This is a genomic window from Brevibacterium sp. CS2 (assembly GCF_005280295.1).
Lineage (GTDB): Bacteria > Actinomycetota > Actinomycetes > Actinomycetales > Brevibacteriaceae > Brevibacterium > Brevibacterium pityocampae.
The window spans coordinates 572731-688073 of record NZ_CP040020.1 but is presented as its reverse complement, the minus strand read 5'-3'; the positions used below and the strand labels follow the sequence as shown (position 1 = coordinate 688073).

Annotated in this window: 96 protein-coding genes, 5 pseudogenes, 1 riboswitch and 2 other annotated features (2 of these 104 only partly in view); of the genes and pseudogenes, 51 read left to right on the top strand and 50 right to left on the bottom strand. The window is 71.1% G+C overall.

Annotated elements, in window-relative coordinates:
• The 3 genes and pseudogenes from FDF13_RS03000 to FDF13_RS02990 form a co-directional block, all read right to left on the bottom strand.
• Positions 1 to 116: the 5' portion of a TlpA disulfide reductase family protein gene (locus FDF13_RS03000; RefSeq protein ID WP_247619151.1), read on the bottom strand. 496 nt of this gene lie to the left of the window's left edge; only the first 116 of its 612 coding nucleotides appear in the window; it begins with the start codon at positions 114 to 116; its stop codon lies beyond the left edge, outside the window.
• Positions 117 to 206: 90 nt separating this feature from the next.
• Complete coding sequence (locus FDF13_RS02995; RefSeq protein ID WP_137318393.1) at positions 207 to 593, bottom strand: metalloregulator ArsR/SmtB family transcription factor; 387 nt, start codon at positions 591 to 593, stop codon at positions 207 to 209.
• Between the two features lie 126 nt (positions 594 to 719).
• Positions 720 to 2117 (bottom strand): annotated as a pseudogene (locus tag FDF13_RS02990) (heavy metal translocating P-type ATPase); the annotation flags it as partial.
• Positions 2118 to 2170: 53 nt separating this feature from the next.
• Here FDF13_RS02990 and FDF13_RS02985 point away from each other — a divergent pair.
• Both FDF13_RS02985 and FDF13_RS02980 read left to right on the top strand, forming a co-directional pair.
• Complete coding sequence (locus tag FDF13_RS02985) at positions 2171 to 2482, top strand: transposase (protein WP_137318392.1); 312 nt, start codon at positions 2171 to 2173, stop codon at positions 2480 to 2482.
• Positions 2443 to 2559: a sequence feature (AL1L pseudoknot), on the top strand. Its footprint overlaps the gene before it by 40 nt.
• Positions 2479 to 3402, top strand: a complete 924-nt coding sequence (locus FDF13_RS02980; RefSeq protein ID WP_175406830.1) for an IS3 family transposase — start codon at positions 2479 to 2481, stop codon at positions 3400 to 3402. Its footprint overlaps the feature before it by 81 nt. The genes FDF13_RS02985 and FDF13_RS02980 overlap by 4 nt, the downstream gene beginning before the upstream one ends.
• A 102-nt stretch (positions 3403 to 3504) precedes the next feature.
• Here the strand turns inward: FDF13_RS02980 and FDF13_RS02975 are convergent.
• A protein-coding gene (locus tag FDF13_RS02975; RefSeq protein WP_137318390.1) for an IS3 family transposase occupies positions 3505 to 4733 on the bottom strand; the annotation gives its coding sequence in 2 pieces (ribosomal slippage) (positions 3505 to 4451 and positions 4451 to 4733; 1230 coding nt in all).
• Positions 4330 to 4464, bottom strand: a sequence feature (AL1L pseudoknot). (Overlaps the previous gene by 135 nt.)
• Before the next feature lie 126 nt (positions 4734 to 4859).
• Between FDF13_RS02975 and FDF13_RS02970 the strand changes: the two genes are divergently transcribed.
• Positions 4860 to 6050 (top strand): phenylacetate--CoA ligase family protein, encoded by a 1191-nt coding sequence (locus FDF13_RS02970; protein WP_254668877.1) that lies wholly within the window; start codon positions 4860 to 4862, stop codon positions 6048 to 6050.
• A 24-nt stretch (positions 6051 to 6074) separates the two neighbouring features.
• Here the strand turns inward: FDF13_RS02970 and FDF13_RS15105 are convergent.
• The 3 genes and pseudogenes from FDF13_RS15105 to FDF13_RS02960 form a co-directional block, all read right to left on the bottom strand.
• Positions 6075 to 6225 (bottom strand): annotated as a pseudogene (locus FDF13_RS15105) (recombinase family protein); the annotation flags it as partial.
• An 80-nt stretch (positions 6226 to 6305) separates the two neighbouring features.
• Positions 6306 to 6905, bottom strand: coding sequence for a cadmium resistance transporter (locus tag FDF13_RS02965; protein ID WP_137318388.1), 600 nt, complete (start codon positions 6903 to 6905; stop codon positions 6306 to 6308).
• Positions 6902 to 7261 carry a helix-turn-helix transcriptional regulator gene (locus tag FDF13_RS02960; RefSeq protein ID WP_137318387.1) on the bottom strand — a complete coding sequence of 120 codons (360 nt, stop codon included), beginning with the start codon at positions 7259 to 7261 and terminating at the stop codon, positions 6902 to 6904. Before FDF13_RS02960 ends, FDF13_RS02965 begins: the two co-directional genes overlap by 4 nt.
• A 198-nt stretch (positions 7262 to 7459) precedes the next feature.
• Here FDF13_RS02960 and FDF13_RS02955 point away from each other — a divergent pair, with 198 nt between their 5' ends.
• Positions 7460 to 8092, top strand: coding sequence for a class I SAM-dependent methyltransferase (locus FDF13_RS02955; RefSeq protein WP_247619144.1), 633 nt, complete (start codon positions 7460 to 7462; stop codon positions 8090 to 8092).
• A gap of 343 nt (positions 8093 to 8435) precedes the next feature.
• Here FDF13_RS02955 and lspA read toward each other — a convergent pair whose 3' ends face one another.
• On the bottom strand, positions 8436 to 8900 hold the full coding sequence (gene lspA / locus FDF13_RS02950) for a signal peptidase II (RefSeq protein WP_247619156.1): 465 nt from the start codon (positions 8898 to 8900) through the stop codon (positions 8436 to 8438).
• Positions 8901 to 9213: 313 nt separating this feature from the next.
• Here lspA and FDF13_RS14630 point away from each other — a divergent pair.
• Positions 9214 to 9749: pseudogene (locus tag FDF13_RS14630) on the top strand (hypothetical protein); the annotation flags it as partial.
• Here the strand turns inward: FDF13_RS14630 and FDF13_RS02935 are convergent.
• Positions 9712 to 10609 (bottom strand): IS5 family transposase gene (locus tag FDF13_RS02935; RefSeq protein WP_175406828.1). Its coding sequence is split into 2 segments (ribosomal slippage): positions 9712 to 10251 and positions 10253 to 10609, totalling 897 coding nucleotides; the frame shifts between segments, so codons are not numbered across the junction. The pseudogene FDF13_RS14630 and the gene FDF13_RS02935 sit on opposite strands and share 38 nt — an antisense overlap.
• Between FDF13_RS02935 and FDF13_RS02930 the strand changes: the two genes are divergently transcribed.
• Complete coding sequence (locus FDF13_RS02930; protein WP_137318384.1) at positions 10587 to 11177, top strand: helix-turn-helix domain-containing protein; 591 nt, start codon at positions 10587 to 10589, stop codon at positions 11175 to 11177. The genes FDF13_RS02935 and FDF13_RS02930 overlap by 23 nt on opposite strands.
• 26 nt (positions 11178 to 11203) lie before the next feature.
• Here the strand turns inward: FDF13_RS02930 and FDF13_RS02925 are convergent, their stop codons facing one another.
• The 3 genes from FDF13_RS02925 to FDF13_RS02915 form a co-directional block, all read right to left on the bottom strand.
• Positions 11204 to 14764: a DEAD/DEAH box helicase gene (locus tag FDF13_RS02925; protein ID WP_137318383.1), complete on the bottom strand. Its 3561-nt coding sequence runs from the start codon at positions 14762 to 14764 to the stop codon at positions 11204 to 11206.
• A 45-nt stretch (positions 14765 to 14809) separates the two neighbouring features.
• On the bottom strand, positions 14810 to 15511 hold the full coding sequence (locus FDF13_RS02920) for a Panacea domain-containing protein (RefSeq protein WP_175406827.1): 702 nt from the start codon (positions 15509 to 15511) through the stop codon (positions 14810 to 14812).
• A gap of 82 nt (positions 15512 to 15593) precedes the next feature.
• Positions 15594 to 16919 (bottom strand): short-chain fatty acid transporter, encoded by a 1326-nt coding sequence (locus FDF13_RS02915; protein WP_137318381.1) that lies wholly within the window; start codon positions 16917 to 16919, stop codon positions 15594 to 15596.
• A 271-nt stretch (positions 16920 to 17190) separates the two neighbouring features.
• Between FDF13_RS02915 and FDF13_RS02910 the strand changes: the two genes are divergently transcribed.
• The gene (locus tag FDF13_RS02910) at positions 17191 to 18741 is read left to right on the top strand and encodes an acetolactate synthase large subunit (protein ID WP_175406826.1); all 1551 of its coding nucleotides are present in this window, start codon (positions 17191 to 17193) and stop codon (positions 18739 to 18741) included.
• A gap of 63 nt (positions 18742 to 18804) precedes the next feature.
• Here FDF13_RS02910 and FDF13_RS02905 read toward each other — a convergent pair whose 3' ends face one another.
• From FDF13_RS02905 to moaA, 4 genes are all read right to left on the bottom strand, one after another.
• The gene (locus tag FDF13_RS02905) at positions 18805 to 20124 is read right to left on the bottom strand and encodes a molybdopterin molybdotransferase MoeA (protein WP_137318379.1); all 1320 of its coding nucleotides are present in this window, start codon (positions 20122 to 20124) and stop codon (positions 18805 to 18807) included.
• Positions 20121 to 21023, bottom strand: a complete 903-nt coding sequence (locus FDF13_RS02900) for a molybdenum cofactor guanylyltransferase (RefSeq protein ID WP_254668876.1) — start codon at positions 21021 to 21023, stop codon at positions 20121 to 20123. Before FDF13_RS02900 ends, FDF13_RS02905 begins: the two co-directional genes overlap by 4 nt.
• Before the next feature lie 148 nt (positions 21024 to 21171).
• Positions 21172 to 21450, bottom strand: a complete 279-nt coding sequence (locus tag FDF13_RS02895; protein WP_368074050.1) for a MoaD/ThiS family protein — start codon at positions 21448 to 21450, stop codon at positions 21172 to 21174.
• Positions 21451 to 21463: 13 nt separating this feature from the next.
• The gene (moaA, locus tag FDF13_RS02890) at positions 21464 to 22594 is read right to left on the bottom strand and encodes a GTP 3',8-cyclase MoaA (protein WP_137318377.1); all 1131 of its coding nucleotides are present in this window, start codon (positions 22592 to 22594) and stop codon (positions 21464 to 21466) included.
• A 170-nt stretch (positions 22595 to 22764) separates the two neighbouring features.
• Between moaA and glp the strand changes: the two genes are divergently transcribed.
• The 5 genes from glp to poxB all read left to right on the top strand — a co-directional run bounded on the left by glp (position 22765) and on the right by poxB (position 28185).
• Positions 22765 to 24009, top strand: a complete 1245-nt coding sequence (gene glp, locus FDF13_RS02885; protein ID WP_137318376.1) for a gephyrin-like molybdotransferase Glp — start codon at positions 22765 to 22767, stop codon at positions 24007 to 24009.
• 45 nt (positions 24010 to 24054) lie between these two features.
• Positions 24055 to 24588 (top strand): MogA/MoaB family molybdenum cofactor biosynthesis protein, encoded by a 534-nt coding sequence (locus FDF13_RS02880; protein ID WP_137318375.1) that lies wholly within the window; start codon positions 24055 to 24057, stop codon positions 24586 to 24588.
• Positions 24585 to 25085: a molybdenum cofactor biosynthesis protein MoaE gene (locus FDF13_RS02875; RefSeq protein WP_137318374.1), complete on the top strand. Its 501-nt coding sequence runs from the start codon at positions 24585 to 24587 to the stop codon at positions 25083 to 25085. The genes FDF13_RS02880 and FDF13_RS02875 overlap by 4 nt, the downstream gene beginning before the upstream one ends.
• The gene (locus FDF13_RS02870) at positions 25082 to 26227 is read left to right on the top strand and encodes a ThiF family adenylyltransferase (protein ID WP_137318373.1); all 1146 of its coding nucleotides are present in this window, start codon (positions 25082 to 25084) and stop codon (positions 26225 to 26227) included. Before FDF13_RS02875 ends, FDF13_RS02870 begins: the two co-directional genes overlap by 4 nt.
• A 242-nt stretch (positions 26228 to 26469) precedes the next feature.
• Positions 26470 to 28185 (top strand): ubiquinone-dependent pyruvate dehydrogenase, encoded by a 1716-nt coding sequence (gene poxB, locus FDF13_RS02865; protein WP_137318372.1) that lies wholly within the window; start codon positions 26470 to 26472, stop codon positions 28183 to 28185.
• Positions 28186 to 28443: 258 nt separating this feature from the next.
• On the opposite strand, the gene FDF13_RS02860 is transcribed toward poxB, so the two are convergent.
• From FDF13_RS02860 to FDF13_RS02830, 7 genes are all read right to left on the bottom strand, one after another.
• Positions 28444 to 29832, bottom strand: coding sequence for a PLP-dependent aminotransferase family protein (locus FDF13_RS02860; protein ID WP_137318371.1), 1389 nt, complete (start codon positions 29830 to 29832; stop codon positions 28444 to 28446).
• A 7-nt stretch (positions 29833 to 29839) separates the two neighbouring features.
• Positions 29840 to 30496, bottom strand: a complete 657-nt coding sequence (locus tag FDF13_RS02855) for a methionine ABC transporter permease (RefSeq protein ID WP_247618380.1) — start codon at positions 30494 to 30496, stop codon at positions 29840 to 29842.
• Positions 30493 to 31623 carry a methionine ABC transporter ATP-binding protein gene (locus tag FDF13_RS02850; protein ID WP_137318369.1) on the bottom strand — a complete coding sequence of 377 codons (1131 nt, stop codon included), beginning with the start codon at positions 31621 to 31623 and terminating at the stop codon, positions 30493 to 30495. Before FDF13_RS02850 ends, FDF13_RS02855 begins: the two co-directional genes overlap by 4 nt.
• Positions 31620 to 32516, bottom strand: a complete 897-nt coding sequence (locus tag FDF13_RS02845; RefSeq protein ID WP_137318368.1) for a MetQ/NlpA family ABC transporter substrate-binding protein — start codon at positions 32514 to 32516, stop codon at positions 31620 to 31622. The genes FDF13_RS02850 and FDF13_RS02845 overlap by 4 nt, the downstream gene beginning before the upstream one ends.
• A 555-nt stretch (positions 32517 to 33071) precedes the next feature.
• The gene (locus tag FDF13_RS02840; RefSeq protein ID WP_137318367.1) at positions 33072 to 33980 is read right to left on the bottom strand and encodes an HdeD family acid-resistance protein; all 909 of its coding nucleotides are present in this window, start codon (positions 33978 to 33980) and stop codon (positions 33072 to 33074) included.
• Positions 33977 to 34792 (bottom strand): glutamate racemase, encoded by an 816-nt coding sequence (locus FDF13_RS02835; RefSeq protein WP_137318366.1) that lies wholly within the window; start codon positions 34790 to 34792, stop codon positions 33977 to 33979. Before FDF13_RS02835 ends, FDF13_RS02840 begins: the two co-directional genes overlap by 4 nt.
• Before the next feature lie 3 nt (positions 34793 to 34795).
• Positions 34796 to 35497 carry an HAD domain-containing protein gene (locus FDF13_RS02830; protein ID WP_175406824.1) on the bottom strand — a complete coding sequence of 234 codons (702 nt, stop codon included), beginning with the start codon at positions 35495 to 35497 and terminating at the stop codon, positions 34796 to 34798.
• 226 nt (positions 35498 to 35723) lie between these two features.
• Here FDF13_RS02830 and FDF13_RS02825 point away from each other — a divergent pair, with 226 nt between their 5' ends.
• Positions 35724 to 37151 carry an amidase gene (locus tag FDF13_RS02825; protein WP_137318365.1) on the top strand — a complete coding sequence of 476 codons (1428 nt, stop codon included), beginning with the start codon at positions 35724 to 35726 and terminating at the stop codon, positions 37149 to 37151.
• Positions 37152 to 37200: 49 nt separating this feature from the next.
• Here the strand turns inward: FDF13_RS02825 and FDF13_RS02820 are convergent, their stop codons facing one another.
• Both FDF13_RS02820 and FDF13_RS02815 read right to left on the bottom strand, forming a co-directional pair.
• Entirely contained in the window at positions 37201 to 37833 is a 633-nt protein-coding gene (locus FDF13_RS02820; RefSeq protein ID WP_137318364.1) for a bifunctional 2-polyprenyl-6-hydroxyphenol methylase/3-demethylubiquinol 3-O-methyltransferase UbiG, read from the bottom strand.
• Between the two features lie 165 nt (positions 37834 to 37998).
• Entirely contained in the window at positions 37999 to 38403 is a 405-nt protein-coding gene (locus FDF13_RS02815; protein WP_175406823.1) for a thioesterase family protein, read from the bottom strand.
• 237 nt (positions 38404 to 38640) lie between these two features.
• On the opposite strand from FDF13_RS02815, the gene FDF13_RS02810 reads away from it, so the two are divergent.
• Together FDF13_RS02810 and FDF13_RS02805 are read left to right on the top strand one after the other, a co-directional pair.
• Positions 38641 to 39921 (top strand): CaiB/BaiF CoA-transferase family protein, encoded by a 1281-nt coding sequence (locus tag FDF13_RS02810; RefSeq protein WP_254668875.1) that lies wholly within the window; start codon positions 38641 to 38643, stop codon positions 39919 to 39921.
• A gap of 113 nt (positions 39922 to 40034) precedes the next feature.
• Positions 40035 to 41453, top strand: a complete 1419-nt coding sequence (locus FDF13_RS02805) for an MFS transporter (RefSeq protein ID WP_137318361.1) — start codon at positions 40035 to 40037, stop codon at positions 41451 to 41453.
• 152 nt (positions 41454 to 41605) lie between these two features.
• Here the strand turns inward: FDF13_RS02805 and FDF13_RS02800 are convergent, their stop codons facing one another.
• Entirely contained in the window at positions 41606 to 42400 is a 795-nt protein-coding gene (locus FDF13_RS02800; protein WP_175406822.1) for a nitroreductase, read from the bottom strand.
• Positions 42397 to 43764, bottom strand: coding sequence for an APC family permease (locus FDF13_RS02795; protein WP_254668953.1), 1368 nt, complete (start codon positions 43762 to 43764; stop codon positions 42397 to 42399). The genes FDF13_RS02800 and FDF13_RS02795 overlap by 4 nt, the downstream gene beginning before the upstream one ends.
• Positions 43765 to 44050: 286 nt before the next feature.
• On the opposite strand from FDF13_RS02795, the gene FDF13_RS02790 reads away from it, so the two are divergent.
• The 4 genes from FDF13_RS02790 to FDF13_RS02775 all read left to right on the top strand — a co-directional run bounded on the left by FDF13_RS02790 (position 44051) and on the right by FDF13_RS02775 (position 47949).
• Positions 44051 to 45388, top strand: coding sequence for a TrkH family potassium uptake protein (locus FDF13_RS02790; protein ID WP_254668874.1), 1338 nt, complete (start codon positions 44051 to 44053; stop codon positions 45386 to 45388).
• A 96-nt stretch (positions 45389 to 45484) separates the two neighbouring features.
• Complete coding sequence (locus FDF13_RS02785) at positions 45485 to 46204, top strand: TrkA family potassium uptake protein (protein ID WP_137318358.1); 720 nt, start codon at positions 45485 to 45487, stop codon at positions 46202 to 46204.
• A gap of 114 nt (positions 46205 to 46318) precedes the next feature.
• Positions 46319 to 46639 (top strand): hypothetical protein, encoded by a 321-nt coding sequence (locus tag FDF13_RS02780; RefSeq protein WP_137318357.1) that lies wholly within the window; start codon positions 46319 to 46321, stop codon positions 46637 to 46639.
• An 8-nt stretch (positions 46640 to 46647) separates the two neighbouring features.
• The gene (locus tag FDF13_RS02775; protein WP_247618392.1) at positions 46648 to 47949 is read left to right on the top strand and encodes a DUF2079 domain-containing protein; all 1302 of its coding nucleotides are present in this window, start codon (positions 46648 to 46650) and stop codon (positions 47947 to 47949) included.
• A gap of 165 nt (positions 47950 to 48114) precedes the next feature.
• On the opposite strand, the gene FDF13_RS02770 is transcribed toward FDF13_RS02775, so the two are convergent.
• The gene (locus FDF13_RS02770) at positions 48115 to 49464 is read right to left on the bottom strand and encodes a site-specific DNA-methyltransferase (RefSeq protein WP_137318356.1); all 1350 of its coding nucleotides are present in this window, start codon (positions 49462 to 49464) and stop codon (positions 48115 to 48117) included.
• Between the two features lie 119 nt (positions 49465 to 49583).
• Here FDF13_RS02770 and lhgO point away from each other — a divergent pair, with 119 nt between their 5' ends.
• From lhgO to FDF13_RS02755, 3 genes are all read left to right on the top strand, one after another.
• Entirely contained in the window at positions 49584 to 50825 is a 1242-nt protein-coding gene (lhgO, locus tag FDF13_RS02765) for an L-2-hydroxyglutarate oxidase (protein ID WP_137318355.1), read from the top strand.
• Between the two features lie 110 nt (positions 50826 to 50935).
• Entirely contained in the window at positions 50936 to 52408 is a 1473-nt protein-coding gene (locus FDF13_RS02760; protein ID WP_137320333.1) for a cytosine permease, read from the top strand.
• Positions 52409 to 52441: 33 nt separating this feature from the next.
• Entirely contained in the window at positions 52442 to 53086 is a 645-nt protein-coding gene (locus FDF13_RS02755) for a cysteine hydrolase family protein (RefSeq protein WP_368074049.1), read from the top strand.
• A gap of 222 nt (positions 53087 to 53308) precedes the next feature.
• Here FDF13_RS02755 and FDF13_RS02750 read toward each other — a convergent pair whose 3' ends face one another.
• From FDF13_RS02750 to FDF13_RS15530, 4 genes and pseudogenes are all read right to left on the bottom strand, one after another.
• Positions 53309 to 53893, bottom strand: a complete 585-nt coding sequence (locus FDF13_RS02750; protein ID WP_137318354.1) for a hypothetical protein — start codon at positions 53891 to 53893, stop codon at positions 53309 to 53311.
• Positions 53894 to 54080: 187 nt separating this feature from the next.
• Complete coding sequence (locus FDF13_RS02745; protein WP_137318353.1) at positions 54081 to 54380, bottom strand: hypothetical protein; 300 nt, start codon at positions 54378 to 54380, stop codon at positions 54081 to 54083.
• Positions 54377 to 54919 carry a hypothetical protein gene (locus FDF13_RS15100; protein WP_254668873.1) on the bottom strand — a complete coding sequence of 181 codons (543 nt, stop codon included), beginning with the start codon at positions 54917 to 54919 and terminating at the stop codon, positions 54377 to 54379. The genes FDF13_RS02745 and FDF13_RS15100 overlap by 4 nt, the downstream gene beginning before the upstream one ends.
• Before the next feature lie 145 nt (positions 54920 to 55064).
• A pseudogene (locus FDF13_RS15530) lies at positions 55065 to 55322 on the bottom strand (SDR family NAD(P)-dependent oxidoreductase); the annotation flags it as partial.
• Between FDF13_RS15530 and FDF13_RS15450 the strand changes: the two are divergent.
• A complete protein-coding gene (locus FDF13_RS15450) occupies positions 55309 to 55443 on the top strand; it encodes a hypothetical protein (protein ID WP_302630564.1) in 135 nt (44 codons plus the stop codon). The pseudogene FDF13_RS15530 and the gene FDF13_RS15450 sit on opposite strands and share 14 nt — an antisense overlap.
• Positions 55444 to 55586: 143 nt before the next feature.
• Here the strand turns inward: FDF13_RS15450 and FDF13_RS02730 are convergent, their stop codons facing one another.
• Positions 55587 to 57128 carry an XRE family transcriptional regulator gene (locus FDF13_RS02730; RefSeq protein WP_137318350.1) on the bottom strand — a complete coding sequence of 514 codons (1542 nt, stop codon included), beginning with the start codon at positions 57126 to 57128 and terminating at the stop codon, positions 55587 to 55589.
• A 239-nt stretch (positions 57129 to 57367) separates the two neighbouring features.
• On the opposite strand from FDF13_RS02730, the gene aceA reads away from it, so the two are divergent.
• The 3 genes from aceA to FDF13_RS02715 all read left to right on the top strand — a co-directional run bounded on the left by aceA (position 57368) and on the right by FDF13_RS02715 (position 61109).
• A complete protein-coding gene (aceA, locus tag FDF13_RS02725; protein WP_137318349.1) occupies positions 57368 to 58648 on the top strand; it encodes an isocitrate lyase in 1281 nt (426 codons plus the stop codon).
• Between the two features lie 149 nt (positions 58649 to 58797).
• The gene (aceB, locus tag FDF13_RS02720; RefSeq protein WP_368074048.1) at positions 58798 to 60432 is read left to right on the top strand and encodes a malate synthase A; all 1635 of its coding nucleotides are present in this window, start codon (positions 58798 to 58800) and stop codon (positions 60430 to 60432) included.
• Between the two features lie 287 nt (positions 60433 to 60719).
• Positions 60720 to 61109, top strand: coding sequence for a universal stress protein (locus FDF13_RS02715; RefSeq protein WP_137318347.1), 390 nt, complete (start codon positions 60720 to 60722; stop codon positions 61107 to 61109).
• Positions 61110 to 61303: 194 nt separating this feature from the next.
• Here FDF13_RS02715 and FDF13_RS02710 read toward each other — a convergent pair whose 3' ends face one another.
• Together FDF13_RS02710 and FDF13_RS02705 are read right to left on the bottom strand one after the other, a co-directional pair.
• Complete coding sequence (locus FDF13_RS02710) at positions 61304 to 62155, bottom strand: potassium channel family protein (protein ID WP_137318346.1); 852 nt, start codon at positions 62153 to 62155, stop codon at positions 61304 to 61306.
• A gap of 108 nt (positions 62156 to 62263) precedes the next feature.
• Positions 62264 to 65275: an FAD-binding and (Fe-S)-binding domain-containing protein gene (locus tag FDF13_RS02705; RefSeq protein ID WP_137318345.1), complete on the bottom strand. Its 3012-nt coding sequence runs from the start codon at positions 65273 to 65275 to the stop codon at positions 62264 to 62266.
• A 480-nt stretch (positions 65276 to 65755) separates the two neighbouring features.
• Here FDF13_RS02705 and FDF13_RS02700 point away from each other — a divergent pair, with 480 nt between their 5' ends.
• From FDF13_RS02700 to FDF13_RS02675, 6 genes are all read left to right on the top strand, one after another.
• Positions 65756 to 66082 carry a hypothetical protein gene (locus FDF13_RS02700; protein WP_137318344.1) on the top strand — a complete coding sequence of 109 codons (327 nt, stop codon included), beginning with the start codon at positions 65756 to 65758 and terminating at the stop codon, positions 66080 to 66082.
• A 22-nt stretch (positions 66083 to 66104) separates the two neighbouring features.
• Entirely contained in the window at positions 66105 to 67220 is a 1116-nt protein-coding gene (locus FDF13_RS15445) for an inositol monophosphatase family protein (protein WP_302630563.1), read from the top strand.
• 278 nt (positions 67221 to 67498) lie between these two features.
• Complete coding sequence (locus tag FDF13_RS02690; RefSeq protein WP_137318343.1) at positions 67499 to 68461, top strand: siderophore ABC transporter substrate-binding protein; 963 nt, start codon at positions 67499 to 67501, stop codon at positions 68459 to 68461.
• A 90-nt stretch (positions 68462 to 68551) separates the two neighbouring features.
• A complete protein-coding gene (locus FDF13_RS02685; RefSeq protein WP_254668872.1) occupies positions 68552 to 69478 on the top strand; it encodes an ABC transporter permease in 927 nt (308 codons plus the stop codon).
• A complete protein-coding gene (locus FDF13_RS02680) occupies positions 69468 to 70487 on the top strand; it encodes an iron chelate uptake ABC transporter family permease subunit (protein WP_247618404.1) in 1020 nt (339 codons plus the stop codon). Before FDF13_RS02685 ends, FDF13_RS02680 begins: the two co-directional genes overlap by 11 nt.
• Positions 70484 to 71239, top strand: a complete 756-nt coding sequence (locus FDF13_RS02675; RefSeq protein WP_137318341.1) for an ABC transporter ATP-binding protein — start codon at positions 70484 to 70486, stop codon at positions 71237 to 71239. Before FDF13_RS02680 ends, FDF13_RS02675 begins: the two co-directional genes overlap by 4 nt.
• A 220-nt stretch (positions 71240 to 71459) precedes the next feature.
• Here FDF13_RS02675 and FDF13_RS02670 read toward each other — a convergent pair whose 3' ends face one another.
• Positions 71460 to 72629 carry a Ku protein gene (locus FDF13_RS02670; protein WP_137318340.1) on the bottom strand — a complete coding sequence of 390 codons (1170 nt, stop codon included), beginning with the start codon at positions 72627 to 72629 and terminating at the stop codon, positions 71460 to 71462.
• Positions 72630 to 72764: 135 nt separating this feature from the next.
• Between FDF13_RS02670 and FDF13_RS02665 the strand changes: the two genes are divergently transcribed.
• Complete coding sequence (locus FDF13_RS02665; protein WP_137318339.1) at positions 72765 to 75209, top strand: ATP-dependent DNA ligase; 2445 nt, start codon at positions 72765 to 72767, stop codon at positions 75207 to 75209.
• A 77-nt stretch (positions 75210 to 75286) separates the two neighbouring features.
• Here FDF13_RS02665 and FDF13_RS02660 read toward each other — a convergent pair whose 3' ends face one another.
• On the bottom strand, positions 75287 to 75814 hold the full coding sequence (locus FDF13_RS02660; protein ID WP_254668871.1) for a hypothetical protein: 528 nt from the start codon (positions 75812 to 75814) through the stop codon (positions 75287 to 75289).
• A 123-nt stretch (positions 75815 to 75937) separates the two neighbouring features.
• On the opposite strand from FDF13_RS02660, the gene FDF13_RS02655 reads away from it, so the two are divergent.
• The 5 genes and pseudogenes from FDF13_RS02655 (at position 75938) to FDF13_RS02635 (ending at position 84502) form a co-directional block, all read left to right on the top strand.
• Positions 75938 to 77602 carry an amidohydrolase gene (locus FDF13_RS02655; protein WP_137318338.1) on the top strand — a complete coding sequence of 555 codons (1665 nt, stop codon included), beginning with the start codon at positions 75938 to 75940 and terminating at the stop codon, positions 77600 to 77602.
• A 230-nt stretch (positions 77603 to 77832) separates the two neighbouring features.
• Positions 77833 to 77980, top strand: a riboswitch (glycine riboswitch).
• Between the two features lie 128 nt (positions 77981 to 78108).
• Entirely contained in the window at positions 78109 to 81240 is a 3132-nt protein-coding gene (gene gcvP, locus FDF13_RS02650) for an aminomethyl-transferring glycine dehydrogenase (RefSeq protein ID WP_137318337.1), read from the top strand.
• Positions 81237 to 82426, top strand: a pseudogene (gene gcvT / locus FDF13_RS02645) (glycine cleavage system aminomethyltransferase GcvT). Before gcvP ends, gcvT begins: the two are co-directional and overlap by 4 nt.
• 136 nt (positions 82427 to 82562) lie before the next feature.
• A complete protein-coding gene (gene gcvH / locus FDF13_RS02640; protein ID WP_217494887.1) occupies positions 82563 to 82958 on the top strand; it encodes a glycine cleavage system protein GcvH in 396 nt (131 codons plus the stop codon).
• 14 nt (positions 82959 to 82972) lie between these two features.
• Positions 82973 to 84502, top strand: a complete 1530-nt coding sequence (locus tag FDF13_RS02635; RefSeq protein WP_137318336.1) for an L-serine ammonia-lyase — start codon at positions 82973 to 82975, stop codon at positions 84500 to 84502.
• Between the two features lie 142 nt (positions 84503 to 84644).
• On the opposite strand, the gene FDF13_RS02630 is transcribed toward FDF13_RS02635, so the two are convergent.
• On the bottom strand, positions 84645 to 85562 hold the full coding sequence (locus FDF13_RS02630) for a siderophore-interacting protein (protein WP_137318335.1): 918 nt from the start codon (positions 85560 to 85562) through the stop codon (positions 84645 to 84647).
• A 93-nt stretch (positions 85563 to 85655) separates the two neighbouring features.
• Between FDF13_RS02630 and FDF13_RS02625 the strand changes: the two genes are divergently transcribed.
• On the top strand, positions 85656 to 87008 hold the full coding sequence (locus FDF13_RS02625) for an MFS transporter (RefSeq protein ID WP_137318334.1): 1353 nt from the start codon (positions 85656 to 85658) through the stop codon (positions 87006 to 87008).
• Between the two features lie 194 nt (positions 87009 to 87202).
• Here the strand turns inward: FDF13_RS02625 and FDF13_RS02620 are convergent, their stop codons facing one another.
• Complete coding sequence (locus FDF13_RS02620; RefSeq protein WP_254668870.1) at positions 87203 to 88234, bottom strand: proline racemase family protein; 1032 nt, start codon at positions 88232 to 88234, stop codon at positions 87203 to 87205.
• A 180-nt stretch (positions 88235 to 88414) separates the two neighbouring features.
• Between FDF13_RS02620 and FDF13_RS02615 the strand changes: the two genes are divergently transcribed.
• Positions 88415 to 90625, top strand: a complete 2211-nt coding sequence (locus tag FDF13_RS02615) for a heavy metal translocating P-type ATPase (RefSeq protein ID WP_137318333.1) — start codon at positions 88415 to 88417, stop codon at positions 90623 to 90625.
• Between the two features lie 66 nt (positions 90626 to 90691).
• Here the strand turns inward: FDF13_RS02615 and FDF13_RS02610 are convergent, their stop codons facing one another.
• On the bottom strand, positions 90692 to 91735 hold the full coding sequence (locus tag FDF13_RS02610; RefSeq protein ID WP_137318332.1) for an NAD(P)-dependent alcohol dehydrogenase: 1044 nt from the start codon (positions 91733 to 91735) through the stop codon (positions 90692 to 90694).
• 192 nt (positions 91736 to 91927) lie between these two features.
• On the opposite strand from FDF13_RS02610, the gene FDF13_RS02605 reads away from it, so the two are divergent.
• The gene (locus FDF13_RS02605; RefSeq protein WP_137318331.1) at positions 91928 to 93367 is read left to right on the top strand and encodes an APC family permease; all 1440 of its coding nucleotides are present in this window, start codon (positions 91928 to 91930) and stop codon (positions 93365 to 93367) included.
• Positions 93364 to 95163, top strand: coding sequence for a serine hydrolase (locus FDF13_RS02600; RefSeq protein ID WP_137318330.1), 1800 nt, complete (start codon positions 93364 to 93366; stop codon positions 95161 to 95163). The genes FDF13_RS02605 and FDF13_RS02600 overlap by 4 nt, the downstream gene beginning before the upstream one ends.
• A 197-nt stretch (positions 95164 to 95360) precedes the next feature.
• On the opposite strand, the gene FDF13_RS02595 is transcribed toward FDF13_RS02600, so the two are convergent.
• The 3 genes from FDF13_RS02595 to FDF13_RS02585 form a co-directional block, all read right to left on the bottom strand.
• On the bottom strand, positions 95361 to 96032 hold the full coding sequence (locus FDF13_RS02595) for a CDP-alcohol phosphatidyltransferase family protein (protein ID WP_175406821.1): 672 nt from the start codon (positions 96030 to 96032) through the stop codon (positions 95361 to 95363).
• Positions 96025 to 97212: a PLP-dependent aminotransferase family protein gene (locus FDF13_RS02590; RefSeq protein ID WP_137318328.1), complete on the bottom strand. Its 1188-nt coding sequence runs from the start codon at positions 97210 to 97212 to the stop codon at positions 96025 to 96027. The genes FDF13_RS02595 and FDF13_RS02590 overlap by 8 nt, the downstream gene beginning before the upstream one ends.
• 177 nt (positions 97213 to 97389) lie before the next feature.
• The gene (locus FDF13_RS02585) at positions 97390 to 97863 is read right to left on the bottom strand and encodes a MarR family winged helix-turn-helix transcriptional regulator (protein WP_137318327.1); all 474 of its coding nucleotides are present in this window, start codon (positions 97861 to 97863) and stop codon (positions 97390 to 97392) included.
• Positions 97864 to 98001: 138 nt separating this feature from the next.
• Between FDF13_RS02585 and FDF13_RS02580 the strand changes: the two genes are divergently transcribed.
• The 4 genes from FDF13_RS02580 to FDF13_RS02565 all read left to right on the top strand — a co-directional run bounded on the left by FDF13_RS02580 (position 98002) and on the right by FDF13_RS02565 (position 99984).
• Complete coding sequence (locus tag FDF13_RS02580) at positions 98002 to 98541, top strand: general stress protein (RefSeq protein ID WP_254668869.1); 540 nt, start codon at positions 98002 to 98004, stop codon at positions 98539 to 98541.
• Between the two features lie 29 nt (positions 98542 to 98570).
• On the top strand, positions 98571 to 99002 hold the full coding sequence (locus tag FDF13_RS02575) for a hypothetical protein (protein ID WP_137318326.1): 432 nt from the start codon (positions 98571 to 98573) through the stop codon (positions 99000 to 99002).
• A 167-nt stretch (positions 99003 to 99169) separates the two neighbouring features.
• Positions 99170 to 99601 (top strand): hypothetical protein, encoded by a 432-nt coding sequence (locus FDF13_RS02570; RefSeq protein WP_137318325.1) that lies wholly within the window; start codon positions 99170 to 99172, stop codon positions 99599 to 99601.
• A gap of 56 nt (positions 99602 to 99657) precedes the next feature.
• Positions 99658 to 99984 (top strand): hypothetical protein, encoded by a 327-nt coding sequence (locus tag FDF13_RS02565; protein ID WP_137318324.1) that lies wholly within the window; start codon positions 99658 to 99660, stop codon positions 99982 to 99984.
• Positions 99985 to 100104: 120 nt separating this feature from the next.
• Here the strand turns inward: FDF13_RS02565 and FDF13_RS02560 are convergent, their stop codons facing one another.
• A complete protein-coding gene (locus FDF13_RS02560; RefSeq protein WP_137318323.1) occupies positions 100105 to 101586 on the bottom strand; it encodes a M18 family aminopeptidase in 1482 nt (493 codons plus the stop codon).
• Positions 101587 to 101606: 20 nt separating this feature from the next.
• Here FDF13_RS02560 and FDF13_RS02555 point away from each other — a divergent pair, with 20 nt between their 5' ends.
• Complete coding sequence (locus FDF13_RS02555; protein WP_137318322.1) at positions 101607 to 103016, top strand: MFS transporter; 1410 nt, start codon at positions 101607 to 101609, stop codon at positions 103014 to 103016.
• Positions 102943 to 104382, top strand: a complete 1440-nt coding sequence (locus FDF13_RS02550; RefSeq protein WP_137318321.1) for a DUF1684 domain-containing protein — start codon at positions 102943 to 102945, stop codon at positions 104380 to 104382. The genes FDF13_RS02555 and FDF13_RS02550 overlap by 74 nt, the downstream gene beginning before the upstream one ends.
• A gap of 193 nt (positions 104383 to 104575) precedes the next feature.
• Here FDF13_RS02550 and FDF13_RS02545 read toward each other — a convergent pair whose 3' ends face one another.
• Positions 104576 to 106531: a M13 family metallopeptidase gene (locus tag FDF13_RS02545; protein WP_137318320.1), complete on the bottom strand. Its 1956-nt coding sequence runs from the start codon at positions 106529 to 106531 to the stop codon at positions 104576 to 104578.
• Positions 106532 to 106638: 107 nt separating this feature from the next.
• Between FDF13_RS02545 and FDF13_RS02540 the strand changes: the two genes are divergently transcribed.
• Positions 106639 to 107208, top strand: a complete 570-nt coding sequence (locus tag FDF13_RS02540) for a low molecular weight protein-tyrosine-phosphatase (RefSeq protein ID WP_368074047.1) — start codon at positions 106639 to 106641, stop codon at positions 107206 to 107208.
• 86 nt (positions 107209 to 107294) lie between these two features.
• Positions 107295 to 107954 carry a copper resistance CopC family protein gene (locus tag FDF13_RS02535; RefSeq protein ID WP_247618427.1) on the top strand — a complete coding sequence of 220 codons (660 nt, stop codon included), beginning with the start codon at positions 107295 to 107297 and terminating at the stop codon, positions 107952 to 107954.
• 194 nt (positions 107955 to 108148) lie between these two features.
• On the opposite strand, the gene FDF13_RS02530 is transcribed toward FDF13_RS02535, so the two are convergent.
• The 5 genes from FDF13_RS02530 to FDF13_RS02510 all read right to left on the bottom strand — a co-directional run bounded on the left by FDF13_RS02530 (position 108149) and on the right by FDF13_RS02510 (position 114728).
• Entirely contained in the window at positions 108149 to 109288 is a 1140-nt protein-coding gene (locus FDF13_RS02530) for a glycerate kinase (RefSeq protein WP_137318318.1), read from the bottom strand.
• A 278-nt stretch (positions 109289 to 109566) separates the two neighbouring features.
• Entirely contained in the window at positions 109567 to 110799 is a 1233-nt protein-coding gene (locus FDF13_RS02525; RefSeq protein WP_137318317.1) for an MFS transporter, read from the bottom strand.
• A 65-nt stretch (positions 110800 to 110864) separates the two neighbouring features.
• Positions 110865 to 112508, bottom strand: coding sequence for a phosphoglucomutase (alpha-D-glucose-1,6-bisphosphate-dependent) (pgm, locus tag FDF13_RS02520; RefSeq protein WP_137318316.1), 1644 nt, complete (start codon positions 112506 to 112508; stop codon positions 110865 to 110867).
• A 120-nt stretch (positions 112509 to 112628) separates the two neighbouring features.
• Positions 112629 to 112955, bottom strand: a complete 327-nt coding sequence (locus tag FDF13_RS02515; protein ID WP_137318315.1) for a rhodanese-like domain-containing protein — start codon at positions 112953 to 112955, stop codon at positions 112629 to 112631.
• A 78-nt stretch (positions 112956 to 113033) separates the two neighbouring features.
• A complete protein-coding gene (locus FDF13_RS02510) occupies positions 113034 to 114728 on the bottom strand; it encodes a class I adenylate-forming enzyme family protein (RefSeq protein WP_217494886.1) in 1695 nt (564 codons plus the stop codon).
• A 296-nt stretch (positions 114729 to 115024) separates the two neighbouring features.
• Between FDF13_RS02510 and dctP the strand changes: the two genes are divergently transcribed.
• Positions 115025 to 115343 carry the start of a TRAP transporter substrate-binding protein DctP gene (dctP, locus tag FDF13_RS02505; protein ID WP_137318314.1) on the top strand. Its footprint extends 971 nt past the window's final position, so 319 of the gene's 1290 nt are visible here — the first part of the coding sequence; its start codon is at positions 115025 to 115027; the stop codon falls past the right edge of the window.

Here is a 115343-nt window from a genome sequence, read left to right as displayed (position 1 = left end):
TGCCCGGCCAGCTCATCATCGGCGCCACCGCACCCGGCCAGCCCGAGAGCGATGATGGCGGTGAGAGCACCGGACCGGCGGATCAACGATCGGCGCGACACATGCGGGGACAACACTCTTTCTCAAACTCCTGACGATGGGGCAGCTCGACTGTTGACGGCTTTCACGCCGATGGGACGGGTTCCCAAGTCTCGGGGCAACGGACGTCACGCATCGCAGCCTCCCGGAAGGGACTGCTGCTTGGCGTCGCGCACGTAGGTGCAGCACACGCTGTCCGACTTGCCAGTGACAGCCAGCAGCGCCTCGGCCTGAGCGAGCAGCTCGAGCACCTCGGGCCGGCTCAGCGAGTAGTACACGCTGCGCCCCTGCGCCCTGCCGGCAACCAGACCGCAGTCGCGCAAGCAGGCCATGTGTGCAGACACCGTCGATTGGGCCAGCGCCAGCTCGCTCACCAGATCGGATACGCGCGCCTCCTCCACCGCCAGCCGCTTGACGATGGCCAGCCGCGTCGGGTCGCTGAACGAATGGAACACGGCCGCGACAGGGGCAAGCCCCCCGGCACGGTCCGACCGCGCCTCACTGATAATCGTCACGCGCCGATGATATCGGGAATCCTGATCTTCCCCGCACCGGGGCCTCCACACACGAAGGCGAGAGGAGTCGAAGGTGGAAATCCGCTCCGGCGACTCCGAAGCCCGCGAAGGGGCGGGCTGATTCGTTTACTGCGCTCCGGCTGGTTGCCTCACCGCATCCACGGTGGGGTGTGGTTGGTGTGCGAGGACGCGGCGGGTGCGGGCGGCGCGGAGTCCGTTGGCGATCACGATCACCTCGGCGACCTCGTGGACCAGCACGACCGCGGCCAGCCCGAGCACGCCGGTGATCGCCAACGGCAGCAGCACGATGATGATCGCCAACGACAGCGCGATGTTCTGGTTGATGATCCTCCGACCGCGCCGCGCGTGGCGCAACGCCGGTGGGATCAGGCTCAGGTCGTGGCCGGTGAAGGCGACGTCGGCGGATTCGATCGCCGCATCGGACCCGGTCGCGCCCATCGCGATCCCCACCGTCGCTCCCGCGAGGGCGGGGGCGTCGTTGATGCCATCGCCGATCATCGCCGTCGGTCGGTGCTGGGCTAATCCCGCGACGATGCGCGCCTTGTCCTTCGGGCGCAGCTCGGCGTGCACGTCGGTGATCCCGGCGATCTGTGCCAGCGCGGTTGCGGTGCGGGCGTTGTCGCCGGTGAGCATGCTGACCTCAACGCCCTGGTGGTTGAGGGTGCGGATGACCTCGGGCACCTCGGGGCGCAGCTCGTCGCGGACCGCGATGGCGCCGGCGACGGTGCCGTCGACGGTGACCAGCACGCAGGTCTGCCCCTCGGCCTCCAGGGCCGCGACCCGAGCCTGGAGCGATCCGGGGTCGATCCAGCGGGGGCTGCCCACCGTCACCCGCTGCCCCTCAACAATCCCGGAGATGCCGTGCCCGGCCTCCTCGGACACGTCCTGGGCCACCGGCGCCCCGGCCGCGGCATTGGTGATGGCCGCCGCCAGGGGGTGGGTGCTGTGCTGCTCGACGGCGGCGGCGTAGGCCAGCACCTGGTCCGCGTCCCTGCCGCCGGCCGGGATCACCGTGGTCACGGTCGGCTGGTTCCGGGTCAGGGTGCCGGTCTTGTCCACTGCCAGATGCCGGATCCCGCCGAGACGTTCGAACGCGGCACCGCTCTTGATGATGACGCCGAACTTGCTCGCCGCGCCGATCGCCGAGACCACCGTGACCGGCACCGCGATCGCCAACGCACACGGGCTGGCCGCGACCAGCACCACCAGGGCCCGGGTGATCCACAGCTGCGGGTCACCCAGCAGCGACCCGATCACGCCGACGAGGACGGCCAGGATCATGACCCCGGGCACCAGCGGGCGAGCGATCCGGTCGGCGATGCGCGCCCGGTCGCCCTTCTCGGCCTGGGCCTGCTCGACCAGCTCGACGATCGTGGTCAGCGAGTTGTCTGTGCCCGCGGCGGTCGTCTCGACCTCCAGCACGCCGGCGATGTTGATCGCCCCGGCCGAGACCTCATCACCGGATTCGACCTCGACGGGGATCGATTCGCCCGTGATCGCAGTGAATCGCCCCGGGGATAATAGAGGCAGGGAGATTGGAAGAAGGAGTTTCTCTCATGCCAGTGAAGTACACCGACGAGCTCAGGGCTCGTGCAGTAGAGCTCGTCATTCACGCTCAGGCCGATCCCGCGACTGCCAACGGCTCGATTACTCGGGTCGCGAAAGAGCTCGGGTTGAGTAAGGAGACCTTGCGCGTGTGGGTGCGGAAGCACAAGGAATCCGGCAGGATCACACCGTCGGAGTCTGTGGATCTGGAATCGGAGAACCGACGCTTGCGGGCGGAGCTGGCCGAAGCCAGGCGAGCGAACGAGATCCTGCGCAGAGCATCGGCTTTCTTCGCGGCGGAGCTCGACCGCCCATCAAGGTGATCGTCGACTTCATCGACGAGAATCGTGACGAGTTCGGAGTCGAGCCGATCGTGCGGGTCCTGCGCGGGACTGCTGCACGGATCGCTGTGAGCTCGTACTACGCGTACAAACTGCGCCGGCCCTCGGCCCGGGCTATTCGGGACTGCGATCTCATGGTCGTCATCCGGGACATCTACGAAGCGAACTACTCCTGCTATGGAGTGCGCAAGATGTGGAAAGCGATCAACCGTGATCACGCCGACCGGTTCGGGCCGGTGGCCCGCTGCACGGTCGAGCGCTTGATGCGCCAACTGGGCATCGATGGGGTGCGGCGCAAACGCAAACGTCCCAAGACGGCATCGGCCAGAGCCGAGGAGTGCCCGGAGGACCTCGCCTGGCGGGAGTTCACCGCGCCTGCACCGAACTGCTTATGGGTGGCCGATATCACCTATGTGCCGACGCGCTCGGGGTGGGTGTACACGACGTTCATCCTCGATGTGTTCCATCGCGAGATCGTCGGCTGGCAGGTGACGAACCATATGCGTGAATCCCTGGCCCGGGACGCGCTCACGATGGCTCTGGCGGCGAAGTACCGGGCCGGGCACGATGTATCCGGGCTCGTTCACCACTCGGATCGCGGAGTCCAGTTCCGCTCGATTCGCTATGGCGAGACGCTGGCTGAGTCTGCGATCGTGGCATCGGTGGGTTCGCGGGGCGATTCCTTCGATAACGCGATGGCCGAGGCGCTGAACTCGGTGTACAAGGCCGAACTGATCGACCGGCGGGAGTGGTCGGGAGTGATCGAAGTGATGGCCGAGACGTCGAAGTGGGTGGCTTGGTACAACCACGTCCGACTGCATTCGGCGCTGCACTACCGGCCGCCGATCGAGGCGCATTCTGATTGGATCAAACAGCAGACCACTACAGGCGTGGCCGCATAGGAAACCAAGAAAAGAAGCCTCTACCAAACCCAGGGCTTGACAATGGTCACCTACGCGCTGTCAAATCCCGGGTTTAGTTGAGGCTGAACGGTTGTTCTGTATTCAGGCTGCGTTGCCGATGGTCTGGTTCTCGGCGAAATGTGTGGCCTCGATCTCGGCAGGGGTCTGGTAGTCGAGCATGGAATGGAGCCGTTCGGTGTTGAACCAGTGGACCCAGTCCGCGGTCGCGGCCTCGACGTCCTCCCGGCCGGCCCAGGGCCCGTCGAGGTGGATCAACTCTGCCTTGTAGAGCGAGTTCAGCGCTTCGGCCATGGCATTGTCGAACGAGTCGCCCTTGGACCCCACGGAGGCCACGGCATCGACCTCCTCCAGGGCCTGGGTGTACCGCAGGGCCCTGTACTGCACTCCTCGATCACTGTGGTGCTTGAGTCCGGAGACGTTCTGACCTGCACGTTTACGGGTCCAGAGGCCCATGTTCAGTGCGTCCAGGGCCAGATCGGTGTACATCCGGGTCGAGGTCTGCCAGCCCACGATCATCCTGGCGAACACGTCCAGGATGAAAGCGACGTAGACCCACCCGGACTCGGTCCGGACGTAGGTCAGATCGGCCACCCAGAGCCTGTTCGGAGCGGTGGCGGTGAAGTCGCGTCTGACCAGGTCACCGGGTCGATTCGTCTCCGGCGACGGCTTCGTGGTGCGCGGATAGCGGCCCCTGACGGTGCCGCGGACCCCGAGTTCACGGCAGAGCCGCTCGACGGTGCAGCGGGCCACAGGGACCCCGTTGCGGTTGAGCTCGGCGTGGATTTTCCGGATCCCGTAGACCCGCATACGCCGGTGGGCGTGGATGGCCATGATGTGCTCCTTGAGCTCGGCGTCCCGGACGGACCGGGCGCTGGGCGGTCGGTTCTTGAAGGCGTAGTAGGTTCCCGGGGCGATCTTCATCCCGTGGTCCTGGGTCAGGACACGGCAGATCGGTTCGATCCCCCAGCGGTGCTTGTTCTCGTCGACGAAGGCGACGATCACCTCTGTGGGCGGTCGAACTCCGCCTTGGCGAAAAACGCTGTCGCTGAGCGCAGGATCTCGTTCGAACGCCGCAGCTCGCGGTTCTCAGCCTCGAGCTGTCGGATTCGGGCTTCGGTGTCGACCGGCTCCACGGGCAGGTCGGCGTCCTCGGCCTTGCGGACCCAGTTGCGCAGGGTCTCCTTGCCGATGCCGGTCTGCTCGGCGACCCGCGCGATCGCACCAGAGCGGGTCGCCGGATCATGACGGGCCTCTACGGCCAACCGGGTCGCCCGGTCACGGAGTTCTTGGGGGTATTTCGACGGGGCCATCAGAGAATCGATGTCCTTTCAGGATGTTTGGCTTACCCTCAATCAAACCAAGGACGATTCACGCGCGCCCGGTCACCCTTCTACCGCCGGTTGTATCAGCACCTGCCCGAGCACGTCACGGACCCGATGATGCTGCCCGTCACGAGCAAGGCCCAACTGATGTCCCACTTCGATGACTGGGTGACCGACCGGGAGGTCACCCTGTCCGCCGCGCGGGCATTCGTCGAGGATCCCGCCCTGGTGGGCGAGAAGTTCCGCGGCCGCTACACGGTGGGGACCACCTCCGGAACCACCGGCACCCGGGGCATCTTCCTGCTGGACGAGCGGTCCCTCGCGGTGACCACCGCCCTGCTGGCGCGGCTGCTCAGTGCTTGGCTCACCCCTGCCGATCTGCTCCGCATCATTGCCCGCGGCGGGCGCGTCGCCATGATCACCGCCACCGGGGGCCACTACGCCTCCCTCGCCGCGGCTGCCGCGTTGCGCAGGAACCGGTTAGTCCGCAGCCGGATCGGGGTGTTCGGCGTGCATACACCCATGGCGCAGCTGGTCTCTGGGCTCAACCGCTTCCGTCCGGCCATTCTTGCTCCGTACGCCACGATGGCCGCGCTGCTGGCCGCTGAGCAGCGCGCCGGTCGCCTGCACATCGACCCGGCGTTGGTGGTCTTGTCCGCCGAGGGCCTTCCCGCAGGGGAGTACGACAGGATCTCCGCCGCGCTCGGCGCCAAGGTCCGCCAGGGCTACGCCGCCACCGAGTGCCCCTTCCTCACCTACAGCTGCCAGTACGGGTGGCTCCACGTCAACAGCGACTGGGTTCTCCTCGAGCCGGTCGACGCCGATTACCGTCCGGTCCCCCCGGGTCAGGCGTCGCACACCACCTTGCTCAGCAACCTCGCGAACAGGGTCCAGCCGATCCTGCGTTACGACCTCCGCGACGTCGTCTTCGTCCGGCCTGATCCCTGCCCGTGCGGCGACCCGCTGCCCGCCATCCGGGTGCAGGGCCGCACCGCTGACCTGCTCGCTTTTCACACCCCCGCCGGCGAGCCGGTGACGCTCCCGTCGCTGGCCATCACTGCGCTGCTCGACCGCGTTCCCGGCGTGGAGCTGGTCCAGCTCGTGCACACCGCTCCTGCCCACCTCGATGTCCGTCTGCAGTCCGCCGCCGGGACCGACGCGGAGCACGTCCGGCAGGCGGTGCACGCAGAGATTCGGCGCCTGCTGGGGGACCACGGACTCGGCCACGTCATCGTGGCCCGCGGCGAGGGACCACCCCAGCCAACTCCGGGGGGCAAGTTCCGCTCGGTCATCCCGCTGCGCTGACCGGCTACTAGAGACTTGAGGTGGGGCGGCCAGTTGCGGCCGGTTGTCCTTCTGCCCTGAGGCCCAGTCCTCAATACAGCCGCTCCGACGCGATCCCCCCGGCGAGCAGGGCGTCGCGTTGCAGGTCCGTGGTCTGGGGCCCGTCGGCCTTCGAGTCCCGCGCATAACCTGTGACTGTTGGCGAGAAGGGGCGGCGAGCCGCAGTTTTCCTTGGCGGCCCCGAGCATCTTGATCCTGTCCATGAAGTGCCGGGAGTCAGAGCCCGAACGCGCCGCCCTCGACGAGGATGAACACCCCAAGACCGATCAAGACGATCGGGAACAGCACGTGCTCCCAGCGTTCGAGCACCTCGGCGATCGGCCGGCGAGTCGCGACGAACTTGGCCATCACGACGAGGACCGCGACGAGCGCGAGGAACACGATGCAGTAGGCGATGACGGCGGCCGGCCCCACGCTGAGGAAGACCGGAACATACACGCCGATGTTATCCCCGCCGTTGGCGAAGGTGACAGCGGCGACGGTCAGTACGGCGACGTTCTTACCACTGACCTTCGCCTCATCATCATCGTCGTCGTCTCCGCGCCACGCTTGCCATGCCGCCCACAGGCCGAGGAACAACGGGATGAGCCCGAAGTAGGTAATGGCTTGCGGGGGCAGGAATGCATCCGCTCCCAACGTGACGAGCACGGCGGCGGCCAGGATGCCGCCGAACCCGAGATACTGACCGGCCAAAATCCGGGCCGTGGTGCCCCGCTGGCCCGCACCGCGGGCGAAGAACAGTGAGAGCACGATGATGTCGTCGATGTTGGTGACAATGAACAGGCCGATCGCCTGCAGCACGGATGACAGGATCATGCGCCTGCCTCCATCTTGCAGCGCGTTGGAACGGAACATGCAGGGTCAATGCAGCTGGCCCCCTGGTCAACCGCCAAGGTCGTCTCCAGCAACGCAGTCAGCGCGCGGGTCAGGTGCGGATCAGCGATCTCGTACCGGGTTTTCCTGCCTTCCGGCTCGGCCACCACGATGCCGCAGTCCCGCAGGCACGCCAGATGGTTGGAAACATTCGACCGCGACAGGCCCAGCTCCCGGCTTATCACCGCCGGATGGTTCGGCCCCTCAAGCAGCATCAGCAGGATGCGGGAGCGCGTCGGGTCAGCCATGGCGCGGCCTAGGCGGTTCATCACGTCAAGATGATTGGTAATGGTCAGCATTCGATGAACTGTACATTGTTCGCTGAATAAGGGGCAACTTGCCCGCTCAGTGGAGAACTGCTGCCCGCCGAGGTCTTGTACCCAGTACTCGGGTGCAGGTTTACGCTTGATGCTGACCAACAAATAGTTCATTCGCGCTCGTAGGACTAATCTCGGCTTCGACCACGCGGGTGCGCCAAGAGAAGGGTCATGCCGAGGATGTCCGCCCTGGAAGCCTCATTCTGTCGCAGCCGGCCGTGGCGCCTTCTGGCCCGGCGAATGGTTCCCTGGGCGATTCAGGGCTTGCCTCTCGCCGGCAACGTGCTCGAGATCGGTGGGGGTAGCGGAGCGATGGCCGGAGCAATCGCTCGGGCCCACCCCCAGGTGCACCTCACCACGACCGACGCCGATCCCGCGATGGTCAAGGCTGCGCAGCGGCTCCTCACCCGACTCCCCACTGCTCAAGCGCGCCAAGCCGATGCCACCCGGCTACCTTTCAATGACCAGTCGTTCGACATTGTGCTGAGCTTCCTCATGCTCCATCACGTGATCGAGTGGGAACGCGCGGTGACCGAGGCGGCGCGGGTCCTACGACCCGGCGGGTCCTTCGTGGGATACGACCTGCTGGCCTCACGGATGGCCTCCCTGGTGCACGTGGCCGACCGCTCTGCGCACCGACTCATCGAACCCGCCACCTTCGAACCGGTCCTGGAACAGGCTGGCCTCGGCCCGCTCCGCATCCGGGTCTCCTTCGGCGGTCGGGTCCTGCGCTTCATCGCTCGGAAGCCGGACACAGTCCAGGACGATCCTGGCAACGACAAGCACGCGCCCGCGTGGAAAAACCATGGGTAACACCGTGACTGCGAGGGACGGCACCGAGCAGACGTGGGTGGGCACGAAATAAGGTCCATCAAGCCCGACTGTACCGGGCGGGTGCGCCCCCGGACACCACGATCGCCGAAGGGGCCAGCCGTCATGAGGGCTATTACCGGTGCCCCGGAAAGCGGAACCGCTCAGCGCTGTGCGTCTGCTGCTACCACGACCAGCAGGATGCGCCTTAGGATCTGTCGGCTCAATCACCTCCGAGCAATCCCTCGCAACTGCTTCGTCATTGTGTGCTGGTGAACCGTGCATCCCGTCGACGCCGGCCAGGTGAACCTATGCAAAGCGCTGAGCTGGTGGCGGCCGATCTAGTTCAGGCCGTGTCCCCGTCCCTCATACCGGACGCAGGCTCCCGCAGCATCCCGAGGACCAGTCCCGCCACCCCGACGGTGACGAAGACGTCGGCTGCGTTGAAGGTGGGAAACCAGCCGGTGTGCAGATAATCCACCACGCCGGCCCCGCCCAGTCGATCTACAAAGTTCCCCAAGGCCCCGCCCAGCAGCAGAACGGCTCCGCCTCGGGCCACTGTGCCCATAGCACGGACGTTCGCCAGCAGATACCACACCAATCCGGCGAGGACCAGCCCGGTCCCGGCGATCACCATCCAGGCAGGCAAGGACGCCCCGAGGCTGAAAGCCACCCCCGGATTGTAAAAGACGCGCAAGCTGATCCAGCCCAGATCGACTACCTGCCCAGCGGGTAAAGCGGTCTGAGCCAGGACCTTGAGCCCCAGATCCACCAGTGCCAGGATCCCCGCCCCGCCCAACAGCCCAACCACCTCGCGAGGCCGGGGCCGCTGTACAGACGTAGCGCTCACCGGCTGACCACGGGTGTCGACACCAGACGGTGGGGGCACCAACCCGTGGCCGGCCGACGCCTCGGCACCCGCACCCTGCAGCGGCGAGGCTGCCGCAACGGCCAACGCAGGCCCAAACCTGTCCCATCATTTCTTATCGTCACCCTCAGATGCTACCGGTTCAGGCTATTGCCTCTCGGGGAGGAACAGGCCGGACTTCTTCGTGGGCCCCACCGTGATACGACCACCTCCGAACGACCCGCCTGGTGCGCCCTGCTGGCTCTGATCCCGTCGAGTGCCACCGTCCTCACGGCCGGCGGCACGACCCGCACCGTCCCCGTCGAGCGCCTCGTCCCCGGGGACATGCTCCGGCTTGTCGCCGGTGAGCGCTTGGCCACCGACGGCATCGTGCGCTCCGGGGACAGCAGCCTGGACGTCTCGGCGATCACCGGCGAATCCATTCCCGTCGAGGTCAGCCGCCGACATCGGCATCGCCATGGGAGCCACGGGCTCGGACGCGGCGGTCGAATCGGCGGACGTGGCTTCACCTGCGATGATCTGCGCCTGATTCCTCGCACCGTCGATCATGCGCGCCGGGGGCGGCGCATTATCAACCAGAACATCGTCCTGTCGCTGGCGATCATCACCGTGCTGCTGCCGCTGGCCATCACCGGAGTCCTCGGCCTGGCTGCCGTCGTCCTCGTCCACGAGATCGCCGAAATCATCGTCGTCCTCAATGGACTGCGTGCCGCCCGCAGATCTCGGCAAACCACTGTGGATCGATCCATGGGCTCTAGGGCGTGTCCGATAAATGGTGTAGCCACGCAATAGCCGCGTTGAGTACGACTGCTGCGCGGTAGACGATGGCGAGTTTGTCGTAGCGGGTGGCCAGGGCCCGCCACTGCTTCAGGCGGCTGTAGCCGCGCTCGATGACGTTCCTGCCCCGGTACTTCTCGGCGTCGAACTTCGGCGGCCTGCCGCCCTTGGAGCCGCGGCGCTTGCGGTGGCCCTGTTGATCTTTCGGCTCGGGGATGACTGCTTCAATCCGGCGGCTGCGCAGGTAGGCACGATTGGCCCGCGAGGAGTACGCCTTGTCGCCCAGCAGTGCTGTCGGCCGGGTGCGGGCGCTACCGAGTCCGGGGCGCTGGACCCGCAGCTGATCCATGAGCGGGATGAGCATCGGGCAGTCGCCGTCCTGGCCGGCGGTGCACACGGTGACCAACGGCAGTCCGTGGCCGTCGACGAGCTGATGGGTCTTCGTCGACAGCCCACCCCGGGACCGGCCCAGCGCGTGGTCAGGCGGCTCGACGTCCGGATTCGTGTAGTTCGACGAATCCCTTTTTTAGGCGCGTGATGTTCGTTGCGTGTTGATGAGCACGCGCGATCGTGGAGTCCACCGACAGCGACCAGTCGAGCTCGCCGGCAGCGTCAGCGTGAGCGGTCAAGCGGGCCAGCGCGGTGTCCCAGGTGCCGTCGCCGGCCATCCGGCGATGCCAGGTCCATACCGTCTGCCACTTGCCGAACGTCTCGGGCAGGTCCCGCCAGGCGATCCCGCATCGGTAGCGGTAGATGATGCCCTCGACCATCTGGCGGGCATCAGCGAAGGGCCGGCCCCTGCGGCCGGTCGGAGCAGGCAGCAAGTCAGCGATCAGCGACCATTGAGCATCCGTGAGCAGTTGGAATCTCGACATGCTCCCAGGCTCTCAGCCAGCGAACCACATCATTGTCAGACACGCCCTAGTGGTCGAGACAGGCCGTTCCCGCCTGCGCACCGAGTACACCGTGCTGGTCCCGGCAGATACCGCAGCGGAGCGATTCATCGTCGATGGGGGCAGTGCCGAGATCGGTGTGTCCGAGCCGTTCGTGGTGCTGAGCCGGATTCCCGAGCTGTTGCGGTCGGCGGATGTCGCTCGCAGCATCGCGGCAGCCGATGGCAGCGGTATCCGTATCGTCCGCGTCGACGAACTCAAGCCGCATCAATGGGCGGCGGCCCGACTCAACACCCAGTACGACCACTCGGTGATCTCCCGCTTCCGGGATCGACTCGCCGCGGATCCAGCGGCGTGGGAGACTCTCGTCGCCTACATCGAGGAGGGCGCGCATGTTCCACGGGCCGCGGCTCGGCTCATGGTGCACGAGAACACCGTGCGGTATCGCTTGAACAAGCTCGAGCCGATTCTCGGTACGCCGCTCACCGACCCGCTGACCATCGCCGACATCGTCCTGGCCCTCGGGGCGGGGACGTCACCGACCCGGTGACCATGCCCCGCACGACCCGCCCGGCCTCACCCGTCGAGCAGGTCGCGGACGTCGTCGGCGGTGAGCGCCTCGCTGAAGGCCGAACCGTTGTCCATGAGCGCGGTGAAGAGCTCGGCCTTCTTGCGCTGCAGGGCGAGCACCTTCTCCTCGATGGTGTTCTCCGAGACCATCCGGTACACCATGACGTTCTTCGTTTGTCCGATCCGGTGCGTGCGGTCGATTGCCTGGGCCTCCGCGGCCGGATTCCACCAGGGGTCGAGGAGGAACACGTAGTCGGCCTCGGTGAGGGTGAGCCCGAAGCCGCCGGCCTTGAGACTGATGAGGAACACCGGCGCTGATCCCTCCTTGAAGCCGGAGATCGCTCCGTCGCGGTCCCGGGTCGCGCCGTCGAGGTAGGCGTGGTCGATCCCGGCTTCGTCGAGGCGCGCCGCGACGCGGGCGAGGAACGAGGTGAACTGGCTGAACACGATGACCCGGTGGCCCTCCGCTACGACCTCGCCGAGGCTGTCGAGCAGGCCGTCGAGCTTGCTCGAGGGGATGTCGCCGTACTCCTCGGCATCGACGATCGCCGGGTCGAGCGCGAGCATGCGCAGCAGCGTGAGCGAGCGGAACACGATGAAGCGGTTGCGGTCCATGTCCTTGATGAGGCCGAGGAGCTTCTTGCGCTCGCGCTGGAGCACGGTGTCGTAGAGCTTCCGATGCTTGGGGGCGAGCTCGACGACGGTGGTGTGCTCCTGCTTCTCCGGCAGATCGGAGGCGACGAGCTCCTTGGTCCGGCGCAGCATGAACGGCCGGATCCGCTTGCGCAGCTGCACCATCCGCCCGGGCGCATTGCCGGAATCGATCGGTTTGATGTACTCCGCGTTGAAGCGCGCGAAGGACGGGAACAGACCGGGGGCGGCGATCGCGAGCAGCGACCACAGGTCCGCCAGCGAGTTCTCCATCGGGGTGCCGGTGATCGCGAGCCGGAACGGCGCCGGGACGTTCTTCGCCGCCTGGTGCACCCGCGAGGATCGGTTCTTGACGAACTGCGCCTCGTCGAGGATCAGGCCCGCCCACGGCAGCTCGGCGAACTCCTGTCCGTCGATCCGCAGGATCGCGTACGAAGTGATGACGAGGTCCGCGCCGCCGACCTCCTGCGCGATCGTCGTCTTCCGCTTCTTCGACGTCGCGCGGAGCACCCGGACATCGAGGTCGGGGACGAACCGTTCCGCCTCCGCCTTCCACGTCGACACCACCGAGGTGGGCGCGACGACGAGGAACGGTGCATCGCCGACGAGTTCCCCGCTCAGTGCGGTCTCGCTCAGCGCCGACCCGTCCAGCGCTGTCCCGCCCGACGCGCCTGCCTGCCGCCCGCCGGGGAGGACGATCTCCCCGGAGAGCGCGTCGTCGTCCGGCTCGTGGGATGCGTCAGCGGACCTGGCGAGGAGCTCTGCTCCGTCCGATCCCCCGGCCGAGCCCCCGTCCGATCCTCCGGCCGGCAGGGCGCTCAGGTGCGCGTCGCCGCCGAATCCGCGAGCGTGGGCGATGAAGGCGAGGGTCTGCAGGGTCTTGCCCAGGCCCATGTCGTCGGCGAGGATCCCGCCCAGGCGATGCCGGTGGAGGAACGCGAGCCAGCGGAATCCGGTCACCTGGTAGGCCCGGAGCTCGGCGTGGACGGCGGCGGGGACGGGCACCTCGGGCACGGTGTCCACGTCCATGAGACCGGTGACGGCATCCCGCCACGCCATCGCCGCATCGACCTCGTCGGCGATGTCCTCGAACTCCGCGTACAGACCCGCCTGGTAGCGGGTGATGCGCGGCTGCTCCGGATCCCATTCCGGCAGGGCGTCGGCCTGGGCGAGCACCTCGCGCAGGGGATCGAACTCCGGCCGGTCGAGGGAGAAGAAGGAGCCGTCGGGCAGCAGCAGCGTCTTCGCGCCGCCGGCGAGCGCCTCGAACAGCCGACCGAAAGGGATCTGCTTGCCGTCGATGGTGACGAGGATGCCGAGGTCGAACCAGTCCGTGCGCGTGGATTCCGCAGTGGTGATCCGCACGTGCGGGGCGCCGGTGAGCTCGGTGTAGTCCGGGCGGTCGCCGGAGACCTCGACGCGGACGGTCTCGAGCTCCTCGATGCGGGGCAGGATCTGCTCGCTGAACTGTGCGGTGTCGATGCCGGTGAGCTCGGTCGAGCTCCAGCGCGCGGCATCCGGCCAGACCTCCCGCACCTGGCGCAGGGTCGCGGCCTCGAACTCCCGGTCGCGGCGACCGGTGCGCGCACCGCGGGAGCTGAACTCGTAGAAGTCGATGAGATCGATGGTGCGGTCGGGGTCGTGGTACTCCCAGTCCCAGCTGAGGACCACCCGGTCGCCGGCCTCGAACTCGGCATGGAGGTGGAGCTGGGGCGGCCGGTAGCGGGGCACCTCGATCGAGTCGTCGGCGGCGTCGATGGGGATCACCGAGCGGACGACGGGGACGGTCTGCTCATAGAACTCCGCGATGTCCTCCGGCGGCACGACGAGCGGATCCTGGCGTCCGAACAGCTCCCGGACGGGCGGGGCGAGGGGCTTGTCCGTCGGGGCGAGTGCGATGTCGACGTGCGGCAGGCGGCCCGAGGTGTCGAGGGAGGTGAGCGCGAAGCCGACGTTGCCGACCGGCAGCGGGGGGTGCGTGTCGGTGACCGGGACCGTGCGACCGTCGACGGCGACCGTGGGCACGACGTGGAGGTCGCCTGAGTCCTTGGCGAGGGTGAGCGTCACCGTCGCGCGCTCGCCGATGCGCACCTGGCCGACGATGCCCTGGCCGACGAACTCGATCCCGAGCTCCTGTGCCCGCGAGAACAGGTGCCACAGGAACGTGCTCGAGAAGCTCTTGAGCCGGATGTCCGGGCCGCCGGTGTCGAAGCCGATGCTGCGGGCGGTGAATTGCGTGTGGAACTGCGCCATGAGGTCGGCCTGCTGGGCGTCGTAGTTCTTCTGCACCATCGGCTGGCCGAGCGTGCGCCATTGCAGGCCGCCCTTGATCCACGTGCCCCGCTTGCCCTTGGTGAGCGGGCGCATGACGAGCAGCAGGCGGGACCCGTCCTGGTAGTCGGCGAGCGTGGCCTGGCGCAGCTCCCGCGGGGCGTACCAGGACTGGGGCTCGTCGACGAGGAGGTCGAAACCGATCCCGAGCGGCAGGACGGGAGCCTGTTCGACGGCGGAGTAGTGGAACCGCTCGAGGACGGTCTTCCACTCCGGCACCTTCGGGCCGACCGGCATCGAGATCGCCGACGCCGCCATCTGCAGCGCGATCTGCGAGAGCGTGTACAGCAGCGCCGCACCGTGCTTGCAGGCGATGCCGACCGGGCAGGTGCAGCGCGAGGCGACCGGGCGGTAGTGGGTGATGCGGCGGTCGCGGTCGATCTCCCGCAGGTGGATGAGGACCTCGTACGGCAGGTCGGAGTTCCCGTGCACGGACCCGACGACCGTGTCCTCCTCTGGCCCCCAGTCCGCGTCCTCCACCCGGTTCTGGAGGGAGTACTCCTTGCCCCGCGCTGCGGTGTCCGTGCCGAAGAGCGCGACGATGTCGGCCGGATGCACGTGGGGAGGGACGGGGGGCGAGTTCACGCTCTCATCGTTGCACGAGCCGCGGACACGGCCGGCCGGATTTCATCATCCCTGGTCAGGCCTGTGGATAACTGAGATGTGCGCATCGGATCCACCGGGCGGCTCAGGTGGGCCGGGTGCCTCTGACCTGCTGCGGGCAGCGGACGCGCCATGGGGATCGGAAGCACCAGATGCACCGGGATCACCGGGAGAGGAGGGACGCAGCGGCAGCCCGGTCTCGAATCGCGCGGTGAGCTGCTCCCGCAGGGCGCGGGCCCGGCGCTTCTCCTCCTCGGCTGCGGCCGCCTCGGGCCCGGGTCGCTGCGGCGAATCGGCATCGGTGATGCGCGCGGCGTGGAAGTCGCGGATGGCGGCGAGGGGGATCTCCGGACCCGAGGCGAACGCCGGCGCCCCGGTGGCCGCCGCCTCGGCCCACGGGGACTCGGATTTCGCGAGCGCGACGAGCGCGCTGGCCGTCATGTCGCCGTAATGGGCGACGACGGCCTCGATCTCGCGTCGCCGGTCCTCGGCATCCGGCCCGGTGAGCCTGATCCTCCGCGGCAGGGTGGTGGAGAAGGCATGGTGCGCGGCGGGCACGGCGGGACCGTGCTCCCAGGCCTCGACCGGCTCGTCGAACAGGGATTCCCCGCGCCAGGCCAGGGCCCATGCCTGGGCGTAGTGGACGAGGAGGACCGCTCTCGTCTTGTCGATGCCCGGGTGCACGGACTTGATGTGGGCGAGGACGGCCGGGGCAGTGGTGATGGACACGCCGCCGAGCGTACCGCAGCGCGGAACGGGCCTCAGCGGTCCTCCGGAATTCAGCGGACCCGGTCGCGCGAGACGCCGCGGGTCAGAGCGACACGAGCAGGAGCGCCGCCGTGAGGACCACGCCGGAGCCCAGCAGCGTCACCGTGGTGTAGCCGATGATGTCGCGCATCTTGAGGCCGGCGATCGCGAGGACCGGGAGCGCCCAGAACGGCTGGATCATGTTCGTCCACTGGTCGCCGTAGGACACCGCCATGATCGCGATCGCGGGATCGACCTGGAGCTGGGCCGCGGCGTCGAGCATGATCGGCCCCTGCACGGCGAACTGACCGCCGCCGGAGGGGACGAAGAAGTTGACGAGGCCGGCGGCGAAGAAGGCGAGCATGCCGAAGGTCGTCGGATTCGCGATCTGCACGAGCGCGGTGGAGAACACCTCGATGAGACCGGAGGCGGTCATGATGCCGAGGATCCCGGCGTAGAGCGGGAACTGGAGGAGGATCTCGCCGACGTTCGCCGCCGCCTGCTTGGTCAGGTGGATGATCTCGAACGGGTTGCGGACGAGCAGGAGGATGAGGGCGAGGAACGACCAATTGACGATGTCGAGGGTGAGCGAGCCGCCCTGGGTGAAGTGGACTGCGAGGTAGGCGACGAGCGCCAGGCCCACCACCAGGGTGAGGATCCGGGAGTTGTCGATCCGGTCCGCCGGGGTGACGACCTCCTCCTCGGCGGGGTCGAACTCCTCGGAGCCCACGTGCTCCGGCAGACCGACGACCGGCGCGTCCTTCTTGGGTGCGATGAGTGCGAACAGGGCGCCGCACACCACGATGACGGCGAGTGCGGCGAGCATGTTCCAGGTGGAGAAGATCGTCTCCGAGACCGGGATCAGCTGCCCGCCGAGCGACTCGGCGAGGAAGGAGTCCTCGGTGGCCGCGGTGAGCGGGCCGGACCCCGAGTAGCCCATGTGCCAGACGACCATGCCGGAGTATCCGGCGGCGACGAGGAGCGGGAAGTGCACGCGCAGCCCCCGGGTCCGGGCCTGCACCGCGATCTCGCGGGCGAGGAGCGCGCCGACGACGAGCCCGAGACCCCAGGTGATGAGGCTCGCGAGGGACGCGATGGCGAACACGAAGACGTAGGCGAAGACCGCTGAGCGCGGCACGCGGGCCAGCGCGACGAGCAGCTTCCGCACCGGTCCGGTGTTCGCGAGCATGTGGCCGAAGAGCAGGATGAGCGACATCTGCGTCATGAACGCGAGCAGCCCGGCCAGCCCCTCGCCCCAGCCGGTGATGACGTCGACGGGTCCGGAATCGGTGAGGAGGAAGGCGAGGAGTGCGACGACGAGGGTGAGGATGATCGCGAAGACGAGCGCGGACGGGACCCAGCGTTCGAGGAAGTTGTTGAACGGGCGCATGAGGCCGCCGCTGCGGTTGCCGCCGCCGGTGTCATCCGGGCCTCGGCGGTTCGGGTCGGCGGTGCCCGCGGTGCCGGCGGGTCGGGCGGAGTCGGGGGAATGCTGCGAGTCGCTCATCGGTGCGTCCTTCGTCCTTGAAGAGTGCAGTCATGCCGGGGTTTCCGGTTTCGGCGTCCACCCTAATGGATGCAGGCATGCCCCGTGTCCGTTCCCCGGCATAGAGTGGGGGCAGATCGAGGACAGTTCGCCACAACGACGTGAGGAGGCATCCGTGAACGGAGCCGAAAGCCTGCTGCAGACGCTCGAGCACAACGGGGTGGAGGTGTGCTTCGCCAACCCTGGGACCTCGGAGATGCACTTCGTCGCAGCGCTCGACCGCAACCCCGGGGTCCGCGGGATCCTGGGTCTGTTCGAGGGCGCCGTCACCGGCGCGGCCGACGGCTACGGCCGGATGACCGACCGGCCCGCCGCCACCCTGCTCCACCTCGGCCCCGGCATGGCCAACGGCCTGTCGAGCATCCACAACGCCCGCCGCGCCCGCACTCCGATGGTCAACATCATCGGCGACCACGCCACCTACCACCGTGAGCTCAACGCGCCGCTGACCTCGGACATCGAGGGCACCGCCCGCCCGTTCAGCGACTGGGTCCGCACCTCGCCGTCGCCGAACACCATCGCCCAGGACGCCGCGGACGCGATCGGCGCGAGCCTGTCCGGCCGCATCGCCTCGCTCATCCTGCCGGCGGACACCGCCTGGAACGAGGCGGACCGCTACACCTCTCCTCCCACCGCCGTGCGCCTGCCGGAGGTCGAGCAGCAGCCCGGCGTCATCGACGCCGCCGCCCGAACGCTCAAGGAGAACGGTAAGCGCACCGCATTCCTGTTCGGCGGTCGCTCCGCCCGGGCAGACCGGTTCGCCGTGGCTGCGCGGATCGCCGAGGCGACCGGGGCCACGCTGCTCGTCGACACCTTCTCCCCGCGCACCGAGCGCGGGGCCGGGCGGCACGCAGCCATCCGCATCCCCTACCCCGTCGAGCCGGCGCAGGCGCTGCTCAAGGACTTCGACGCGATCATCCTCATCGACACCCAGCCGCCGGTCGCGTTCTTCGCCTACCCGGACAAGGCGAGCGTCCTCACCGCCCCGGGCACCACCTTCCACCAGGTGGCCAAGCCGGAATCCGACTCCCTCGCCGCGCTCGAGGCGCTCCGCTCCGCGGTCATCGGCGACGCCCCGGCGCCGGCCCCGGCCGTCGAGCTCGATCTGCCCGGGCTGCCGTCGGGCTCCATCACCCTCGAGAAGCTCGCCGCCTGGCTGGGCCAGGCGATCCCGGAGAACGGCATCGTCCTCGACGAGTCGATCACCACCGGCCGGGACTTCTACCGGCAGACCACCGGTTCGCGTCCGCACGACTACTTCTCGCCCACCGGCGGTGCCATCGGCTGGTCCCTGCCGGTGTCGCTGGGCGCGGCCGTCGCCTGCCCGGACCGCAAGGTCATCGCGCTCGAGTCCGACGGCTCGGCGATGTACATGCCGCAGGCCCTGTGGACGATGGCGCGCGAAGGCCTCGACATCGTCACGGTCGTCTTCGCCAACCGGAAGTACCAGATCCTCCGCGACGAGATGCACAACGTCGGCGTCCACGACTTCGGCGTCAAGGCGAGCTCGCTGCTCGACCTCCACGACCCGGTCATCGACTTCGTCGCGCTCTCGCAGAGCATGGGTGTGCCGGCCACGCGCGTGGAGTCGATCGAGGACCTCGCCCGCACCTTCGACGGCGCACTCGCCGCCGACGGACCTCACCTCATCGAGGTCGTCCTCTGACCTGACAGCGGGGCATGACCGAGTCGAGCGGGAGTGCGAGCGGCCGCCCGGCGCGAACTCGGATCAGCTCCGCGCCGTCCACGGCAGTTCGAGGCAGTCGACCTGCCGGCCGGGCTCCACCGCCCGAGGCGGCAGGACGACGAGGCCGTCGGACTGCGACAGCCCGCGGAGCATGTTCGACCCGGTCCGGTCGCACAGCTTCCACTGCTGCTCCGCACCGTCGGTGCGCGCCTCCGCTGCCCCCGCCCCTGCGGTGATCCGGCGGGCCGGGGTCAGGCGCTCGACCGTCGCCGCCGGTGCCCCTGCGGCCAGCTGCACCCGGGCCACGGGAGCCGGTGGCAGACCGAGGGCAGCGCGGAGGAACGGCTCGACGACGACGCGCATCGCCACCATCGCGGCGAGCGGATTGCCGGGCAGGCCGACGTGCCAGGTCGCCGCGCCGGGCAGCCGGGTGCACATCGTCGGGTGGCCCGGGCGCATGTCGAGCTCCTCGAACACGACCTCCTGGGCCATGTCCTCGACGACGCGTCGCACATGATCTGCCGCCGAACGGCCGGTGGCGCCGGTGGTGAGCACGAGGTCCGCGGCCGGTGCGACTTCCTCGGCATCTGCGTCGTCGTCGGCTCCCGCGCCCGGTCCGCCGAGCGCCGATTCGAGGGCGCGCCGCGTCTCCGCCGGATCGTCGCCGATCCGCACCTGGGATACGACGTCCGCACCGAGCAGGTGGAGGTAGGCCGGCAGCTGGGGGCCGAAGGCATCGCGCACCTCGCCGACGGCCGGCAGCCCGGTGGCGCGCACCTCGTCCCCGGTCTGGATGAGCGCGACCCGCGGCCGGCGGCGCACCGGCAGGACGTCGAGGCCGGCGACCGCCGCGTAGGCGATATGGGCCGGCGAGAGCACGGTGCCGCCGGGCACGAGCACCTCCCCGGCGGCCGATTCCCGGCCCGCGCGGCGGATGTGCCGACCGGGCTCGAGCTCGGAGACCGGGCTGCCGGGCGCGAGGTCGAGGCGGGTGTGCCCCGCCCCGGACGCCGGAGGACCGTCGTGCGTCACCGCGGAGTACTCCCGGCGGATGATGCCCGAGGCGCCCGCGGGCACCGGGGATCCGGTGAAGACGCGCTGCGCCCAGCCTGGCAGCAACGTCGCGCCGGCCGACCCGGCGAGCGCGGGGCACCCGTCCTCGAGGACCCACGGTGGGGGGCCGGCGACAGCGAAGCCGTCCATCGCCGAGGAGTCGAAGTGCGGGATCTGCATCGGGGCATGGACATCATGGGCGAGCACGGCGCCCGCGCAGTCGGCGAGCGGCCGGTCGGCGGCGGGCATGAGCGGAGCGATCCCGGCGGCCAGGCGCATCGCCTCGTCCCAGCGCGGAGCGGCGGTCATCGGCGTTCCTCCCCGGCTGGTTCCCCCGCGGCGTCCTGGGGCTCTGCGGAGATTCGCTGCACTGCGGGAGCGCGGTGCCCTGCAGAGGCACAGCTCTCGGCCGACGAGTGGGGAACCGCATCCTCCCCGTGTGCCGGGGGAGCGTCCAGTCCGAACCGCCGGGCATCGTCCCAGGTGTCGACGTCGTCGGCGCTCCCGGCCGGCAGGTCGATACGGGCGATCTCGAGTCCGGAGAGGAGCCGGCGGACGGACATGCCGGCGGTGTCCTGAGCGGCCAGGGCCGCGCGGAGCGGTCCAACGCGATGGAGGGCGAGGAGGTGCTGCACCTGATCGTCGCCGCCGTCCGCGGCGCCACGACTCACCCCCACCCAGGCGTCGGGCGAGTGGGCGTCGTCCCGCGAAGAACGGGCACCGGCCGGGGTGGAATGGGTGCCGCCCGGCGAGGACGAGGCCCCGCCCCGCAGGCGGCTGCCCTCGCCGCTGTCAGCGTGCACAGAGCTGTCCTCGCCCGCGCTCGCCGCGTCCATGAGCGCACGGATGCCCGCCCCCACGCCCGGCATGTCGCAGGCGAGAGTGAGCACGAGACCGGCGGGCGCAGCATCCTCGGCCCGCGCCGCGTCCCCGGCGAGCGCCTCGACGCCGGCGGCGATCCCGGCGACCGGCCCTGCGAACGGCGGGTCCTCGCGGACAACGCGGATTCCAGAGTCCTCGCACCCGGAACCGGCGAGCACGTCCGCGGGGCCCACGACGACGATCCGCCGGGCTTCTACCCCGGCGTCGAGCAGAGCCGCGATCGTCACTCCGAGCAGCGTCGTCGATGTCGGCAGCGCCGTCGCCGGTCCGCAGGGCGCGGGGGCGGCCGCAGCCGGATCCCTTACCCGCAGTTGCGTCTTGGGCACCCCGCCCAGCCGGCTCGACCGACCGCCGGCGAGCACCACGGCGCCCACCTCACCGGGGGAGCGGGGCGCGCGAGAGTGTGCGGACCGCGTCGCATGCGGAGCGACCGCGTCTGCCCGCACCCGGCTCACGGCTCCGCCCACCGCGGTGTCACCCGCCGGAGAACGGCGGGAGCACATCCACGGTGTCGCCGGCGCCCACGGTGTGGCCCGGGCGCATCGCGACCCCGCCGACGAGCAGGCTGCTCTGGGCGAGTACACCGGCGAGCGCCGGCTCACCGTCCGGCGGGGTGGGATGGCGCTCGGCGAGCACGCGGACGAACGAGTCCCGGTCGAGCGGCACGGCGGCGGGCAGCTCCTCGAGAGCGAGCTCCTCCTGCGTGCAGGCGGCGGCCGCACGGGCCGCGGCGAAGTAGCGGACGGTGATCATCTCAGCAGTCATCTCAGCCCCCGATCTCGCTCATCGAGCGCTCGGGCTGGACGTATTCGGGGCTGTCGAGGCCGGCGTGGTCCATGCCGTGGGCGCGGGGCTTGAGCCACATCGCCTGCCGCCAGGCGCGGCCGATCTCCGCATCCGTCCGGCCTGCGCGCAGCAGGGAGCGCAGATCGAACTCCTCGTGCGAGAACAGGCAGGAGCGGATGGTGCCCTCCGCGGTGATCCGGGTGCGGGTGCACGCCCCGCAGAACGGCTCCGTGACCGAGGCGATGATCCCCACCCGGCCCAGCCGCTCGCCGTCCGGTGCGCGCACGACGAACCGTTCGGCCGGAGCACCGCCGCGCGGCTCCTCGTCGGGTTCGAGTCGGTACCGGGCGGCCAGGGCGGCGCGCACCTCGGCGGCGGTGACCATCGCCTCCCGCGTCCACCCGTGGTCGCCGTCGAGCGGCATCTGCTCGATGAAGCGGAGCTCGAGGTCGTGGGCGAGCGCGAAGTCGAGGAGGTCGCCGGCCTGGCCGTCGTTGACCCCGCGCATGAGGACGGCGTTGATCTTCACCGGGGTGAGGCCGGCGGCGACGGCCGCGGAGATCCCGTCGAGGACCTGCTGCAGGCGGTCGCGGCGGGCGAGCTGCCGGTAGGTCTCCGCGTCGATCGTGTCGAGCGAGACGTTGATGCGGCGCAGCCCGGCGGCGGCGAGGCCTGCCGCGCGTTCGGCCAGGCCGATCCCGTTCGTCGTGATCGACACCGGGAGCGCGGGGTGGCGGGCGTGGACGAGCCCGATGATGTCCTCGAGATCGCGGCGGATGAGCGGTTCCCCGCCGGTGAGGCGCAGCTCGCGGACGCCGAGGTCGCGGACGCCGATCGTCACGAGCCGGACGATCTCCTCGGGGGAGAGGAGGGCGGACTGCGGCATCCACTGCATGCCCTCGGCCGGCATGCAGTACGTGCAACGCAGATTGCACTTGTCGGTGAGCGAGATCCGCAGGTCCTCGCCCGAGCGCCCGAAGCTGTCGCGCAGCGGACCGGATTCTGGGGCGGCTCCGGCGCGCCGGGCGAGCTGCTCGGAGACCAGGCGCGCGGCATGCTCAGGACTCTCGTCCCGAGTGCGCAGACGTGGAGTTCCCAGCCGAACCGACATGTCAGCGAGTCTACAGAGGGCGAGGCGGAAGCGCAGGGGGCCTCGGGCCATGGCACCGAGGCGACCGCCGGCATCCGAGCTCCCGCCGGCATCCCCCGCCGCCAGCGTGCGGACCCGGTGTGTCGTCCGAGGACCTCGTCCCGTTCGCCATCACCACTAGTCTGGACGGCATGCAGCAGACGCCCCCGGAGAGTGCACACGATCCGAACGACGCCTGGGACTCCCCTCGCGGTCTCACCGCCCACTGCGAGGCAGTCCGCGCCGCGCTCGCCGCCCGCACCCCGCGCACGGAGACAGTGCCGCTCACGGCCGCCCTGCACCGCAGCCTGGCCCGGGACGCGGTCGCAAGCATCGCCCTGCCGCCCTTCGACAACTCCCAGATGGACGGGTTCGCCGCCGCCTCCGCAGACACCCCGGGCCGCCTCCCGGTCGCCGCGACGATCGCCGCGGGCCACGTCCCCGCGCCGCTCGCCCCCGGCACCGCCGCGCCGATCATGACCGGGGCACCGGTGCCGGCCGGGGCGGACACCGTCGTCCCCGTCGAGGACACCCGGGACGGCCGCTTCGACGTCGCCGAGGTCGTGCTGCCCGCCTCGGCGCCGGGCCGGTTCGTCCGCCCGGCGGGCAGCGACGTCGCCGTCGGGGACACCGTGCTCACCGCCGGCACCCGGCTGGGCCCCGCGGCGCTCGGCCTCCTCGCCGCGCTCGGCCGCACCGACGTCACCGTCCGCGCCCGGCCGCAGGTCCTCGTGTGCACCGGCGGCGACGAGGTCGTCCTGCCCGGGCAGCCGCTGCCGGAGGGCCGGATCTACGACGCGAACACCGCGCTACTCCACGCCGTCCTCACCGGGTGCGGCGCGGAGGTCTGCGCCACCCGCCTCGTCGCGGACTCACCGGACGACTTCGCCGACTCCCTGCACGCCGACATCGCCGCCCACGACCCCGATCTCGTCGTCACCTCCGGCGGGATCAGCGCCGGCCGGTTCGAGGTGGTGCGCAGCGCGCTCGCCGCGGAGCCGGCCGTGCGGTTCGGGTCCGTCGCCATGCAGCCGGGCGGGCCGCAGGGCCTCGGCGTGCTGCGCGGCGGCATTCCGATCGTGTGCCTGCCCGGCAACCCGGTGAGCACCTGGGTGAGCGCCGTGCTGCTCCTCGGACCCGCCCTCGCCGAGGTGTGGGGCACCACCGGGTCGACCGCCCGGCAGGCCCGGCTGGAGACCACGGTGACCCCGCTCGCGGCCAAGACGCAGATCCGCCGCGGCATCCGCGTGCCTGCGGCGCCGGACCGCGTCGACGTGCTGCCCGGCACGAGCTCCCACCTGCTCGCCGAGGCCGCCCGCGCCGAGGTGCTCGTCCTCGTCCCGCCCGGTCCCGAGCCGCTGCCCGCCGGCACCGCGGTCGAGGTCGTCGACCTGTGATGGCGCCTACGATGGGGATCATGAGCACATCGAACAGGAGTACGGGTGCACACCTCGACTGATCCGCGCTTCGGGGCGGGGCGCTCGGCGGCCGTCGTCGTCGCCTCGACGTCCGCCGCCGCGGGGCAGGCAGAGGACCGGACCGGCCCGCTCCTCGTCGACTGGCTGACCGGACGCGGCTACGACTGCCCAGCACCGCTCGTCGTCGCCGACGGGGAACCCGTGGCCGAGGCGCTCCGCACCCTCCTCGAGGACCGCCCGCCCGTCGACCTCCCGCGCGTCCTCGTCACCACCGGCGGCACCGGGATCAACCCGAGCGACCGGACCCCGGAGCTCGTCGAGCCGTTCCTCGATCGCCCGATGCCCGGCATCATGCACGCCCTGTGGAGCGCCGGGATGGAGAGCGTGCCGACGGCCGTGCTCAGCCGCGGTGTCGCCGGGGTGCGGGGCCGGACCTTCATCGTCACCCTCCCCGGATCCCCGGGCGCAGTCCGCGACGGCATCGCCGTGCTCGACGGGCTGCTGTCCCACCTCCAGGCCCAGCTCGAGGGCCTCCGCGACCACGGGGACCGGCCGTGACCGGCCGGCCGGGCTCGCCCGACGAGCAGACGCACCCCAGCAGGTCCGGTGCGCGGCAGTGCGAGAACACCCCGGCCCCGTACGTCGCCGCCCGCATCACCACCGATCCCCTCGACCCGCGTGCGGCGCAAGCTGCGGTGACGACAGTGGAGACGGGTGCCGCCGTCGTGTTCTCCGGTGTCATCCGCAACCACGACGAGGGCCGCACCGACGTCGTCGCCCTCGACTACACAGCCCATCCGGACGCCGCAGCGATCATCGCCGAGGTCGTCGCCCGGGTCGCGGCGGAGCATCCCGGGGTGCGCGTCGACGCCGCACACCGGATCGGTCCGTTGCGCGTCGGTGAGGACGCGCTCGTCGTCGCCGTGGCCTCGGCGCACCGGACGGAGGCCTTCGCGTGCTGCGCCGCCCTCGTCGACGCGATCAAGGCCGAGGTGCCGATCTGGAAGCGCCAGGACTACGCCGGCGGCGACCACTCGTGGGTCGGCCTCGCATGACCGACCCCGGGTCAGCGGCCGGCCCGCACGAGCACCCGAGCCCCGGCCCAGCAGCCGGCCCCGGGCGCTACGACCGGCAGATCACCGTCCCCGGCGTCGGGCCCGATGGCCAGGAGCGCCTGAGGGCCGCCCGCGTCCTGTGCATCGGGGCGGGCGGCCTCGGCGCCCCGGCGGCCCTCTACCTCGCCGGCGCCGGGATCGGCACGCTCGGCATCGTCGACGACGACACCGTCGACCTGAGCAACCTCCACCGGCAGATCATCCACTGCACCGCCGACATCGGCCGGCCCAAGGTCGACTCCGCCGCCCGTGCGCTCACCGCTCTCAACCCCGAGATCACCGTCGCCACCCACCGTGAGCGCCTGAGCCGGGACACCGTGCTCGCCCTGCTGGGCGACTACGACATCGTGCTCGACGGCTCCGACAACTTCGAGACCCGCTACCTCGTGTCCGACGCCTCCACCGTCCTCGGGATCCCGCACGTGTGGGGCGCGGTGCTCGGCGCCGGCGGGCAGCTCAGCGTGTTCGACGCCCGACGCGGCCCCGTCTACCGCGACCTCTACCCCGACGTCCCCGCACCGGGCAGCGTGCCGTCCTGCGCGGAGGGCGGCGTGCTCGGCGTGGTGCCCGGCGTCCTCGGCGTCGCGATGGCCGCCGAGGTGATCAAGCTCGTCCTCGGCTACGGCACGCCGCTCATCGGCACCGTCCTCGTCCACGACATGCGCACCGGAACCTGGGAGTCCGTGCCGCTCGCCGCGAACCCCGACGTCCACCGGCCCGCCGCCGCGGCCGAGGTCGGCGCCGGGATCCGCTCCCTCGTCACCGTCGAGCAGCTCGCCGCAGCACTCGGGGAGCGGGATGCCGGGGCCCGCGAGTTCGCGCTCCTCGACGTGCGCGAACCGGGCGAGCACGCGGCGGCCGCGATCCCTGGCGCGCGCCTCGTGCCGCTCGACCGGATCCTCGCCGGGGAGGACCTGCCGACGCCCGCCGGGGCCGAGGTGTTCGTCCACTGCCGCTCCGGTGCCCGGTCCGCGCGCGCCGCCGCCGCGCTCAGCGCGCGCGGGTACCGCGTCCACGACGTCGCCGGCGGTATCGAGGCCTGGGCGCGACGCATCGACCCCGGACTGCGCATCGGTCCCTGAGTCCGAGGCCACCTCAGTGCGGTGGCACGCTTTCCACGGCTGTTCCAGTGCGGATATCGAGAAGTAACCGCACTGGATCGACTCCGAACACCGCCCCGGACCTCGCGCGCACCGCACCCACCCGGCCCCAGCGCCTGGATCCGGGGCCGGCCACCGGGCATAGACTCGATCATGCACGATCACACCCGACACCGCACCGCCCGGCGGTCAGCCGCCTCCGCGGTGCACGGAAGGATTGCGTCATGGCCACCGTGTCCGAGAACATCGTCAAAACCCTGTCCGAGAGCGGCGTGGAACGCGTCTACGGCCTCCCCGGGGACTCCCTCAACGCCTTCACCGATGCCCTGCGCACCCACTCCCGCCTCGGCTGGGTCCACGTCAGGCACGAGGAGGCGGCCGCCTTCGCCGCCTCGTCCGAGGCGCAGATGACCGGCGGGCTCGCGGTGTGCGCGGGCAGCTGCGGGCCGGGCAACCTCCACCTCATCAACGGCCTGTTCGACGCCCAGCGCTCGCGCGTGCCGGTCCTCGCGATCGCCGCGCACATCCCGAGCTCCGAGATCGGCACCGGATACTTCCAGGAGACCCACCCGCAGGACCTGTTCCGCGAGTGCAGCGTCTACGCCGAGCACGTCACCCGGGCCGATCAGATGCCCCGGCTGCTGCGCATCGCCATGCGCGAGGCGCTCGAGAAGCGCGGCGTCGCCGTGCTCGTGGTCTCCGGGGACGTGCTGCAGGCGCAGCTCGACGCCGGACCCGAGGTGATCACCGCGCACCCCTCCCGCGTCATCCCTGCCGAGTCGCAGCTCGACTTCGCCGCCGAGGCGCTCAACACGTGCTCGCGCGTGACGATCCTCGCCGGAGCCGGCACCGCCGGGGCGCACGCAGAGCTGCTGGCGATCGCAGAGACCCTGCAGGCACCGATCGTCCACGCCCTGCGCGGCAAGGAGCACGTCGAGTACGACAACCACTTCGACGTGGGGATGACCGGGCTGCTCGGCTTCGCCTCAGGCTACCGCGCGATGATGGAGGCGGAGACGCTGCTGGTCCTCGGCTCCGACCTGCCCTACCCGCAGTTCTATCCGGGCGACGCCACGGTCGTGCAGGTCGACATCCGCGGGGAGCAGATCGGGCGGCGCACCCCGGTCGACATCCCGCTCGTCGGCGGGGTCTCCGAGACCATCGAGGCCCTGCTGCCCCGGCTCACGGCCAAGACGAGCAGCAAGCACCTCGACACGATGACCAAGCACTACGCGAAGACCCGGAAGAAGCTCGACGAGCTCGCCGGCCCGACCAAACGCACCATCCACCCGCAGTACCTCACCCGGCTCATCGACGAGGCGGCCGCAGACGATGCGGTGTTCCTCCCCGACGTCGGCTCCCCGGTGATGTGGGCGGCCCGCTATCTCACGATGAACGGGCGCCGCCGGCTCATCGGGTCGTTCACCCACGGGTCGATGGCGAACGCGGTGTCGCAGGCCGTCGGCGTCCAGGCCACCGACCGGGACCGGCAGGTCATCGCGCTCGCCGGCGACGGGGGACTCGCGATGCTCCTCGGCGAGCTCATCACCCTGACCCAGAACGAGCTGCCGGTGAAGACCGTGGTGTACAACAACTCCTCGCTCAACTTCGTCGAGCTCGAGATGAAGGCCGCCGGCTACGTCAACTTCGGCACGGACCTGAAGAACCCGGACTTCGCCCGTGTCGCCGAGGCGGTCGGGATCCGCGGGATCCGCGTCGAGTCGGCGCAGGACCTGCCGGCAGCCGTCGAGGAGTTTCTCGCCCACGACGGACCCGCCCTGCTCGACGTCGTCACCGAGCAGCAGGAGCTGTCGATGCCGCCGAGCGTGACGGCGGAGCAGGCCAAGGGCTTCGCGCTCTACGCGATCCGCACCGTGATGAGCGGCCGCGGCGACGAGCTCATCGACCTCGCCAAGGCGAACCTCCGCCAGCTGTTCTGAGGGCGCTTGCCCGGCTCTCTGCCGCTGGGGTACGGGAAGCCGGCGCTCCCGGTGCACCCCAGTGCGGTCTGCTGGTTCCCGGGGCGATCCAGTGCGGTCTGCCGGTTCCCGGTGCACCTCAGTGCGGATACTCGTCCGTAACCGCACTGGGGTGACTGCGGAACGACGCTCTCGCACGGAATCGGCCTCGGAAGGACCGGCACCCGAACCGGCCCCGAGCCGGCCCCGGAAGGGCCGGCCGCGCTGCCGCGTGCGTCCTCAGCCGTGGATGCGTCGCCAGGCGCGACCGAGGCGGGCGGCGCCCTCCTCGAGCGAGGGGACGTCGAGCTGGGCGAAGGTCAGGCGCACGGCCCCACGAGTGCGCGAGGGGTCGCCGCCGATGCTCTGGCCCGCCGCGCCTGCAGCGTCGCCGACAGGACCCGCAGCATTCGCGGCGCCTACAGCGTCGCCCGCCGCGCCCGCCGCGCTGGCGGCACCCGCCGCACTCGCCGCACCTGAAGCGCCGCCCGCACCACCCGTCGGGGTGACCCCGAACCATTCGCCGCGCTGATAGACGAGCCCCTCGTCCTGGGCGGCGTCGAACAGGGCCGCGAAGTCGGCCTCCTGGTCGCGGAACCGCGCCCACAGGAAGAACCCGCCCTGCGGCTCGATGATGTCGAGCTCGCCCGGCAGCTCGCGGTGCAGCGCACCGTGGAGTGCCCGGGCCTTCTGCGCGTACACCGCACCCGCGGCGGCATTGGCCTGCGCGTACTCCGGTCGTCCCACGATCCGCTCGACGATGTCCTGGAGCACCCCGCTCGCCTGCCCGTCGAGCCGGTTGCGGAGCTTGACGTACTGCTCCGCGAGCGCCGACGGGACGACGTTGTAGCCCAGCCGCAGCGCCGGCCCCAGGGTCTTCGAGAAGGTGTTGACCCCGATCACGTGCTCGCTGTCTCGGACCCACGCAGCCGCGGGCACCTCGGCCCCGGGGAAGGCGAGCTCACGGTACGGGTCGTCGGCGAACACGGTGAACCCCCAGCGCTCGGCGAGCTCGGTGAGCCGCTGCGCCTTCTGGGCGGACAGCACCGCGCCGCCCGGATTGTGGAAGGTCGGCACCGTGAACACCGCCTGCGGACGCACCCCGGCGGCGAGGTGCGACTCGAGCTCGTCGACGTCGAGACCGTCGGCCTGCACCCCGACGGGCACGACCCGCACGCCCGGCACGAGGTCGAGGACGCGGAGGAACAGCGGGAAGATCGGATCGTCGACGACGATCGTGTCCCCTGGATCGAGGGTGCCGAGCACCGCGAGGGCGAGGCCGTTGATGCCGCCGCTGGTGACGATGATCCGCTCGGGTGAGACGCCTTCGCGCTCGGCGAGGAGCGCGCGGAACGACGGTGTTCCCGCCGCCGGCACGTAGCCCAGCCGCGCGCCGTAGCCGGGGGAGTCCATGAGCTCGTGGACGGCCTCGCGGTAGAGGTCGACCGGGAGGAGGGACCTGTCCGGATTGCCGCCGCCGAGGTCGATGCTGCCGGTGCCGACCCGGATCAGGCTGGCGTCCCCGAACCCCTGCCGACCGGGCAGGCCGGAGAGCAGGGAGCTCCCGCCGGGCAGCCGGGTGCGCGCGGGATCGGTGCCGGTGGGTGCGGTGCTGTCGAGGTGGGTCATGGGTCTCCTAGTCGATGAATCTCTTCGCGATCCAGTTCCCGAGGAACTGGACGCACTGCACGAGCACGATGAGCACGATGATGATGAGCGCCATCACCGCCCAGTCGAACCGCTGGTAGCCGTAGGTGAGCGCGAGGTTGCCCAGGCCGCCCCCGCCCACCGCGCCGGCGACCGCGGTGGCGTCGATGAGTGAGATCGAGATGAAGGTCAGCGACAGGAGCAGCGGGCCGAACGCCTCGCGCACGACGAACCCGAAGAGGATGTGGAGCGGTCGGGCGCCCATCGCCTCGGCGGCCTCGACCACGCCGGGGTCGACGGCGACGAGGTTGGACTCCGCGACCCGGGCGATGCCCATCGCGCCTGCGATCGCGAGCGGCGGGATCGCCGCGCTCGGGCCGATGCTCGTGCCGATGATCGCCCGCGTCACCGGGGTGAGCGCGACGAGCAGGATGATGAACGGGATCGGGCGGAAGATGTTGACGACGAAGTTGAGGACGAAGTGGACCGCCCGGTTCCCGAGGATCTGGCCCGGCCGGGTGGCGAACAGGAAGATGCCGAGCGAGAGCCCGACGACGGCGGCGATGAGGAACGCCGCGGTGACCATGTAGAGCGTCTCGAAGAGCGCGTCGGCGACCTTGGGGACGACGGTTCCGAAGTCGATCACCAGCGGATCACCTCCGCCTGCGCACCGAGCTCGGCGACGAACGCCTCGACCGCCCGGTCCTCGCCGTAGAGGGCGAGGCTGAGCTGGCCGTAGGGGTGGTTCTTCACGCGCGCCACCCCGCCCTGGATGATCGAGAAGTCCACCGCGTGCGCGCGGGCGAGCCGCGACAGCACCGGGGTGCCGACGAGGGTGTCGTCGACGGTCACGGAGACCCGGTGGTCGGTGAACTCGCCGCGCAGCTGGGTCTTCTCCGCCTCGGTGAGCGCGGTCCGCGTGTAGGACTCGACGAGCCCGGCGGTCACCGGGTGCGCCGGCCGGGACAGGATCTGCTGGATCTCCCCGGTCTCCACGACCCGCCCGGCCGACAGGATCGCCACCCGGTCCGCGAGCCGGCTGACGACGTCCATCTCATGGGTGACGACGACGATGGTGATGCCGAACTCCTCGTTGACCGAGCGCAGCAGGGCGACGATGTCGCCGGTGGTCTGCGGGTCGAGCGCGCTCGTCGCCTCGTCGGACAGGAGGATCGAGGGCCGGTTGGCGATCGCGCGGGCGATCCCGACCCGCTGCTTCTGCCCGCCGGACAGCTGCCGGGGCTTGACGAACGCCTTGTCGCCGAGGCCCACGAAGTCGAGCAGCTCGCTCACGCGGGCGGAGATCTGCGCCTCCTTCATCCCCGCGAGCTGCAGGGGTACGGCGATGTTGCCGTACACCGTGCGCGAGTTCATGAGGTTGAACTGCTGGAACACCATGCCGATGCCGTGGCGCAGCCGCCGCAGCCGGTCCCCGGTGACCCCGGCGAGGTCGACGCCGTCGACCTCGACCGTGCCCGAGGTGGGCCGCTCGAGCGCGTTGATCATCCGCAGCAGCGTCGACTTGCCCGCGCCCGAACGGCCGATGAGCCCGAAGATCTCCCCGGCCCCGACCGACAGGTTGACGTCGTCGAGCGCGGCGGTGGTGGCACCCTGCTTCGTGGTGAAGGTCTTCGACACCCCCGACAGGACGATCCGGTCGGTGCCCGGGGTGGCCGGGGTGCCCGGCGTCGTGGCGGAGGCGCCGGCCGGCCCGGTCTGCTCGTGAGCGGCCGAGGAGGCGGCCGCGGCCGAGGCGCTGCTCCGGTCGCTCATGTTTCGCGGGCCTTGTCGAGCTCCTCGAGCGCATCGAGGAGCTCGCTGCGCGGGCGGTCGACGTAGGAGGCCTGGCCGTTCTTCTCCTCGTTGAAGGCGTCGACGACCCGCTGGTCGCGGTAGGTCTCCTCGAGCTGCTCCCACACCGGGTCCTCGGCGCGGTCGGGCATCGTGGCGACGATGATCGTGTACGGCACGGAGGAGGGCGCCTCGGGATCCTCGGCCTGGAGGGCGTCGTCGACGGTGATGCCGAGCGCCGGGTCGAAGTCGTCGGTGCCGACGACGACGCCGTCGACGGACGGGTCCTCGTAGGCCGTCTGCACGGATTCGTGGGCGAGCCGGGCGAACTCGATGTTCTTCGGGTTCGCGGTGATCTGCTCCTCGGTCGGGTAGAAGCCCTCCTCGTCGCTGATCTCGAGCAGGCCGGCGCTCTGCAGGATGAACAGGGCGCGGGAGAAGTTCGAGGGGTCGTCCGGCATCGCGATGCGGGCGCCGTCGGGCAGCTCGGCGAGGTCGGTGACGGTCGAGGAGTAGAGGCCCCACTGGGAGATGTTCGTCGAGAACAGCGGGGTGATGTCGGAGTCGTTCTCACCGTTGAACGCGCTGAGCCAGGCGATGTGCTGGAAGGAGTTCGCGTCGACCTCGCCCTCGAGCAGCGCGGTGTTCGGCAGGTACGGGTCGTCGAAGTTGACGAACTCGAGGTCGAGGCCGTTCTCCCGGCCCACCTCGATGATCGCGTCCTGGTAGTCGCTCTGCGCGGTGTCGGCGATGCGCAGCGCGGTGAGCTCGCCGGCGGCCCCTCCGGCACCGCCCTCACCGCCGGAGCGCTGGGTGAGCGCGACGATGCCGACGGCGACGAGTGCGAGCACGGCGAGGATCGCGGCGACGATCATCCCCGCCGCGGGGGCCGGCCCGACGGCGGTCGAGGTGCTCCTGGACGGAGGCGTGCGTGGAGCCGGAGCCGGGTGCGGAATCAGCGGCGGAGGGATTCGTGGAGTCCGGGCGGTCGGCGGGTGGGCGGGGTGAGGTGGTCATGGCTGGTCCTTGGTGACGAGGGCCCGGTGGGCCGGAAGATGCGGTGGAGTGCCCGGGGGTGGAGATGACGCGGTGAAGTGCCCGGGGGCGGGGAGGCGCGGCTGTGTGCGCACACAGCAGGACGCGGGGCATCACGGTGCGGTCAGTCGGTTCCCGGGGCGAACCAGTGCGGATACTGACGGGTAACCGCACTGCAGCGGCAGTTGAAAGGTGCATTCGCACTGACATGCCGGGGGAACCTGCAGAGTGGTCCCCGGCGTTCGTCGGTGAATGCTGTTCAGCGAGGGTGCAGGGAGGACATCAACAGATGACGGTGGTGACGCGCATGAGGTCGATGTGGAGGCGCCGCCAGCACAGCGGGCTCAGAGGATGCGTGGTCACCCCAGAATTGAACGCCACCGGGAGTCGAACGGTCAAATACCGTCTCGCGATCCGGAGCCCCCGCGGCGACGGTCGTCGTCGTCCTCGTCGTGCGGGGCGCCGTCCCTGCCCGTGGTGCCCGCGTCCTCGTCATCGGCGAGCTCGCCGGTGATCCAGCCGGGCGGGGCGGGATCCTCGGAGCCACGCGCGGAACCGGTCGGCCCGGAGTGCGCCGGCCCGCCGGATCCACCGGGCCCACCGAAACCGGGCCCGCCGGATCCACCGGGCCCACCGAAACCGGGCCCGCCGAAACCGGGCCCGCCGAACACCACCGGCCCGCCGGCACCGGTCCGCCCACCGAGCCCACCGAGGCCGCCGAGGCCGTTCTGCTCTGCCGCGGCACGTCCGAGCGCGCGCCCCAACCGGACGCCGAGGAGGATTGCGGCGACACCCTGGAGGACGAGGAAGGCGGCGACGAGCCACAGCACCGCACCGATGCCGGCCGCCGGGTCGAGCAGCAGCACGGCGCCGAGCACCAGCCCGAACCCGCCGAGCAGCAGCAGGCCCCACCACAGGGATCCGCCCAGCCGGCGCAGGGCGAGTGCGCCGAGCACCGCCAGCCCGCCGAGCAGGAACGCCCACAGTCCGGCGATGACGGCGATGACCGCCGCGGACTCGCCTGGCAGCAGGAGCACGAGGACACCGAGTCCGATCGCCAGGAGTCCGCGCGCCAGCGGCCAGCCGGAGCGGGAGCCGGAGCGCCGGGAGGCCAGACGCAGCAGCGCGAGGACGCCGTCGGCCAGGAGCCACGCCGCGCACAGGACGACGATGACGAGGAGCGCGAAGTCCGGGAACACCGCCATGAGAAGGCCGGCGAGCACGGACAGCACACCCTGCACGATCACGGTGGTGCGCATCCGAGCGAGGGCGCTGACGGGGTCGAAGGGCGTGAAGGCGGTCATCCGTGAGCCTCGATCCTGCGCAGCCGCAGCCCGGCCGGGTACGCGTCGAGCGTGTCGGGCAGGGCCGAGCGGCGCCCCGACATGTACGTGGCGAGCACCCGCCCGCCGGTGCCCGCACCGTGGCCGGCGGCGAGCGCCGGGTCGTCCGGGTCGAGGCCGAGGCGCCGCGCTGTCTGCCGGGCCACGGCGTGCGGGGAGTCGTGGAGATTGCGGGTGGCCGGTCGGCGGGCGCGGATCCGGTCCTCGACGAGGCCGTAGTGGGTGCAGCCGAGCACGATCGTCTCCACATGCTCGGGGGTGGCGGCGATGGCCGCGTCGATCGCGGTGTCGACGGCGGCGAGCTCGGCGCTGTCGATCGCCTCGGCGAGCCCGGCGCACGCCACCGGGTGCACCTCGGCCTCGGCGGCGAACTCCTCGATGAGTCCGCGCTGGTAGTCGCTGACGGTGGTGGCGCGGGTGGCCCACACGGCGAACGGCTCACCAGCGTCGGCGGCGGTCTTGATCGCCGGCACGGTGCCGATCACCGGGGTGCCCGGCTCGAGCTGCGCGCGCAGCGGGGCCAGCCCGTGGACCGAGCCGGTGTTGCACGCGATGACGACGGCATCGGGCTCCCACGGGGAGAACACCTGGGCCGAGGCGATGATGCGCTCGGCGACCACCTCGGCATCGAGCGCCCCGTAGGGCATCCAGTCGGGGTCCATGGAGAGGAGGAGGTCGGCGTGCGGGACGCGGCGGTGGAACGCGTCGGCGAAGTCGACGAGGCCGAGGCCGGAGTCGATGAACCCGACCAGCGGCGTGCGGGGGCGAGACATGTCTCAGTCCTTTCCGTGGACCCGGCGGCCGAGGCCTTCGGGGGCGACGAGTGCGTTCTCGGATCGGTCGGCCGGCGCGGTGCCGGGAGCTGCGGGCGCCTCGGCGGCGGTGCGCCGTCTGCGTCTGAGCAGGCGGGTGGTCGCGGCGGTGGGCTGCGGCCTGGGGTGGGTGAAGGCGCTGATGCGGCGGAAGTGCTCGGCGGTGAGCCCTCGGCTGAACTCGGGGGCGATGAGGAGGAGCCGGCCGGGGTAGGTCTCGGAGAAGTAGGAGTAGGTGGCGGGGGCCGCGAGGTCGTCGTCGATCCAGATCGCGCGCTCGTCGGGGTGGTCGGCGAGCCAGGCCTCGACAGCATGGGCCTTCCACCAGCTCTGCGGATCGCCGGCGAAGCGGTTGTAGGAGTCGTCGGGCATGGGGATGACGGGGTAGGTGCCGCGGAAGCCGAGCGTGGGCTCGAGCTCGGTCGTGCACCGGTCGGACCAGGTCGAGAGCCACACGAGGTCGACCAGGCGCTGCTCGACGAGCCGCTCGAGGCGGCGCACGACCGCCGGGCGGAAGTGGAGCTCGTAGTTCCAGGCGTGGACGCGGCGGCGCCGTTCGCGGTAGAAGCGCATGCCGGTCACCGGGTAGGAGTTGAGCACGCCGTCGACGTCGAGGAACAGGGTCACCTGTCGCGCACGTCGGCGTGCGGAGTCCTCAGATGTCATCGTGTGCGTGTCGGCCGGTTCGTCGTCGCGCCCGCGCACCGCAGGGTCGCCCCCCGGTGCGGCGCCGTGCCGCCTCCCTCGTGGTCCCAAGAATATCGGCTCCGCCTGAGCGCGCGACTCAGCGTCCGCGCAGGGCCGCTCACCGCGGGGTACGCCGGATCGGCCCGTGTGTACGGAGTGCGAGACCGCCCGGGCGGGAGCCGGGGAAGAATGGCACACTGGCCCCATGAGTGAACTGCACCACATGAGCGTCCTCGACGTGATCGCCGCCTTCCGCTCCCGCGAGCTCTCCCCCGTGGAGTATCTGACCCATCTGACCAGCAGGATCGCCGCGCATGACGGGGAGATCAACGCGGTCATGGACGTCATGGACGAGCCGGCCCGGCAGGCCGCGCAGGCCGCCGCCGAGGTGTACGCCCGCGCAGATGCCGACACCCCGCTGCCGGCCCTGCTCGGGGTGCCGCTGCTCGTCAAGGAGCAGCACAACGTCGCCGGCTGCTCCGCGACCCGCGGGTCGCGGGTGCTCGCCGGGCAGACCGCGCCGGCGGACCATCCGATCGTCGCGCGGCTGCGGGAGGCGGGTGCGGTCCCCTTCGCCCGCACCACCACACCGGAGTTCTCCTGCGCGACCTTCACGCAGACCGCGGCCTGGGGCACCACCCGCAACCCCTTCAACCCGGACTGCACCCCCGGCGGCTCCTCGGGCGGCTCCGGTGCCGCGGTCGCCGCCGGCTACGGGCCGCTCGCCACCGCCTCGGACATCGCCGGCTCGACCCGGATCCCCGCCGCGTTCGGCGGACTGCCGGGCTTCAAGACGCCCTACGGCCGGACACCCGGCGTGGTGCCGCTCAACACCGACTGGTACCGCGGCGACCACGTCCTCGCCCGCACCGTCGCCGACACCGCCTACGCGACGAACATCATCGTCGGTCCGCACGCCGGCGACCACGCGACGATCGCGCCCGCACACGTCCTGCCCACCGCGTTCGCCGGGGCGGCCGGCGTGGCCGGGATGCGGATCGCGGTCTCCCGGGACCTCGGCTGCTACGACGTCGACCCCGAGGTGGCCGCCGGCCTCGACACCGTGGTGGCGGCGCTGCGCGGGGCCGGGGCGGAGCTCGTCGAGATCGACCTCGCGCTCTCGCTCGCCGACGTCACCGACGCCTCGAGCGCCCATTACGGTCACCTCATCGCGCAGAACATGACGCGCATGTGCGGCGGCGACCTCGACCTCCTCGAGCCGTACTCCAAGCGGTTCGTCGAGTACACCCGCGACTTCGCCGAGCGGATCAGCCTCCTCGAGGCCGCCGATCTCGAGACGACGGTGCAGGCGCAGATCGCGGACGCGATGGCCGGATTCGATGCGCTCCTCACCCCGACCTCGGCGATCGGCGCGCTCGAGGCGGACAATGCCTACCTCGAGGCACTCGAGCGGCCGGCCGGCCCGCTCGACTTCTACTGGCAGGCGCACATGACGATCCCGTTCAACATCGCCAACCGGTGCCCCGTCATGGCGGTGCCGAGCGGCATCGGGCCCACCGGCGTGCCGACGAGCGTGCAGATCGTCGGCCATCCGTTCGCCGACGACTCGGTGTTTACCATCGCCGCCGCGGTCGAGGAGCTCCTCCCGTTCCCCCGCAGCCCCCTCATGTGAGGCGGGCGCCGGGCCGCTCATGTGAGGCGGGCGGGCAGGTCGCGGCGGGTCAGCCGCGGCGGGCGAGGAGCACGATGTCGACGGTGTGCGTGCCCCGGCCCGTCCGGTCGAGGCGCTCCACGGTGATCCCGGGGACGCGCGCGGCTTCCGCTCGCACGGCGTCGACGTCCGGGCGGGGGACGTGCGGCGGCGGGCCGTGCGGCGACTCCGGCGCGTGCGTCGTCCACAGCAGCCGGCCGCCGGGGCGCAGCAGACGGAGCGCTCCCTCGAGTGCGCCGTCGACTCCGTGGAGGTACGCGCCGACGACGAGGTCGTAGTGCTCGGCGGTCGACTCCATCCATTCCATGAGGTCGCCGGTGATGCCGAGCAGTCCGCGATCCCACCCCTCGGCGAGCGCCCGCTTCCACAGCGCGGCGATCGCCGTCGGTGAGAAGTCCACGGCGGTGGTGCGCAGACCGGCCTCGACGAGGGCACGGGTGTTGCGTCCGGTGCCGGAGCCGAGGTCCACCGCCGTCCGCGCGGCGGCTCCCCGCACGGCGGGCCCGGCGTCGGAAGGGGCGTCCTGCCGGGTGATCTCCGTGAGGAGGGCGAGGAGCTCGCGATCCGGCTCCGCCCCCTCGACCGAGGTCTCCGGGGCCTGCGCGTACCGGGCTTCCCAGTTCATCCGTTCATCGGTGTCCATAGGACGTGTATACCGCCTCGCGCGAGACCGCACACATCGTCACATGCACATGCACATTCCGGTCCTGTGGGTCGTCCGCGTGGGCGTGCCGGTCCCCGGGGGCGGGCGTGGGCGCGCCGGTGCCGGCCCCCGGGGTGCGGAGCAGCGCTGCCCGGGGGCCGGTGATCAGCCCTCGTCGTCCATGTAGGTGCGCAGGTAGGCCTTGTCCTTCTCGCTGATCGGGCGCGGCCGCTTGGTCTCCGGGTCGACGGTGACCATGACGTTGAGCGCCTCGAACACGACCTCGTCCTCCTGGATGCCGGTCGTGCGGATGGTGAACGAGCTGTTCCCCACACGCGCGATCCGCAGCTCGAGGACGAGCTCGGGGCCGTACATCACCGGCTTCCGGTAGTCGAGCTCGAGGCGCACCGCGAGCTTCGGGGCGCTGATCGAATCGCGCCCGCGCATCCCGACGAGCCAATTGATCCGCCCCTCCTCGATGAGGGTGACGATCCGGCCGTTGTTCACGTGCCCGAGGATGTCCTGGTCGGACCAGCGGATCTGCGGACGGTGGATGAAGACTTCGGACACGGAGGTTCCTCTCGGCGGATCGGGTATCGGATCGGGTTCGGGATCGGCAGTGCGATCGCAGGGGTGGACATGCGTTCCCGGACCATCATTGCGGACCGGGCACCGGCCCTCTAATCTTAAGCTAATCAATCATTCGGTAACTGTTTTGAACGCGGGTCGTGCATCGTGGCGCGCCCGGGTTCGCACAGGATGGGCGACCCTCGTCCGACCGCCGCCACCAGCCCCGGAGGACGCACCGTGACCAGCTCAGACCACACCTCGCCCGCCCCGCAGGGATCACCCACCGCCGCCGGCCCCGCCGGGACGTCCGGATCTCCGGCCGCGCTCAAGCCGCTCGAGGGCTTCCGCATCATCGACCTCGGCGGCATCGGTCCCGGTCCCTTCGCCGCGCTCGTGCTCGCTGACCTCGGCGCCGAGGTCATCCGCCTCCAGCGCCCGAGCGAGCAGGGCGTGCCGAACAGCCCGGTGCTCGATCGCGGCAAGAAGTCGATCGTCGTCGACCTCAAGCAGCCCGAGGGCGTCGCGGTGGTCCGCCGCCTCGTCGCCGGGGCCGACGCCTGCCTCGAGGGCTTCCGGCCGGGGGTCGCCGAGCGCCTCGGCCTCGGCCCGGCCGAGCTCATGGCGGAGAACCCGGCACTCGTCTACGGCCGCATCACCGGCTACGGGCAGACCGGGCCGCGCGCGCAGGTCGCCGGGCACGACATGAACTACATCGCCTCGGCCGGCGTCCTCCACCAGCTCGGCCGCGCCGGCGAGGGCCCGCAGTTCCCCGCCAACCTCATCGGCGACTTCGGCGGCGGCGGCATGGTGCTCGCCGTCGGCATGCTCGCCGCGCTCGTGCGCGCGCGGACCAGCGGTCAGGGTGCGGTCATCGACGCGGCGATGATCGACGGCGCCAACCTCCTGTGGGCGATGATGCACGGATTCGCCGCCCAGGGCCTGTGGAGAGAGGGGCGCGGTACGAACATCCTCGACTCCGGTGCGCCGTTCTACGACCGCTACGAGACGAAGGACGGGCAGTGGGTGTCCGTCGGCTGCATCGAGCCGCAGTTCTTCAAGGTCGTCATCGACGGCCTGGACATCGAGGACCGGATGCCCGGGAAGTTCGGCACCTTCGACTATCGCAAGCAGGAGACCTGGCCGCAGATCCGTGCCGCCTTCACCGAGGCGATCGCCGCCCGCACCCGGGACGAGCTCGTCGAGATCTTCGACGGCACCGACGGCTGCGTGTTCCCGATCCTCTCCTTCGACGAGGCCGAGGCGGACGTCCACAACTCCGCGCGCGCCGTGTTCTACCGCGACGCCGACGGCGTCCGGCAGCCCGGGCTGGCGCCGCGGTTCGCCCCGGCCGGCGGAGCCACCTGGGCCGGCGGCGACTCCGACGGCGCGCCTTTCGAACACCCCGCACCTGCCCCGCGGACCGGTGCCCACACCGCCGAGGTGCTCCGCGCCGCAGGCTTCGACGCGGCGGAGATCGACCGGCTCACCGCGGCAGGGGTGGTCTCCGGCACGGAGTGATCGGGGCCTGCGGCGGCCGGACTGCGGTGGCCGGCGCGCGGCGGTAGGCTCGGTCCGCGACCCCGACCCGGAGCCGCTGCACCGCCGGATCCGAACGAATGGGCTGTGACCCGATGACCCCTGCCGCCTCGCGCCCCGCCTCGACCGGGACCGCCGCGACCGCCACCGCATCCTCGTCGGCGACAGCCGCCGTGCCCGGTCGCGCCTCGTGGTGGCCTGCGATCCTGTGCTGGGTCGTCGTCATGCTCGAGGGCTTCGAGCTCGTCGTGCTCGGCGCGGTCATCCCCACCCTGCTCTCCACCGGGCACCTCGGCTTCACGGCTGAAGCGGCGACCGCGGTGGCGACGCTCAGCCTCGTGGGGGTGGGCCTCGGAGCCGCCGGCGTCGGCTTCCTCGCCGATCACGTGGGGCGCCGGGCGGCGATCCTGGCCTGCGTCGTCGTCTTCAGCATCTTCACCGTGCTCGTCCCCTTCGCGCCGAGCGTGCTGTGGTTCGCGGTGTTCCGGCTGATCGCCGGGATGGGGCTCGGCGCGGTCCTTCCGACCGCGCTCACCTACGTGGGCGAGTACTCCGGTGCCGGGAGCACGGCGCGGGCGACGACCCTGACGATGACCGGCTACCACACGGGTGCGGTGCTCGCGGCGCTGCTCGCCGTGCTCGCCGGAGCGGACTGGCAGCTCCTGTTCCTCGGCGGCGGGATCGCCGGCTTCCTCCTCCTGCCCGTCCTCTGGCTGCGGCTGCCGGAGTCCCCGGCCTTCCTCGCTGCGCGCCGTGCCCGGGCCGCGGGGCACGGTGCCGGGGCCCCGGGGCACGGTGCCGGTGGATCCGCGGCAGGGCCGTCGGCAGGAACGGCGGCGGCCGCGGCAGCGGGAGGCCCGGCAAGCGCCTCAGCGGGTGACCCGGTGAGCGCCTCGGCGGGTGACCCGGCGGATCCGGCTTCTGCAACCGGGCGCGGGGGCCTGTTCTCCGGCGGGTTCGCGCGGGTGACGATCGGGGTGTGGGTGGCGAGCTTCATGGGCCTGCTCCTCGTCTATGGCCTCAACACCTGGCTGCCGTCGATCATGGAGGAGGCCGGGTACCGGCTGTCCGCCTCGCTCGTCATGCTCCTCGTCCTCAACCTCGGCGCGGTGGTGGGGCTCGTGGTCGCCGGCCGGACCGCGGACCGGTACGGCACCCGGCCGATGGTGCTCCTGTGGTTCGGTGCGGCCGCGGTGCTCCTCGCCCTGCTCAGCGTGCGGATGGAGAACCCGGTGGTGCTCCACCTCGCGGTCTTCGCCACGGGCGCGTTCGTATTCTCCGCGCAGGTCCTCGTCTATGCGTACGTGTCGTCGGTGTACCCGGCCGCGGTGCGCGGCACGGCGCTCGGGCTCGCCGCCGGGGTGGGGCGGCTCGGGGCGATCGTCGGGCCGTTCCTCACGGGAGCGCTCGTCGCCGCGGGGATCGCCTACCCCTGGGGCTTCCACCTGTTCGCCGTCGTCGCCGTCCTCGGTGTGATCGCGATGGCACTCGTCCCGCGGACGGTCCGCGGGTAGTGCGCCGCGAGCGGCCGGCGGCTCCGTCAACTGTCCGGTCCTCGAAGATCCCGCGATTCCTGCAAGCGCCCCCACAACCTGTTCAGGTCGGGTGGGCGCTTGCAGTTTTCGCGGGACAGTCGTGCAGCGGCAGGCCCATGCGCGTGCGGATTTCAGTCGTTGAGGGTCTCGACGCGGTGGACGACCTCGGACAGGGGAGCCCGTTCGGTGCGGTAGGTGTTGCCGGGAGCGGCGTGATCTGGGTGCCCGAGCGCCATCCCGGCGATGACGTCGACGTCATCGGCGAGTCCCAGGTAGCGGTGGATGAGATCGGCGTGCATGCCGATCGAGCCGAGCGCGCACGCGCCCAGGCCCGCCTCCCACGCCGCGTACTGGAGCGTGCCGGTGTAGGCGCCGGTGTCCACCCAGCCGTAGGGGCCGACCTCCCGGGTCGAGGTGATGACGAGACCGACCGGCGCTCCGAAGAACTCGAAGTTCGCCAGCGAGGCCTCGAACCGGCCCACCATGTCCTTCCGGTCGATCCCGAGCGACTCGTAGCGCCCGTAGCCGGTCACCCGCTTGCGGTGCATCTGCTCCTCGGTGAACCGGCCGGGCAGCGCGAGGTCGGACACGACCGTCTTCTGCTGGGTCCGGGCCGTCACCTCGGCGCGCAGGCGCCGGCCGATCTCGCGGAGCACCTCGTCGGTGAGCACGTGCACCTGCCAGGCCTGGGTGTTCGACCACGACGGGGTGCGCTGCGCGGTCTCGAGGACGGCGGTGAGCTGCTCCTCGGTGACCGGCTCCCCGGTGAAGTGGCGGACGCTGTAGCGCTCCGCGAGAAGGGTGCGGAAGGACCCGCCCCGGCCGTCCGCGCCCGGGCGAGCGGGCGCCTCGGGCACGGCGGAGGAGGCGTCGGCCGGGGCGGCTGCCGAAGCGCCGCCGCCGGTCGAGCAGTCGGTGCTCGTCACTTCCGGCGCTTCCTCTCGTTGATCTGCGTGAGGAGCTCGTGCTCGGCGTCGGGGCCGGGCTTGATGCCCCCGGGCAGGCGGAACATCAGCAGGATGCCGGCGAGCATCCACAGCCCGAACATCAGGTACGACTGCCATGCGAGGGTGACCGAGATCGGGGTGAGCTCCGGGATGTACATGATGAACAGGATGGCGCAGAGCACCGCGGCGATGATGCCGATGGCGATGCCGGCGCCGCCCTTGCCGCCCACGCGCAGCGGGCGATCCATGCCCGGCTCCTTCTTGCGCAGGATGACGAACGCGACCGCGACGAGGCCGTAGGCGAAGACGATCATCGGCGAGCCGGAGTCGACGACCCAGCCGAGCATCGCGGTGCCGGCGAACGGGGCGAAGGCCGACAGGATGCCGATGAACAGGAGGGCGTTGACCGGGGTGCGGTACTTGGGGTGGAGCTTGCCGAACCAGGCCGGGATCATCCCGGAGTTCGCCATCGCCCACATGAGGCGCGAGGCGCCCATGAGGAAGGCGATCCACGATGTGATGATGCCGGCGAGACCGCCGGCGATGACGACGTCGCCCCAGACCGGGTGGCCCATGAGGTCGGCGAGCGCATCCGCGGTGACGAGGTCGAAGGAGGCGAGCTGGGACGCGGGCAGCGCGAGCGAGGTCGAGAAGATGATGACGAGGTAGAACACCACCGCCATGACCACCGACATGACGACGAGGCGGCCGATCTGCTTCGGCGGGACCTTGATCTCCTCCGCCGACTGCGGGATGACGTCGAAGCCGACGAAGAGGAACGGCACCGCGCCGAGCACCGCGACGAAGCCGATCGCCCCGCCGTTGAACAGCGGCTGGGTGTTCGACAGCTCGCCGCCGACGACTCCGCCTGCGAGCAGGAGGAACGCCATGATGACGAGGAAGCTCACGACGAAGGTCTGGACGAGACCGGCGACCTTGACCCCCCGGATGTTGATCCACATGACGATGAGCGAACCGATCGTCCCGGCGAGCGCCCAGGTCAGGTGCACGTCGAAGTCGGCGATCGTCCACAGGTGGATCTGCTGGAAGTTCGGGAAGAGGTATTCGATCGTCCGCGGGAACGCCACCGCCTCGAACATCACCACGCTGATGTACCCGCCGGTGATCGCCCACGAGCCGAGCAGCGACAGACGCGGGCCCATGCCGCGGATGAGGTAGTTGTGCTCACCGCCGGCGTGGGGCATCGCGGCGACGAGCTCGGAGTAGACGACGCCGACGAAGCCCATGATGATGCCGCCGACGACGAACGCGAGGAGCGCGCCGAGGGTGCCGGCGCTCTCGAGCCAGCCGCCGGTGAGAGTGATCCAGCCGAAGCCGATCATCGCGCCGAAGCCGATGAACAGCGCGTCGACGTTGCCGAGGACCCGGACGAAGCCGTGACCGCGATCGACGTGGCCGAGCTCGTCCACGGACGCGCTGGAGGTGGATCGGGCCCCGCTGGAATCGGGCGTCGGCGGATGAGTGCTCATAGCAGCTCCTTCAGCAGCTCGGTGAGGATGGTCACACTATAGGAGATCGCGGGACCCGTGATGCGCACGACATCGACCGCAGTCGAATCGTGACCCGAACGGTTCCGGAGCCGGGTCCGTGCGGTGCTACGGTGTAGCCGTGCCCCGCGTACGCATTCCGCGCCCGGTGACCGTGATCCTGGCCGGGTTCTCGGTCGCGCTCGCCACCGGCACCGGACTCCTCATGCTCCCCTTCGCCACCGTCGACGACGGGTCGATCGGGGTGCTCCCCGCACTCTTCACCGCGACGTCGGCGCTCAGCGTGACCGGGCTCGTCGTCCTCGACACGGGCGGGGACTTCACACTGTTCGGGCAGCTCGTCATCCTCGGCCTCATCCAGGTGGGCGGCCTCGGCATCATGGTCTTCACGATGCTGCTCGGCATGCTCGTCGCGCGGCGCGCCGGTCTGCGGTTCCGGAGAGCGGTGGCCCACGAGACGCGCTCGTCCGGATTCGGCGGGATCCGCCCGGTGATCGTGCGGATCATCGGGTTAACCCTCGTGGTCGAGGCGGTGACCGCCGCGATCCTGGTGCCGCGCTTCCGGTTCGGCTACGACATGGACTGGGCGCAGGCCATCCTGTTCGGGGTCTTCCACGCGATCTCCGCGTTCAACAACGCCGGTTTCGGCCTCCACGCGGACAGCGTCGTGCGGTACGCGACCGACCCCCTCGTCATCCTGCCGCTCGCGCTCGCGGTGATCATCGGCGGGATGGGGTTCCCCGTCCTCGTCGAGCTCGTCCGCCGCTACCGCTTCCCGCTCTCCTGGTCGCTCACCACGCGGATCGTCGTCGTCCTCACCCCTCTGCTCCTGCTGGCGGGGACGGTGTTCATCGCGGTGCAGGAATGGCGCAATCCCGGCACCCTGGGTGCCCACGGGACCGGCGGCCGGATCCTCGCCGCCTTCTTCCAGTCGACCATCGCCCGCACCGCGGGGTTCAATTCCATCGACATCGCCCAGATGCACCCGGTGAGCTGGTTCGGGCTCGACATCCTCATGTTCATCGGCGGCGGACCGGCCGGGACCGCAGGCGGCGTCAAGGTCACCACCGTCGCCGTGCTCGCAGCGATGACCGTGTCCGAGGTGACCGGCGGTCGCGCGGTGAATCTCCTCGGGCGCCGGATCGACACCGCGGTCCATCGGCAGGCGTCGACGGTGATCGTCCTCGCGCTCGCTCTCGTCCTCGGCGCCACGATGCTCATCATGCTCGACGAGCCGCAGTGGGGCCTCGATCGGATCCTGTTCGAGGCGATCTCCGCATTCGCGACCGTGGGCCTGTCGACCGGCATCACCGCGGAGCTGCCCGCCTTCTCGCAGGTCGTCCTCATCGTCCTCATGGCGGTCGGACGGATCGGGCCGGTGACCCTCGCCTCGGCCCTCGCGCTGCGACGCAGGCACGCGAGCTACGCACTGCCCGAGGAGCGGCCGCTCATCGGCTGAGACCGGGTCTTCCGCGCGGCGCGGACGCGATCGATCCCGGCACCACCCCGCGCCGCAGGCACATCGGACCAGCGCAGAAGCACAGGAGGAGACGCAGTGAACACATCGAGATGGCTGGCGAAGCCGGCCGCATTCCTCACCGGCGACCCGGGCCGGCTCGCCGGCGCCGGGGCGATCGCAGTGATCGGCCTCGGCAGATTCGGTGCAGCGGTGGCCACCGAGCTCACCGCACTCGGCGCGGAGGTCATCGGCATCGACATCCGCCGCGACGTCGTCGACGACCTCCGTGACCGCCTCGCCTTCGTCGCGACCGCTGATTCCACCGATGAGCAGGCGCTGCGGCAGCTCGGGATCGCCGAGGTGCCAGCGGTCGTCGTGGGGATCGGCTCGGACATCGAGGCGAGCATCCTCACCACCTCCCGCCTCCTCAAGCTCGGGGTCCCTGCGATCTGGGCGAAGGCGATCGGCGAGCCGCACGCCGAGATCCTCGGGCAGCTCGGGGTCGAGCACGTCATCCGGCCCGAGAACGACATGGGCCGTCGCCTCGCGCACCTCATCAGCTCCCGGCTCCACGATTTCGCGGCCATCGACGAGGACTTCGCCGTGGTGCGGATCTCCCCGCCGGGGTCGATCGTCGACCGTCCGCTGGGGCCTCAGCACCTCGAGCGGCACCACGGCGTGGCGGTGGTGGGCGTCAAGCGCGGCGGCGGGTGGCACTTCGTCGAACCCGAGACCGTGGTCTACCCGGAGGACGAGATCCTCGTCGCAGGGCATCCGCGGGCACTCGAATCCTTCAGCACTCTGACCTCGGACTGAGCCCGGGGCTGCTCGCGACCGCCGATCGTCGACGGCCGCCCGGGCGCGCGACCACGACGGATCCGCCCGGGGCGGATCGAGGAGCGATCGGTGCGCGCGGCTAGACTCCGGAGCATGGCAGACATCAAGGACGCACTCGACGTGCAGACCGCCCCGATCGTCGCGCTCGGCCTCCTCGGAGGCTATGTCACCGCGCGGGAATCCGGCATCCGGCCCCTCGGCGGAGCCGTGCTCGCCGCCGCCGGGATCTACGCCGGCCGGACCTGGCTGGCCAAGCGCGGCCCGGCCACGGCCGCGGCCCTCGGCGCCGCCTACGTGCTCGGCTTCGGGCTCTCGCACCCGCTGGCCAAGAAGATCGGCGCCTGGCCCTCGGTGCTCACCGTCACCGCCGCCGTCGCCGGGGCATCGGCCGTCGCGGTCGACCTCCAGGACTGACACCGCCCGTGCCGCCGAAGCTCCCCGGCCTCACCCGGTACGCCCCGGCGATCGCCTCGTGCGCAGCGCTCGTCCTCTACGCGACGCTGGCGATCATCATGTGGCGGATCTTCTACTCGCCGTCCTGGGACCTCGGGATCTTCACCCAGCTCCTCACCCGGTACGCCGCCCTCGAGGCGCCGGTCGTCGACATCAAGGGACCGGGATTCAACCTCTGGGGCGACCACTTCCACCCGATCCTCATCCTGCTCACCCCGCTGTTCTGGCTCTTCCCCTCCGGGCTCACGCTCATGCTCGCGCAGGCCGTGCTGTTCGCCGCCTCGGTGTGGCCGGTCGTGTCGCTCGCCGTCGAGCGCCTCACGCCCCGCGGCGCCTGGCTCCTCGCGGCCTCCTACGTCGGCTCATGGGGTCTGCTCAACGCCGTCACCGCGCAGTTCCACGAGATCGCCTTCGCCGTCCCGCTGCTGGCATTCGGACTCGTCGGGTGGATGCGCGGGCAGAAGCTCGGCGCGGCGGTGGCGATCGCGCTGCTCGTGTTCGTCAAGGAGGACCTCGGGCTCACGGTCGCGGTGTTCGGCCTCGCCGTGTGGCTGCGCAGCCGCGCCGACCTCAAGTACGGGCTGTTCCTCGCCGGCTGGGGCATCGCCTGGACGATCTACGCGGTGCTGATCTTCATCCCCGCCTTCAACGTCAGCGGCGGCTACGACTACTCCGACAACGTCACGCTGGCCGAGACGCTCACCGCGGGGCTCACGACGAAGATCGGCACTGTCGGGTTCCTCGCGCTCGCCGCCGGGGTGATCGGCCTGCGCTCGCCGTTCATCCTCCTCATGCTCCCCACGCTCGGCTGGCGGTTCCTCGGCAACGTCGAGGGCTACTGGGACACGAGCTTCCACTACTCCGCCGTCCTCATCCCGATCGCCGCCATCAGCCTGCTCGACGGGGCCGGCCGGCCGCACCGGACGCTCGCCCCGGCGGTGGCGGCCGTCGCCTCCTTCGCGCTGCTGAGCCAGACGAGCATCCACCTGCTGTGGGAGGCGGACCGGTACCGCGTCGACGGCAGCGGCGCTCTCGAGGCCGCCGTCGAGTACGACTCCGTGGTCACCGACGTCCGGCTGCTCGCCTACCTCGCCCCGCACACCGACGTCTACTGGTACGGCAGCTCCGAGGAGTTCGTGCCCGAGGCGATCGCACTGCGGCCCGACGACCACGAGGGCTCGATCGAGGCCTGGGCCGAGGAGCGCTACGGCGGCGACTGGACCCTCGTCCACGAGAGCGGCGGCTACCAGGTGGTGACGAACGCCGGGTAGTTGCGGCGGAGGCGATCGGCGGCGGCGGGCGGAGGTGCAGTCGGGTCGGTCCGACCGCGCGGTATCCGGAACCGAGCGCGCAATTGCGCGGCTGGAATCGGATACCGCGCAGTAGGACGGCGCGGCAGCGCCTCAGTCGGGCGGATCGGGCAGGCGGGCAGCGCCTCAGTCGGGCGGATCGGGCAGGCGGATGTCGAGGAAATCGACGTCGAGGCCCGGGGACTGCTCGAGCAGTGCCGCCCCCGCCCGGCGCAGACGCTCGCGCATGAGGGCGCTGATCGTGGTGAGCGGCTCGCCGGGCTCCCCGCCCGGTCCCGTGCCTGCCCCAGCGGCGGGCTCCCTGCCCGTGCCCGTGCCTGCCGCGGCACCGGCGACGGACCGTGCCCCGGCGGCCCCCGCCTCGGCGCCGGTGCGGGCCCCGGCCACGGGCCGCAGCGCCTCGGGCTGCTGCACAAGGACGAATCGACGCGAACCGCCGTCGGCGGCGTTGAGCTCGAGCACCGCCTGTCCGGTGGTGCCGGAGCCGGCGAAGAAGTCGAGGACGATCGCCTCGCGGTCGAACATCGTCTGCGAGCGCACGAGCGTGCGGATGAGCTCGAGCGGCTTCGGATAGCCGAACAGCCCGCCGAGCCCGAGCGCCTCGAGATCGGCCCGCCCGCCCTCGTTGAGCGCCTTGATGATCGAGTACATCTTCGAGCTCGCGCGGTCAGCCGGGGTCAGCCGGAGCACCGCGTGCTTGCGCACACCCCGTTCGTCCGGCTCGCCCCATGCGCGCAGCCGCAGGGTCCCGGCGGCCAGCCCGGCGTCGACCTCGGCCTTCTTCGCCTCCCCGCGGACGGCGGCGATGTCCTCGTACATGAGCCGGCGCTCTGCACCGCGGGTGTACTTGCCGAAGCTCACCCGCAGCCAGTCGTCGTCCACGAGGTACCGCGTGCCGTCGATCGTCTCGTACCGGGCCGGCGGGCGCTTCTCGGTGAGGAACGGACCCACTGCCCGGGCGTCCTTCGCCCAGACGAGGACGAAATCGTGGCCGCGCACGAACGACCGCGCGTTCCCGCCGCCCTTGGCCCGCTGCTGGATGAAGGAGCCCAGGTAGTTCTCCTCGCCGAACACCTCGTGCCCGAGGAGCTGGAGGTGCGCGTTCTCCCGGTCGTCGATGGAGACGAACACGACACCGTCCGCGCGCAGGAGCGCGCGGGTGAGCAGCAGGCGGGGGAGCATCATCGACAGCCAGCCGCGGTGCCCGGCCGCCCCGAAGGTGTCGCGGTAGGGCAGGGCGTTGCCGGTGTTGTACGGCGGGTCGATGCAGACGACCTTGACCTGTGCGGCGTGGGAGCGGCGGAGAATTCGAAGGGCGGCGAGGTTCTCGCCCTCGATCGCGAGGTGCCGGTCGAGCGGGAGGAGCGGTCCGTCGGGGAGGAGCGGTCCGGTGCCGTCGGGGCCGGAGGGATCCTCGGCGGCGAGGGCGGCAGCGGCGGCCTTGCCGGGCCAGTCGAGGGTCAACGGCGACTCCATGCGGGCCCCTCTCCTGTCGACGGCGCCCACCGGGCCGGGCGGGCGTCTCGGATCCCGGCCCGCGCCTCGGACGCGGCCGAGCCCTGTCGGCGGGTGGGCGGTTCTGCCAAGATAGCACCATGACAATCTCACGCATCGCCGTCGTCGGCGGAGGCATCATCGGCACCGCCGTCGCCCGCGAGCTCGCCCTCCGCGAACCCGAGGCCACCGTCACCGTCTTCGAGAAGGAATCCCACCTCGCCGCCCACCAGACCGGCCACAACTCCGGCGTCGTGCACGCCGGCCTCTACTACGAGCCGGGCAGCCTCAAGGCGCAGCTGTGCCGGCGGGGTGTGGAGATGCTCGTCCAGTACGCCGCCGTCAACGGCATCCCCTACGACGAGTGCGGCAAGCTCGTCGTCGCCCACACCACGCTCGAGGTCGACCGGCTGGAGAAGATCCACGAGCGTGCGCGCGCCAACGGCGTGCCGCACGTCGCGCTCCTCGATCGGCACGAGATGCGCGAGATCGAGCCGAACGTCCGCGGTGTCCTCGCCCTCCACTCCCCGCACACCGCGATCGTCGATTTTGTCGCCCTGACCGAGGCGTTCGGCAACGACGTGCTCGCCGCCGGCGGGCGCATCGAGTACAACTCCGAGGTCGCCCGGCTCGACACCATGGGCAACGAGGTGCGGGTCGCGCTCGCGATGCCCGGGGTCGAGTCGAAGATGACCCAGGACGCCGGCTCCTTCGACCTCGTCGTCACCTGCGCCGGCCTGCAGGCGGACCGCCTGGCACGCGCCTCGGGCCTCGAGGCGGAGCCGCGGATCGTGCCGTTCTCCGGCGACTACTTCCTCATCGAGCAGCCCGCCGCGGACGTGGTCAAGGGTCTGATCTATCCGGTCCCGGATCCGGCGTACCCGTTCCTCGGCGTCCACCTCACCCGCCGGATCGACGGCGCGCTCATGCTCGGCCCCAACGCCTTCCTGTCGATGGGGCGGGAGAAGTACACGCGCGGGTACTCGAAGGGCGGGTTCGACCTCGGCGACATCGGCTCCACCCTGGGGTACAAGGGGTTCTGGAAGTTCGCCAAGGACAACGTCAAGGCCGCCGCCCGCGAGGCCCGCACCGCGGTGTCGCCCAAGGCGTTCATCGCCGAGGCGCAGCGCTTCGTCCCCGACCTCGACCCGCTGACCGTCAAGCCCGGTCCGCGCGGCGTGCGGGCGCAGGCGATGAACGCCGACGGCTCGCTCGTCGACGACTTCGTCATCACCACCCGCGGCCGACTCACCCAGGTGCGCAATGCGCCATCCCCGGGGGCGACGAGCTCGATGGCGATCGCCGAGCACATCGTCGACAAGGCGCTCGGCTCGCTGCGGTGAGGTGAGCCCGGATGCGCTTAATTGCGTATCTGTGATAAAGGCGTGATGATGGGCCTCGACCCTGCAGCCCAGTGACGGGAACCGCCGTGGAACGAACCCCGCTCGTCGAGATGACCGGCATCGAGATCGTCGACGACGCCCAGCGCACCGCGAAGCCCTCCGACCTGTTCTGGCCGTGGTTCGCCGCGAACGTCTCCGTGTTCGGCATGAGCTACGGCTCGTGGGTGCTCGGCTTCGGGATCTCATTCCTCCAGGCGACCGTCGTCACGGTGATCGGCGTCGTCGTCTCGTTCTTCCTGTGCGGGCTCATCGCGATCGCCGGCAAGCGCGGCAGCGCCCCGACGATGGTGCTCTCCCGCGCGGCCTTCGGCGTGCACGGGCAGAAGGTGCCGGGCATCGTGTCCTGGCTGACCTCGATCGGCTGGGAGACCTTCCTCGCGATCACCGCCGTCCTCGCCACCGCCACGGTGTTCGAGGCGCTCGGCTGGGCGAGCGGCACCGGGGTGCGGGTGATCGCCGCGCTCGTCGTCGCCGGCGTCATCGTCACCGCCTCGGTGCTCGGCTACCACATGATCATGCGGCTCCAGTCGATCCTCACCTGGCTCACCGGGGCGATCACCGTCCTCTACGTCGTCCTCGTCATCCCGCACATCGACTTCGCCGCCGTGATGGCGCTCCCGCACGGCAGCCCGCAGCAGATGATCGGGGCGCTCGTCATGGTGATGACCGGGTTCGGCCTCGGCTGGATCAACATCGCCGCCGACTGGTCGCGCTACCAGAGGCGCTCCGCCTCGGACTCCTCGATCGTCGTGTGGAACACGATCGGCGGCTCGGCCGCGCCGGTCATCCTCGTCACCGTCGGCCTGCTGCTCGCCGGCTCCGACCCCGCCCTCATGGACGCCGTCGCCGTCGACCCGGTGGGCGCGCTCGCCACCCTGCTGCCGGTGTGGGCGCTCATCCCGTTCTGGATCACCGCGCTGCTCGCGCTCGTGTCCGGCGCGGTGCTCGGCATCTACTCCTCCGGCCTCACCCTGCTCAGCCTGGGGATCCGGATCCCGCGCCCGGTCGCGGCCGGCATCGACGGGCTCATCCTCACGATCGGCACGATCTGGGTGGTGTTCTTCGCACAGGACTTCCTGGGGCCGTTCCAGAGCTTCCTCATCACGCTCGGCGTGCCGCTCGCCGCATGGGCCGGCATCCTCATCGCCGACATCCTCACCCGCCGCGCCGACTACCACGAGCCCTCGCTGTTCGACGCCCGTGGCGTCTACGGGGCGTTCGACTGGACGAGCCTGGTGACGATGGCCGTGGCCTCCGTGCTCGGCTGGGGCCTCGTCATCAACCAGTTCGCCGCCGAGGCGGCCTGGAACAACTGGCAGGGGTACCTGCTCGGCCCGCTCGGCGGGAAGGAGGGCACCTGGGCGTACGCGAACCTCGGGGTGCTCCTCGCCCTCGTGCTGTCGTTCCTCGTCACCCTGCTGCTGCGCCGCCGGACGATCCGCCGGCAGGAGGCAGCGGCAGCCGAGCTCGCCGTGGCGGGGCTCGACAACGCGCCCGGCCCGCTCGACGGGGGCCGGGGATGACGGCGAAGCCGGTGGGTGCCTCGGGAGCGGTGGGTGCCGCGGAGCCGGCTGGGCTCCTCGGATCCGGCGGCTGCCGGGGTCGAGGGGCGGGCCGAGGGGCAGCCTGCGTTCCGGGCCTACCGCACCCGGGTGCCCCACCTCGTCGTCATCGACCCGCAGGCGATCTTCGCCGAACCGGGCTCGGACTGGTCATCGCCGGATTTCGCTAAGGCGTTCGCGCGGATCCGGGAGATCGCGCCGCTGTTCGAGGGCCGGGTGAGCGTGACCCGCTGGCTGCCGACCGCGGACCGGTCGACGGCCTGGGGCGACTACTTCCGGCAGTGGCCGTTCGCCGATGTCAGTGCCGCGGACCCGCTGTACGCCCTCGTCGACGGGGCCGCGGAGCTGTCCGCGCGGCCGCCGGTCGACGCGCCGACCTTCGGCAAATGGGGCGCGGAGCTCGCGGCACGGGCGGGAGCGGATGCGCACCTCGTGCTCACCGGGGTGTCGACGGACTGCTGCGTGATCTCCACCGCGCTCGCCGCCGCCGACGCCGGTATGCAGGTGAGCATCGTCACCGATGCGTGCGCGGCTTCGAGCGCGGAGAACGGCCGGGCGGCGCTCCATGTCATGGGCCTCTACGCCCCGCAGATCGAGCTCGTGAGCGCGGCCGACGTGCGGGAGATGCTCGCCGGCTGAGCCGGCGTGCGCCGAGCCGCAGGGTGCCTCGGACCGGGTGGGTTCCCGGGTGCGCGGCACCTCGGGCACGGCCTGCCCGTGCGGCCCGCGCACGCGACTGTGGGGCGAACGGGGGAGTGCGGGGCCGTTGATGGCCCTGCTCCCACTCGTTCGCCCCACAGTTCACGGTGCTCCGGAGTTGCGGTGCCGCGGAGCTGCGGCTCGGATCAGAAGCGGCTCGGATCAGAAGTGGACGCCGGGGAACTCGAGCTTGTACTCGACGTTCCCGCCGGAGATCGAGGTGACCTTGACGAGCGGGAAGTACTTGTCCCCGTTCGGCATCTCCATGTCGCAGGTGGTCGAGGCGCCGACGGCGTAGGCGTTGAGGTCGCGGCAGGTGACGTCGATGCCGGTGACGCCGGACTCCTCCTCCGCGGCCTCCTTGACCGATACCGCGAGCTCGCTGCCCGGGATCGTGACGTCGGAGCCGTCGCCGGAACCGGAGGTGTACTCGTCCTCGGACGACCTGCCGCTGCCCGAACCGGAGTCGCTGCCGGAACCGGTGCCGGTGTCCTCGGTGGGGTCCTGGTCGGGGATGTCGCGCTCCTCGGTGCCCGAGTCGTCGCGAGAGCCGCCGCCGTTCGTGTCCTCGGCGCCGGTCCCCTCGTCGCCGTTGCGGTCGCGCTCGGTGGTCTCCTCCGTCTGCTCCTCGTCGTTGCCTTCGCTGCCGGGGCCGACGGAGAACTCGAAGCTGCAGGCGGACAGGGTGAGGGCAGTGGCGAGCCCGGCGACGACCGTCGCGGACTTGGTGATGAGTGCTCGTCGCATGGTGTCTCTCCTGGGGATCGCGGTTCCCGCTCCTGCGGCGAACCTCTTGATCCCAACCTATGAACGGTGCGTGTGGCACCTGTTGCGACGGCAGTGGCCTTCCGGCCATTCGTGTTCCGGCCTCGACACATCGTGCGCGGGTGGGGGCTGGGCGGCGGCTCGGGACCGCGGGTCCGCAGCCCGCCGGTCACAGCCACCGAGGTGCGCTGATCTCGCCGTAGGCTGACAGGTGTTCGCGCACGCCGCCGGAGCACTGCTGCACGTGCAGCGTGAGGAGCTCGGCGAGCGAGACCGCATAATGCCGAGCGCAGTAGGTGGAGGCGTGCGGCCCGGAGGCATCCTCGTCATGGTCCGGGACGACGATCGTGTGGGTCGGGGTGTCGGTGCAGACCGACTCGTTCCAGTCGCAGCCGCGCGGCCGCTGCCCCTCGGCCGGGAGGTCGATGTCGATGTCGCCGTGGTCGAGCGTGATCTTCGTGCTCATCATGCGTCGCTGTCCTCACTGTCGTCGGTCGTCTCCTCGGCAAGGAGTTCGAGCACCATCTCCTCGGCGCGAGCGATGCCACGCCGGATCTGATCGGGGCCGAGTGCTGCGTCCGGGTCGAGCCACGGGCCCCACCGGCGGGCGAAGCGATCCCGCTGCTTGTCGCGTTCGGCTTTTGCTCGGCGGGGTTCGACATGGATGTGCACCGTGGCGCCGTCATCGTCGGTCTCGACGGTGACGAGATGGTGCTCCCGGGAGACGAGCAGACCGGTTCTCGTGTTGGGATCCTCGATGACCCACCACGGGGAATCCTCGTCCTCCGCTGCTCGAGTGAAGTGTTCGAGCTGCTCGGTGTCGAGAGCATGATCGACCCGGGCATCGCGGAGGATCCCTCCCTCCGAATGCAGGACGAGGGTGGGCTGCAGAGGGGCGAGGCCGTCTTCGCCGTCGACCCATGACCGGATGCTCTCCGTCGACTGGTCGTTCGCCAGCCAGGGCTTGATGGGGAAGTCGACGGATCGATCCGTCGAATCGATCCTCACCCGCCGCAGGATGAAGGCCTTTTCTTGTGGAAGATCGACCGGGAGAAGAGCGGACTTCACCACCGGTGCTGCGACGTGGATCCCCTGCAGAGCTGAGGTTGATGTCGAGGACCTCCTGCCACACCCGCTCGAACTCCTCGTCCTCCTGGGCGACGGAGTTCCGCCGCGACACCCCGGCGTTGTTGACGAGCAGGTCGATCCCGCCGAACTGCTCGACCGCGGTGTCGACGAGCGTGCTGAGGTCCTCCGGGCGACTCACATCGCAGGGGACGGCGAGCGCCCGGGCGCTCGGGGCGAGCTCCTCGATCTCGTCGATCACCTCGGCGAGAGGGTCGAGCTCGCGATCGGCGAGGACGACGTGGGCTCCCTCGAGTGCGAACAGTGCGGCGGTGGCGCGACCCATCCCGCTCGCCGCTCCGGTGACGATCGCGGTGGCACCGGCGATCGAACGGGAGGCGAACTCGAGGAGCGGGAGCGCGGAGGTCGTCGCGGCGTCCGCGGCGGACGATGCCGGGGCGGGGTGAGGATCGGTGGGCACGGGGACTCCTTCGTCCGGGGCGGCAGGCCACTTCAGCCTAGCGTGCACCGAGATCACCGGACCGAGCTCTCCGGGCCGATAGCACTGCGACCGCCCCGAGCGCCGGGCCGGCCACGTCGAGATGGATCCCTACCCTGAGTGCCGTTCGAGGAACTGGTACACCTCGGTCGTGTCGACGCCGGGGAACACGCCGGGCGGCACCGCGGCGAGCAGCGAGGCGTGGGTGCGGGCGGCCGGCCAGGAGGTCTCGGCCCACTTGTCCTCGAGCTGCTCCGGCGCCCGCCGGCAGCACGTGGGGTCCGGGCAGCGCGACTCGGAGCGCTTGGCCGTCTCCCGGCCATCGAACCACTTGACGTGCGCGAACGGCACGCCGACGCTCACCGAGAAGTCGCCGGCGCCGGGCAGCACGCGGGCCGTGCACCAGAACGTGCCGGAGGGGGTGTCGGTGTACTGGAAGTAGGGGCTGAACCGGTCGGATACCCGGTAGACCGTGCGCGAGGTGAAGCGCTTGCACGCGTACTGGCCCTCGATCGCGCCGAGCGGATCGGTGGGGAACGGCAGGCCGTCGTTCGAGTACGCTTTGTGCACGGTGCCGGAGATGTGGACCTTCATGAAGTGCACGGGCAGCCCGAAATGCTCGGTCGCGAGATTGGTGAACCGGTGGGCGGCGGTCTCGTAGCTCACTCCGAAGAAATCGCGCAGCTCCTCGATGGAGATCCGGCGGTCCTTCTTCGCCTCCGCCAGGAACGGCACCGCGGCCTTCTCCGGCAGGAGCAGCGCGGCGGCCAGATAGTTCGCCTCGACGCGCTGGGACAGGAACTCGCCGTAGTCCGAGGGCGGCGTGTGCCCGAGCAGGTGCGCCGCCAGCGCGGTGAGCAAGTGCGAGCGGGGGTCGTGGCCGGAGGCGTCCTCGTTCGACAGGTAGAGGCGCCGGTTGCGGGTGTCGGAGACCGAGCGGGTGGACTTCGGCAGATCGGATACGTAGTGGAGCGAGAACCCCAGCCGCTCGGCGATCCGCGCGGCCTGCCGCTGGCTCAGCGGGCCGTCCTCGTAACCGATCGCTTCGAGCACCTCGGCGGCCTGCGCCTCGAGCTCGGCGAAGTGGTTGTTGCGCGCACGCATGGTCTCGCGCAGGCGCTTGTTGGCCCGCCTGGCCTCCTCCGGGGTCGCGGCGCGGTTGCGCACGACCTGCCTCAGCTGCCGCTGGAGGCCGACGATCGCCTCGAGCGCGTCCTGCGGCAGCGACTTCACCCGCACCTGCGGGAGATCGAGCGAGGAATAGAGCGGGGAATTCTGTGCGCGCTCCGCCTCGAGCTCGAGCGCCTGCCGGGCGTCGAGCGGGTGCGGGTCGAGCAGCTCCTCGGTCGAGGTGCCGAGCGCCTCGGCGAGGGCGGAGAGTATGGTGAGCGAGGGCTCGCGCTTGCCGTTCTCGATCGAGGAGATCTGGGAGGCCGCCCGGCCCACCGCCTCGCCGAGCTGCCCCAGGGTGAGATCGCACCGCGTGCGGAAGTGGCGCACCTTGCGACCGATGCTCAGCGCATCGGTGACGGGTGCCTCGTCCGCGGTGCGGCGCTCGGTGAGCCGCTCCGAGGTGCGCTGAGCCGGGTGCTCCGAGGCGTGGACGGGGGTGCTCGCGGCGGTGCGAGCAGGGGTGCGGGATCCGGTGGCCATGCCTCCAGTGTCCCATCCTGTGCGATTTCCCGCCACAGAACCGGCTGAATTCTATACAGCGGAAATATCGCCAGATTTCTAACGAGAAACCTCTGTGCACGCCTCGCAGATCCGCCCAGACTGGTGAACACCACCAAAGAACCGGAACGATTCGATCGGACCGGGACGGAGGCGGCTTGACCAGCACCACCGCACGACCCGCACAGCAACGCCAAACCCTTGACTCAGGAGTGATCTTCATGACGCAGAACGATCTGCACAACGCCGCAGCCATCCAGCAGGACTGGGACACCAACCCCCGCTGGGCCGGCATCACCCGCGACTACAGCGCCGAGGACGTCGTCAAGCTGCGCGGCTCGCTCATCGAGGAGCACACGCTCGCCCGCCACGGCGCGGAGACCCTGTGGAACCTCATCCACACCGAGGACTTCGTCAACGCGCTCGGCGCGCTCACCGGCAACCAGGCCGTGCAGCAGGTCAAGGCCGGCCTCAAGGCGATCTACCTCTCCGGCTGGCAGGTCGCCGCCGACGCCAACCTCGCCTCGCAGACCTACCCGGACCAGTCGATCTACCCCGCGAACTCCGTGCCGGCCGTCGTCCGCCGCATCAACAACGCCCTCATGCGCGCCGACCAGATCGAGATGTCCGAGGGCCAGAAGCAGATCGAGAACTGGCTGGCCCCGATCGTGGCCGACGCCGAGGCCGGCTTCGGCGGCGTCCTCAACGTCTACGAGCTCATGCGCGGCATGATCAACGCCGGCGCGGCGGGCGTCCACTTCGAGGACCAGCTCGGCTCCGAGAAGAAGTGCGGCCACCTCGGCGGCAAGGTCCTCGTGCCCACCGCTCAGCACATCCGCACCCTGAGCGCGGCCCGTCTGGCCGCCGACGTCGAGAACGTCCCGACCCTCGTCATCGCCCGTACCGACGCCGAGGCTGCGACCCTCATGACCTCCGACATCGACGAGCGCGATCAGAAGTACGTCACCGGTGAGCGCACCGCCGAGGGCTACTACAAGATCACCAACGGCATCGAGCCCTGCATCGACCGCGGTCTGGCCTTCGCCCCGTACTCCGATCTGCTGTGGATGGAGACCTCCACCCCGGACCTCGAGGTCGCCAAGCGCTTCGCCGAAGCCATCAAGTCGGAGTACCCGGACCAGCTGCTGAGCTACAACTGCTCGCCGTCGTTCAACTGGAAGAAGCACCTCGACGACTCGACGATCGCGAAGTTCCAGCGCGAGCTCGGGGCGATGGGCTACAAGTTCCAGTTCATCACCCTGGCCGGATTCCACGCGCTCAACTACTCGATGTTCGACCTCGCCCACGGCTACGCCCGCGAGCAGATGAAGGCCTACGTCGAGCTGCAGGAGCGCGAGTTCGGTGCCGAGGACCGCGGCTACACCGCGACCAAGCACCAGCGCGAGGCCGGCACCGGGTACTTCGATCTCGTGTCGACCGCGATCAACCCGGAGTCGTCGACCACCGCGCTCGCCGACTCGACCGAGGCCGCCCAGTTCTGAGCGACCGGGGCCTCACCCATAGCGTGCCATCCGGGCCCGAGGGCTTTTCAGGGGTTTAGCCCCCGGCCCCGGTTGGCCACGACACGCGGTGCCCGGTACCTGAGCCGGTACCGGGCACCGCACCCCTTCTTCACCAGGAGATGACACCGATGTCCCGCATGATCATCACCGGCCCCATGACGACCGGTTACGAGCAGATCCTCACCGCCGAGGCCCTCGACTTCGTTGCCGCGCTGCACGAGGAGTTCGTCGGCCGCCGCCGCGAGATCCTCTCCGCGCGCGAGGTGCGCCGGGCGAACATCGACCACGGCCGGTTCCCCACCTTCAAGGCCGAGACCCGCAGCATCCGTGAGGACGCTGACTGGCAGGTCGCCGGCCACCGCGGCGCCCCCGGTCTCGAGGACCGCCGAGTCGAGATCACCGGGCCGGTGTCGGCCCGCATGGCGGTCAACGCCCTCAACTCCGCCGCCCGCGTCTGGCTCGCCGACCTCGAAGACGCCACGTCCCCCACCTGGGACAACATCGTGACCGGGATCGGGAACCTCACCCGCGCGGTGCGCGGGGAGCTCGAGTTCACTGCGGCGGACACCGGGAAGCAGTACCGTGTGACCAACCCGACGCCGCCCACCATCGTCGTCCGCCCGCGCGGCTGGCACCTGCCGGAGAAGCACCTGCGTTTCGTCGACGACAACGGCTCGGAGTTCGCCGCCTCGGCCTCCCTCGTCGACTTCGGCCTCTACCTCTTCCACAACGCCGCCGAGCTCATCGCCCGCGGCCGCGGACCGTACTTCTACATCGCGAAGCTCGAGGCCGCCCGCGAGGCGAAGCTGTGGAACGACGTGTTCGTGTTCGCGCAGGATTGGCTCGGCATCCCGCAGGGCACCATCCGTGCGACCGTGCTCATCGAGACGATCACCGCGGCCTTCCAGATGGAGGAGATCCTGTGGGAGATGCGCGAGCACATCGCCGGGCTCAACGCCGGCCGCTGGGACTACATCTTCTCCCTCATCAAGAACTTCCGGAACCACCGCGACTTCCTGCTGCCGGACCGCTCCGAGGTCACCATGACGGTGCCCTTCATGCGGGCCTACACCGAGCTGCTCGTGCAGACCTGCCACAAGCGTGGGGCGCACGCGATCGGCGGGATGAGCGCCTTCATCCCCAACCGCCGCGAGCCGGAGACCACCGCGCACGCCTTCGAGCAGGTGCGGGCCGACAAGCAGCGTGAGGCCGGCGACGGCTTCGACGGCTCGTGGGTCGCCCACCCGGACCTCATCCCGGTGGCGCAGGAGGCCTTCGACGCGGTGCTCGGCGACCGCCCGCACCAGCTGGACCGGCTGCGCGAGGACGTGGCGGTGTCCGCCGAGGACCTCATCGACATGTCCGGGATGGACGGCACCCCGACCGAGGCGGGTGTACGCGCGAACATCCGCGTGGGCCTCGGCTACCTCAACGCCTGGCTCGGCGGCACCGGGGCGGTGGCGCTGAACAACCTCATGGAGGACGCCGCGACCGCGGAGATCGCCCGCGGCCAGATCTGGCAGTGGGTGCAGCACGGCGCGCAGCTCGAGGACGGGCGCACCGTCACCCGCTCGCTCGTCGACCGGTTCCTCGCCGAGGAGCTCGCGACGATCCCGCGGCACCCGGCCGACCACTACTGCGATGCGGTGGAGATCTTCCGCCAGACCGCACTGCGCGAGGAGTTCCCCGACTTCCTCACGACCCCGGCGTACACGCAGTACCTCGTCGACCGCCGGGCCCGCGAGCTCTCCTTCGTCGCCTGATCCCACCCACCCCTGAGGGTGCAATTTCTGAAGGTTCCTGAGAACGGAATCGCCGGATTTTGCACCCTCAGTCGTGTCCCGGGCCGGTGGAAGGATGGTGGCTGACCTGCGGTGATGCTGCGGTGCGGGTGAGGTGCCGGAGCGACTGCGCCTCGGTTGCGGGCTTTCTGTGGTCGGCGCCGGGCCGGCGGGCGCCTCGGCGGGGGACCCCCCCGTGGTCGGCGCCTGGCCGGTGGGTGCCTCCGCGGCGGACTGGCGCGGATCGCGTCGGGTGCCATACTGATGCCATGACGGTTCTCATCGGTTACCTCCCGGCGCCCGAGGGTGAGGCGGCGCTCGAACTCGGATTCACCGAGGCGAAGCTGCGCGGCGCTCGAGCCGTCGTGGTGAACTCGCCTCGCAAGGGCGCGGTCGACAGCGTGACCACGATCCAGCAGCAGGACGCTGCGCGCATCGTCGAGCTCGGCACGGAGGCCGGGGTCGAGGTCGAGGTCATCCAGCCGACCCACGAGGACGACCTCGTCGGCACGCTCAACGATCTCGCCGAGGAGCACAACGCGCAGATCATCGTCATCGGCTTGCGCAAGCGCAGCGCGATCGGGAAGTTCATCCTCGGATCGCAGGCCCAGCGCATCCTCCTCGACGCAGCCGTCCCGGTCCTCACTGCCAAGGCCTGATCGGCCGGGCCTGGTGGAACCAGGCGCGATGCGCGCGACCCGGGGCACTGACTCCGTGAGCCCTGCGGCACCGAACTGCGCGGTATCCGGAAAGAGCTGCGCAATTGCGCGCCGGGAACGGGATACTCCGCAGTTCGCGGACCGGTGCCCCGAACCGACGGCGCCCGTCCGTGTCCATCCGCGTCCGTCCGCGGCTACTCGGTCAGCCGCCGACCGCAGACCGCGCAGGCGCAGACGTGGTCCGCAGGCGCATCCGCATCTGCACCCCGACCTGCATCCGGGCCCGCGCTCATATCCCTGCCCGCTCCGGCACGCGCCTCGACACCGGCACGCGCCTCGGCGACTGCGTCCGCCTCAGCCTCGGCCCGGCGGGTGCGGTCCTGCTCGACCGCGGCCACGAGCCACGCCGCCATGCTCGCCGTCACAGCACCGAGGAGCGCGATCCCGAGGATCATGAGCCCGACGGCCACCGCCCGCCCGGCCGCGGTGACGGGGTACAGGTCGCCGTAACCCACCGTCGTCGAGGTGACCACCGCCCACCAGAGCGCGTCGCCGAAGCTCGTGATCTGCGAATCCGGGGCCTCCTGCTCGACGTCGAGCACCGCGAGACTGCCGAAGAAGATGCAGAAGACCGAGGCGACGACGACGTAGGCACCCGTGCGGCCGATGAGCCGCTGCTGGAACACGCGGTTGAGGATGCGCAGGGTGCCGAGGATCCGGAGCAGCCGGAGTGCGCGGAACATCGGCAGCGCGACAAGGAACACGTCGTACCAGTGCTGGAGGATGTAGCGCAGGCGGTGCTCGGCGAGAGCGATCCTGATCACGAAGTCGACCGCGAACGCGAACCACGTGGTCCACGAGACCGCGACGAGGAAGCTCTCGAGCGTCGGCGACAGAGTCGGATCGATGACCGTCCACGCATAGGCGCCGACGAACGCGAAGGACAGGAGGAGCATCGGGACCTCGGCCCGCCGCTCCCACCGCTCGACGCGCGTGAGCTCCGCGGTCGAGCCGGTGCTCGGGTGGAGGGTCGTCGAACCTGCCATGCATCACCTCGGTCCTCGTGGTCCACGGAAGTGGATCGGTAGGAAGAAGAGTACCGAGTGACGCGCCCGCGCGGCCCGCTGACCTTGCGATGGATCGCGGATCCGCTCTCAGGAACCTTCGGAAATCGAGTTCTCAGGGGAGGGGGCTGGGAGGCGCCAGGCGAGGAGCTCGGCGAGGTGGACACCCTTCCGATCGCTGAGATCCGCGAGCTGCGTGCGGCACGAGTAGCCGTCGGCGAGCACGATCGCCTCCGCCGGGGCCTCGCGCACGGCCGGCAGCAGCGCGAGCTCGCCGACCGCCTCCGAGGTCTCGTAGTGGCCCTCGACCACCCCGAAGTTCCCCGCCAGTCCGCAGCACCCGCCGAGCACTCGGGTGGTGATCCCGGTCCGCGCGAGCAGCTCCCGGTCCGCGGCGAACCCCATGACTGCCGAATGGTGGCAGTGCGGCTGCACGACCGCGGTGAGATCGGACAGGTCGGGCACCGGGTACCCGATGTCGAGCAGGTACTCCGCGAGCGTGCGGGTGCGGGCGGCCACGCGCGCTGCCGCCGAGGTGCCCAGCAGCTTCCCCGTCTCGTCCCGCAGGGTCGCCGTGCAGGACGGCTCGATGCCGATGATCGGCACGTCGCAGGTGGCATCGAGCGCCTCGACCGCGGACCCCATGACCTGCTTGGCCAGGTCGAGCTGGCCGGTCGAGATCCACGTCAGGCCGCAGCACTCGGTGCTCGGGATGACGCGGACGTCGACGCCGGCATCGAGGAGCACCCGGACCGCGGCGGCGAGCACCCGCGGGGCGAAGAAGTTCGACCAGGTGTCGGCGAACAGGACGACCTCGCGGGTCCGCTGCGTGACCCCGGCCGCACCGCTGCCGTCCGTCGCCCTGGCGGCGGCCCCGGTGCCGCCGAACCGAGGCGAACCACCGGCGGCCAGCCGCCCCGCATCGTCCGAGCGCCTGCCGAACCAGCGGGTGAAGGTCGTGCGCGTGAAGGCCGGGATGCGGCGGCGGGCATCGATCCCCGCGACCTTCTTCGCCAGCCTGCCGAGCACCGGCAGCCGCTCGGTCAGGTTGGCGAGCGGCGCGAGCGGCGCTCCCACCCGCGAGAGCCACGGCAGCCAGCCGAGCACGTAGTGGTCCATCGGCCGCAGCCGGCCCTTGTACGCCTGGTGGAGCACCTCCGCCTTGTACGCGGCCATGTCGGTACCGGTCGGGCACTCGGAGTCGCACGCCTTGCAGCTCAGGCACAGGTCGAGCGCCTCGTGCACCTCGGGCGCCCGCCAGTCGGTGTCGACGAGGTCCCCGGACACCATCTCCTGGAGCACCCGGGCGCGGCCGCGCGTCGAATGGAGCTCGTCACGAGTCGCCTGGTAGGACGGGCACATCACCCCGCCCGTCGCCGCGGAGTCCGCCCGGCACTTGCCCACCCCGGTGCAGCGGTGGACCGCGGTGGTGAAGTCGCCCTGGTCGTGGGCGAAGCCGTAGCCGAGCCCGGCCGGGCGCACCGGCAGCAGATCGCCGGGGCGGGCGAGCGCCACGCGGATCCCGGCATCGAGCGGGTCCGGGTCGACCATGATCCCGGGGTTGAGGAGGTTCCGCGGGTCGAACAGGTGCTTGACCGCGGCGAACAGGGCGATCGCGGCGGGGGAGTACATGCGCGGCAGGAGCTCGCCGCGGGCCCGGCCGTCCCCGTGCTCGCCGGACACCGAGCCGCCGTAGCGGGCGACGAGGTCCGCCGCGGCGAACATGAAGTCGCGCATGGCCTGTCTGCCGCCGTCCTCGCCGAGCGGGAAGTCGACCCGCATGTGGAGGCAGCCGTCGCCGAAGTGCCCGTAGGGCAGCGCCCACAGCCCGTGCTCCTCGAGGAGCGCCATGAGCTCGCGCAGGTAGTCGCCGAGGCGCTCCGGCGGGACCGCGGAGTCCTCCCACCCGGCATGGGCGTCCCGGCCGTCGGGGGTGCGGGAGACGAGGCCGGCACCATCGGCCCGGATCTTCCAGATCGGTTCCGCGTCCCCGAGTCCGAGGATCATCGAGTCCCCGGCCGCGGCGGCCGCGACGAGCTCCTCGGCCTGCGCTGCGAGCGCGGCGGCGTCGTCGGAGGCGAGCTCGACGATCATCCAGCCGTCCCCCGCGGGCATGGGCGGCACCGCATCGGGACCCTTCGTGTCGATGAGCCGGTCGACCATCCGCCGGTCCATGCCCTCGCAGGCGGTGACGGGGAAGCGGCGGAGCACCGGCACGTCGTCGGCCGCGCTCGGCATGTCCGGGTAGCCCAGCACCACCGTGGTGACGTGGGCGGGGTCGGCGACGAGGCGCATCTTCGCGGCGAGGATCACGCCCCACGTGCCCTCGGAGCCGACGAACGCCTTCCGCAGGTCGAAGCCGTGCTCGGGCAGGAGGTTCTCCAGCGCGTACCCCGACACCTGCCGGGAGAAATGGCCGAGCTCGGTCCGGATGGTGCCCAGGTTCTCGCCAACGAGCGCGTGGAGGCGGGGGAAGAGATCCGCATCGGCGGCCCCATCGAGGTCGACGATCGTGCCGTCGAGGAGCATGACCCGCAGTGCGAGCACGTTGTCGACGGTCCGGCCGTAGCCCATGGCCCGCGGTCCGCAGGCGTTGTTGCCGATCATCCCACCGATCGTGCAGCGGGTGTGCGTCGAGGGGTCCGGGCCGAACCGCAGGCCGTGGGCGCGGGCCCGGGCCTGCAGCTCGGCGTGGACGACGCCGGGCTCCACCCACGCGGCACGCTCCTCCGGGAGGATCTCGCGGACGGCCTTCATGTGCCGGGAGAAGTCGAGGACGATGCCCGGCCCGATGGCGTTGCCGGCGAGCGTGGTGCCGGCCCCGCGCGAGGTGATCGGCACCTCGAGTACGCGGGCCACGGACAGGACGGCGGCGACCTCGGCCTCGTCGGCGGGGAACACGACGGCGGTGGGGACGATTCGGAAGAGCGAGCCGTCGGAGGAGTAGGCGGCGCGCTGGGCGGTGTCGGCGGTGAAGTCGCGCAGGCCGGCCGCGGCGAGCGCCTCCGCGACCTCCGCCACGCGCTCCGGCGCGGGAGCAGGATAATCCGGCGCGGCAACGGGGTGACCGGGGGCGGGGCGAGCGACGGTATCCGAAGTCATGGACCCATTGTGTCCCGCGGGCCGAGCGACCGCCACGGCTGTTCGCGGAGCGGTCGAGATGTGGCGGCGCAGCGGTATCGGTGCGGCCGGCCTGCACGGACGGGAGGAATGGGCGGGAGGAACGGGCGGGGGCGTCGGCACGAGTGGGACAGCGCGCCGTGCCGTGCGGGGCCGCGCGACCGCCGACAGCCCGGACCGTGCGCCCAGCCTGCAAGCTCCCTTGTCGGCTCCGTGCGGCGGATGATACTATAGGGTGACAAGACAACTTGACAAAATGAAAACCGGATCAAGTCACGATAGAATAACATCTATCCTGGCGGTGCGGGTTGTTGCCGCCTGGTCTTTGAGTTTGGTTAGAGAATCCTGCTGTAATGCACTCGGTGGCATGCAGTCGGTCTTGACCGTGGCACCTGTGCACGTCTTTCAGTTGTGTGACTCGATGACCACACGCCGAATCGAGTGGGTCTGAGGTAGAAGTACATGTCACGTCGCGCACGACAGCTGACTGCAGAGCAGAAGGTGCTCGTCAACGCTGTCCGACGCATCGCCCGGCAGCGGAGCCGGGTGAATGCGAACTATGTCGCCGCCATCCTTCGTGCGCGTGAGGAAGAGGTCACGTATTCCGCGATCGCCGACGCCGCGGGGACCTCCTCGCAGGCAGTGCAGGAGATCGTCCGCCGCCACCGCGAGTCCAACGAGAACCGCTCCGGCAGCTTCGGGGTGGCCGGGGACATCGCCGCCATCAGCTCCCAGTCCGCGCCCTCGGCCTCCGCCCCCGAACAGGGCCCCTCCGGCGCCGTCACCTGACCCCGGCCGCTAGGCTCGAAGGGTGAATACGGAGACGTTCCTCGCCGACCCGCTCCTCGTTGCCGCGCGCGATGCCGCGCTCATCGCGACGAGCCGCATGACGCACTGGCGGCAGCGGCTCGACACCGCCCTCGTCGAGGCGAAGGGCGACCCCAACGACCTCGTCACCGTCGCCGATGCGGAGATCGAATCCCTCGTCGCCGGCTACCTCCGCGCCGCCCGCCCGCAGGACACCATGGTGGGCGAGGAGGGGGCTGCGGCCCGCACCCTCGCCGAGGTGCCCGACGGCGATCGCATCACCGCCCGCCTCCTCGCCGGGCCGGATGGGTCGGAGCCGGCGCCCGGCGCTGATCCCGCGTCCACTGCCGGCTCCGCGCCCGCCGACCCCGGCTCCGACCTCGGGCCCCGCGACTCCGACCTCGCGCCCGGCGGGGCTGCTGCCGCCGAGCATGCGTCCGGCGCCGACCGGCTGATCGAATGGCACGTCGACCCCATCGACGGCACGGTCAACTACGTCCGCGGGATCGAACAGCACTGCTTCTCGGTCGGCGGCCGCGACCCCGAGACCGGCCGGTGGGTGATCGGCCTCGTCGCCGCTCCCGCCCTGCGCACCGTGTGGTTCGCCCGCGCCGGCGGCGGCGCCTGGAAGACCGTGGGCCTCCCGGGGCCGGCGGAGGCGAGCGCGAGCACCGCCGACCCGGACGCGCCCGCGAACCCGGCGACCGCCTCGGGCCCGGCGACCCCGGCGACCGCGAACCCGCTCCTCGTCCCCGGCGAGCTCGAGTACACGCGCCTGTCCGGCACCCCGCGCGGGCGCCGCGGCCGCGTGCTCGCGACCGGCTTCAGCTACTCGCCGGAGCGGCGCACCCTCCAGCTCGCGGCGCTCGGCCGGATCATGGAGGAGTTCGACGACATCCGCCGCGCCGGCTCCGCCGCCGTCGACCTCTGCTACGCCGCGGAGGGCCGCGTCAACGCCTACTGCGAGTACGGCATCAACGTCTACGACTGGGCCGCCGGAGCGATCATCGCCGAGGAGGCCGGGCTCACCGTGCTGCGCCCGGCGGGGGAGTCGAAGCTGTGCATCGCCGCGGACACCCCGGAGCGATTCGCCTTCCTCCGCGAGCACTTCTACGCGTGAAACCCAGCATCATCGCAGGTCAGAAGCCTTTTCGAAGTGCTTGATCAATTAGGCCACACTTCGCTTGTCATATTGAAAGTAGTAAGGGTAGGCTTACCTCGGTAGGCACAGAAGAATCTTGCGTAATTCCCGCAGCGTCGCACTCGACGCGGCGCTGCGGGAACCGTCGAGGCGCGGATCATCGGTGCTGATCCATCGGGCCCGAGGCCGCGATCCCGCACGGGACGTCCGCCCCGGCCCGCCAGTATCCACCGTGTTCCGACCGATAAAAGGACATCATGCTCTCCACTCGATACGGCGTGCTCGGCGCACTCGCCGCCGCTTCCCTCGTCATGGCCGGCTGCGGCTCCTCCCAGACGACCGCCGCCGGTGGGTCCGAAGGAGGCTCCGCAGGAGCCGAGATCACCGTCACCCATCCGGCCGGTGAGACCACCGTGACCCAGGACCCGCAGAAGGTCGTCGTCCTCGACATGGCCGCGCTCGACGCGATCGACGCCCTCGACGCCGGCGATGCCGTCGCCGGCGTCGCGAAGGGCAAGGTGCCGGAGGACCTCGCCGACTACCAGGACGGCGACATCCCGCAGGTCGGCTCCCTCAAGGAGCCCGACTTCGATGCGATCAGCGAGATCGGCCCCGACCTCATCGTCGCCGGCGGCCGCACCGCCGAGGTCATCCCCGAGCTCGAGAAGATCGCCCCGACCATCCAGGTCATGGCCGATCCGACCGAGGACCCCGTCGAGGAGCTCGAGCGCAACCTCGGCATGCTCGGCGAGATCTTCCAGGCCGAGGACGCCGCGACCGAGGAGGTCGAGGAGGTCAAGGCCGACATCGAGGAGGCGAAGGGCGCGGCCGGTGATGCCGGCTCCACCCTCGTCCTGTCCTCCGGCGGCGGCAAGATCAGCGCCTTCGGCCCGGGCTCGCGGTTCGGCATCATCCACACGACCTTCGGCTTCACCCCGGCGGACGAGAACATCGAGGAATCCACCCACGGCCAGACCGTGAGCTTCGAGTTCGTGTCCGAGGCCGACCCGGAGACGATCTTCGTCGTCGACACCGACGCCGCCAAGGGCACCGAGGGCGCCCAGCCGGCCGAGCAGGTCCTCGACAACGACCTGGTCAAGCAGACGAAGGCTGCGCAGAACGACCGGATCATCTACCTCGATCCGATGACCTGGTACATCATCGGCGTGACCGGACCGCAGGCGCTGTCCGACATGGCCGAAGAAGTGCAGGCAGCCTGATCAGTGCGTAGCGCCGAGCCTCTTTTCTGCGAGACGCAGAAGCGAGGGCGGGCACTCTCCACCATCACGCTCATCGGAGCGGTGCTGGGAGTGCTCGCCCTCGCGGCGGTGTCCCTGTTCATCGGCGTCGCGGAGTTCTCCCTCACCGACCTGCTCAGCGGACAGGACAAGGCCGCTGAGGTGTTCGCCATCTCCCGCATCCCGCGCACCGTCTCCCTCATCCTCGCCGGCACCGCGCTCGCCGTCGCCGGCCTCATCATGCAGATGATGGCGCGCAACAAGTTCGTCGAACCCTCGACCGCGGGCACCGTCGAGTCCGCCAGCCTCGGACTCCTCCTCATCACCCTCGCGGTCCCGAACGCCTCGATCTTCCTCAAGATGAGCGCCGGATCCGTGATGGCGCTGCTCGGCACCGGGCTGTTCCTCCTCATCCTCACCCGGCTGCCGCTGCGCAACACCCTCTTCGTCCCCCTCATCGGGCTCATGCTCGGCGGCGTCATCGCCTCGATCTCGACCTTCATCGCCTACGGCTCGAACCTCCTGCAGACCCTCAACGCCTGGACCACCGGCGACTTCTCCGCCGTCCTCAAGGGCCGCTACGAGCTGCTGTGGATCGTCGGCATCCTCACGCTCATCGCCTACATCGCCGCCGACCGCTTCACCGTCGTCGGCCTCGGCCAGGACTTCACCACGAGCCTCGGCATGAGCTACGGGAAGATCATGGCGATCGGGCTGACGATCGTCGCCCTCGTCACCGCGGTCGTCGTCGTCACCGTCGGTGCGATCCCCTTCCTCGGGCTCATCGTGCCGAACCTCGTCACGCTGCTGTTCGGCGACAACGTCCGGCGCGGCGTGCCCTGGGTCGCGGTGCTCGGCGCCGGCCTCGTGCTCCTGTGCGACGTCGTCGGGCGCATCATCATCTTCCCCGCCGAGATCCCGATCGGCCTGACCATGGGCGTCCTCGGCTCGGGCCTGTTCCTGTTCCTGCTCCTCTGGGGGTCGAAGCGTGAGTACTGAACCCGCAGCCCTGGGCGTCATCGAGACCCCCGAGCCCGAGCGGCGCACCCGGCAGTCGATGCCCGCCGGCATGCGCCTGGCCGTCGTCCTCATCGTCGCCGCCGTGCTGTGCTTCGCGTTCGTGTTCTGGGACATCCGCGGCGCCTTCGAGTACATCGTCGAACGGCGCACCACGGCGGTCATCGGCATGGTCATCGTGGGGGCCGCCGTCGGCACCGCCTCGGTCGCCTTCCAGACGGTCACCGGCAACCGGATCCTCACCCCGTCGATCATGGGCTTCGACGCGCTGTTCATGCTCATCCAGACCGCGCTGACCTTTGCCGTCGGCTCGACCGCACTGGCTCTGTGGAACGTCACCGGACGCTTCTTCGCGGAGATGATCGCGATGGTCATCGTCTGCATGCTGCTCTACACCTGGCTGCTCGTCGGCGCCCGGCGGTCCCTGCAGGTCGTGCTCCTCGTCGGAATCGTGCTCTCGACCCTGTTCCGGTCGATCTCCCTCTTCCTCCAGCGCATCATGGACCCCAACGAGTACCAGGTGCTCCAGGACACCTTCTTCGCGAGCTTCAACTCCATCCAGGCCGAGATCGTGCCGGTGGCCGGGATCATCGTCGCCGTGGCGTGCGCCGGTCTGTGGCTGCTGCGCAACCCGCTCGACGTCATGGGCCTGGGTCGCGACACCGCGATCAACCTCGGCGTGCGCCACCAGCGGGTCACCGTCTGGGTGCTGTTCCTCGTCTCCGTGCTCATCGCCGCCTCGACCGCGCTCGTCGGGCCCTCGACGTTCCTCGGCCTCATCGTCGCGCACCTCGCGTACCAGCTCGCCGGGTCGTACCGGCACGCGGTGCTGCTGCCGTTCGTCATCGGCGTCACCGTCATCACGCTCGTCGGCGGCCAGTTCGTCATGGAGCACCTGCTCGGATTCTCCACCGCGCTCAGCGTCATCATCGAGTTCGTCGGCGGCCTGCTGTTCATCGGCCTGCTGCTGCGCAGAAAGGGCACCACATGATCGAACTGTCCGGCGTCACCAAGATCTACGACCACCAGGTGGTCGTCGACGACGTCACGCTGTCGATCCCCGCCGGGGGCGTCACCTCGATCATCGGCGCCAACGGGGCGGGCAAGTCGACCATGCTGTCGATGATCGCGCGCCTGCTGCCCTCGGACGCCGGCTCGATCACCGTGGCCGGGATGGACGTGTCGACCGTCGCCTCCGACCGGCTGGCCCGGCACCTGGCGATCCTCCGCCAGGAGAACCACATGACCATGCGCCTCACGGTGCAGGACCTCGTGGCGTTCGGCCGCTACCCGTACTCGAAGGGCCGGCTCACCCCGGAGGACACCTTCGAGATCGAGCGCCACATCCAGTACTTCGACCTCGGCGGGCTCCGCAACCGGTTCATCGACCAGCTCTCCGGCGGACAGCGGCAGCGTGCCTATGTCGCGATGGTCATGGCGCAGGACACCGAGTTCGTGCTCCTCGACGAGCCGCTCAACAACCTCGACATGAAGCACTCGGTGCACATGATGCGCCTGCTCCGGCGGTCCGCGGACGACCTCGGGAAGACGATCGTCATCGTCATCCACGACATCAACTTCGCCTCGACCTACTCGGACTCGATCATCGCGATGAAGCGCGGCAAGATCGTGGCCGCCGGGAACTCCTGCGACATCATGACGACGGAGTGCCTGGCGAACATCTACGACATGGACATCCGCATCATCGAGGTCGACGGCCGCCGGATCGGCGTGTACTTCTGAGCCTCCTGGGTGCGGGGGACGGTTCGGGGGTCACCGCAGTGCGGATCCGGTGCCGAAACCGCACTGGTTCGGCCGTGGAATGGGAGAACCGCACTGGAGTGCCTGTGGAGCGGAAGGACCGCACTGGAAGTGGCCGTGGAACGGGAGAACCGCACTGGAGTGGCCGTGGAGCGGAAGGACCGCACTGGAAGTGGCCGTGGAGGTCGGGGTCCGGCGCGCCTCAGGCCGACTTCTTCCTCCCGCCGGACTTCTTCGACGATGACGACTTCTTCGACGCTGTCGAGGCCTTCGACGTCTTCGCCGATGACGACGTCTTCGTCCCGGACGCGCTCTTCGAGGACTTCGCGCCGGATGACTTCTTCTTCGAGGCCGGTTTCTTCTTCGAGGCCGGTTTCCTCCCCGACTTCGAGCCCTTCTGCGGGGATTTCTTCGCGCTCGTCTTCGCGGAGTCCGAACTCTTCTTCTTCGACTTCGAGCCCTTCTTCGCGGTGCCCGACTTCGAGCCCTTCGCACTCGCACCCGACCCCGCGGTGCCCGCCTGGGAACCGCCCGCCTGGGAACCGCCCGCCTGTGAGCCGCCCGTCTGCGAGCCGCGGCGCTTCTCGACGCTGCGCTTGAGCGCCTCCATGAGGTCGATGACGTCTCCGCCGCCCTCGCCGTCTCCGCCGTCCTCGTCGTCGGTGCGGCCGAAGGTCGCGTCCGTGTCGAGCGCGTCCCCCTGGTCGAGCTTCTCGTCGATGAGCGTCCGCAGCTCCTCCTGGTACTCGTCGACGAACCTCTCCGGCTCGTAGTCCTCGGAGAACTGCTCGACGAGCGCACGCGACATCTCCATCTCCCGCTTGCTGATCCTCACCTCGGCCGAGGCGGCGTCGAAGTCCGCATCACGCACCTCGTCGGCCCACAGCATGGTCTGCAGGACGATGACGTCGTCGCGCACGCGCAGCGCCGCCAGCCGGGTCCGCGAGCGCAGCGCGAACGTCACCACCGCGGTCCGTGCGGTCTCCTCGAGCGTCCGGCGGAGCAGGATGTAGGCCTTCGCCGACTTCGCGGCGGGCTCGAGGTAGTAGCTCTTCTCGAAGGTCATCGGGTCGATCTGATCGTCCGGGACGAACTGGACGACCTCGATCTCCTTGTCCGCCTCCGCCGGCAGCGACTCGAGCTCCTCGTCGGAGAGCACCACGGTGTCCTCGCCGTCGTCGTAGGCCTTGTCGATGTGCGCGTAGTCGACCGTCTTCCCGCACACCTCGCAGCGCCGCTGGTACCGGATCCGACCGCCGTCGGCGTCATGGACCTGATGGAGATCGATATCGTGGCTCTCGGTCGCCGAATACAGCTTGACCGGCACGCTGACGAGGCCGAAGGACACCGTTCCGGACCAGATCGCTCTCATGTTCCACCCCTGTCAGGACGCGTGCACGAGCACTAGGATGCTGTTCCATCAGCCTAGCGAGTACCCGAGCGACCACAAGGCCCCTTGAATCCGCCGCCCCCGGGACCCGACGCGCGGCCCGACGGAGGAGGACGGATGGCGAAGCGGCAGAAGGTCACGGTCGACGGCCGGCAGCTGACGCTGAGCAACCTCGACAAGGTGCTCTACCCGTCCGCGGGGACCACGAAGGCCGACGTCCTGACCTACCTCAGCACCATCGCGCCGGTGCTCGTCCCGCAGGCGGCCGGGCGCCCCGTCACGCGCAAGCACTGGCCGGACGGGGTCGGCACCGAGGCCGAGCCCCGGGCACCGTTCTTCCGCAAGGACCTCGAGGACTCCGCCCCCGGCTGGGTGCCGCGGGAGGACCTCGAGCACTCCGACCACACGAACACCTACCCGCTCATCGACGGGCCCTCAGTGCTCGCCTGGCTGGGGCAGGTCGCGGCCCTCGAGATCCACGTCCCGCAATGGCGGTTCGACGCGGACGGCGTCCCGCAGAATCCCGACCGGCTGGTGCTCGACCTCGACCCGGGCCCGGGGCTCGGACTCGCCGAGTGCGCCGAGGTCGCCCGCCTGTGCCGGGACATCCTCACCGACCTCGGTCTCGAGTCGGTGCCGGTGACCTCCGGGTCGAAGGGCATCCACCTCTACGCCGGGCTCGACGGCGCCTCGACCTCGGAGCAGGTGTCCGAGGTGGCCCACGAGCTCGCCCGGTCCCTCGAGGCCGATCACCCCGACCTCGTGGTGAGCCGGATGAAGAAGTCGCTGCGCCGCGGCAGGGTGCTCGTCGACTGGAGCCAGAACAATTCGAGCAAGACCACCGTCTGCCCCTACTCGCTGCGCGGCCGGGCCCGTCCGTTCGTCGCCGCGCCGCGCACCTGGGACGAGCTCGACGACCCGGGCCTGGCGCAGCTCGACCACCGCCAGGTGATGGATCGGGTGGCCGACGGCCTCGACCCGATGGCCGATCTCGGGCGGGACCCGCGAGCGGACGGCACGGCCGGTGCGCTGGACGCCTACCGGGCCAGACGGGATGCCGCCCGGACGCCGGAGCCGGTGCCGGAGGCCGCACCGCACGGGTCCGCGCGGGGCGGCTCCAGGGGGACGGGCGAGGAGGAAGCCGGGCGGACGGCGGGCTCCGCGGGCACCGAGCCGATCTTCGTCATCCAGGAGCACCACGCCAGCCGCCTCCACTTCGACACCCGCTACGAGCGCGACGGGGTGCTCGTGTCCTGGGCGGTGCCCAAGGGCCCGCCCCTGGAGCCGGGCGTCAACCGGCTGGCGGTGCAGACGGAGGACCACCCGCTCGAGTACGCGCGCTTCGAGGGGAGGATCCCGAAGGGGGAATACGGCGCCGGTGAGGTGACGATCTGGGACTCGGGCACGATCGCCATCGAGAAGTGGCGGGCGGGCGAGGAGATCATCGCCGTGCTCGACGGGCGCCCGGACGGCGGGCTCGGAGGAGTGCCCCGACGCTACGTCCTCGTCCATACCGACGGCGACAGCTGGCTCATGCAGCTGATGAAGGACCAGCCGGCGGCCGCGGCACCCTTCACCGACGACCTCCCGGCCCCGATGCTCGCGACGGCGGGATCGCCGGCGGATCTCGACGCCGACGACGAATGGGCGTTCGAGGGGAAGTGGGACGGCTATCGGGCGATCGCCGGGGCCCGGGAGGACGGGGTCGAGCTCCGCAGCCGCAACGGCGTCGACCTGCTCCGCACCTTCCCCGAACTCGCCGCGCTCGCCGAGCTCGTGCCCGTCGGCACGGTGGTCGACGGTGAGATCGTCGCCCTCGACAGCAGCAGCCGGCCGAGCTTCGGGCTGCTCCAGACCCGCGGGAAGCTCACCCGTCCCCGCGATGTCGAGCGGGCGATGGAGGACACCCCGGCCTACCTCTTCGTCTTCGACCTCCTCCGCTCACCGGAGCACGGCAGTCTGCTCACCCGCCCGTACTCCGAACGCCGCGCACTCCTCGAGGAGCTGCTGGGCGGGGACGGGCGGTCGGGCAGCGACCGCATCCAGGTGCCCGCCGACCTCGGCGTGCCGGTCGACGCCGCGATCGACATCAGTCGTGAGCTCGGCCTCGAGGGGATCGTCGCCAAGCGGACGGACGACCGCTACCTGCCCGGCCGGCGGTCCCGCGGCTGGATCAAGATCAAGCACGACACCCACCAGGAGGCGGTCGTCATCGGATACCGGACGGGGAAGGGGAGCCGCTCCTCGACACTCGGCTCCCTGCTCCTCGCGGTGCCCGAGGACGGTGAGCTCGCATACGCGGGGCGCGTCGGCAGCGGATTCGCCGAAGCCGAGCTCGCCGACCTGCGCGCACGGCTCGACCGGATCACGCGCAGGACCCCGGCTGTCGGCGATGTCCCCGCGGCGGACTCCCGCGATGCGACGTGGGTGAGCGCGAAGCTCGTCGGCGAGGTCGCGCACTCCGGCCGCACATCCGAGGGGCGGCTGCGGCAGCCGATCTGGCGCGGGCTGCGCCCGGACAAGACCCCGGACGAAGTGCGCTGGGAGTCGCCGGTGGAATGACGGCCCGCCCCGGCAGCCGCTCTGCCGGACCGCGCCTCAGACCGGCTCAGGAGTGCGATCGGCCGGCGCGCCGGCCTTCAGGCCTGCGCGGTGCCGTGCGGGCGGACCGAGGCGCGGACCGCGACGACGAGGAGAACGACGAGCCCGACGATGAGGAGGCCGTCGGCGGCGATGTAGAGGTAGTGCCAGGACGAGCCGCCGTCGTCGACGCCGGCGAGCACCATGTCCGTGCGCCGGTTGAGCAGCGGCCGGATGCCGGCGACCTTGATGAGCAGCACGGCGGTGAGCGCCCAGGTCAGTCCGCGCTGCACCGTGCCGACCCCGGCCCGCAGGGTCGCGAACAGGAGCACGAGGACGAGGGCGACCTCGACGGCATTCATCGCGGTGAACACGAGCCTTCCGATCCCCAGGCCGAGCGGGATCGTGATGCCCGGCGCCTGGAACTTCAGCGGCGCCTCGAGCAGGGAGATGCCGATGAGCAGACCGAGCCAGATCGCCGGCAGGACGATCCGCAGCCCGGCGCCGAGGCGCGTGTCCGGACGGGCCGCCCACCCGCCTCGGGCCGGGGCTGCGGGGGAGTCGTGGAGGCGGGGGTCGGAGGTCATGCCCCGCAGTGTACGCCCGCCCGACTGGGCACCCCGCCGGCCGGCGCCTGCTCTCGCCCCGCAGCTCGCCCCACCCGGCCTGCCCTCTGCCGCTGGGGGCGCCCTCGACCGTAGACTGGCCCCATGCGTCTCTTCACCCACGCCGATGTGGCGACGTTCGACCCCGCGAACCCCACCGCACGCGCGATCCTCGAATCGCAGGGGAAGATCCTCGCGGTCGGCAGCGTCCGCGAGCTGCGCGATCTCGCGAGCGACACGGTGCGCGTCGAGGAGATCGACTGCCGCGGCGCCACGATCATCCCCGGTCTCGTCGACGCGCACCTCCACGCCGGGATGTACGCCGACACCCTCGCCGACATCGACCTCCGCCGGGTCCGCTCCGAGCACGAGGCGATCGAGGCGGTCCGCGCCCACGCCCGCACCCTGCCCGAGGGCGTCTGGGTGACCGGCGGCCGCTGGGACTTCAACACCTGGGACCGGCCGGAGCAGCCCGACCGCACCCTCCTCGACGAGGCGTTCCCCGACCGGCCCGTGGCGCTCTGGACGATCGACTACCACACCCTGTGGTGCAACGGCGCGGCCCTGCGCGCCGCCGGGATCCACGACGACACCCCGAGCCCGCGCGGTGGGGAGATCGTCCGCGACGAGCACGGCCGCCCCACCGGCATCCTCCGCGAGGACGCCGCGACGCTCGTCGAGCGCATCATCCCCGTCCTCCCGCTCGAGGTCCGCGTCGACCGGCTGCGGAAGGCGCAGGACTCGTGGCTCGCCGAAGGCCTCACCGGCCTCCACGACATCGACGGCCAGGCCACCCGGGAGACCTGGGAGGCGCTCCGCGCCGCCGGCGAGCAGCGCCTGCGCGTCGTCAAGTACCTGCGGCTCGAGGAGTTCGACTGGGCCAAGCGCACCGGCTGGCGCACCGGCCGCGGCGACGACTGGTACGTCCAGGGCGGCCTCAAGCTGTTCTCCGACGGGGCGCTCGGCTCCCACACGAGCTACATGTCCTCGCCGTTCCCGCACGCCGCGGGCGAGGAGCCCAACCACGGCATCCAGATCGCCACCGAGGACGTGCTCCGCGGCCAGATCGCCGAGGCGCTCGACCGCGGGATCTCGCTGGCGATCCACGCGATCGGCGACCAGGCCAACCACCACGTGCTGTCCGCCCTGGCCGCGAACACCGAGCGCACCGTGCGGGCCGAGCGGAGCTTCGGGCGGGTGTTCCGCCACCGCATCGAGCACGCCCAGTTCATCCAGCCCGCCGATGTCGCCCGCTTCGCCGAGCTCGGCGTCGTCGCCTCGATGCAGCCGCGCCACTGCATCTCCGACCTCCACCTCCTCGACCGGCTGCGGCCCGACGAGTCCCTGGCCGCCTACGCCTGGGGCGATCTCGCCGCGGCCGGCGCGACGGTGGCGTTCGGCTCCGACGGGCCCGTCGAGCCGGCGAATCCCTTCGCCGCGATCTACGCCGCGATGACCCGCGCCGACATCTCCGGCGACCCGGCCACGACCTTTCAGCCCGAGCGCCGGATCAGCGCCTACGCCGCGATCGAGGCGCACTCGGCGGGCGCGGCCTACGCCGCCGGCCTGGAGACGCGCACCGGTCGGATCAGCGCCGGGATGGCCGCGGACTTCCTCGTCCTCGACCACGATCCGCTGCGCGGGGACGGCTACGACGGGATGACCGGCGAGGCCGCCTCGGAGCAGGCACTGTTCGAACACGCCGCGCGGGTGCGCGACACCCGGCCGCTCATGACGGTCGTCGGCGGGCAGGTCGCCCACAGCCGCTGAACCGCGCCCGCGGTTCCCCCCGGCCGCAGCTCCTTCCGGCCGCCGGCTGCGGAGTGTGGGGGATATGCACGAGTGTGGGGGCGTCGATGCACCTACTCTCCGCCGATACCACCACAGTCCGCTCCCGGCCGGCTGAGCGGGTGCTCCCCAGCGGCGGCCGGTGCTCCGCAGCTCCTTCCGGCCGCCCGGCCGGGCCGCTATGATGGACCCCACAGTTGAATAAGCCGTGATGACACGTGTCGGGAGAGCCGTGCGGTCGATGATCCGGAATCCCCGCCCTGCGCAGCAGGCGCGCGGCCCCGGTCCGAGGCCCACCGCGGCGCCGTAGGTGCAATTCCCTCCCCGGGAAACTCTCAGGCCCAGTACCGATGCGTGCAGGCGACTCTGGAAGAGCCGCGCCGTGGTCCCCGCAGACCGCCGGCGCGAGGTGCTGACAGAACGGGGAGGACCACCGTGCCCGACCCTGTGTCCGTCTCCCCGACGTGCACACCACCGTGAGGACTTCCATGACTGCTGGTTCCCTGGACCGCACCTCGACCCTGGCCCACACCTCGGCCCCCGCCGGCGACACCGTGCGCCCCTTCTCCGACCGCCACATCGGCCCGCGCGCCCCGCAGGTCGAGGAGATGCTCGCGGCCATCGGATACGACTCCCTCGAGGCGCTCGCCGCCGAGGCCGTGCCGGCCACGATCACCGAGGACGGCCCGCTCGCGCTCGCCCCGGCCTTCACCGAGGCCGAGGTGCTCACCCGCCTCAAAGAGATCGCGGCGAAGAACGTGCGCCGCGTGCAGATGATCGGGCAGGGCTACTCCGACACCATCACCCCGGCCGTGATCCGCCGCAACGTCGTGGAGAACCCCGCCTGGTACACCGCCTACACCCCGTACCAGCCGGAGATCAGCCAGGGCCGGCTCGAGGCGCTGCTGAACTTCCAGAACGTCGTCCAGGACCTCACCGGCCTCGACATCGCCAACGCCTCCCTCCTCGACGAGGCGACCGCCGTCGCCGAGGCGGTCCTCCTCATGCGCCGGGCGAACAAGAAGGGCTCGGTCGTCGTCCTCGACTCCGAGACCCACCCGCAGACCATCGCCGTCGTCCGCGCCCGCGCCCGGGCAATGGACTTCGAGGTGCGGATCGCCGACCTGTCCCAGGGCCTCGCCGGCGAGGACGTGTTCGGCATCGTGTGCGCCCAGCCCGGCACCTCGGGCGCGGTGCGCTCCTTCGACGCCGCCGTCACCGGGGCGAAGGAGCGCGGCGCGCTGGTGACCTTCGCCGCCGACCTCCTCGCCCTCACCCTGCTGCAGGAGCCCGCCGCCCAGGGAGCGGACATCGCCGTCGGCTCCGCGCAGCGCTTCGGCGTGCCGCTGTTCTTCGGCGGGCCGCACGCCGGCTTCATGGCGGTGACCGAGAAGCTCAAGCGGATGCTGCCCGGCCGGCTCGTCGGCGTGTCCAAGGACGCCGACGGCAAGCCCGCGTACCGGCTCGCCCTGCAGACCCGCGAGCAGCACATCCGCCGCGAGAAGGCGACCTCGAACATCTGCACCGCGCAGGCGCTGCTCGCCGTGTGCGCGGCGATGTACGCCGTCTACCACGGCCCCACCGGGCTGACCCGGATCGCCTCGCGCATCCACCGCCTCGCCCACGCCTTCGCCCAGCAGGTCGCCGCGGCGCCGGACACGGCGGTCGTCACCGAGGCCTTCTTCGACACCGTCACGCTGTCCGTCCCGGACCCGGTGGCAGCCGTCGCCGCCGCGGAGGCGTCCGGCATCAACATCCGTCGCTTCGACGCCGACCACGTGAGCGTGTCCTTCGGCGAGCCCCACACCGTCGTCGACGCCAACGCCCTGCTCGCCGCGCTCGGCGCCCCGGGCCGGATCGACGAGGCGGAGTTCGACACCGCCGGTCAGGGCACCTTCGGCCCCGGCCACGTCGCCGCCCCGCAGCTGCCCGAACCGCTCGTGCGGACCTCGGAGTTCCTCACCCACCCGGTGTTCAACTCGCACGGCTCGGAGACGATGATGATGCGCTACCTGCGCACGCTCGCCGACCGCGACCTCGCGCTCGACCGGACGATGATCCCGCTCGGCTCGTGCACGATGAAGCTCAACGCCGCGGTGGAGATGGAGGCCATCACCTGGCCCGAGTTCGCCACCATCCACCCCTTCGCCCCGGAGTCCCAGACCGCCGGCTGGCGCGAGCTCATCGCCGAGCTCGAGGACATGCTCGTCGAGGTCACCGGCTACGACCGGGTGTCCCTGCAGCCGAACGCCGGCTCGCAGGGCGAGCTCGCCGGCCTGCTCGCGATCCGCGGCTACCACCTCGCCAACGGCGAGCCCGCGCGCCGCATGTGCCTGGTGCCGGCCTCCGCCCACGGCACGAACGCCGCCTCCGCGGTGCTCGCCGGGCTCGACGTCGCCGTCGTCAAGACCGCCGAGGACGGCTCGATCGACCTCGACGACCTCGACGCGAAGATCGAGAAGCACCGCGACACCCTCGCCGGCATCATGATCACCTACCCGTCCACGCACGGCGTGTTCGAGGCCGACGTGCGCACGGTGTGCGAGAAGATCCACGACGCCGGCGGCCAGGTGTACCTCGACGGCGCGAACCTCAACGCGCTGCTCGGCCTCGCGAAGCCGGGCAAGTTCGGCGGCGACGTCTCCCACCTCAACCTCCACAAGACCTTCTGCATCCCGCACGGCGGCGGCGGCCCCGGGGTGGGCCCGGTGGCGGTGCGCGAGCACCTCGCCCCGTTCCTCCCCGGCGACCCCACCGATCCAGCGCTCGTCGCCGGGGACCCGGACACCGCGCACCTGCCGGTGAGCGCCTCGGTCCACGGCTCGGCCGGCGTGCTGCCGATCAGCTGGGCGTATCTGCAGCTCATGGGCCCCGACGGGCTGACCGAGGCGACGAAGACCGCGCTGCTCGGCGCGAACTACCTCGCCCGCGAGCTCGACGAGTCCTTCCCCGTGCTCTACACCGGGGCGACCGGGCTCGTCGCCCACGAGTGCATCCTCGACCTGCGCGACATCACGGCGCGCACCGGGGTCACCGCCGAGGACGTCGCCAAGCGGCTCATCGACTACGGCTTCCACGCCCCCACGCTCGCCTTCCCGGTGGCCGGCACCCTCATGGTCGAGCCCACCGAGAGCGAGGACAAGGGCGAGCTCGACCGCTTCATCACCGCGATGCGCGCCATCCGCGCGGAGATCGACGCGATCGGCACCGACTACTCCTACGAGCAGTCACCGCTGAAGAACGCCCCCCACACCGCCACCTGCGTCATGGACGACTGGGACGCCGAGTACTCGCGGAGGACCGCGGTGTTCCCGGTGCGCGGCCTCGAGCTGACGAAGTACTTCCCGCCGGTGCGCCGCATCGACGGGGCCTACGGCGACCGCAACCTCGTGTGCTCCTGCCCGCCGCCGGAGGCGTTCGAGACCGCCGAGGAGCCAGCCGGGTCGGCCGGTGCCGCGGACTCGGGTTCCGCGACCGAGGCGCCCGCGACGGAGGGCTCCGCGGGTGAGCCCGCCACCAGCCCGGCCGATGTCGACGCCTCGGGCGACCGCACCGACGTCGCCGGCGGGGCCGGCGGCTCCGCCTCCACCGCACCGCAGACCGAAGGAGAGACCCGATGAGCGCCGACACCACGCAGCAGACCGGGGAGCCGACCGGCCCGCGGCAGACCCCGCTCCACTCCGTCCACTCGGCCCTGGGGGCGAGCTTCACCGACTTCGGCGGCTGGGACATGCCGCTCAAGTACGGCTCCGAGCTCGCCGAGCACCGGGCGGTGCGCGACGCGGCCGGGATCTTCGACCTCTCCCACATGGGCGAGGTGCGGGTGACCGGCGCAGACGCCGCGGCGTTCCTCGACTTCGCGCTGCTCGCGACGTACTCGACGATGAAGGTCGGCAAGGCGAAGTACGGCGTCATCGTCGACGAGTCCGCCGGCATCATCGACGACCTCATCACCTACCGGATGGCCGACGAGGAGTACCTCGTCGTGCCCAACGCCTCGAACACCCCGGCCGTCGCGGCCGCGCTCGCCGAGCGCGCCGAGCAGTTCCGAGCGCAGGCACCGCGGACGCGGGGCCGGTCGACCTCGAGGTCCGCGACGAGTCGGGCGACACCGCGCTCATCGCGGTGCAGGGGCCGGCCGCCGAGGCGATCCTGCTCGCCACCCAGGACGACGCCGGTGCCCGAGCCGGCATCGAGGACCTGAAGTACTACGCGTGGGCGCCGCTCACCGTGTCCGGCATCGACGTCATGCTCGCCCGCACCGGCTACACCGGGGAGGACGGCTTCGAGCTCTACCTGCCGAACCCGCAGGCCGTCAGCCTGTGGGAGGCGCTCACCGCCGCTGGGGAGGGCCACGGCCTCGTGCCCGCCGGGCTCGCCGCCCGCGATTCGCTGCGCCTCGAGGCCGGGATGCCGCTGTACGGCAACGAGCTCAGCCGGCAGACCACGCCCATCGACGCCGGCCTGGGCCGGATGGTCACCGCCGCGCTGAAGAACAAGAGCGAGTTCTGGGCCCGGGCGGCGCTCGAACAGCTCGCCGGAACGGAACCCGCCCGCGTGCTCGCCGGACTCACCTCCGAGGGCCGCCGGGCGGCGCGCGCCGGGTCCGCCGTCTCCGTCGACGGGAAGGAGGTGGGGACCGTGACCTCGGGCCAGCCCTCGCCGACGCTCGGCCACCCGATCGCGCTGGCCTACCTCGACTCCGTCGCCGCGGAGCCGGGCACCGCGGTGAGCGTCGACATCCGCGGCAAGGCGCACGATTTCACCGTCATCGCCCTGCCGTTCTACTCCCGCCAGCAGGACTGACGCACCGGCCGGCCCGTCCGCGGGCCGGCCGGGTCGCCGGATGTCACCGGCTCGCCGGCGGCATCCGACGGTCGGCACCCGCACCCATCGCAATCGCACCGCCGAGACCGCCTCGGCATCCACGAAAGGACACACCATGGCAGATCTGCCCGAGCTCCCGCAGGACTTCTCCTACTCCGCCGAGCACGAGTGGGTGAACGCGAGCGCCGACGCCGTCACCGGCTCCACCGTCAAGGTCGGCATCACCGCCGTCGCCGCCGACGAGCTCGGCGAGATCGTGTTCGTCGACCTGCCCGCCGTGGGCGACACGATCACCGCCGGTGAGACCTGCGGCGAGGTCGAGTCGACGAAGTCGGTCTCCGACCTCTACTCGCCGGTGACCGGTGAGGTCGTCGCGGTCAACGAGGCCGCCTCCGACGACCCCGGCATCATCAACTCCGACCCCTATGGCGAGGGCTGGCTGTTCGAGGTGGCCGTGTCCGCGGCCGGCGAGCTCATGGACGCCGCCGCCTACGCCGAAGCCACCACCTGATCCGGGGCCGTCCCATGACGATCAGCGTCTTCGACCTCTTCACCGTCGGCATCGGCCCGTCGAGCTCCCACACCGTGGGGCCGATGCGGGCGGCCGCGAGCTTCGCCGAGCTCATCGGCGAGCGGGTCGATGAGGTGGCCTCCCTCGAGGTCGACGTCTTCGGCTCGCTCGCCGCGACCGGCCGCGGCCACGGCACCTTCGACGCGATCCTGCTCGGCCTCGAAGGGGTGCAGTCGGATCTCGTCGAGTCCGATGAGATCGTCGAGCGCACCGAGAGGATGCGCAGCACCGGGTGCATCCGGCTGGCCGATGCGAAGGAGATCGCCTTCGGGATCGACGACCTGCGGCAGCGCCCGCTGACGATCCTCGAGCGCCATCCCAATGCGCTCGAGCTCCGCGCGCTCGACGCCGGCGGCGAGGAGATCGCCCACGAGACCTACTACTCCGTGGGCGGCGGCTTCGTCGTGTCCGCCACCGAGGACGCCGCGCTCGCGGCGGGTGGCGAGGCCGGGGCCGGAGCCGATGCTCGGGGCGGGGACAGCGCTTCCGATCCGTCCGCCATGGCCCAGTCGGCCGATGGCACGAGCCCGGCGGGCACCTCGGCCGCGGGATCGGGTGAGGCGGGATCCGGTGAGGCGGGATCCGGTGAGGCGGGAGGCGTGCCGTTCCCGTTCGAGACCGCCGCGGAGCTCCTCGAGATCTGCCGCCGCGAGGACCTGCGGATCTGGGAGGTCATGCTCGCCAACGAGAAGGCGAGCCGGGACGAGGACGAGATCCGGCGCGGGCTGCTCCACATCTACTCGGTGATGGACCGGTGCACGATGAACTCGCTCGACCGCTCCGGCTACCTGCCCGGCGGGCTCAAGGTGCGCCGTCGCGCCCACGATTGGTTCCTCCGGCTCAAGGCCGAGGATCCGGGCAAGAACCCCAAGTACTACCAGGAGTGGGTCAACCTCATCGCGCTCGCCGTCAACGAGGAGAACGCCTCGGGCGGCCGCGTGGTCACCGCGCCGACGAACGGGGCGGCCGGGATCATCCCCGCCGTCCTCTACTACGCGCTCAACTACGTCACCGAGGTCGTCGAGGGCGGACAGGCGGCGCGCGCCGACGCGATCGTCCGCTTCCTCCTCACCGCCGGTGCGATCGGCGTGCTCTACAAGGAGCGCGCCTCGATCTCCGGGGCCGAGGTCGGCTGCCAGGGTGAGGTCGGATCCGCCTCGTCGATGGCCGCCGGCGGTCTCGCCGAGGTGCTCGGCTGCTCGGTGCAGCAGGTGGAGAACGCCGCGGAGATCGCGATGGAGCACAACCTCGGCCTGACCTGCGACCCGATCGCCGGGCTCGTCCAGGTGCCGTGCATCGAGCGCAATGCGATCGCCTCGGGCAAGGCGATCAACGCCGCGAAGATGGCGCTGTGGGGCGATGGCGAGCACCGGGTGTCGCTCGACGAGGTCATCGCGACGATGCGAGCGACCGGGGCGGACATGAGCGACAAGTACAAGGAGACCGCGCTCGGCGGGCTCGCCGTCAACGTCGTCGAGTGCTGAGCGGGGGGCGCCTGGCCGCTCCCGGTGCACTGCAGTGCGGATACCGGTGAGTATCCGCACTGCAGTGCACCCGGAACCGACGAACCGCACTGAGGTGGCGCCGGAACGGCTGGGATAGCCGGGGTCGAGGTGCGGGCCGGCATCACTCGGTGGGCCGGCCGGCCTGCCAATAGCCCTTGGAGAACACCGAGCGGCGGGTGAGCGCCGTGCGCGTGAGCAGCAGCCTGCGGATCCGCGCGACCCCGCCGCCCTCACCGCACAGCCACGCGCTCGTGAAGTCCGGGGCGCCCGCCGTGCTGCCCTCACCTGATCTCGCACCCGGCTCCGTGCCGGGGTCCGCTCCCGTCGCGAGCGCTTCGGAGATGGCGTCCGCGAGCAGATCGCCGGGTCGTGCGGACCCGCGCACCACCCAGGTGATGTCGATCGACTCCGGCCGGTCGGCGACGGAGTCCATGCTGTCGACCTCGACGAAGGCGCGGACCCGCGCGGCGTCGGGTGTGCCGGCCAGCTCCTCGGCGATGTGGGCCAGCGCCGGCAGCGCGGTCTCGTCCGCGGCGAGCAGCTGGGGACCCTCGGCGGGACGGCGGTACCCCGCCGAGCCCTCCTTGAGACCGACCTCGTCCCCGGGACGCGCCCGCAGTGCCCAGGCCGACCCCGGGCCTGCGTCCCCGTGCGTGACGACGTCGACGTCGATCTCCCCGCGCCCCGGCCGGTGCCGCCGCACGGTGTAGCAGCGGACGTCGGGTCGGATGTCTTCCGGGAAGTCGCGGACTGCGCGGGCGACCTGGAGGACCTCGGGAGCCGGCAGCGCGAGCGCGACCCCGGGGCGCGGCAGGATGAGTGCGAAGTACTCGTCGGGTCCGACGGGGACGAAGGTGCGCAGCGACTCCGCGGCCAGGGTGATCCGTCGGACGCGCGGGGCGACCTCGACGTTCGCCGTGACGGTGAGCCGGTGGAGGACGTACTCCTCGCGCGGCGGGGCGATCGCCATGAAGCGGCCGTAGACCGCGGTCGCTGCAGACAGGAGCGTCGAGCTCACGGTCCTCGGCGGGGGTGTCATCGCGGTGGGCTCCTCTGTGTTCGGCGGCACCCAGGATCGGGTTTCCGGAAATTAGGTTACACGAACATGCTCAAATGAAGTTAGCCTTACCGCATGACCATGCATGCCCCGTCCGCCGCGCCGACCGCGGCCGGCGGCCTCCCCATCCCGCCGCTGCGCACGAGCGTCCCGCTCCTCGGCAGCCTCTACACCGCCCAGTACGTCGGTGTCGGATTCATCTACTTCGGCCTCGTCGCGATCCTGCGGCGGCAGGGGATCGAGCTCGCGCAGCTCGCCGCGTTCCAGCTCATCGGCGCGGTGTGGGCGCTCAAGTTCCTCTGGGCGCCGCTCGTCGACGCTGTCGGACGCACCCGCACGGGGCACTACCGGAACTGGATCCTCGTCGTCCAGCCGCTGCTCGCGCTCAGCGTCCTCGCACTGCTCCTCATCCGCGAGCCCGCCACGCAGCTCGGGGCGCTCGGACTCATCATCGGCGCGTACGCATTCCTCAGCGCCACCCAGGACATCGCCGCAGACGCCCTCGCCGTGCGGATCGTCGACGCCCGCCACCGCGGGGTCGCCAACGGACTCGCCGGGGCGGGGTCGTGGCTCGGCAACATCCTCGGCGGCGGGCTCGTCGTCGTCATGTACGACGCGATCGGCTGGACGGCCGCGGTCGTCACGCTCACCGTGCTCACCCTCCTCCCGCTCGTCCTCGTGCTCCGGTTCGCGGAGCCTCTGCCACAGGCGGCCGGGGTCCAGCCCCGTTCGGCGAGCTCCCACCCGCACTCCGCCGAGGCGCCGGCCGGGTTCGCCGGCGCCGCCCACGGTCTGCGCGCCTCCGTGCGGGCGATGCGCTCGCTCTTCGCCCAGTCGGGCTGCCGCTTCTGGGCGCTCGCGGCGATGCCCGCCTTCCTCTGTGGGGTGACCGCGGCCTACGGCCTGCTCACCGTCGCGCTCGTCGACGCCGGCTGGTCGCTCACCGCGATCGGCGTGCTCATGGGGATCGTGCTCGGCTTCCCCGCGATCGCCGCCTCGCTCGGCAGCGGGTGGCTCCTCGCCCGGTTCGGCCGCCGCACCATGATCCTCGCCACCGGAATCGCCGCCGCCGCTGCGACCCTCGGCCTGCTGCCGCTCATGGGCGGGGACGGTTCCCGGCTGGCCGTGGTCGCCGGGGTGTGCCTGTACGTCGCGGCGATGGCGGCGGCATCGACCGTCGTGTACACGGTGAACATGGACTACTCGCGGGTCGAATCCGCCGGCGTCGACTTCACCCTGCTCGCCTCGACCGCGATCCTCTTCAGCTACGTGTCCGGGGCGCTCATGACCTGGCTCGCCGACAGCCTCGGGTACGTCCTCGTCACCGTCATCGCCAGCGGGCTCGCGCTCCTCGGCACCGGGCTCGCCGCCCTCCACGCCCAGCGGCACGGCGTGCGGGCCTTCGCTGCTGAGGAACGGGCACACTGAGCGCAGCGCAGCCGATCGAGCCCGGAATCGGGGTCTTCCCGGGTCACTGCAGTGCGGATACCGGTGAGTATCCGCACTGAAGTGCCCCCGAAGCCGACGAACCGCACTGAAGTGGCGCCGGAACGGCTGGGATAGCCGGGGCCGAGGTGCGGGCCGCCCGGCACCAACCCTCCGGCTCGTCCCCGGCACCGGCCTCAGCGGAGGGTGAAGCCGGGGACCAGGGGGTCGGCGGGGTCGACGGTGAAGGTGTGCTCCCCGGTCCGGTGGGCGCTGCCGGTGATCTCGGGCACGATCGCCTCGAACCCGTGCGCGTGCGTCTGCTCGAGGATGCGGCCGACGAACCGCGTGCCGACGATCGATTCGTGGACGAGCCGGGTGCCTGGGCGGAGCACGCCCTCGGCGGCGAGGGTCGCCATCCGTGCCGCGGTCCCCGAGCCGCACGGCGAGCGGTCCACCTGGCCGTCGGCGAACACCGTGACGTTGCGCTGCACCGGGCTGCCGTCGTCTTCGAACCCCAGGTGCTCGACGAAGATCACCCCGTAGATGCCGCTGAGCCGCGCGTCCTCCGGGTGCTGAGCGAACTCCGTGCCGTCGAGCGCGGCCTTGATCTCCCGGCCGAGTGCGATGGACTCGGGCAGGTTCTCGGGGACCACGAGGAGCCCGAACGCGGTCGCGTCGACGCTCGCATAGAGCGCGCCGCTGCTGCTGATCGACACCGGCACCGTGCCGGCACCCGTGTGCACCTCGACGCCGGAGTGGAGGTGGACGCTCGGCACGTTGACGAATGCCGCCGAGGCGACCCGCCCCTCGACATCGGTGCTCACCCGGGCGGCGACCCGGCCGGACGGGACATCGATGACGACGTCGGTGGTGCCGCCCGCTTCCACGGGCACCCGGCCGGTCTCCACCGCCCAGGTCCCGAGCGCGATCGTCCCGTGCCCGCAAGCGGTCGAGAACCCGTCCGCGTGCCAGAACAGCACGCCGAAGTGCGCGCCCGGATCATCGGGTGCGGTGATGAAGCCGCCGTACATGTCGGCATGTCCCCGCGGCTCCGAGCACAGCAGCCGGCGCAGCCCGTCGACCGCGGGGTCCGCCATCGCCTCGAGCCGCTTGTCCGCGACGGTGGGGGCGGAGAGGGGCGGGGTCTCCGTGACGATCCGGAACGGCTCCCCGGCCGTGTGGTAGTCGGTGGTGCGGATCGGTTCGGAAAGGGCGGGGTTCGGCACGTCGGTGTGCTCCTCTGCGGCGGTGGGTGGCGAGCGGATGCGTTCTCCGGCTCCACCCCGATTGTTGCAGGCGCGGGGCGCGCACCGTGACCGACGGAACTGTGGAGCCCCCTGTTCACAATACCCCTAGGGGGTATAAGATCGAAGGGCGAAGCCACCCGACACGATCGAGGAGTTCACATGAGTTCTTCGGACGCCCGTCACCAGGACGCCCACGCCGCGCACGAGGAGCATTCCGACCGTCACGGCCATCCCAGTCGCGGCCATTCCGGCCACGGCCAGCCCGGTCACAGCGATCACTCCGGCCATTCGGACCACGGCGGCCACTCGGGCCACGGCGGTGGACACGGGGATCACGCCGCCATGTTCAGGACCCGGTTCTGGCTGAGCCTGGTGCTGGCTCTCCCCGTCATGGCCTTCAGCCCGATGTTCGTCGGGTTCTTCGGCCTGTCCGTGCCCGAGTTCCCCGGTGCCCACTGGGTCGCCCCGGTGCTCGGCACGGTGATCTATCTCTACGGCGGGATGCCCTTCCTGACCGGCGGGATCTCCGAGCTCCGGTCCCGCAGGCCCGGGATGATGCTCCTCATCGCGATGGCGATCACCGTCGCCTTCGTCGCCTCGTGGATCACCAGCCTCGGGGTCGGCGGCTTCCAGCTCGACTTCTGGTGGGAGCTCGCCCTGCTCGTCGTCATCATGCTGCTCGGCCACTGGATGGAGATGCGGGCACTCGGGGCGGCATCGGGCGCACTCGATGCGCTCGCCGAGCTCCTGCCCGACGACGCCGAGAAGGTCGTCGACGGCGGGACCGTCACCGTGTCCGTCGCCGAGCTCGCCGCCGGTGACATTGTCCTCGTGCGCTCCGGTGGGCGCGTCCCGGCCGACGGCCGGATCGTCGACGGCCATGCCGAGTTCGATGAATCGATGATCACCGGAGAATCCAGGACCGTGCCGCGCGCCGCGGGGGACACCGTCGTCGCCGGCACCGTCGCGGTCGACGACTCCGTGCGCATCGAAGTCGAGGCGACCGGGGACGACACCGCGCTCGCCGGGATCCAGCGGCTCGTCTCCGAGGCGCAGGACTCCTCCTCCCGCGCCCAGGCGCTCGCCGACCGGGCGGCCGCGCTGCTGTTCTGGTTCGCGCTCGGCGCCGGGATCATCACCTTCCTCGTCTGGCTGCTCATCGGCTTCCCGGACGAGGCGGTCGTCCGCACGGTCACCGTGCTCGTCATCGCCTGCCCGCACGCCCTCGGCCTCGCCATCCCGCTCGTCATCGCGATCTCGACCGAGCGCGCCGCGAGCGCCGGGGTGCTCATCAAGGACCGGATCGCCCTCGAGCGGATGCGGTCGATCGACACCGTGCTGTTCGACAAGACCGGCACCCTGACCCGGGGTGCGCACACCGTGGCGGCGGTCGCCTCCGTCGACGGCCTCGACGACGGGCGGGTCCTCGCCCTGGCCGCCGCGGCCGAGGCGCGCAGCGAGCACCCGGTCGCCCGCGCCATCACCGCCGCGGCCGCCGAATACGACGATGCCGCCGGGCTCCCGCTGACCGGGAGCGACTTCTCGTCGGCTGCAGGGCGCGGGGTCCGTGCCCAGGTCGACGGGACCGAGGTCGCGGTCGGGGGACCGAACCTGCTCGAGGAGATGTCACTCGAGTCGCCGTCGGAGCTCGCCGACCGGATCGAGGAGTGGACCGGGCGCGGAGCGAGCATCGTCCACGTCATCGCCGACGACCGCGTCATCGGCGCCGTCGCCCTCGAGGACGCCGTCCGGCCCGAATCGCAGGCCGCGGTGAAGGCGCTCCGGGACCGTGGGGTCCAGGTCGCGCTCATCACCGGCGACGCCCGACAGGTCGCCGAGGCCGTCGGCCGGGAACTCGGCATCGACGAGGTGTTCGCCGACGTCCTCCCGCACGACAAGGATTCCGCAGTGGCGGATCTCCAGGGCCGGGGGCGGTCCGTCGCCATGGTCGGCGACGGGGTCAATGATGCGCCGGCGCTCGCCCGCGCCGACGTCGGGATCGCGATCGGTGCCGGAACCGACGTCGCGATGGAGTCCGCGGGCGTGGTGCTCGCGGGCAACGACCCGCGGGCCGTGCTCTCGATGATCGATCTGTCCCGCGCGAGCTACCGGAAGATGATGCAGAACCTCGTGTGGGCCGCCGGCTACAACGTGCTCGCCGTCCCGCTCGCCGCCGGTGTCCTCGCGCCCCTCGGCTTCGTGCTCTCCCCGGCCGTCGGTGCGATCCTCATGTCGCTCTCGACGATCATCGTCGCCCTCAACGCGCAGCTGCTGCGCCGGACCGAGCTCGATCCGCAGAACCTCGCGCCGACCGCCGAGCAAGACGATGCCTCACGCCGGGAGACCGCGGGGGCTGCGGAGCGCGGATGAGCAGCCGAGCGTGCTCCGGCGCCTCGGCGTGCGCGGTCGCGCTCCGTCGCTCTCCTCGTCAGCGGCTCAGAAGGTCTTGGCGTCGATGACGAACCGGTAGCGCACGGCGGAGTCGACCACCCGGTCGTAGGCGTCGTTGATGGCGTCCGCGTCGATGAGCTCGATCTCCGCGGTGATCCCGTGCTCGGCGCAGAAGTCGATCATCTCCTGCGTCTCGCGGATGCCGCCGATGTTCGAGCCGGCGACCGTGTGCCGACCGCCGATGAGCAGTCCCGGCTGCACCGACAGGGGCGCCGGCGGCAGGCCGAGGAGGACGAAGGCGCCCTCGGGGCGGAGCATCTTGAGGTAGGTGTCGGTGTCGAGCGGGACGGAGACGGTGTTGAGGATGAGGTCGAACTCGCCCCGGTGGGCGCGGTGGAAGCCGTCCTCGGCGGTGGAGACGTAGTCCGCTGCACCGAACCGGCGGCCGTCGTCCTCCTTCGCCAGTGAGTGCGAGAACACCGTCACCCGGGCGCCCATCGCCGCGGCGAGCTTGACCGCGACGTGCCCGAGCCCGCCGAGGCCGACGACGGCGACGTGCGAGCCGGGCCCGGCCTGCCACTTGCGCAGCGGCGAGTAGGTGGTGATGCCGGCGCACAGCAGCGGGGTCGCCGCGGCCGGGTCGAGGGACTCGGGGATGCGGATGAGGAAGCGGCGACTGACGGGGATGTGGGTGGCATAGCCGCCCTGCGTCACCGAGCCGTCGACCCGGTCGGTGCTGTTGTACGTGCCCACGGAGCCGGTCTCGCAGTAGTGCTCGTTGCCCGCCGCGCACTGCGCGCACTCGCCGCAGGAGTCGACGAGGCAGCCCACACCCACCCGGTCGCCGAGCGCGAAGTCGGTGACCGCGGAGCCGAGCGCGGAGATCCGGCCGACGATCTCGTGGCCGGGCGTCATCGGGTAGCGGCAGCCGCCCCACTCGTCGCGCACCGTGTGGATGTCGGAGTGGCAGATCCCGGCGAACTCGATCTCGATCATCACGTCGTCGGCCCGCAGCTCGCGGCGGTCGAGGGTGCCCTTGGTCAGGGGCTGGTCGGGGGCGGTGGCCTGGTAGCACGCAACAGCAGTCATGCGCAGAAGTCTATGCTTCACCCCGGGGCTTGTGCTCCGGGTCACTCAAAGGTATGTTGGGCAAGCCTTTGAAGATCGAGACCCGAGCAGGACGATCGTCCTGGTGAGACAGGTCGAGCTGGCGCGGGCACCGGCGCCGCGGGGCGCCTCGGGTGCGGTGCGCGGGCCGACCGCAGAGCGAGGAGAACGCACGTGGCCGAGTTGAAGAAATCCCTGGGAGTGTTCCAGCTCCTCGCCTTCGGGGTCGCCGGAGTGGTGGGGTCGAGCTGGATCTACACGAACTCGACGCTGTTCGACTCCTACGGCTCCGGCGGCGTGGTGTTCGGCCTGGCGATCGGCGTGCTGCTCGCGACCTGCGTGGCGCTCGCCTACTCGGAGCTCACGACCGCGTTCCCGCGCGCCGGCGGCGAGGTCGTCTACTCCTACACCTCGATGGGCCGCGGGCCGGCGTTCTTCACCGGCTGGATGCTGCTCGGCGCCTACGTGTCCTCGCTCGCGTTCTACGTCACCGCGTTCGGGTACCTGCTCGGCAACTTCTTCCCCGTGTTCAACACGATCCCGCTCTACACGATCAACGGGGAGACGGTGTACCTCCCCGTCCTCCTCGTCGGCGTCGTGCTCACCGTGCTGTTCTTCGCGCTCAACTGGTTCGGCATCGAGGTCGGGGCGCAGGTGCAGCTCGCGCTGTTCGTCGCGATCATCGTCATCGGCGCCGCGCTCGTCGTCGTCGGCTTCACCACCGGCTCGCCGGACAACTTCTTCCCCGCCTACCACCCGGAGAACTCGGCGATCGCCGACACGCTGCGCTTCGTGGTCCCGAGCATGACCTTCCTCGCCGGCTTCGGCCTCGTCGCGGTGCTCGCCGAGGACGCCCGGATCTCCGCCCGAAAGATCGGCCGCACGGTCGTCATCACCGTGCTCGGCGCCGGCGGCTTCTACTGCCTCGTGCTCGCCGCCACCGCCTGGGTGCACCCATGGGAGGAGATCGCCGCTATGGACCTCGGCACGGTCTCCGCCTTCGACGCCGCCGGCTTCCCGCTGCTCGGGATCGGCGCGTACCTCATCGCCTTCCTCGGCCTGCTCACGAGCTTCCTCGGCCTGTTCGTCGCGAGCTCGCGGATCCTCGTCGCGATGGGCCGGGCGAACCTCCTGCCCGCGCAGCTCGCCGCGATCCATCCGAAGCGCCGCATCCCGCACATCAGCCTGATCTTCACCGCCGCCGTCACCCTGGGCCTCGGCTGGCTGGGCCCGGGCGCGGTCGTGTGGTTCCTCGACACCGGCGGCGTGTACCTCGGCATCGTGTGGTGCATGGTCGTGATCGCGAAGTACCTCCTGCCGCGCCGCTATCCCGAGCTCGAGCGCCCCTACGTGTCGCGCCTGTGGTTCCTGCCCGCGGTCGGCGCGATCGGCGCGCTGCTCGTCATCGTCTGGGCGATCGTGCCCGGCACCGGCGCCTCGCTCGTGTGGCCGGCGGAGTACATCATCCTCGGCGTGTGGATGGTGCTCGGCATCGTCCTCTACGCCGTGTCCCGCGCCAAGCCGCGCACCGAGGCGCTCCGCGCGCTGCTCGGCGACTCCTACGAGCACCTCCACCGCCACGAGGTCGAGGCGCAGCGACGGGAGTCGGAGTGAACGCGGGGGAGGGCCTGACCGCAGCCGAGGCGGCCGGCGCCGTGCCCGGTACCGGCACGGGAGCCGGTACCGAGGCGCGGGCGCGCGCCGCCGTGCGCGCCCACCTCGCCGAGGCGTTCGCCGCGCATCCGGCGCCCGAGGTCGCCTGGGGCCTCGTGCTCGACGGCCGGCTGGTCGACGGTGAGAACCTCGACCGGGCGTTCCGCATCGCCTCGATGACGAAGTCCTTCACCGCGGCCGCGGTGCTGGGGATCCGGTACGGGGCGATCCCCGCCCACCGGCGCCTCGACCTCGACGATCCGATTGCCGAGTTCGTGCCGGAGGCGAGTGCCCCGATCCGGGCGATCACCGTCCGCGACGCGCTCACCATGGCCGGCGGCCTGCCCACCGACGACCCCTGGGCGGACCGGCTCGAGGCGATGACCGCAGCAGAATTCAGCGAGCTCGTCACCCGGTCGCCGCTACGGCGGTTCGCCGCCGGCACCGGGTACGAGTACTCGAACCTCGGGTACGCGCTGCTCGGGCGGGTCATCGAGAAGGCGACCGGCCGGCCCTACACCGAGGTCGTCGCCGAGGAGATCCTCGGGCCGCTGGGCCTGGAGTCTTCCGGGTTCGACGTCGCCGCGCTCCCTCCAGCGGCGGTCGTGCCCGGGTTCCGGCGGACTGCGGACGGCGGCCTCGAGGATCTCGTCCCGACGCGGCCCGGCGCCTTCTCCGCGATCGGCGGACTGTGGTCGACGGTGCCGGACATCGCGGCCTGGATCGGCAGGCTGCTCGATGCGAGCGCGCCCGTGACCGCCGCAGGCCGTGCGGAGGGGCCCGGAGATGGAGCGGGGTCCGACCCGTGGGCGCGCGCCCTGCGCGACATCCAGCAGCCGCAGCGCTTCATCGGGATCGATGCCTCCGCCGGGGGGCCGTCGGCGAACTCCTACGGCTGCGGCCTCCACTCCTCGACCGACCCGGTGTTCGGCGAGTTCGTCCACCACTCCGGCGGGTACCCCGGCTTCGGCTCGCACATGCGCTGGCACCCGGCCACGCGCTCCGCCGTCATCGTGTTCGGCGATATCACGTACTTCCCGGCCCGCACGATCGCCACCGGCGCCGCCGAGGCGTGCGTCACCGCACTCGGCTGCGACCGCGACCCTGCCGGGCGGCCGGGGGCAGCGGTGTCCGCCGCAGCCGAAGCCGGTGCCGTGACGGGGGAGAACGTCGAGCCGGCGGTGACCGCCGAGGCCGAGGAGCAGCGGACGGCGGCACCCACGGGCGAGCGGCCGACGCCGTCGAGCGAGCCGCTCGTCGAGCGTCTCGGCATCGAGCTGCCGGTCGCCGCGGAGTCCCGCCGAGTCGCGGAGCGGATCGAGCGGCTCCTCCGGACCTGGGACGACGCCGAGGCGGATGCGCTGTTCAGCCCGAACATGGACCTGGACGTGCCGCGGGCGGAGCGGCGCGCGGTCCTCGACGCCGTGCTCGCCGCCACGGGCGAGGCCGGCGCCGAGGTGGGCGGTCCGGAGGCGGGTGGATCCGACTCAGCCGGATCCGGCTCAGGCACCGCCGATGCAGCGGGGGATCCCCCGGCCGTGCCGGACACGGCGACCCAGCATAGGCACGGTGCCGGAGAGGGCGCCTCGGCGGGGGTGCCGGATGTGGTGTGGCGGAGCCCCACCCGGGCGCGCTGGACGGTGCATGGACCAGATGCAACCCGCACGGTCGCTCTCGAGCTCAACCCCTTCGGGCAGGTGCAGAAGCTCACGGTCGAGGCGCAGGGCGGGGCCGCGCAGCCAGCACTGCACCGGTGAGAGACGATCAGCGGCGGCTGCGCTGAGCCATCGAGCCGTCAGGTATGCTCGCGCCCTTCCGTCGACCTGTCACTCCGGCTCGATCTCAGCGGGGATTCTCGAGCGCACGTGACAGGTCGACGTGCTGATCGAGCACATGTGGCAGGTCGATGGGCAGACCGCGCATGTGGGGCGGGTGTGCGGCCCCGGGGAGTGAGTCAGCTTCGGGAAGCTGTGCGGCTCCGGGGGGTGCGGATGAGGCGGATGGCGTAGTCGACGCCGGCCGCGAGGTGGAGCACCACACCCGCCGACAGCAGGAACGTGCCGACCTGGTGGAGCGGTGTGTCCGGCAGCTGGCTCGCGGTCGACAGGAGGAGGACCGGCAGCCCGGTCATGATGAGCGCGGTCCGCCCCTTCCCCAGCCAGCTCACGTGCGAGGTCGCGGTCGCATCGAGGCGGACGGTGCCGACGATCCCGAGGAACACGTCGGTGAGCACGATGACGGCGAGCATCCACAGCGGCAGGATGCCGAACCACGTCATCGCCACACAGATGAGGGTGATGCCCAGCCGGTCGGCGACGGGGTCGAGGATCTCACCGACCCGCGTGACCTGCCCGAAGCGTCGCGCCCAGAAGCCGTCGATCCAGTCGGTGGCACCGAACACCGCGAGCGCGATCGTCGCCGCGATCCGGTGCTCCGGCATGCTCATGAGCCAGATCACCACCGGCACGAGGACGACGAGGCGCACCACGCTGATCGCGTTCGGCACGTTGAGCCAGTCGCCGGCGGCCGAGGTCGCGCGCGGGTCGGGGTCCCCGGCCGGCACCTCGGCGCTCGGACCCGGGGACCCGGCCCGCACCTCGGGCTCGGGATCGGGCCGTTCAGGCACCGGCGAACACCGGCGCCAGGCGGGCGAGCCCCTCATGGGTGACCTCGGGGGTGTTCGACACGAAGGAGAACCGGAGGGTGCGCGGGTCCGGGTCGGCGACATAGAACGGGGCGCCCGGGACGAACATCGTGCCGGCCTTGATCGCGTCGTACACGAGCGCGGAGGCGTCGAAGCCCTCCGTCAGACGCGCCCAGACGAACATGCCGCCCTCCGGTTCGGTCAGCGCGGAGCCCGGGGGCAGGACCTCGCGGAGCCCGGTGAGCATCGCATCGCGCCGGCGGGCGTACTCCGCCCTCACCGGGTCGAGCTTCGCCTGGAGGTTGTTGCTCTCGAGGTAGTGTGCGGCGACGAGCTGGTCCACCGTCGAGGTCTGCAGGGCATTGGCCTGCTTGGCGACGCTGATCCGCTCGAGGATCTCCTCCGGCCCCCGGATCCAGCCCACCCGCAACCCGGGTGACAGCACCTTCGACAGCGTGTTGAGGAGGAATGCGCGGTCGTCGAGCCGCGGGTCCGCGCTGATCGGGATCTGCTGCTCGTCGGTGTAGCGGAGCTCGGAGTACGGATCGTCCTCGATGAGCCAGGTGTCCTGGGCGGCGATGATGTCCGCGATCGCGCGGCGGCGGGACTCCGGCATCGTCACGCCCGTCGGGTTCTGGAACGTCGGGATCATGTAGACGGCCTTGGGCTTCCACTGCCGGATCGCCGCGTCGAGCGCCTCGGGCACGACCCCGCCCTCGTCGGTGTCGATCGGCTTGAACTCCGCCCCCTGGAGCCCGAACGCCTGGAGCGCGGACACGTAGGACGGGTTCTCGACGAGCACGACGTCGCCGGGATTCACGAGCGTCTGGCTCAGCAGGCCGAGCCCCTGCTGCGAGCCCGAGGTGATGAGCACCTGGGCGGCCGTCGACGGCACTCCCATCTGCGTGGTCCGCAGCGCTGCGGCCTGACGCATCTCGGGCTCCCCGTCGGTGGAGGCGTACTGGAGGGCCCGCTGACCGGCGGTCCCCATGATGTGGGTGAAGGACTTCGTCAGTCCTTCGACGTCGAACAGCTCGGAGGCGGGGTTGCCGCCGGCGAAGCTGATGAGGGTGGGGTCGAACGAGAGCTCGAACAGGGCTCTGATCGGCGACTTCCCCACCGTCGTCACGTATTCGTTGAGGTGTGAGCGAACCGATTCCATGCCCTCATGCTAGCGGGGATCGGGCCGGTTCCAAGGGGTGTGGGAAGAGCGGTTTCCGGGGGTCGGGATCGGATGACGTCGGGTCATGACGCGGGTGGTGCGTCCGGCGGCAGGGCGACCTGATGGATCGGGTGCGCGTGGGTGGGACCGGTGCGTCGGGCTGGGTGGGGTCCGGTGTCAGTCGGCCCGGTCGGCGAGATCGTCGTCGAGGGCGCGGGCGAACCGGGAGAGGAGTCGACCGAACTCGGTGACATCGGCCGCCGGCCACGCGGCGGTGAGGTCCTCCATCGTCGTTGCGAGGCGCGACCGGTGCTCGCGCATCACCGCGTGCCCGTCCGCGGTGAGGTCCACCTGGACGGCGCGCCGGTCTGCGGGGTCGGGGCCGCGGGTGATGAGTCCGTTGCTCTCGAGGCGGTTGACCTGGGCGGTGATCGTCGAGCGATCCACCGACTGCCAGCGGGCGAGCGCGGACATCCGGGCCGGTCCGCAGTCGGCGATGCGTTCGAGCAGCCACACATCGGTGCGGGTGAGCGAGGCCGCACCGCCGCTCAGGCGCTCCCAGGTGGCGCGCCGGCTGCCCCAGCGCTCGATCGAGGTCAGCGCATGACGCAGCGAGGCGAGGACCTCGGCGGTGCGGGGGCACTCGGGCATCGTGCTCAGCTTTCCCGGAGATTTGGTTGGTATGATCAAATCATTCTAGCGCGGACGGTGCGCGATCGGAATCCCCGAGGTGCTCGCCTCGCCCAGCCGGATCGGACGACCATCCGCGCCCTCGACCGAAAGGACAGCATGACCGAGAACACCGGAACTCCCGCAGGACACCCCGCTGCCGGACAGGACCCCGCCCCGCACCTCGCGCAGTCGCCTGCGACCGGGCAGACCGTGCAGCCCGTCCCCCGTGAGATCGTCGCCCGCTTCCACGACTACCTGCCGGCCCAGAACGCCGTCGATCTCCTCGCGGATTCCGACTTCGAGGTGAGCACGGTGCGGATCGTCGGGCACGACCTCACCACCGTCGAGCACGTCACCGGGAACATGACCTGGGGCAAGGCCGCCGGGTTCGGTGCGCTCTCCGGTGCCTGGATCGGACTGCTGCTCGGGCTCGTCTTCGCCCTCTTCGTCGCCGGGATCGGGTTCTTCTCCGTCCTCCTCTCCACGATCGCGCTCGGCGCGGTCTGGGGTCTGATCTTCGGCCTCATCGCCTTCGCGATCAACGGCAAGGCCCGCAGCTTCCGCTCGGTCCAGTCCCTCAAGGCCTCCGAGTACACCGTCGAGGTCGAGGCGCCGCGCGCCGCCGAGGCCGTCCGGATCCTCGCCGCCGGACGCTGATCCGGGCCGGGTCCGGCTAGCCTGGTGCCGTGCGCATCCCTCGTCGGCTCCTCTGGACCCTCGCCGCCGTTCTGGCCCTCGCCGGGACGGCGGCGTTCCTCGTCGACCGGCCGGCCGCCGGTGCCGGTCTGCTCGCCGGTGCGGCCGGACTGGCGATCTTCGCGATCCGGATGAGCGGCCCTCGGCCGCACACGGCGTGGTCCCCCGAACTCGAGGACACCTCGGCGGCGGTCGTCTATTGGAAGGACGGCTGCCCCCACTGCCACACCCTGCTCCGCGCCCTCGCCGGTGACGAGTGGATCACCTGGGTCAACATCCATCTGGATGAGGACGCCGATACCCGGGTCCGCGAGCTCAACCGCGGGAACCGGTTCACGCCCACTGCGGTCGTCGGCCGCCGGGTCCTCCCCGACTCCGCCCCCGAGGACCTCCGCGAGCTGCTCGGCGATCCCGTCCCCTGAGACCGATCCGCCGCTCGATGCAGCTCTTTCTCCCCACGGCGACTGAATCAGCTGCATCGACGGTCGTGTGCAGGGGAATTCGCTTGTCGACAGAAAGAACAGTCGCATCTGCGTGAGCGCGCCACCCCCAGGCGGCCGCGAACCGCCGTGACCGTAGGCTTGTCCCCATGCGCATGACGAACCTGCTGCAGCTCGCGGCCGCCCTGCTCTTCACCGCATCCGGTGTGATCCGGCTCGCCACGGACCCGGGCAGCGTCCTGGGCTGGCTCTTCGTGGTCCTCGGCATCCTCTCCTTCGTGCTGGCATTCTTCGTCCTCAACCGGAAGCCGCACACGCCCTGGTCGGACGACCTGCTGGCGCCGGGCCGCGCGGTGGTCCTGTGGCAGGACGACTGCCCGCGCAGCCGCGCCCTCATGCGCCGTTTCAACACCGACGGGCGGTTCGCGTTCATCGACGTCGACCGCGATGAGACCGCCGCGGCGAAGGTCCGCGCGCTCATGGACGGCGCGCTCGCCACCCCCGTGGTCCTCACCCGCAATGCGCAGCTGGCCAACCCCACCGCGAACGACGTCATGCGCGCCCTCAAGGATTCTCGCTGAACGGCTCGGCCTTCATCGGGCTGCTCGCCCTCATCGGATCCGGGCCGCCGACCGCGATGGTCGTCCTCACCTGGGCCGCGTACTCCGGGTTCTATGAGGGGTGGCGGCGGGTGAGGCCCAGGCTGAAAAATTTCCAGGGTCCCTATTGGGGGCTTCCTGCCGCCATCGTGCCGCAGGCGGCGGCGATCGCCGTCCTCGCGCTCTACGGAATCGTTCTCACCTCCGTGCAGCCTCCCATGGAACCGCTCTGGCACTGGGTGTTCCTCGGCACCGTCGTCGTCCTGCTGAACGTCGGGTGGAGCTTCAGTTACAGGATCCCCCGCGCGTGGAAGCCGGAGTGGCTCCGACTCGAGGAGGAGGCGGAGCGGGAGTCACGTCGCTGAACCCGCCGCTGTTCCCAGCCCTCCGTCGCCCCGGGCCCAGCCGGGATCATCCCCGGCGGGCACGCGGCACCGCTCCCTGCGCAGCGTCGCTCCCACCGCAGAGCCGCCCCGCGCGGGCTCTCAGCGGCCGCTGAGGAAGGCGTGCGCGACGCGGAACAGGTCGTGGACGTCGGACACCGCGCACATCTCGCGCGCGGAGTGCATGCTCCACAGCGCGATCCCGGCGTCGACGGTCGTCATGCCCAGACGCGTCGCGGTGAGCGGACCGATCGTCGACCCGCACGGCATCGCGTTGTTCGACACGAACTCCTGGTAGTGCACCCCCGCCGCCGCGCACGCCCGCGCCCACCGCGCGGTGCCCACGGCATCCGTGGCGTAGCGCTGCTGGGCGTTGATCTTGAGCAGCGGCCCGCCGCCCAGCCGCGGCCGGTTCACCGGGTCGTGGCGCTCGGGGTAGTTCGGATGGACCGCGTGCCCGGCGTCGGACGACACGCACACCGAGCGGGCGAGCGCGCGCAGGTACGCCTCGCGCACGCGCCCTGCACCCGGGGCGCTCGCCTCCCGGATGCCACTGCCGCCCGCGGCATCCGCACCCGAGGCGCCCACCGGACCGGACTCCCCGGCACCCGGCCCGGCGCCGGCCCGAGCCCCGGCGACGATGCCGGCGATGATCCGCTCGGTGACATCGGCGAGGAACGGTCCGCTCGCCCCCGAACGGGTCTCCGAGCCGACCTCCTCGTGGTCGAAGGCCGCGACGAGCGGGATCGAGTCGAGCCCGGCCGGCTCGACGAGCGCGAGCGCGCTGATCCCGGCGTGCACGGAGGACAGGTTGTCGAGGCGCGGGGAGGCGAGGAACTCCTCGTGCAGACCGAACCGTGCCGGCTCCTGGGCCGGGATCGTCACGACGTCGAAGGCCACGACATCGGCGGCCTCGACCCCGGCCGAGGCGGCGAGCGCGCCGAGCACGCCTGCCCCCTCGCCGGCGCCGCCGGTGAGCGCCTCGAGGCCGATGACCGGCTGGACGTGGCGCTGCCGGTCGAGCGCGAGCTTGTCGTTGACCTGCCGGTCGAGGTGGATGGCGAGCTGCGGGATGCGGCCGATCGGCCCGGTCCGGGCGAGCACCTCGGCCCCGTCGACGGTGACGAGCCGGCCGGCGAAGCACAGCTCGCGGTCGAGCCACGAGTTCAGCAGCGGGCCGCCGTAGATCTCCACCCCGACCTGGAGGTTCCCCTCGACGGTGAAGTCCGGGTGGGGCTTGAGCTTGAATGCCGGGGAATCGGTGTGCGCGCCGAGCACGGCGAACCCGGGCAACTCGGCCGAGCCGGCGCCCGCGGCGTCTCCGGCACCCCCGACGCCAGAACCCCCGGCACCCCCGGCCCCGCCGGGCATGACCCAGGCGATGATCGCGCCGTCGCGGACCACCAGGTGCCTGCCGCCGGGACGCAGATCCCACTCCGCGCGCTCGTCGAGCTCGGTGAAGCCCGCCGCGGTCAGCCGCCGGCGGGCGGCGTCGGCGGCGTGGAAGGACGAGGGGGACTCGGTGACGAACTCCGCGAGGTCGGCGGCGACGGCGGTGGGAGCTGATTCTGTCGTAAGCCTCATAGCCGGTAGCCTAGTCAATCGTGTTCACCTCCCTCGGACGCATGTTCGGCTGGGGCTTCCTGCCCCTGGCGCTCATCGCCAAGCTGCCCTTCGCGATGTCGGTCGTCGCCGTCATGACGGCTGTCTCCTCGACCCGGGAGTCCTTCACCCTCGCCGGGGTCACGGCCGCCCTCGTCGGCGTGGGCACCGCGATCTCCGGGCCCGTCCTCGGCGCCTCGGCCGACCGCTGGGGCCAGCGCATCGTCCTCCTCATCGCCGCGGTCGCGAACACGCTCGCCCTGTTCGGCCTCGCCGCCGCACTGCGCGCCGAGGCGCCCATCGCCCTCGTGCTCGGCGCCGGCCTCCTCATCGGGCTCACCGCCCCGCAGGCCTCCTCGATGGTCCGCACCCGCTGGCTCCACGCGATCCGCGCCGAGTTCACCGGGCACCGGGCCCGCAAGGCGACCTCGACGGTGCTGTCCTACGAGTCGATGACCGATGAGCTCGTGTTCGTCTTCGGCCCCGTCGTCACCGGGTTCGTCGCGGTGCTGCTCGGTGTCGTCGTCCCGCTCGAGTTCGCCGCCGCGCTCACCCTGCTCGGCGTCATCGCCTTCGCCGTGCACCCCTCCGTGCGCTACGCCCGGGGGCACCTGCGCGACGCCCGCGACCACCGGGCGGGCGCCTCGGCGGGGGAGACCGTGCGGCCCCCGGACCCCATCGCGTGGGTGCGGCGGCCGGTCGTGCTCCTGCCGGTGGCCGGGATGACGGCGATCGGGCTGTTCTTCGGGTCCTCGCTCACCTCGCTCACCCGCTTCATGCAGGAGTTCGGGCAGGCCGATGCGACGGGCATCTTCTACGGGATCATGGGCATCGGCTCGGCGGTGTGCGCGCTCGGCGTCGTGCTCCTGCCCGAACGGTTCACCCTCACCGCCCGCTGGCTCGTGTTCGCCGGCGTCGCGCTCACCGGCGCGGTGCTGTTCGTGCTCACCCGCGACATCGGCCTGCTCGTCCCCGCCCTCCTCGTCATGGGCGCGGGGATCGGGCCGAGCCTCGTCACGCTCTACTCGATCGCCTCGGAGGTCGCCCCGTTCGGGCGCACGACCACCGTCATGGCGATGATGTCCACCGGCGTCGTCGTGGGCCAGTCCGCGGCGTCGGCGCTCACCGGCGCCGTCGTCGACGTCGCCGGATACCGCGAGGGGTTCTGGCTGTCGTTCGCCTCCCTCACCCTGCTCCTCGTGCTCGGCGCGGTCCAGGTCCTCCTCACCCGCCGGCTGCGCCGCGCGCGTCTCCGCCGCCCCTGCCGCGGCCCCCCGCACCCGCCCCACCCGGCGCGACGCCGTAGGACCTGCCCGCCCCCGCGGCCGATCCCCTACTATGAACAGCAAGGCGATCATCGAGACGAGGACGAGCGTGGACCAGTACACCGCAGAATGGCACGAATGGCATGATGCGCGCCTGTCCGCTCTCGCCACTCCGTTCGGCTGGCTCAGCCTCACGGGCCTGACCTGGCTCGACGAGGGCGAGACGACGGCCTGGGAGGGCGGACCGGGCACCTTCGTGCGCGACGGCGAATGGGTGCACTTCACCCTCGCCCCGGGCACCAGCGCGGGGCCCGGCAAGGACGCCCTGGAGATCATGGGCCGGCCCGGCCCGGCGGCCGAGGTGCGCGTCGACTCCGATGACCGGATGTCCGCCCGGGTGGCCCCCGGGGAATCGCTCAACTGGATCCTCGTCGGCCACGTGCTCTACGAGCTCCTCAACCGCGACGGCTCGATCGGCCTGCGCCGCCACGACTCCAAGGCGCCGCTGCTCTCGCGCTTCATCGACGTGCCGACCTTCCCGGTCAGCCAGGACTGGGTGGTGCGCGCGGCGTTCACCCCGTACCCGCAGCCGGAGCCGCGCCGGATCGCCTCGGCGGTGCCGGGGATCGAGCTCGACGAGCAGCTCTCCGGCGAGGTCGAGTTCGAGCTCGCCGGGCACACCCACCGGCTCCGGACCACCGGCTGCCCCGGGTCGGGCCTCACCGTGCGGTTCCACGACTACACCAACGGCGTGACCACGGCGACCTGGCGGACGCTCAACATCGGGCTGCCCGACGCCGGGAACTCCGTGATCCTCGACTTCAACCGGGTGTACAACGACCCCTTCGCCTTCACCCCGTACGCCACCTGCCCGGCGCCGGTGCCGGAGAACATCCTCCCGCTCGCGGTCGAGGCCGGGGAGCGCAGGCCCACGCAGACCCTGAGCGAGGCCGGCATCAACACGCCCGTCCTCGTCATCGAGACGAGCCCGACCCCCGGCGTGGAGTCGATCCTCGCCCGCTTCGACGAGAACGGCCTCGAGGTCACCCACGTGCAGGTGGCCGAGGGCGAGGTGCTGCCGCCGCTGGCCGGGTTCGCCGCCGTCGTGCTGTTCGGCGGGTTCGAGGGCGATGACCTCAGCGCCGAGCGGCGGGCGGAGATCACCGAGCTCCTCATCGACGTCATGGCGACCCGCCTGCCGGTGGTGGGCGGCGGTTCGGCCGCCCAGTACCTCACGCACGCCGCGGCCCACGACACGCTCACCGCCGGGCGCCTGACCTTCGAGGGGATGCCGGCGGACCTCGGGCGGCTGCCGCTCGCGGTGAGCGCGGACATCGCCGACGACGGGCTGTTCCGCGCGAACATCTCCACCCTGGGGTCCGACGGGATCGGCTACATCGAGATCGACAAGCTCGCCGACGAGGCGCCCGCCGCGACCCGCAACGAGTCGTTCACCATCACCTGGCGCGACCTCGTCGAGCGCTTCGCCCGGCTCGTCCACCCGAACTTCTGAGGCCCGCGGCCCGGCCCGGGGCCGAGGTGCTGGATCCACCGAGGTGTCGGGTTGCCGAAGCGCGCAGGCCACCGCGGCGCGCGGGCCGGGCGCGGAGAATGGTGGTTCCGACGAAGAGTATGAGCGTCGACGCCACCACACTCCGCCGGAACCACCACAGTCCCGCCGCTTCCGAGCTGCCAGCCGGGTCAGGTCACCAGATCGACACGCGGTCCGCGGGTGCGAGGTGCATCCCGTCGCCCTCGCGCACGCCGAACACCTCGGCGAAGGCGTCGAGGTTCTCGACGATCTGATTGCACCGGAACTCCTCCGGGGAGTGCGGGTCGACCGCGATCCGGCGGATCCGCTCCTCCTTGCGGAACTTCGAGCGCCAGGCGGTGGCCCAGGCGTAGAAGAACTCGCGGCCCTCCTCCTCGGTGAGCTCCCGGTTCTCGTCGCGGGCGAGCAGCTGCAGGGCCTTCCACGCGATCGACATGCCGCCGAGGTCGCCGATGTTCTCCCCGACCGTGAGCGCGCCGTTGACGTGGTGCTTGGCGTCGAGGCCCTCGGGGACGAGCACGTCGAACTGGTCGATGAGGCTCGCCGTGCGCTCCTCGAAGCGGGCGCGATCGTCCTCGGTCCACCAGTCGACGAGGTTGCCGTCGCCGTCGTAGCGCGAGCCCTGGTCGTCGAACCCGTGTCCGATCTCGTGGCCGATCACCGCGCCGATCGCCCCGTAGTTCGCGGCATCGGAGCCGCGCGCGTCGAAGAAGGGCGGCTGCAGGATGGCGGCGGGGAACACGATCTCGTTCATCACCGGGTGGTAGTAGGCGTTGACCGTCTGCGGCGTCATCAGCCATTCGGTGCGGTCGATCGGCTGCCCGATCCGCCCGATCTGGCGCACGTGCTCGGCGTGCGCGGCGCGCCGGACGTTGCCGACGAGGTCGTCGGCGACCATCTCCGCCGGGTACTCCCGCCACACGTCCGGATAGCCGACCTTCGGGGAGAACCGGGCGAGCTTCTTCAGAGCGCGCTCACGGGTGTCCTCGCCCATCCAGTCGAGCTCGGAGATCGAGGACTCGTAGGCGCGGATGAGCCGGTCGACGAGCTCGGTGATCGCCTGCTTGGACTCCGGCGGGAACTCCCTGGCCACGTAGAGCTTGCCCACAGCCTCGCCGAGCAGGCTCTCGACGAGGGCGACGCCGCGCTTCCAGCGCTCCCGCTGGGTGGGCGTGCCGGACAGGGTGCGGCCGTAGAAGTCGAAGTTCTCCTCCGACAGGGCCTCGGTGAGCAGGCCCGCATAGGCCTCGACGATGCTGAACTGCATCCACGCCTTGAGGTCGTCGAGCGGTGTGCGCGCCCACTCCTGCGCCATCCCGACGAAGAACGACGGCTGCGACACGACGAGGTACTCGAGGCCGGTGATCCCGGCGCCCTCGCACCAGGCGGCGAAGTCGAAGCCGGCGGCGAGCTCGTCGAGCTCGACGGCGGCGAACTTGTTGTACGTCTTCTCTGCGTCGCGGCACGACACCCGGTCCCAGTGGTGCTCGGCGAGGCGCGTCTCGAGGTCGAGGACGAGCGCGGCGAGCTCGTTGTGCGGCCGGCCGGTGAAGCGGGGGAGATCGGCGATCTCGGAGACGCGGGCGACGTGGGCGACATAGGCCTCCCGGATCTCCGTGTAGTCGTCCGAGGAGTAGTAGTCCTCGTCCGGCAGGTGGAGCCCGGCCTGCATCGCATAGAGGATGTACTCCGCGGAGTTCTTCGCATCCGCGGAGACGAAGCCGCCCACCACGGTGGGCACCCCGGAGGCGTCGAGCGCGCCGAGCACGCGCGCGAGCTCCGCATGGTCGGACGCGGCGGCGACGAGCTCGAGGTCGTGCACGACCGGCTCGATCCCGGTCGCCTCGATCGTGTCGGTGTCCATGAAGGAGGCGTAGAGGGCGCCGATCTTCTGCGCCTCGGAGCCGGGTTCGGAGTCCTGCTCGCCGAGTCCGGTGATGAGGTCGCGGACCTTGACCTCGGCGGCATCGTAGAGGGCGCGCATGGCGCCGTCGCCGGCCCGGTCCTCCGGGATCTCGAAGGTGTCGAGCCACGCGCCGTTGACGTGGCGGAAGAGGTCCTCGCGGGCGCTGATCGCGGGGTCGCCGTGGGGCAGTCGAGTTTCGGTCATGGTCCAACGGTATCCGGTCCCGGCCCACCGGGCGCATCTGCGACCATGGTTGCGGTGGTCGGGCGCGGAGCCCGGCCGCGGACAACGGATGACGATGGAGGGCAGCAGTGGCGGAAGCGCGAGGTGCAGAGGAGACGGCGGAGGGGACGAGCACCGCGGACAGGGGCGTCGGCGGGACGGCGGGCGCCTCGGTGGTGCTGGTCTGCACGGGGAACATCTGCCGCTCGGTCATGGCCGAGCGCGTGCTCCGCAGCCGGCTGGCCGCCGAGGGGATCGAGGCGATCGTCGATTCGGCCGGGATCAGCGACGAGGAGTCCGGGAACCCGATCGATCCGCGCGCGGTCCGTGTGCTCACCGAGGCCGGCTACGACACCGCCGACCACGCCGCCCGCCAGATCACCGCGGAGTGGCTGGGCGAGCGTGACCTCGCGCTCGCGATGACGCAGCGGCATCGGGCCGCGCTCGAGCGCCTGGTCGCGGACCTGCCGGTGGAACGGCGCCCGGAGATCCGGATGTTCCGCAGCTTCGACCCGGCCGCGGCCGGGCTCACCGGCACCGAGCTCGACGTCGCCGACCCCTGGTACGGCGACCAGGCCGGGTTCACCACCACGCTCGAGCAGGTCGAGGCCGCAGTGCCCGCCATCGTCGAGGAGATCCGCGCCCGCCGGAGCGCGTGACGGAGATCGACTCGGCGCGCCGGATGGGTGAACTCCCAGGGAGTCTGCGGGATAATGGGGCCAGCAGCCAATCGATTGGAGCCTCCGTGACCGTCCGCAGCACTCGTACGTCCCTGTTCGCCCTGGTGGCGGCGCTGTTCGTGGGCCTCGGCCTGCTGCTCGCGCCCGCCGCAGCCGCCCACGACCAGCTCGTGTCCTCGAACCCGGAGGAGGGAGCGGAGCTCGACAGCCAGCCGGAATGGATCGAGCTCGAGTTCAGCGGTGAGGTCCAGGAGATGGGCTCCGAGGTGCAGGTCATGCACAACGGTGAGAACGTCTCCGCCGGTGAGCTCACCGTCGACGGCACGAAGGTCTCCTCGGCCCTGCCCGCCGACCTCGGCGCCGGCGAGTACACCATCGTGTGGCGCGTCGTGTCCTCCGACGGCCACCCGATCAGCGGTGAGATCCCCTTCACCATCCAGGACGCCGGCGGTGCCGGCGGCGAATCCGCGCCCGCGGGCACCGAGGAGGGCGAGGGCCCGGGCCTCGGCGCCGGAGCCGTCGACGAGGAGCCGCAGCTCGGCGGTGAGCAGCGCGGTTCGCTCGAGGAGGGCGAGGCGGAGAACGCCTCGAGCGGCATGTCGACCCCGATGATCGTGCTGCTCGGCGTCGGCGCGCTCGCTGTCGTCGTCATGGTCGTCCTCCTGCTCATGCGCAAGAACAAGGGCCTCCCCGGCACCGAGGGCGACACCGACCGCAAGCCCTGAGGCGGAGGCCCCTGCCCGGGGGACACGCCCCGCCGTCCCTGAGGCGGAGACCCCGCACCAGCGAGTGGTCACAGATCCACGATTCCCCTACGGGATTCCATGGATCTGTGACCACTCGTCGTTTCCGACCGGAGCCGAGGCGGGCCGGGCCGGTTCAAACCGAGCCGAGTCGGGTCCGAGCCAAGCGGCGCGGGTCAGTCGGCGGGTGCCTCGAGGGCGGGGGCGAGGAGCTCCGCGGCGAGGCGCTCGAGGACGGGCGCAGGGTCGGCCAGGCAGTCGGCGAGCGCAGCGAGGTCGGTGAGGGTGTGGATCCCGGCGAGTCCGAGCCCACTCGCCTGATCGGCCGGGATCTCGCTCGATCCGCACACCACATGGACCCGCAGGCCGGCGGCCCGGGCCGCTGCGATGACCGCGCCGGGGCCCTTCCCGGACAGCGTCTGCTCGTCGAAGCGCCCCTCCCCGGTGACGACGGCCTCCGCGGTCCCGAGAGCGCGGCCGAATCCGACGAGGTCGAGGACGTAGTCGGCACCGGGCACGGAGGCCGCGCCGAGCACCGCGAAGGCTCCGAAGCCCATGCCTCCCGCCGCCCCGGCTCCCGTCCGGGCGGCGTGATGCGCACCGTCGGGGACCCGTGCGGCGAAGCGCTCGAGTGCGCGGTCGAGCCGTTCGACCTCGGTGGGGCCGGCGCCCTTCTGCGGACCGTAGACCGCCGCCGCGCCCTGGTGCCCGGTGAGCGGGTTCTCCACGTCCGAGGCGAGGATGACGTGGGCGCTGCCCTCGCGCAGGCGGGGGTGGAGGTCCGCGGTGTCGACCCGTGCGAGGTGCTCGAGGCCGACTCCACCGGCCGGGACCGGGTGGCCCGACTCGTCGAGCAGGCGGACGCCGAGGGCCGTGAGCATGCCGGCGCCGCCGTCCGTGGTCGCCGAGCCGCCGACGCCGAGCACGATCTCCGTGCACCCGGCGTCGAGGGCCGCGGCGATGAGCTCCCCGGTCCCGGCCGAGGTGGCGGTGAGCGCGGTGTGCGCATCCGGCGCGGAGCCCGAAGCGGAGGTCACGAGCGCGAGGCCGCTCGCCTGGGCCATCTCGATGACGGCGGTGCCCGCCGACTCCGCCCAGACGGCGGTGACGGGTGTGCTCAGGGGACCGGTCACCTCGGCGGTGTGCCGGGTGAAGCCGGCGGACACCGCGGCCTCGACGGTGCCGTCGCCGCCGTCGGCGATGGGGACGGACTCGACGGTATGGCCGGCGGCGGTGAGGGCCGGTGCCAGGCGGGCGTGCACCTCGGGTGCGGTGAGAGTGCCCTTGAACTTGTCGCAGGCGAGGAGGATGCGCATACCCCCACCGTAGTGCGGTGGGCCGGAGCGAGGCTGCGGACCGTCGCAGCGAGCGCGCCGGAGCAGTCGAAACAGGGCGCTGACCTGGAAAGACAGAGCCGTGACAGCCCGACACTTTCTCAGCCTGACCGCCACGGTGAGAACAGCATAACCGATGGGTAATGCGTCGTCATCATGATCCGGGGCACCCTCCCCGGTCGGCCGACGAGGGCCGGTTCCGGGGCGCTGGGCGGAGGGGTCGAGGTCGGTGCCGAGGGCAGGCTCCGCGGATCCCGGGTTCAGCCCTCGGTGTCGACGACCGTGCGGTTGGCGCGGGCGTCATAGCTGCGTCGGCTCGGGTCCATCGAGCGGATGAACAGGGCGACGACGAGCGCGGCGAGCGTCGAGCTCACGCTCGGGACGAGGACCGCGGTGCGGGCGCCGGCGGCTTCGATGATGATGCCGGCGAGCGCGGAACCGATCGCCACGCCGAAGCCCAGCGAGGTGCTGATCCAGGCGAGCGCCTCGGTGAGCCGACGCGGCGGGGCCAGGTTCTTCACCACCGAGGATGCGCTGATGAGGCTCGGGGCGATCGTCAGGCCGATGAAGAACATGATGACGCCGAACCGGATCATGTCGGTGGCGAGCAGCAGCAGCCAGGTGGCGGCGGCGAGCCCGCCCATCATCACGGCGAAGCGGTGGTGCGCCTGCGACTTCCAGGTCACCCCGCCGTAGACCACTCCGGCCGCCAGCGACCCGGCGGCGAAGGTGCTGAGCAGGACGCCGGCGAGGGCCTTGTGGCCCTGCTCCTCGGCGAAGGCGACGGCGATGACGTCGATCGCGCCGAAGTTGATGCCGAGCAGCACCTGGGCGACCACGACGACGAAGATGCCGAGGTTGGTGAGGACCTTCCCCTTGTCGCCCTCGACGGCCCGCATGATCGGCGGCTCGGTGGCCTTCTGGGTGTAGAAGAGGAGGGAGCCGATGATCGTCGCCGTCATCGAGGCGAGGATCCCGGCCGGCGGGAGGACCGCGGTGGCCAGCGTGGTGACGAGGACGGGGCCGGAGACGAAGAGGATCTCGTCGGCGACGGCCTCCCAGCTGAACGCGGTGTCGAGCTGGCGGGGCGTGCGCACTGCGGCGTTCCAGCGCGCGCGCACGAGCGAGCCGAGCGAGCCGACGGTTCCGCCGGAGAGACCCGCGAAGACGAAGACGAGGGCGGTCCACCAGTCGGCGTACACGGTGACGAGCAGGCTGGTGAGGGAGAGGATGTGGACGACGACGACCGGCGCCATCACCCTGGCCTGGCCGAAGTTGTCGACGAGCCGGGCGATGAGCGGATTGGTGATCGCCTGCACCACCATGAAGGCGGCGGTGACGACCCCGGCGATCGCGTAGGAGCCGGTGGTGCCCTGGATGAAGAGCAGGATGCCGAGGCCGAGCACTGCGATGGGCAGCCTGGCGAGCAGCCCGGCGAGCGAGAACTTCAACGCCCCGGGCAGGGCGAAGATCTCGAGGTAGTTGCGCAGCACCAGTCGATTCTAGCCAGTGCGCGCGGGGGAGGGTGATGACGTCCGTCACCCTCCCGGGTCCGGCCTCAGCCGCCGATCACCGCATCGACGACGGCCTTGGCCTCCTGCTGGACCTGCGCCAGGTGGTCGGCGCCCTTGAATGACTCCGCGTAGATCTTGTAGACGTCCTCGGTGCCCGACGGGCGGGCGGCGAACCACGCGCTGTCGGTGGTGACCTTGAGACCGCCGATCGCCGCACCGTTGCCCGGCGCCTCGGTGAGCTTGGCGGTGATCGCCTCGCCGGCGAGGGTGTCGGCGGTGACCTGGGCGGGGCTCAGCTGCTTGAGCGCGGCCTTCTGCTCGCGGGTGGCCGGGGCGTCGATGCGCGCGTAGGCGCTGCTGCCGAACTCCGCGGTGAGCTCGTCGAACCGCTGCGAGGGGGTGCGTCCGGTGACCGCGGTGATCTCCGCGGCGAGCAGGCACAGGAGGATCCCGTCCTTGTCCGTCGTCCAGGTGGAGCCGTCGCGGGTGAGGAACGAGGCGCCGGCGGACTCCTCGCCGCCGAAGCCGACGGTGCCGTCCATGAGGCCGGGGACGAACCACTTGAAGCCCACCGGCACCTCGAGCAGGCGGCGACCGCGAGCGGCGGCGACCTTGTCGATGAGGGACGACGACACGAGCGTCTTGCCGATCGCGGTGTCCGGCGACCACTGCTCGCGGTGGGAGAACAGGTAGTCGATCGCGACGGCGAGGTAGTGGTTGGGATTCATCAGGCCGGCATCGGGGGTGACGATGCCGTGGCGGTCGGCATCGGCGTCATTGCCGGTGGCGAGGTCGTACTTGTCGCGGTTGGCGATGAGCGAGGCCATCGCGGACGGCGAGGAGCAGTCCATCCGGATCTTCTCGTCCCAGTCGAGCGTCATGAACGCCCAGGTGGGGTCGACGTCGGGGTTGACGACCTCGATGTTGAGGTCGAGCTGCTCGGCGATCGCCGCCCAGTAGTCGACGCTCGCCCCGCCCAGCGGGTCCGCCCCGATGTGGAGTCCGGAGTCGCGGATCGCCGGGATGTCGATGACGAGTCCGAGGTCCTCGATGTAGCTCGCGGTGTAGTCGAAGTTCGTCGTGTTCTCGAGGTGGAATGCGCGCTGGAACGGGCGGCGGGAGATCGACTGCCAGCCGCTCTCGAGGAGGGCGTTGGCCCGGTCCTCGATCCATCCGGTGGCGTCGGAGTCGGCCGGACCGCCGTGCGGCGGGTTGTACTTGAAGCCGCCGTCGGCCGGCGGGTTGTGGCTGGGGGTGATGACGATGCCGTCGGCCAGGCCCTGGGCGCTGCCGCGGTTCGCGTTGTGCTTGATGATCGCACGGGACAGCACCGGGGTGGGGGTGTAGCCGTCGCGGTCGTCGATCATCGTGGGCACCTCGGCGGCGGCGAGCACCTCGAGGGCGGTGAGGAAGGCGGGCTCGCTGAGCGCGTGGGTGTCGCGGGCCAGGTAGAGCGGGCCGGTGTACCCCTGCTGTCGGCGGTACTCGATGATCGCGGCGGTGATCGCGGCGATATGGGCTTCGTTGAAGGAGCCCTTGAGGCTCGAGCCGCGGTGGCCGGAGGTGCCGAAGGCCACGCGCTGGTCCGGGTTCGCAGGATCCGGTTCGACGTCGTGGTAGGCGTCGAGCAGCTCGGGGAGGTTGACGAGGTCGGATTCTTCGGCGGGGAGGCCGGCGCGTGAACTCATGGTCCCACTATGCCCAAGTGCGGGCCGTGGGGAGTAGCCGGGACCGGGAAAATCTCGCCATGCGGTCGGCTGTCGAGATGATGGGGCGGAACCGGGCGGCGTCCTCGGGCGGTGCCGGGTCTACTTGACCCAGGGCTCCTCGCCGGCGTCCGAGACGATCGGCAGGCCGTTGTCGAGGTTCCATGCCCCCATCCCGCCGCGCACGTTGATCGCGTCGAAGCCGTTCTGGTTGAGCCAGGAGGTGGCGCGGATCGACCGGCCGCCGGAGCGGCAGATGACGTAGACGTCCTCGTCGAGGGGCACCTCGCCGTAGCGCACGGGGAGGTCGCCGAGCGGGATGTGCTGGGCGCCGTCGATGTGCCCGGCGCTCCATTCGTCGTCCTCGCGGACGTCGAGGATGTTCGCGCCCTCGGGGATCTCGGTCACGGAGACTGTCGGTTCGCTCATGGGTCCAGTGTAGACAGCAGGACGGACACGGGGCAGGGGTGCCGGTGCGGTCGGAGCGGCCGCGGCGCCGGGACGGTCTCAGTCGAACTGGTCGCGCAGCTCGGTCTTGAGGATCTTGCCCGCGGCCGAGGTCGGCAGCGCCTCGACGAGGTGGACCTCGCGGATCTTCTGATAGGGCAGCACCCGCCCGGCGACCCAGCCCATGAGCTCCTCGCCGGACAGCGCGACGCCGGGGGCCGCCTCGACGAAGGCCACGGGGATCTCCCCGGCCTCGTCCGCGGGCCGTCCGACGACGGCGATCCGCGCCACGCCCGGGTGCGCCGCGGCGATGTCCTCGAGCTCCCGCGGGTAGACGTTGTACCCCTTGTAGATGAGCATGTCCTTGGCCCGGTCGTGGATCCGGATGGACCCCTCGGAGTCGCGGGAGGCGATGTCGCCGGTGCGCAGCCAGCCGTCGACGAACTGCGCGGCGGTCTGCTCCGGGGCGTTGCTGTAGCCGTCGGTGACCTGCGGACCGCGCACCCACAGCTCGCCCTCCTGGCCGTCGGGGAGCACCTCGGTGCCGGTCGTGCTGCGGATCTCGATCTCCGTGTCGGACACCGGGATGCCCACGGAGCCGATCTTCTGGGTGGTGCCCGGCTGCACCGGGGTCGAGGTCACCATGCACGTGCCCTCGGTGAGTCCGTAGCCCTCGCCGATCACGGCGTTCGGCATCGCCTCGCCGATCCGCGCCACTGCGGTCGAATCGAGCGGCGCGGCCCCGGAGATCGCGAGCTTCATGCTCGGCATCGACTCCCCGGTGGCCCGGCAGTGCGCGGCGAGCGCGAGGTACATCGGCGGATTGCCCGAGGCGTAGGCGGCCTCCCAGCGGTTGGTGAGCTCGACGAAGGTCTGCGGCTTGAACCGGCCGGACAGCACGATCGTCACGCCGCCGAGCATGAACATCCCGCCGCTCGTCAGGCCCTGGGCGTGGAACAGCGGCGGCACCTGGATGGTCGCGGCCGCACCCGGCTCGACGTACGGGACGCCGAGGTCGGGGATGTGCGTGAGCCGCAGGTGCCCCGTCTCATCGCGGTCGATCGTCGAGTGGAGGCGCCAGGCGGCCATCTGCGTGATGTTGGCGATGACGTTGCGGTGGAGGACGCGCACGCCCTTCGACTTCCCGGTGGTGCCGCCGGTGTAGGCGTAGTGGGCGACCTCGTCCATGCCGACGAGGACGGGTTCGAAATCCTCTCCGCCGGCGGCGAGCACCTCGGAGAAGGACCGGTACGGGCCGGTGTCCAACACGGAATCGGCGAGTGCCTGCTGCTCCTCGTCCACCCCGGCCGACCACGACGGTCCGGTGACGAGCACGCGCGCGAGGCCGAGCTCCTCGGCGACCTCGGTCACCGGGCGGAGGTGCGCGGGGTGGGTGATGAGGGCGGTCGCCCCGGCGTCGGCGAGCTGCTTGGCCAGCGCCGGAGCCGGCTGCAGCGGGTTGACGAGGGTGACGGCGGCGCCGGTGAGGAGCGCGCCGTAGTAGGCGGTGAAGTAGTGGAGGATGTTCGGCAGATGGATGCCGACGACGCTTCCCGGGGCGATCCCGGCTGCGGCGAGGTCGGCAGCCACTGCGCGGGCGCCGGTGAGCAGCTCGGCGTAGCTCAGGGTCTCCTCTCCGTCGACCACCGCGGCCCGCTCGCCGTAGGTGCGGGCGGAGGCGAGGAGCACCTCGGGCACGGCGGCATCGGGGTAGCTGAGGTGGCGGGGCATGCCCGGCGGGAAATAGTGCGACATGGTGGGCCCTTCCTGGCACGGGGGCGGCGTCCGCATCGACGGCCTGCGGCGAGCGCGGAGACCGGAGGTCTGCACCGATAGTAACTGAACAATTGATCAGTGCCACGGGCCGGGGTGGTCCGCCCCGTTCGTGAGACACCCTTGACGGATGACTTATCGAACGTTCAGACTAGTGAGACTGCTCGGGGTCGCGGATCGATCCGCGCCGGTGCCGGATTCGATGGGGAGACGGCGAGAACCCCCGAGCCCAGCGGTGCCGCACACGGTCGTGCGGGCCTCGGAACCCAGGAGTTCACATGACTGTTCGTCTGCAGCGTTCGCGCATGCTCGGTCTCATCGCAGGCGCCTCGGCGCTCGGGATCGCCCTCAGCGGCTGCGCCGGTTCGGCCGGGGGCGGTGGCGGTGCGGCGGAGGGCGGCAGCGGCGAAGGCTACGAGTACGGCGCCTCGGACGAGGAGATCAAGGCCGCGTTCGCGGACGTCGAGCCCCTCACCATCAACTACCAGCCGTCCGCGCAGTCCGGCGAGGGCCTCGACGCACACCGCGCCCACGCCTTCATCGAGAACCTCGAGACGCTGTCCGACGGCAAGATCACCGTGGAGACCACCTACGGTC

What these genes read in the sequence shown, in the direction of transcription:
- FDF13_RS02585 (WP_137318327.1), bottom strand. Translation starts at nt 97,863, where the DNA reads ATGCCCGAGTGCCCCCGCACCGCCGAGGTCCTCGCCTCGCTGCGTCAT.
- FDF13_RS02630 (WP_137318335.1), bottom strand. Translation starts at nt 85,562, where the DNA reads ATGACACCCCCGCCGAGGACCGTGAGCTCGACGCTCCTGTCTGCAGCG.
- FDF13_RS02770 (WP_137318356.1), bottom strand. Translation starts at nt 49,464, where the DNA reads ATGGAGTCGCCGTTGACCCTCGACTGGCCCGGCAAGGCCGCCGCTGCC.
- poxB (WP_137318372.1), top strand. Translation starts at nt 26,470, where the DNA reads ATGGCCACCGTGTCCGAGAACATCGTCAAAACCCTGTCCGAGAGCGGC.
- gcvH (WP_217494887.1), top strand. Translation starts at nt 82,563, where the DNA reads ATGGCAGATCTGCCCGAGCTCCCGCAGGACTTCTCCTACTCCGCCGAG.
- FDF13_RS02860 (WP_137318371.1), bottom strand. Translation starts at nt 29,832, where the DNA reads ATGACCCACCTCGACAGCACCGCACCCACCGGCACCGATCCCGCGCGC.
- FDF13_RS02690 (WP_137318343.1), top strand. Translation starts at nt 67,499, where the DNA reads ATGCTCTCCACTCGATACGGCGTGCTCGGCGCACTCGCCGCCGCTTCC.
- FDF13_RS02970 (WP_254668877.1), top strand. Translation starts at nt 4,860, where the DNA reads ATGATGCTGCCCGTCACGAGCAAGGCCCAACTGATGTCCCACTTCGAT.
- lhgO (WP_137318355.1), top strand. Translation starts at nt 49,584, where the DNA reads ATGACAATCTCACGCATCGCCGTCGTCGGCGGAGGCATCATCGGCACC.
- FDF13_RS02905 (WP_137318379.1), bottom strand. Translation starts at nt 20,124, where the DNA reads ATGACCGCCGCTCCGCGCTGGGACGAGGCGATGCGCCTGGCCGCCGGG.
- FDF13_RS02780 (WP_137318357.1), top strand. Translation starts at nt 46,319, where the DNA reads ATGGCAGACATCAAGGACGCACTCGACGTGCAGACCGCCCCGATCGTC.
- FDF13_RS02960 (WP_137318387.1), bottom strand. Translation starts at nt 7,261, where the DNA reads ATGCTGACCATTACCAATCATCTTGACGTGATGAACCGCCTAGGCCGC.
- FDF13_RS02955 (WP_247619144.1), top strand. Translation starts at nt 7,460, where the DNA reads ATGTCCGCCCTGGAAGCCTCATTCTGTCGCAGCCGGCCGTGGCGCCTT.
- FDF13_RS02715 (WP_137318347.1), top strand. Translation starts at nt 60,720, where the DNA reads ATGACGGTTCTCATCGGTTACCTCCCGGCGCCCGAGGGTGAGGCGGCG.
- aceA (WP_137318349.1), top strand. Translation starts at nt 57,368, where the DNA reads ATGACGCAGAACGATCTGCACAACGCCGCAGCCATCCAGCAGGACTGG.
- FDF13_RS02700 (WP_137318344.1), top strand. Translation starts at nt 65,756, where the DNA reads ATGTCACGTCGCGCACGACAGCTGACTGCAGAGCAGAAGGTGCTCGTC.
- FDF13_RS02615 (WP_137318333.1), top strand. Translation starts at nt 88,415, where the DNA reads ATGAGTTCTTCGGACGCCCGTCACCAGGACGCCCACGCCGCGCACGAG.
- FDF13_RS02870 (WP_137318373.1), top strand. Translation starts at nt 25,082, where the DNA reads ATGACCGACCCCGGGTCAGCGGCCGGCCCGCACGAGCACCCGAGCCCC.
- FDF13_RS02665 (WP_137318339.1), top strand. Translation starts at nt 72,765, where the DNA reads ATGGCGAAGCGGCAGAAGGTCACGGTCGACGGCCGGCAGCTGACGCTG.
- FDF13_RS02820 (WP_137318364.1), bottom strand. Translation starts at nt 37,833, where the DNA reads ATGGACACCGATGAACGGATGAACTGGGAAGCCCGGTACGCGCAGGCC.
- glp (WP_137318376.1), top strand. Translation starts at nt 22,765, where the DNA reads ATGCAGCAGACGCCCCCGGAGAGTGCACACGATCCGAACGACGCCTGG.
- FDF13_RS02760 (WP_137320333.1), top strand. Translation starts at nt 50,936, where the DNA reads ATGACCGGCATCGAGATCGTCGACGACGCCCAGCGCACCGCGAAGCCC.
- FDF13_RS02705 (WP_137318345.1), bottom strand. Translation starts at nt 65,275, where the DNA reads ATGACTTCGGATACCGTCGCTCGCCCCGCCCCCGGTCACCCCGTTGCC.
- FDF13_RS02670 (WP_137318340.1), bottom strand. Translation starts at nt 72,629, where the DNA reads ATGAGAGCGATCTGGTCCGGAACGGTGTCCTTCGGCCTCGTCAGCGTG.
- gcvP (WP_137318337.1), top strand. Translation starts at nt 78,109, where the DNA reads ATGACTGCTGGTTCCCTGGACCGCACCTCGACCCTGGCCCACACCTCG.
- FDF13_RS02745 (WP_137318353.1), bottom strand. Translation starts at nt 54,380, where the DNA reads ATGATGAGCACGAAGATCACGCTCGACCACGGCGACATCGACATCGAC.
- FDF13_RS02675 (WP_137318341.1), top strand. Translation starts at nt 70,484, where the DNA reads ATGATCGAACTGTCCGGCGTCACCAAGATCTACGACCACCAGGTGGTC.
- FDF13_RS02530 (WP_137318318.1), bottom strand. Translation starts at nt 109,288, where the DNA reads ATGCGCATCCTCCTCGCCTGCGACAAGTTCAAGGGCACTCTCACCGCA.
- FDF13_RS02515 (WP_137318315.1), bottom strand. Translation starts at nt 112,955, where the DNA reads ATGAGCGAACCGACAGTCTCCGTGACCGAGATCCCCGAGGGCGCGAAC.
- FDF13_RS02570 (WP_137318325.1), top strand. Translation starts at nt 99,170, where the DNA reads ATGCGCATGACGAACCTGCTGCAGCTCGCGGCCGCCCTGCTCTTCACC.
- FDF13_RS02565 (WP_137318324.1), top strand. Translation starts at nt 99,658, where the DNA reads ATGGTCGTCCTCACCTGGGCCGCGTACTCCGGGTTCTATGAGGGGTGG.
- aceB (WP_368074048.1), top strand. Translation starts at nt 58,798, where the DNA reads ATGTCCCGCATGATCATCACCGGCCCCATGACGACCGGTTACGAGCAG.
- FDF13_RS02580 (WP_254668869.1), top strand. Translation starts at nt 98,002, where the DNA reads ATGACCGAGAACACCGGAACTCCCGCAGGACACCCCGCTGCCGGACAG.
- FDF13_RS02660 (WP_254668871.1), bottom strand. Translation starts at nt 75,814, where the DNA reads ATGACCTCCGACCCCCGCCTCCACGACTCCCCCGCAGCCCCGGCCCGA.
- FDF13_RS02710 (WP_137318346.1), bottom strand. Translation starts at nt 62,155, where the DNA reads ATGGCAGGTTCGACGACCCTCCACCCGAGCACCGGCTCGACCGCGGAG.
- FDF13_RS02635 (WP_137318336.1), top strand. Translation starts at nt 82,973, where the DNA reads ATGACGATCAGCGTCTTCGACCTCTTCACCGTCGGCATCGGCCCGTCG.
- FDF13_RS02560 (WP_137318323.1), bottom strand. Translation starts at nt 101,586, where the DNA reads ATGAGGCTTACGACAGAATCAGCTCCCACCGCCGTCGCCGCCGACCTC.
- FDF13_RS02985 (WP_137318392.1), top strand. Translation starts at nt 2,171, where the DNA reads ATGCCAGTGAAGTACACCGACGAGCTCAGGGCTCGTGCAGTAGAGCTC.
- FDF13_RS02590 (WP_137318328.1), bottom strand. Translation starts at nt 97,212, where the DNA reads ATGGAATCGGTTCGCTCACACCTCAACGAATACGTGACGACGGTGGGG.
- FDF13_RS02915 (WP_137318381.1), bottom strand. Translation starts at nt 16,919, where the DNA reads ATGCGCCCGTTCAACAACTTCCTCGAACGCTGGGTCCCGTCCGCGCTC.
- FDF13_RS02545 (WP_137318320.1), bottom strand. Translation starts at nt 106,531, where the DNA reads ATGACCGAAACTCGACTGCCCCACGGCGACCCCGCGATCAGCGCCCGC.
- FDF13_RS02610 (WP_137318332.1), bottom strand. Translation starts at nt 91,735, where the DNA reads ATGACTGCTGTTGCGTGCTACCAGGCCACCGCCCCCGACCAGCCCCTG.
- moaA (WP_137318377.1), bottom strand. Translation starts at nt 22,594, where the DNA reads ATGTCGGTTCGGCTGGGAACTCCACGTCTGCGCACTCGGGACGAGAGT.
- FDF13_RS02750 (WP_137318354.1), bottom strand. Translation starts at nt 53,893, where the DNA reads ATGCGACGAGCACTCATCACCAAGTCCGCGACGGTCGTCGCCGGGCTC.
- FDF13_RS02850 (WP_137318369.1), bottom strand. Translation starts at nt 31,623, where the DNA reads ATGAGCGACCGGAGCAGCGCCTCGGCCGCGGCCGCCTCCTCGGCCGCT.
- FDF13_RS02965 (WP_137318388.1), bottom strand. Translation starts at nt 6,905, where the DNA reads ATGATCCTGTCATCCGTGCTGCAGGCGATCGGCCTGTTCATTGTCACC.
- FDF13_RS02895 (WP_368074050.1), bottom strand. Translation starts at nt 21,450, where the DNA reads ATGATCACCGTCCGCTACTTCGCCGCGGCCCGTGCGGCCGCCGCCTGC.
- FDF13_RS02835 (WP_137318366.1), bottom strand. Translation starts at nt 34,792, where the DNA reads ATGTCTCGCCCCCGCACGCCGCTGGTCGGGTTCATCGACTCCGGCCTC.
- FDF13_RS02655 (WP_137318338.1), top strand. Translation starts at nt 75,938, where the DNA reads ATGCGTCTCTTCACCCACGCCGATGTGGCGACGTTCGACCCCGCGAAC.
- FDF13_RS02730 (WP_137318350.1), bottom strand. Translation starts at nt 57,128, where the DNA reads ATGGCCACCGGATCCCGCACCCCTGCTCGCACCGCCGCGAGCACCCCC.
- FDF13_RS02510 (WP_217494886.1), bottom strand. Translation starts at nt 114,728, where the DNA reads ATGTCGCACTATTTCCCGCCGGGCATGCCCCGCCACCTCAGCTACCCC.
- FDF13_RS02845 (WP_137318368.1), bottom strand. Translation starts at nt 32,516, where the DNA reads ATGATCGTCGCCGCGATCCTCGCCGTGCTCGCACTCGTCGCCGTCGGC.
- FDF13_RS02805 (WP_137318361.1), top strand. Translation starts at nt 40,035, where the DNA reads ATGACCCCTGCCGCCTCGCGCCCCGCCTCGACCGGGACCGCCGCGACC.
- pgm (WP_137318316.1), bottom strand. Translation starts at nt 112,508, where the DNA reads ATGAGTTCACGCGCCGGCCTCCCCGCCGAAGAATCCGACCTCGTCAAC.
- FDF13_RS02795 (WP_254668953.1), bottom strand. Translation starts at nt 43,764, where the DNA reads ATGATCGGCTTCGGCTGGATCACTCTCACCGGCGGCTGGCTCGAGAGC.
- FDF13_RS02825 (WP_137318365.1), top strand. Translation starts at nt 35,724, where the DNA reads ATGAGTGAACTGCACCACATGAGCGTCCTCGACGTGATCGCCGCCTTC.
- FDF13_RS02840 (WP_137318367.1), bottom strand. Translation starts at nt 33,980, where the DNA reads ATGACCGCCTTCACGCCCTTCGACCCCGTCAGCGCCCTCGCTCGGATG.
- FDF13_RS02550 (WP_137318321.1), top strand. Translation starts at nt 102,943, where the DNA reads ATGAACAGCAAGGCGATCATCGAGACGAGGACGAGCGTGGACCAGTAC.
- FDF13_RS02625 (WP_137318334.1), top strand. Translation starts at nt 85,656, where the DNA reads ATGACCATGCATGCCCCGTCCGCCGCGCCGACCGCGGCCGGCGGCCTC.
- FDF13_RS02830 (WP_175406824.1), bottom strand. Translation starts at nt 35,497, where the DNA reads ATGACATCTGAGGACTCCGCACGCCGACGTGCGCGACAGGTGACCCTG.